90 protein-coding genes, 1 rRNA gene, 1 pseudogene and 1 riboswitch are annotated in these 101,119 nt (G+C 73.3%); of the genes and pseudogenes, 34 read left to right on the top strand and 58 right to left on the bottom strand.

The window, feature by feature from the left end; all coding sequences use genetic code 11:
• The 3 genes and pseudogenes from CG736_RS34130 to CG736_RS34120 all read left to right on the top strand — a co-directional run.
• Nucleotides 1-909: pseudogene (locus tag CG736_RS34130) on the top strand (hypothetical protein); the annotation flags it as partial.
• 64 nt (nucleotides 910-973) lie between these two features.
• Nucleotides 974-1,531 carry a hypothetical protein gene (locus CG736_RS34125; protein WP_100590001.1) on the top strand — a complete coding sequence of 186 codons (558 nt, stop codon included), beginning with the start codon at nucleotides 974-976 and terminating at the stop codon, nucleotides 1,529-1,531.
• Nucleotides 1,532-1,601: 70 nt separating this feature from the next.
• Nucleotides 1,602-1,970, top strand: coding sequence for a hypothetical protein (locus CG736_RS34120; RefSeq protein WP_100590000.1), 369 nt, complete (start codon nucleotides 1,602-1,604; stop codon nucleotides 1,968-1,970).
• Nucleotides 1,971-1,992: 22 nt separating this feature from the next.
• Here the strand turns inward: CG736_RS34120 and CG736_RS34115 are convergent, their stop codons facing one another.
• The 21 genes from CG736_RS34115 to CG736_RS34010 all read right to left on the bottom strand — a co-directional run bounded on the left by CG736_RS34115 (nucleotide 1,993) and on the right by CG736_RS34010 (nucleotide 27,628).
• Nucleotides 1,993-2,787 (bottom strand): hypothetical protein, encoded by a 795-nt coding sequence (locus CG736_RS34115; protein WP_100589999.1) that lies wholly within the window; start codon nucleotides 2,785-2,787, stop codon nucleotides 1,993-1,995.
• A gap of 56 nt (nucleotides 2,788-2,843) precedes the next feature.
• On the bottom strand, nucleotides 2,844-3,647 hold the full coding sequence (locus CG736_RS34110) for an RNA methyltransferase (protein ID WP_100589998.1): 804 nt from the start codon (nucleotides 3,645-3,647) through the stop codon (nucleotides 2,844-2,846).
• Nucleotides 3,648-3,797: 150 nt separating this feature from the next.
• On the bottom strand, nucleotides 3,798-5,027 hold the full coding sequence (cobA, locus tag CG736_RS34105; protein WP_100589997.1) for a uroporphyrinogen-III C-methyltransferase: 1,230 nt from the start codon (nucleotides 5,025-5,027) through the stop codon (nucleotides 3,798-3,800).
• Nucleotides 5,028-5,154: 127 nt separating this feature from the next.
• Nucleotides 5,155-8,961: a nicotinate-nucleotide--dimethylbenzimidazole phosphoribosyltransferase gene (gene cobT / locus CG736_RS34100; RefSeq protein WP_100589996.1), complete on the bottom strand. Its 3,807-nt coding sequence runs from the start codon at nucleotides 8,959-8,961 to the stop codon at nucleotides 5,155-5,157.
• Nucleotides 8,962-9,438: 477 nt separating this feature from the next.
• The gene (gene cbiE, locus CG736_RS34095) at nucleotides 9,439-10,677 is read right to left on the bottom strand and encodes a precorrin-6y C5,15-methyltransferase (decarboxylating) subunit CbiE (protein ID WP_100589995.1); all 1,239 of its coding nucleotides are present in this window, start codon (nucleotides 10,675-10,677) and stop codon (nucleotides 9,439-9,441) included.
• Between the two features lie 128 nt (nucleotides 10,678-10,805).
• Nucleotides 10,806-11,432, bottom strand: a complete 627-nt coding sequence (locus CG736_RS34090; RefSeq protein ID WP_100589994.1) for a GNAT family N-acetyltransferase — start codon at nucleotides 11,430-11,432, stop codon at nucleotides 10,806-10,808.
• A gap of 156 nt (nucleotides 11,433-11,588) precedes the next feature.
• Nucleotides 11,589-12,425 carry a MetQ/NlpA family ABC transporter substrate-binding protein gene (locus CG736_RS34085; protein WP_100589993.1) on the bottom strand — a complete coding sequence of 279 codons (837 nt, stop codon included), beginning with the start codon at nucleotides 12,423-12,425 and terminating at the stop codon, nucleotides 11,589-11,591.
• Between the two features lie 69 nt (nucleotides 12,426-12,494).
• A complete protein-coding gene (locus CG736_RS34080) occupies nucleotides 12,495-13,262 on the bottom strand; it encodes a methionine ABC transporter permease (protein ID WP_100589992.1) in 768 nt (255 codons plus the stop codon).
• Nucleotides 13,259-14,284, bottom strand: coding sequence for a methionine ABC transporter ATP-binding protein (locus CG736_RS34075; RefSeq protein WP_043908641.1), 1,026 nt, complete (start codon nucleotides 14,282-14,284; stop codon nucleotides 13,259-13,261). The genes CG736_RS34080 and CG736_RS34075 overlap by 4 nt, the downstream gene beginning before the upstream one ends.
• 413 nt (nucleotides 14,285-14,697) lie before the next feature.
• Nucleotides 14,698-15,189, bottom strand: a complete 492-nt coding sequence (locus CG736_RS34070) for a GNAT family N-acetyltransferase (RefSeq protein ID WP_100589990.1) — start codon at nucleotides 15,187-15,189, stop codon at nucleotides 14,698-14,700.
• 287 nt (nucleotides 15,190-15,476) lie between these two features.
• Entirely contained in the window at nucleotides 15,477-16,841 is a 1,365-nt protein-coding gene (locus CG736_RS34065; RefSeq protein ID WP_100589989.1) for an FAD-binding oxidoreductase, read from the bottom strand.
• Between the two features lie 164 nt (nucleotides 16,842-17,005).
• The gene (locus CG736_RS34060) at nucleotides 17,006-17,245 is read right to left on the bottom strand and encodes a hypothetical protein (RefSeq protein ID WP_100589988.1); all 240 of its coding nucleotides are present in this window, start codon (nucleotides 17,243-17,245) and stop codon (nucleotides 17,006-17,008) included.
• Between the two features lie 37 nt (nucleotides 17,246-17,282).
• Complete coding sequence (gene argH / locus CG736_RS34055) at nucleotides 17,283-18,704, bottom strand: argininosuccinate lyase (protein ID WP_100589987.1); 1,422 nt, start codon at nucleotides 18,702-18,704, stop codon at nucleotides 17,283-17,285.
• A 73-nt stretch (nucleotides 18,705-18,777) separates the two neighbouring features.
• Nucleotides 18,778-19,971 (bottom strand): argininosuccinate synthase, encoded by a 1,194-nt coding sequence (locus CG736_RS34050; protein WP_100589986.1) that lies wholly within the window; start codon nucleotides 19,969-19,971, stop codon nucleotides 18,778-18,780.
• Between the two features lie 109 nt (nucleotides 19,972-20,080).
• The gene (locus CG736_RS34045) at nucleotides 20,081-20,629 is read right to left on the bottom strand and encodes an arginine repressor (protein WP_043908648.1); all 549 of its coding nucleotides are present in this window, start codon (nucleotides 20,627-20,629) and stop codon (nucleotides 20,081-20,083) included.
• Between the two features lie 25 nt (nucleotides 20,630-20,654).
• Nucleotides 20,655-21,869, bottom strand: a complete 1,215-nt coding sequence (locus tag CG736_RS34040) for an acetylornithine transaminase (protein WP_100589985.1) — start codon at nucleotides 21,867-21,869, stop codon at nucleotides 20,655-20,657.
• Complete coding sequence (gene argB, locus CG736_RS34035; protein WP_100589984.1) at nucleotides 21,866-22,798, bottom strand: acetylglutamate kinase; 933 nt, start codon at nucleotides 22,796-22,798, stop codon at nucleotides 21,866-21,868. The genes CG736_RS34040 and argB overlap by 4 nt, the downstream gene beginning before the upstream one ends.
• A 22-nt stretch (nucleotides 22,799-22,820) precedes the next feature.
• Nucleotides 22,821-23,993, bottom strand: coding sequence for a bifunctional glutamate N-acetyltransferase/amino-acid acetyltransferase ArgJ (argJ, locus tag CG736_RS34030; protein WP_100589983.1), 1,173 nt, complete (start codon nucleotides 23,991-23,993; stop codon nucleotides 22,821-22,823).
• The gene (argC, locus tag CG736_RS34025) at nucleotides 23,990-25,018 is read right to left on the bottom strand and encodes an N-acetyl-gamma-glutamyl-phosphate reductase (protein ID WP_100589982.1); all 1,029 of its coding nucleotides are present in this window, start codon (nucleotides 25,016-25,018) and stop codon (nucleotides 23,990-23,992) included. Before argC ends, argJ begins: the two co-directional genes overlap by 4 nt.
• Nucleotides 25,019-25,412: 394 nt before the next feature.
• Nucleotides 25,413-26,666 carry a tetratricopeptide repeat protein gene (locus tag CG736_RS34015; RefSeq protein ID WP_100589980.1) on the bottom strand — a complete coding sequence of 418 codons (1,254 nt, stop codon included), beginning with the start codon at nucleotides 26,664-26,666 and terminating at the stop codon, nucleotides 25,413-25,415.
• 35 nt (nucleotides 26,667-26,701) lie between these two features.
• Complete coding sequence (locus CG736_RS34010; protein WP_100589979.1) at nucleotides 26,702-27,628, bottom strand: hypothetical protein; 927 nt, start codon at nucleotides 27,626-27,628, stop codon at nucleotides 26,702-26,704.
• A gap of 454 nt (nucleotides 27,629-28,082) precedes the next feature.
• On the opposite strand from CG736_RS34010, the gene CG736_RS34005 reads away from it, so the two are divergent.
• From CG736_RS34005 to CG736_RS33990, 5 genes are all read left to right on the top strand, one after another.
• On the top strand, nucleotides 28,083-29,438 hold the full coding sequence (locus tag CG736_RS34005; protein WP_100589978.1) for a transcriptional regulator: 1,356 nt from the start codon (nucleotides 28,083-28,085) through the stop codon (nucleotides 29,436-29,438).
• A 250-nt stretch (nucleotides 29,439-29,688) separates the two neighbouring features.
• Nucleotides 29,689-29,853 carry a hypothetical protein gene (locus CG736_RS36710; protein ID WP_157815839.1) on the top strand — a complete coding sequence of 55 codons (165 nt, stop codon included), beginning with the start codon at nucleotides 29,689-29,691 and terminating at the stop codon, nucleotides 29,851-29,853.
• A gap of 184 nt (nucleotides 29,854-30,037) precedes the next feature.
• Nucleotides 30,038-30,778: a VOC family protein gene (locus tag CG736_RS34000; RefSeq protein WP_100589977.1), complete on the top strand. Its 741-nt coding sequence runs from the start codon at nucleotides 30,038-30,040 to the stop codon at nucleotides 30,776-30,778.
• A 76-nt stretch (nucleotides 30,779-30,854) separates the two neighbouring features.
• Nucleotides 30,855-31,934 (top strand): hypothetical protein, encoded by a 1,080-nt coding sequence (locus CG736_RS33995; RefSeq protein ID WP_100589976.1) that lies wholly within the window; start codon nucleotides 30,855-30,857, stop codon nucleotides 31,932-31,934.
• Nucleotides 31,935-32,016: 82 nt separating this feature from the next.
• On the top strand, nucleotides 32,017-32,688 hold the full coding sequence (locus tag CG736_RS33990; RefSeq protein ID WP_100589975.1) for a TMEM175 family protein: 672 nt from the start codon (nucleotides 32,017-32,019) through the stop codon (nucleotides 32,686-32,688).
• On the opposite strand, the gene CG736_RS33985 is transcribed toward CG736_RS33990, so the two are convergent.
• The 3 genes from CG736_RS33985 to CG736_RS33975 form a co-directional block, all read right to left on the bottom strand.
• Nucleotides 32,673-33,119 carry a hypothetical protein gene (locus CG736_RS33985; RefSeq protein ID WP_100589974.1) on the bottom strand — a complete coding sequence of 149 codons (447 nt, stop codon included), beginning with the start codon at nucleotides 33,117-33,119 and terminating at the stop codon, nucleotides 32,673-32,675. The genes CG736_RS33990 and CG736_RS33985 overlap by 16 nt on opposite strands.
• 94 nt (nucleotides 33,120-33,213) lie before the next feature.
• Entirely contained in the window at nucleotides 33,214-33,348 is a 135-nt protein-coding gene (locus tag CG736_RS38480) for a hypothetical protein (protein WP_255419065.1), read from the bottom strand.
• Nucleotides 33,349-33,508: 160 nt separating this feature from the next.
• Nucleotides 33,509-34,357: a universal stress protein gene (locus tag CG736_RS33975; RefSeq protein WP_100589972.1), complete on the bottom strand. Its 849-nt coding sequence runs from the start codon at nucleotides 34,355-34,357 to the stop codon at nucleotides 33,509-33,511.
• Between the two features lie 320 nt (nucleotides 34,358-34,677).
• Between CG736_RS33975 and CG736_RS33970 the strand changes: the two genes are divergently transcribed.
• The 3 genes from CG736_RS33970 to mgtA all read left to right on the top strand — a co-directional run bounded on the left by CG736_RS33970 (nucleotide 34,678) and on the right by mgtA (nucleotide 38,966).
• Nucleotides 34,678-35,550, top strand: a complete 873-nt coding sequence (locus CG736_RS33970; RefSeq protein ID WP_198520703.1) for a universal stress protein — start codon at nucleotides 34,678-34,680, stop codon at nucleotides 35,548-35,550.
• A gap of 204 nt (nucleotides 35,551-35,754) precedes the next feature.
• A complete protein-coding gene (locus tag CG736_RS33965; RefSeq protein ID WP_100590007.1) occupies nucleotides 35,755-36,276 on the top strand; it encodes a universal stress protein in 522 nt (173 codons plus the stop codon).
• A 32-nt stretch (nucleotides 36,277-36,308) separates the two neighbouring features.
• Nucleotides 36,309-38,966, top strand: coding sequence for a magnesium-translocating P-type ATPase (mgtA, locus tag CG736_RS33960; RefSeq protein WP_100589970.1), 2,658 nt, complete (start codon nucleotides 36,309-36,311; stop codon nucleotides 38,964-38,966).
• A gap of 157 nt (nucleotides 38,967-39,123) precedes the next feature.
• Here mgtA and CG736_RS33955 read toward each other — a convergent pair whose 3' ends face one another.
• Entirely contained in the window at nucleotides 39,124-40,116 is a 993-nt protein-coding gene (locus CG736_RS33955) for a LacI family DNA-binding transcriptional regulator (protein WP_100589969.1), read from the bottom strand.
• Nucleotides 40,117-40,352: 236 nt separating this feature from the next.
• Between CG736_RS33955 and CG736_RS33950 the strand changes: the two genes are divergently transcribed.
• From CG736_RS33950 to CG736_RS33930, 5 genes are all read left to right on the top strand, one after another.
• On the top strand, nucleotides 40,353-41,264 hold the full coding sequence (locus tag CG736_RS33950; RefSeq protein ID WP_100589968.1) for a ribokinase: 912 nt from the start codon (nucleotides 40,353-40,355) through the stop codon (nucleotides 41,262-41,264).
• 126 nt (nucleotides 41,265-41,390) lie between these two features.
• Nucleotides 41,391-42,737, top strand: a complete 1,347-nt coding sequence (locus CG736_RS33945; RefSeq protein WP_043908672.1) for an NtaA/DmoA family FMN-dependent monooxygenase — start codon at nucleotides 41,391-41,393, stop codon at nucleotides 42,735-42,737.
• Between the two features lie 45 nt (nucleotides 42,738-42,782).
• Complete coding sequence (locus tag CG736_RS33940; protein ID WP_100589967.1) at nucleotides 42,783-43,298, top strand: flavin reductase family protein; 516 nt, start codon at nucleotides 42,783-42,785, stop codon at nucleotides 43,296-43,298.
• Complete coding sequence (locus CG736_RS33935) at nucleotides 43,291-43,719, top strand: riboflavin kinase (RefSeq protein WP_100589966.1); 429 nt, start codon at nucleotides 43,291-43,293, stop codon at nucleotides 43,717-43,719. The genes CG736_RS33940 and CG736_RS33935 overlap by 8 nt, the downstream gene beginning before the upstream one ends.
• Nucleotides 43,720-44,077: 358 nt before the next feature.
• Complete coding sequence (locus CG736_RS33930; RefSeq protein WP_100589965.1) at nucleotides 44,078-44,773, top strand: nicotinamide mononucleotide transporter family protein; 696 nt, start codon at nucleotides 44,078-44,080, stop codon at nucleotides 44,771-44,773.
• Between the two features lie 77 nt (nucleotides 44,774-44,850).
• On the opposite strand, the gene CG736_RS33925 is transcribed toward CG736_RS33930, so the two are convergent.
• Nucleotides 44,851-46,059 carry a serine hydrolase domain-containing protein gene (locus CG736_RS33925; protein WP_100589964.1) on the bottom strand — a complete coding sequence of 403 codons (1,209 nt, stop codon included), beginning with the start codon at nucleotides 46,057-46,059 and terminating at the stop codon, nucleotides 44,851-44,853.
• Between the two features lie 105 nt (nucleotides 46,060-46,164).
• On the opposite strand from CG736_RS33925, the gene CG736_RS33920 reads away from it, so the two are divergent.
• From CG736_RS33920 to CG736_RS33905, 4 genes are all read left to right on the top strand, one after another.
• Complete coding sequence (locus CG736_RS33920) at nucleotides 46,165-47,628, top strand: hypothetical protein (protein WP_100589963.1); 1,464 nt, start codon at nucleotides 46,165-46,167, stop codon at nucleotides 47,626-47,628.
• Nucleotides 47,629-47,661: 33 nt separating this feature from the next.
• Complete coding sequence (locus CG736_RS33915) at nucleotides 47,662-48,162, top strand: GNAT family N-acetyltransferase (protein WP_232734363.1); 501 nt, start codon at nucleotides 47,662-47,664, stop codon at nucleotides 48,160-48,162.
• A gap of 132 nt (nucleotides 48,163-48,294) precedes the next feature.
• The gene (locus CG736_RS33910) at nucleotides 48,295-49,431 is read left to right on the top strand and encodes a DUF4190 domain-containing protein (protein ID WP_100589962.1); all 1,137 of its coding nucleotides are present in this window, start codon (nucleotides 48,295-48,297) and stop codon (nucleotides 49,429-49,431) included.
• A gap of 28 nt (nucleotides 49,432-49,459) precedes the next feature.
• A complete protein-coding gene (locus tag CG736_RS33905) occupies nucleotides 49,460-50,050 on the top strand; it encodes a hypothetical protein (protein WP_100589961.1) in 591 nt (196 codons plus the stop codon).
• A 38-nt stretch (nucleotides 50,051-50,088) separates the two neighbouring features.
• Here CG736_RS33905 and CG736_RS33900 read toward each other — a convergent pair whose 3' ends face one another.
• The 4 genes from CG736_RS33900 to CG736_RS33885 all read right to left on the bottom strand — a co-directional run bounded on the left by CG736_RS33900 (nucleotide 50,089) and on the right by CG736_RS33885 (nucleotide 54,382).
• Entirely contained in the window at nucleotides 50,089-50,619 is a 531-nt protein-coding gene (locus CG736_RS33900; protein ID WP_100589960.1) for an SMI1/KNR4 family protein, read from the bottom strand.
• A complete protein-coding gene (locus CG736_RS33895; protein WP_157815838.1) occupies nucleotides 50,603-51,334 on the bottom strand; it encodes a hypothetical protein in 732 nt (243 codons plus the stop codon). The genes CG736_RS33900 and CG736_RS33895 overlap by 17 nt, the downstream gene beginning before the upstream one ends.
• 191 nt (nucleotides 51,335-51,525) lie before the next feature.
• On the bottom strand, nucleotides 51,526-53,019 hold the full coding sequence (locus CG736_RS36705) for a hypothetical protein (RefSeq protein WP_157815837.1): 1,494 nt from the start codon (nucleotides 53,017-53,019) through the stop codon (nucleotides 51,526-51,528).
• Between the two features lie 127 nt (nucleotides 53,020-53,146).
• Nucleotides 53,147-54,382, bottom strand: a complete 1,236-nt coding sequence (locus CG736_RS33885) for an erythromycin esterase family protein (protein ID WP_100589958.1) — start codon at nucleotides 54,380-54,382, stop codon at nucleotides 53,147-53,149.
• Nucleotides 54,383-54,460: 78 nt separating this feature from the next.
• Here CG736_RS33885 and CG736_RS33880 point away from each other — a divergent pair, with 78 nt between their 5' ends.
• Nucleotides 54,461-55,168 carry a MerR family transcriptional regulator gene (locus CG736_RS33880; protein ID WP_100589957.1) on the top strand — a complete coding sequence of 236 codons (708 nt, stop codon included), beginning with the start codon at nucleotides 54,461-54,463 and terminating at the stop codon, nucleotides 55,166-55,168.
• Here the strand turns inward: CG736_RS33880 and CG736_RS33875 are convergent.
• Together CG736_RS33875 and CG736_RS33870 are read right to left on the bottom strand one after the other, a co-directional pair.
• Entirely contained in the window at nucleotides 55,159-56,754 is a 1,596-nt protein-coding gene (locus tag CG736_RS33875; protein ID WP_100589956.1) for an amidohydrolase, read from the bottom strand. The genes CG736_RS33880 and CG736_RS33875 overlap by 10 nt on opposite strands.
• 41 nt (nucleotides 56,755-56,795) lie before the next feature.
• A complete protein-coding gene (locus CG736_RS33870) occupies nucleotides 56,796-58,304 on the bottom strand; it encodes an APC family permease (protein WP_100589955.1) in 1,509 nt (502 codons plus the stop codon).
• A gap of 206 nt (nucleotides 58,305-58,510) precedes the next feature.
• On the opposite strand from CG736_RS33870, the gene CG736_RS33865 reads away from it, so the two are divergent.
• Together CG736_RS33865 and CG736_RS33860 are read left to right on the top strand one after the other, a co-directional pair.
• Entirely contained in the window at nucleotides 58,511-59,107 is a 597-nt protein-coding gene (locus tag CG736_RS33865; RefSeq protein ID WP_100589954.1) for a TetR/AcrR family transcriptional regulator, read from the top strand.
• A gap of 195 nt (nucleotides 59,108-59,302) precedes the next feature.
• The gene (locus tag CG736_RS33860; protein ID WP_100589953.1) at nucleotides 59,303-60,544 is read left to right on the top strand and encodes a beta-ketoacyl synthase; all 1,242 of its coding nucleotides are present in this window, start codon (nucleotides 59,303-59,305) and stop codon (nucleotides 60,542-60,544) included.
• An 85-nt stretch (nucleotides 60,545-60,629) separates the two neighbouring features.
• On the opposite strand, the gene CG736_RS33855 is transcribed toward CG736_RS33860, so the two are convergent.
• The gene (locus tag CG736_RS33855; protein WP_100589952.1) at nucleotides 60,630-61,607 is read right to left on the bottom strand and encodes an ADP-ribosylglycohydrolase family protein; all 978 of its coding nucleotides are present in this window, start codon (nucleotides 61,605-61,607) and stop codon (nucleotides 60,630-60,632) included.
• Between the two features lie 63 nt (nucleotides 61,608-61,670).
• Between CG736_RS33855 and CG736_RS33850 the strand changes: the two genes are divergently transcribed.
• Nucleotides 61,671-62,840, top strand: coding sequence for a methyltransferase (locus CG736_RS33850; protein WP_100589951.1), 1,170 nt, complete (start codon nucleotides 61,671-61,673; stop codon nucleotides 62,838-62,840).
• 322 nt (nucleotides 62,841-63,162) lie between these two features.
• Complete coding sequence (locus CG736_RS33845; RefSeq protein WP_100589950.1) at nucleotides 63,163-64,110, top strand: rhomboid family intramembrane serine protease; 948 nt, start codon at nucleotides 63,163-63,165, stop codon at nucleotides 64,108-64,110.
• Nucleotides 64,111-64,117: 7 nt separating this feature from the next.
• Here the strand turns inward: CG736_RS33845 and CG736_RS33840 are convergent, their stop codons facing one another.
• Nucleotides 64,118-65,488: a PLP-dependent aminotransferase family protein gene (locus CG736_RS33840; protein WP_100589949.1), complete on the bottom strand. Its 1,371-nt coding sequence runs from the start codon at nucleotides 65,486-65,488 to the stop codon at nucleotides 64,118-64,120.
• Between the two features lie 160 nt (nucleotides 65,489-65,648).
• Here CG736_RS33840 and CG736_RS33835 point away from each other — a divergent pair, with 160 nt between their 5' ends.
• From CG736_RS33835 to CG736_RS33825, 3 genes are all read left to right on the top strand, one after another.
• Entirely contained in the window at nucleotides 65,649-66,536 is an 888-nt protein-coding gene (locus CG736_RS33835) for a DMT family transporter (RefSeq protein ID WP_157815836.1), read from the top strand.
• A gap of 72 nt (nucleotides 66,537-66,608) precedes the next feature.
• Entirely contained in the window at nucleotides 66,609-67,493 is an 885-nt protein-coding gene (locus tag CG736_RS33830) for a polysaccharide deacetylase family protein (protein ID WP_232734362.1), read from the top strand.
• 192 nt (nucleotides 67,494-67,685) lie between these two features.
• Complete coding sequence (locus tag CG736_RS33825) at nucleotides 67,686-68,699, top strand: ketopantoate reductase family protein (protein WP_100590004.1); 1,014 nt, start codon at nucleotides 67,686-67,688, stop codon at nucleotides 68,697-68,699.
• 3 nt (nucleotides 68,700-68,702) lie between these two features.
• Here the strand turns inward: CG736_RS33825 and CG736_RS33820 are convergent, their stop codons facing one another.
• A complete protein-coding gene (locus CG736_RS33820; RefSeq protein WP_100589947.1) occupies nucleotides 68,703-69,521 on the bottom strand; it encodes an SDR family NAD(P)-dependent oxidoreductase in 819 nt (272 codons plus the stop codon).
• Between the two features lie 237 nt (nucleotides 69,522-69,758).
• Between CG736_RS33820 and CG736_RS33815 the strand changes: the two genes are divergently transcribed.
• A complete protein-coding gene (locus CG736_RS33815) occupies nucleotides 69,759-70,622 on the top strand; it encodes a 3-hydroxybutyryl-CoA dehydrogenase (protein WP_100589946.1) in 864 nt (287 codons plus the stop codon).
• A gap of 59 nt (nucleotides 70,623-70,681) precedes the next feature.
• Here the strand turns inward: CG736_RS33815 and CG736_RS33810 are convergent, their stop codons facing one another.
• Both CG736_RS33810 and CG736_RS33805 read right to left on the bottom strand, forming a co-directional pair.
• Nucleotides 70,682-71,068, bottom strand: coding sequence for a hypothetical protein (locus CG736_RS33810; protein WP_100589945.1), 387 nt, complete (start codon nucleotides 71,066-71,068; stop codon nucleotides 70,682-70,684).
• Between the two features lie 181 nt (nucleotides 71,069-71,249).
• Nucleotides 71,250-72,065 carry a chitosanase gene (locus CG736_RS33805; protein ID WP_100589944.1) on the bottom strand — a complete coding sequence of 272 codons (816 nt, stop codon included), beginning with the start codon at nucleotides 72,063-72,065 and terminating at the stop codon, nucleotides 71,250-71,252.
• Nucleotides 72,066-72,255: 190 nt separating this feature from the next.
• On the opposite strand from CG736_RS33805, the gene CG736_RS33800 reads away from it, so the two are divergent.
• On the top strand, nucleotides 72,256-72,744 hold the full coding sequence (locus tag CG736_RS33800) for a GNAT family N-acetyltransferase (protein ID WP_100589943.1): 489 nt from the start codon (nucleotides 72,256-72,258) through the stop codon (nucleotides 72,742-72,744).
• Here CG736_RS33800 and CG736_RS33795 read toward each other — a convergent pair.
• Nucleotides 72,725-73,957, bottom strand: a complete 1,233-nt coding sequence (locus tag CG736_RS33795; protein ID WP_100589942.1) for a hypothetical protein — start codon at nucleotides 73,955-73,957, stop codon at nucleotides 72,725-72,727. The genes CG736_RS33800 and CG736_RS33795 overlap by 20 nt on opposite strands.
• Before the next feature lie 150 nt (nucleotides 73,958-74,107).
• On the opposite strand from CG736_RS33795, the gene CG736_RS33790 reads away from it, so the two are divergent.
• Nucleotides 74,108-74,500 carry a hypothetical protein gene (locus tag CG736_RS33790; protein WP_100589941.1) on the top strand — a complete coding sequence of 131 codons (393 nt, stop codon included), beginning with the start codon at nucleotides 74,108-74,110 and terminating at the stop codon, nucleotides 74,498-74,500.
• 74 nt (nucleotides 74,501-74,574) lie between these two features.
• Here CG736_RS33790 and pheT read toward each other — a convergent pair whose 3' ends face one another.
• The 7 genes from pheT to infC form a co-directional block, all read right to left on the bottom strand.
• Nucleotides 74,575-77,085, bottom strand: coding sequence for a phenylalanine--tRNA ligase subunit beta (gene pheT / locus CG736_RS33785; protein ID WP_100589940.1), 2,511 nt, complete (start codon nucleotides 77,083-77,085; stop codon nucleotides 74,575-74,577).
• A complete protein-coding gene (gene pheS, locus CG736_RS33780; protein ID WP_100589939.1) occupies nucleotides 77,085-78,206 on the bottom strand; it encodes a phenylalanine--tRNA ligase subunit alpha in 1,122 nt (373 codons plus the stop codon). Before pheS ends, pheT begins: the two co-directional genes overlap by 1 nt.
• A 146-nt stretch (nucleotides 78,207-78,352) precedes the next feature.
• On the bottom strand, nucleotides 78,353-79,447 hold the full coding sequence (locus CG736_RS33775) for an ATP-binding protein (RefSeq protein ID WP_100589938.1): 1,095 nt from the start codon (nucleotides 79,445-79,447) through the stop codon (nucleotides 78,353-78,355).
• 50 nt (nucleotides 79,448-79,497) lie between these two features.
• Nucleotides 79,498-80,352 (bottom strand): RNA methyltransferase, encoded by an 855-nt coding sequence (locus CG736_RS33770; protein ID WP_043909513.1) that lies wholly within the window; start codon nucleotides 80,350-80,352, stop codon nucleotides 79,498-79,500.
• A 124-nt stretch (nucleotides 80,353-80,476) separates the two neighbouring features.
• The gene (gene rplT / locus CG736_RS33765; RefSeq protein WP_043908885.1) at nucleotides 80,477-80,863 is read right to left on the bottom strand and encodes a 50S ribosomal protein L20; all 387 of its coding nucleotides are present in this window, start codon (nucleotides 80,861-80,863) and stop codon (nucleotides 80,477-80,479) included.
• Between the two features lie 104 nt (nucleotides 80,864-80,967).
• On the bottom strand, nucleotides 80,968-81,162 hold the full coding sequence (gene rpmI, locus CG736_RS33760; protein ID WP_030268653.1) for a 50S ribosomal protein L35: 195 nt from the start codon (nucleotides 81,160-81,162) through the stop codon (nucleotides 80,968-80,970).
• 133 nt (nucleotides 81,163-81,295) lie between these two features.
• Nucleotides 81,296-82,012, bottom strand: a complete 717-nt coding sequence (gene infC / locus CG736_RS33755; protein ID WP_100589937.1) for a translation initiation factor IF-3 — start codon at nucleotides 82,010-82,012, stop codon at nucleotides 81,296-81,298.
• 462 nt (nucleotides 82,013-82,474) lie between these two features.
• On the opposite strand from infC, the gene CG736_RS33750 reads away from it, so the two are divergent.
• Nucleotides 82,475-82,849, top strand: coding sequence for a DUF1844 domain-containing protein (locus CG736_RS33750; RefSeq protein ID WP_100589936.1), 375 nt, complete (start codon nucleotides 82,475-82,477; stop codon nucleotides 82,847-82,849).
• A 455-nt stretch (nucleotides 82,850-83,304) separates the two neighbouring features.
• Here CG736_RS33750 and gcvP read toward each other — a convergent pair whose 3' ends face one another.
• Complete coding sequence (gene gcvP, locus CG736_RS33745; RefSeq protein WP_100589935.1) at nucleotides 83,305-86,175, bottom strand: aminomethyl-transferring glycine dehydrogenase; 2,871 nt, start codon at nucleotides 86,173-86,175, stop codon at nucleotides 83,305-83,307.
• A 218-nt stretch (nucleotides 86,176-86,393) separates the two neighbouring features.
• Nucleotides 86,394-86,499, bottom strand: a riboswitch (glycine riboswitch).
• 187 nt (nucleotides 86,500-86,686) lie between these two features.
• Between gcvP and CG736_RS38475 the strand changes: the two genes are divergently transcribed.
• Nucleotides 86,687-87,748, top strand: a complete 1,062-nt coding sequence (locus CG736_RS38475; protein WP_100589934.1) for a DUF2382 domain-containing protein — start codon at nucleotides 86,687-86,689, stop codon at nucleotides 87,746-87,748.
• A 156-nt stretch (nucleotides 87,749-87,904) separates the two neighbouring features.
• The gene (locus tag CG736_RS33735; RefSeq protein ID WP_100589933.1) at nucleotides 87,905-89,374 is read left to right on the top strand and encodes an MFS transporter; all 1,470 of its coding nucleotides are present in this window, start codon (nucleotides 87,905-87,907) and stop codon (nucleotides 89,372-89,374) included.
• A gap of 115 nt (nucleotides 89,375-89,489) precedes the next feature.
• On the opposite strand, the gene CG736_RS33730 is transcribed toward CG736_RS33735, so the two are convergent.
• From CG736_RS33730 to rrf, 12 genes are all read right to left on the bottom strand, one after another.
• Nucleotides 89,490-90,884, bottom strand: a complete 1,395-nt coding sequence (locus CG736_RS33730) for a DNA polymerase IV (protein ID WP_100589932.1) — start codon at nucleotides 90,882-90,884, stop codon at nucleotides 89,490-89,492.
• 37 nt (nucleotides 90,885-90,921) lie between these two features.
• Nucleotides 90,922-91,635, bottom strand: a complete 714-nt coding sequence (locus CG736_RS33725) for a vancomycin high temperature exclusion protein (RefSeq protein WP_100590003.1) — start codon at nucleotides 91,633-91,635, stop codon at nucleotides 90,922-90,924.
• A 64-nt stretch (nucleotides 91,636-91,699) separates the two neighbouring features.
• Complete coding sequence (locus CG736_RS33720; RefSeq protein WP_100589931.1) at nucleotides 91,700-92,377, bottom strand: MerR family transcriptional regulator; 678 nt, start codon at nucleotides 92,375-92,377, stop codon at nucleotides 91,700-91,702.
• A gap of 339 nt (nucleotides 92,378-92,716) precedes the next feature.
• Nucleotides 92,717-93,190, bottom strand: a complete 474-nt coding sequence (locus CG736_RS33715) for a bifunctional nuclease family protein (protein ID WP_043908895.1) — start codon at nucleotides 93,188-93,190, stop codon at nucleotides 92,717-92,719.
• 90 nt (nucleotides 93,191-93,280) lie between these two features.
• Nucleotides 93,281-94,021: a MerR family transcriptional regulator gene (locus tag CG736_RS33710; protein WP_100589930.1), complete on the bottom strand. Its 741-nt coding sequence runs from the start codon at nucleotides 94,019-94,021 to the stop codon at nucleotides 93,281-93,283.
• A gap of 65 nt (nucleotides 94,022-94,086) precedes the next feature.
• Entirely contained in the window at nucleotides 94,087-94,950 is an 864-nt protein-coding gene (locus CG736_RS33705; RefSeq protein WP_083462090.1) for an FHA domain-containing protein, read from the bottom strand.
• 181 nt (nucleotides 94,951-95,131) lie between these two features.
• The gene (locus CG736_RS33700) at nucleotides 95,132-96,067 is read right to left on the bottom strand and encodes a DUF881 domain-containing protein (RefSeq protein ID WP_232734361.1); all 936 of its coding nucleotides are present in this window, start codon (nucleotides 96,065-96,067) and stop codon (nucleotides 95,132-95,134) included.
• 10 nt (nucleotides 96,068-96,077) lie between these two features.
• Complete coding sequence (locus CG736_RS33695) at nucleotides 96,078-96,410, bottom strand: small basic family protein (RefSeq protein ID WP_043908904.1); 333 nt, start codon at nucleotides 96,408-96,410, stop codon at nucleotides 96,078-96,080.
• Nucleotides 96,407-97,441, bottom strand: a complete 1,035-nt coding sequence (locus tag CG736_RS33690; protein WP_100589928.1) for a DUF881 domain-containing protein — start codon at nucleotides 97,439-97,441, stop codon at nucleotides 96,407-96,409. Before CG736_RS33690 ends, CG736_RS33695 begins: the two co-directional genes overlap by 4 nt.
• A gap of 125 nt (nucleotides 97,442-97,566) precedes the next feature.
• A complete protein-coding gene (locus CG736_RS33685; protein ID WP_100589927.1) occupies nucleotides 97,567-100,062 on the bottom strand; it encodes a mannose-1-phosphate guanyltransferase in 2,496 nt (831 codons plus the stop codon).
• Nucleotides 100,063-100,187: 125 nt separating this feature from the next.
• On the bottom strand, nucleotides 100,188-100,799 hold the full coding sequence (locus tag CG736_RS33680) for a CDP-alcohol phosphatidyltransferase family protein (RefSeq protein ID WP_100589926.1): 612 nt from the start codon (nucleotides 100,797-100,799) through the stop codon (nucleotides 100,188-100,190).
• Nucleotides 100,800-100,900: 101 nt separating this feature from the next.
• Nucleotides 100,901-101,017: ribosomal RNA gene (gene rrf, locus CG736_RS33675) — 5S ribosomal RNA — on the bottom strand.
• Nucleotides 101,018-101,119 lie beyond the last annotated feature (102 nt).

The following is a 101,119-nucleotide window of genomic DNA, read 5'->3' as shown; positions in this document are numbered from 1 at the left end:
GTCCGCCCGGCGCCCGTGCCGGCGCCGACTGCCGACGGCACGGCGGCGGCCCCGGGCGGACGGCCGGTGGCGGCCGCGTCCGCGATGCCCCGGCAGGAGGTGCACCCGGAGGCCCGGACCGAGCGGGTGCGGCGTCCGGTCCGGGACGGCGACACGGTGCGCGAGCGTCGGCCCGCCGCCCCCGCCGGGCGGGAGCGCACCCCGCTGCCCGGCCGCGACCGCACTCCCCCGCCCGGGCGTCCCGCGGGCCCCGCCCGGCCGACGGCCCGTCAGCGGCTGATGCGCCAGCGGTTGGTGGTGTTCGTCACCGTCACGCTCGGTGTGGCGCTGGCCATCGCGATCGCGCAGGGCTGCGAGAACCGCTCCACCCACGGCCTTCCGCAGCCGACCGTGACCGCCCCGGTGAAGCCGACCACGGGCGCGACGCTGTCGGTGGACAGCCTGAACACGGTCGGCCACAGCGGCTCCGGCCTCGGCCCGGCACTCGGCAGCCCGCCCGCCGCGGACTGGCCCAACCGCAGCTACCCGGACCCGGCCGGCGGCCCGGCGATCCAGCTCCACGACGGCCGCTCGACCGACGCGGGCGCGCCCGTCACGCTGTCCGCGGTGCTGCCCGCCCGCTTCCGGGACGCCCCGGCGGCACTGGTGGTGCTGCGCCGGGTGGAGGGCGCCGTCCCCGTCGACCTGGTGCAGCTGTACGGCTTCACCGGCGACGCCCCGGTGCTGATCGCCGGCCGGGCGTCGACCGCGAACCCGGAGGCGGGAGCGGTGTGGCGGGTGGAGAACGGCGCGCTGATCCGCGAGGAGCGGGTGGACCGCACCGGCGCGGTCTCCTCGACCCGCTACACCGTCCGCCCGGACGGCGGCCTGGAGGAGTCCTGGCCGGGCTCGGGCGTGTCCGGGAACTGAGGGATCCGGCCCTGGCTCAACTGCCGGTGACGGTCTGTCAGTGCCCGGCGGGAGCATGTGCCGCATGATGTGGACGACCGACGCGATGCATGTCGCGTACTGCCAGTATTTCCTGTACGGCCCGGAGCTGCCGGACGGCTGGGACGCGCACGCGCTGGCCCGGCTCTTCCACGGCAACGGGGTGGCGGCCGGGTGCCCGGACCACCTGACGGTGCTGTGCGGAACCCACACCGGCCTGATCCGGCTCGGCGTGGAGCGCGCGGCCGAGCGGCCCGCGGAGCCCGGGCCGGAGTGGGAGAGCGCGGTGGAACTCTCCCTGTACAGCAGCGGCGAGCTGCACCTGCGCGCCTGGGACGGGGTGGACATCGCCGACGCCGGCAACCTGGCGCACGCGGGCCGCGGCTGGTACCGGGTCCGGGTGCAGACCCGGGGCCGCGACCGCGGCCGGGAGACCGACACCGCCGCCCGCGCCGTCGAGGAGCACCGCCTGACGATCTGGCCCGCTCCCCCGTCCCCCGATCTGGTGCTGCGCGTCGGCGACCTGACGGGCCGTCGCCACCACGACCCGCGCCGGCCGGCCCCCCGGCCGATATCGCCCCCGGCGGCGCGTCGGGCGGCCTGACCTGCGGGCCTGCGGCCGGTGGCCGCGGATAATGGTCCGCAGTGCACGGCGAGCCGGGAGGTACGGAGCAATGACGCTGGTGACAGGGCAGCGCGTCACGCTGGCAACGGATCTGACGCTGGGTGAGGCCTTCGGAGACGGGGAGGCGGCGGTCGGATTCCTGCTGCTGGGAGCGGGCGCGGAGGGCACCGTCGAGCAGGTGGTCGAGGTGCCGCCGTCCGAGGAGGTCCGCGAGTACCAGCGGCTGCGGGCGCTGTTCGACGACTACGGGCACACCATGCCCGAGGAGAGCCGCAAGGCGCTGGAGGGGCAGATCGCGTCCCTGGAGCCGCACTGGGAGGCGTACGGCGAACGCGGGCCGCAGTCCTCCGTCCGGGTCCGGTTCGACAACGGGTACGTGCTGGACGCGGCGGACGAGACGGTGCTGACGGCGCTCTGAGGGTGTTCCGGGGCCGCCCCGCTCAGAAGCGGTCGGGGCCGGACCACTCGTACCAGTCGTTGCCCAGCGGGGTGTAGTGGCTGTGCGCGGGCGCGCCGGACGGGAAGTACGCGTAGCCGTGGTGGGCGAACATGCCGCTGCCGGCGATGGCGAACTTGACGCCGTTGTCGGCGAGTTCGGCCTCGGTGAGGCGGTAGCCGGCGACCCACTCCGGGGCGGCCTGACCGGTGGTCAGGGCGTGTTCGGCCCAGTCGGTGAGTGTCGGGCGGGCGAGCGCGAAGCGGGCCTCGGCCGGGTCGTACTGCGTGACCGTCAGCACGGTGGCGGCGACCAGCAGCGGAGCCACGGCCCAGCGCCACCGGCCGGCCGGGCCACCGGCGGGACCGGCCGCTCGCTGCTGCCAGAGCAACCAGGCGAACGGCAGGCCGATCAGGGTCAGCACGCCGACGCCGAGCAGCCCGTAGTCCTGGCCCGGGACACTCAGCCCCAGCACGACGGCCGCGCAGCCCAGCGCGATGCCCAGCAGTGCGCTGGTGCCGGGGCGGCGCGGCCGGGTGAGCGGCCAGGACACCGTCGCGCCGACCACCACCACGGCGATCAGCAGCAGCGGGAACCCCAAGGTGAGCAGGAGCAGGGAGGTCGCCTCCACGGGCATCGCCACGAGCATCTCGCCCAGGCCGCCGGCCAGGGTCAGCCAGCTGTGCAGTGCGCCGTCCGGCAGGGCCACGACGGCCGTCAGCAGGGCCGCCACCACCAGCGGGCCTCGGTGGCCGGGGGACTTCAGGCGGCGGAGCGCGACGGCGCCGTTGGTGATCATGGCGCCATGTCTACCGCAGAACGGTCCGGTGCGGAACCGGTTTGCGACGGCCGGACTCAGCCGTGGTTCACCGCGTAGAACGCGATCGCGGCGGCGGCCCCGACGTTGAGCGAGTCGATGCCGTGCGCCATCGGGATGCGCACCCGCTGGTCGGCGGCGGCGAGCGCCTTCGGGGTGAGGCCGTCGCCCTCGGCGCCCAGCATCAGGGCCGCCCGGGGCAGCAGGTGGGACTTGGCGACGGTGAAGTCCTCGGCGCCCGACGGGGTGAGGGCGAGGAGTTCGAACCCGGCCGCGCGGACGGCGGCCAGCGAGTCCGGCCACGGGTCGAGGCGGGCGTACGGGACGGAGAACACCGCGCCCATGGACGTCTTGACGGCCCGCCGGTACAGCGGGTCGGCGCAGTCCGGGGAGAGCAGCACGGCGTCCATGCCGAGAGCGGCCGCGGAGCGGAAGATCGCCCCGAGATTGGTGTGGTCGACCAGGCCCTCCAGCACGGCCACCCGGCGTGCGCCGTCGAGGACTTCGGCGGCCGTCGGGAGGGGCTTGCGCTCCATCGACGCGAGGGCGCCGCGGTGCACGTGGTAGCCGGTGACCTGCTCCGCGAGCGCCGGCTCCACCAGGTGCACGGGCGCTTCGGTCTCGGCGATCACGTCGCCCATCACGCCCAGCCACTTCGCGGTGAGCAGCATCGACCGCATCCGGAAGCCCGCCGCGAGGGCGCGGCGGATCACCTTCTCGCCCTCCGCGATGAAGAGGCCTTCGGCCGGTTCGCGCCGACGCCGCAGTTCGACGTCGGTGAGGTCGGTGTAGTCGCTCAGCCGGGGATCGGCGGCGTCGGTGACGGTGATGGGCTCGGACATTGGACGATTTTCGCACGTGGGGGGAGTCGCGAGGTCGGGCCCTACGGCGGGGCCCGGAACTCCGGCACGCACTGAGCCCCCGTGACCGACCGCAGCCCCGGCCTCGCCGTTCCCCGAGCCCCTGTCGGGGCTCCCTTGATCCCTCGGCCGCTAGCCCAGGATGTTCACCACGTCGCCGATGACGATCACCGCCGGCGGCTTGATGCCCTCCGTGAGGATGGTCTCGCCGATGGTGGCGAGCGTCGCGTCGATGCGGCGCTGGGCGCTGGTGGTGCCCTCCTGGACGACGGCGACGGGGGTGTCGCCGGGGCGGCCGTGGGCGATGAGCTCCGCGGCGATGGTGGCGATCTTGTCGACGGCCATCAGCAGGACCAGGGTGCCGGTCATGCCGGCGACCGCCTGCCAGTTGGTGAGGGAGCGGTCGCCGGGGCCGACGTGGCCGGAGATGACGGTGAACTCGTGGGTGAGGCCGCGGTGGGTGACGGGGATGCCGGCGGCGGCCGGGACGCTGATCGAGGAGGAGATGCCGGGGACGACGGTGACCGGCACGCCCGCGTCCAGGCAGGCGAGCAGTTCCTCGCCGCCGCGGCCGAAGACGTACGGGTCGCCGCCCTTGAGGCGGACCACGAACTTGCCGGCCTTGGCGTGGTCGATCAGGGTCTGGTTGATCGCCTCCTGGGCCATGTACCGGCCGTAGGGGATCTTCGAGGCGTCGATCACCTCGACGTGCGGCGGGAGTTCGGCGAGCAGTTCGCGCGGGGCGAGCCGGTCGGCGACCACCACGTCGGCGTCGGCGAGCAGCCGGCGGCCGCGCACCGTGATCAGGTCGGGGTCGCCGGGGCCGCCGCCGACCAGGGCGACGCCCGCGCCACGGGCCCGGTACTGGCGGGCGGCGAGGGAGCCGTCGCGCAGGCCGGCGACGATGGAGTCGCGGAGGGCGGCCGAGTGCCGGGGGTCGCCGGTGAGCACGGCGACGGTCGCACCGGCGTCGTGGCCGGAGGCGGGCGTCCAGGCGGTGGCGGCGGCGGCGTCGTCGCTGCGGGAGCAGAACACCCGCAGGCGTTCGGCCTCGGCGGAGACCGCGGTGTTGACGTCCGGGTCGTCGGTGGCGACCAGCACGTACCAGGTGTCGGCCAGGTCGCCGTCCGCGTACGGACGCTGGTGCCAGGTCAGTTCACCCGCGTCGGCCATCGCGGAGACGGCGGGCGTGGTGGCCGGAGATATCAGGTGCAGGTCGGCGCCGGCGGCGATCAGCGCGGGCAGTCGGCGCTGGGCGACCTGGCCGCCGCCGATCACCACGACGCGGCGGCCGGCCAGCAGCAGCCCGACGGGGTACGGGGTGAGGCCCTGGGTGGACGGGTGCGGGTGCGGCGCGGTCATCGGGAGCAGCTCCTGGGTGGGCGGCGGTGCGGGGAGCGCCGTAGCCGGCCCGCCCTCGGGCCGGCTACGGGACGTCGGGCGGGCCGCCCCCGCCTTCGGCAGCGGGGACGGGCCGGACGCCGGTGGATCAGGCCTTCTCGGTGACTCCGGCGGAGTCGAAGGTGGCTACATCGTGCATCGCCCGGGCGGCGCTCTGCACCAGCGGCAGGGCGAGCAGGGCACCGGTGCCCTCGCCGAGCCGCAGGTCCAGGTCGATCAGCGGGCGCAGGCCGAGCCTGGCGAGCGCGGCCTGGTGGCCCGGCTCGGCGGAACGGTGACCGGCGATGCAGGCGGCCAGCACCTCCGGCGCGATGGCCTTGGCGACCAGCGCGGCCGAGCCGGCGATCACGCCGTCCAGGATCACCGGGATGCGCAGCGAGGCCGCGCCGAGCAGGAAGCCGGCGATCGCGGCGTGCTCCAGCCCGCCGACGGCGGCGAGCACGCCGATCGGGTCGGCCGGGTCCGGCTTGTGCAGCTCCAGGGCCTGCCGGATCACCTCGACCTTGCGGGCGTGGGTGGTGTCGTCGATGCCGGTGCCGCGACCGGTCACCTCGGCCGGGTCGGTGTCGGTGAACACCGAGATCAGCGCGGCGGAGGCGGTGGTGTTGGCGATGCCCATGTCGCCGGTGATCAGCACCTTGTTGCCGGCCGCGACCAGGTCGCGGGCGGTCTCGATGCCGACCTCGATGGCGCGGATCGCCTCGTCCCGGCTCATCGCCGGGCCTTGCGTCATGTCGTCGGTGCCGGGCTTGACCTTGCGCGGCAGCAGGCCGGTGGTGCGGCCCTGCTGGATGGCGTCCGGCAGTTCGGCGGCCACGCCGACGTCCACCACGCACACCTCGGTGCCGATCTGCGCGGCGAACGCGTTGACCACCGCTCCCCCGGCCAGGAAGTTCCCGACCATCTGCGCGGTGACCTCCTGCGGCCACGGCGTCACGCCCTGGGCGTGCACCCCGTGGTCGCCGGCGAAGACCGCCACGCAGCCCGGCTCCGGGATCGGCGGCGGGCACTTGCGGGCCAGACCGGACAGCTGCGCCGCGATGATCTCCAGCACGCCGAGCGAGCCGGCGGGCTTGGTCATCCGCTTCTGCCGGTCCCACGCCTCGCCGAGCGCCTTGGCGTCCAGCGGGCGGATGCCGCGCAGCGTGTCGGACAGCAGGTCGTGCGGCTCCTCGCCGGGCAGCGCGCGGTTGCCGTACTGCTCCTCGTGCACCACCCAGGACAGCGGGCGCTTCTTCGCCCAGCCCTGCTGCTCCAGCTCCGGCTCGTCCGGGAACGCGTCCACGAAGCCGACGCACAGGTAGGCGACGACCTCCAGGTGCTCGGGCAGGCCGAGCTCGCGGACCAGCTCCTCGTCGTCGAAGAAGCTCACCCAGCCGACGCCCAGCCCCTCGGCGCGGGCGGCCAGCCACAGGTTCTCCACCGCGAGGGCCGCCGAGTACGGGGCCATCTGCGGCTGGGTGTGCCGGCCCAGCGTGTGCCGGCCGCCGCGGGTGCGGTCGGCCGTCACCACGATGTTGACCGGAGTCTCGAGGATCGCCTCGATCTTGATTTCCTTGAACTGCTTCGCCCGGCCCTTGGGCAGCGAGTCCGCGAACGCCTCGCGCTGACGCTCCGCCAGCTCGTGCATCTTCCGGCGGGTCTTCGCGGACCGGATCACCACGAAGTCCCACGGCTGCGAGTAGCCGACGCTCGGCGCGGTGTGCGCCGCCTCCAGCACCCGGATCAGCACCTCGTGCGGAATCGGGTCCGGCCGGAAGCCGTTGCGGATGTCCCGCCGCTCCCGGATCACCTGGTGCACGGCGTCCCGCCCGGCCTCGTCGTACCCGGGCGCGGCGGGGCCGCGGTCCTCCTCGGGGGCGTCGGGGGCGTCGAGGGTGTCGGGCGTCTCGGTGGCGACGGCTTCGGTGTCGGCGTCCGCTTCGGCCGTGGGCTCGGCTGCGTCGACCTCGGCCTCCGCCTCGGCCACGGCCTCGGTCGGCTCGGCGGGTTCACCGGCGGCCTCGGGCTCGGCAGGCTCTGCGGCCTCGACGGGCTGCGGCGTGGCCTCCGGCTCGACGGGGGCTTCGGCGACGGCCTCGGCGGCGGGCTCCGTGGTCGCGGCGGCTTCGGCGGTCGGCTCGGCGGCGGCAGGCTCCGGCGTCTCGACGGCGGTCGCGGCCGGGGTCTCGGCCTCCGCTGCCTGGCCGGGCTCGGCGGCCTTCGCTTCCTCGACGACCTCGGCGGCCTCGGTGACGTCAGCAGGCTCGACGACGTCGGCAGGCTCGGCGGCCTCGGCAGCGGGCTGCGGCTCGGCGACGGTCTGCGGCTCCAGGATCGGCAGCCCGGCGGGCGCGGCGAGGAACGCCGAGATGCGGCGGTGCGCACCCCGACCGGCCGACTTCGTGGCCTGCGCGGGGATCGGCTGTGCCGCGGCCGCGCCCTCGGGCGTCTCCGCCTCGGCCGCCTGCGGCGCGGACTGCTCGGCAGGCTGCTCGGCGGGCTGCTCGACGGTCGGGGCCGCCGGCTGCTCGGCCGACGGAACGTCAACGGCGGCAGCGTTCTCGGCCTGCGGCACCGACGGCGCGTCGGCCGCCTCGGCGACAACCGGCTCGACCGCCACCGGCTCGACCGCGACGGGTTCCTCGGCCTTGGCTTCGGGCTCGGGCTCGGCGACGGCGGGCGTCTCCGCCGCAGCTGCGGCGGGCTCGACCGGCGCTTCGGTGACGGGCGCCTCGGCAGCCGGCGGGTCCGCCGGAGCCGGCTCGGCGACGGGTGCGTCGGCGGCGGGTGTCTCGGCCACCGGCTCGGCCGCGGCGGGCTCGGCCACCACGGGCTGCTCCGCTGCCGGAGCCTCGGCGACCGGGGCCTCAGCGGCGGGCGCGGGCGCGGCGGGCGCGACCGGCTCCACGAAGACGGGCGTCAGGCCGGCGGCGGGCGCGGCGACCACGACGGCCTCCGGCTCCACGGGGGCCTCGCCGGCGGCGGGCGCCGACTCGGCCGCCACGGGAGCGACCGCGATCGGCTCGGCGGCCACCGGTTCGACGGCGATCGGCTGCGCGGCGGCGGCCTCCGGCTCCGCAGCAGGCGCGGCGGGCGCGTCTTCGACAGTCGCTGCGGGCGCGGCCGCCTCGGCGACGGCCGCGGCTGCGGCGGCCTCCACCACCTGCGGCTGCACCGGCGCGGGCACCGGCACGGCCTGCACAGCGGTCGGCGCCGCCTGGACCTGCGGGGCCGGCGCGGCCTGCGGCTGCACCGGCTGCGACTGCTGCACCGTTTCGGCGGTGACGATCGGCACCCCGAACGCGGGCGTGCCGCCGGGGGTGGACGGGCCGCGGTCGGCCAGCGAGCGGACCGGGACGTGACCGGTCATCAGCGACGGGTCCGGGATCGGCGGCCCGGCGTGCAGCGGTCGGCGCTGCTGGGGGGGCGTCAGGAGCGGCGCGGCGGCGGGCTGCGCCTGCGGGCCGCCGACGGCCGGGGCGCTCTCCGCCGCCGGCGCGGCGACCGGAGTCGCGGCGGGCGCCTCGACGGCCTGCTCGGCCGCCGGCTCCGTGGTCAGCACGGGCGGGGCGAGCGGCGGCCAGGACGGCGCGACGGGGGTGCCGGGCGGCTGCTCGGCGGCCTGCTCGGCGTCACCGGCGGCAGCAGCGTCGGCGTCGGCCGGCTCCGCGGCCTCGACGGTGCCGTGCACGGCGTCGCCCCAGGCGGTCTGCGGGGCGGGCATCAGCAGCACGTCGTCGTCCTCGTCGCCGTCGGGCTGGTCGAGGAAGGTGTACGCGGGCCGCTGTTCGCCGTGCCATCCGGCTGCGGCAGGCGGAAGGGGCGCGCCGAGGTGGTGCTCCGGGACGGGTCCGCCGGGCCCGGTTCCGGGCGCGAGGGGACCGGCGTGGGGGGCGTGGCCGCCGTCGGTCATGTCAATGCTCCTTCCAGGCCGCTTGCGCGTCCTCGGCGGGTGTCCCGGAGGGTCCCGCCCACTTCGCCGGGGCGGAGCCGCACCGACCCGTCCCGTACTCCATCGGTCGTCACCCTCAGGGGTGGCGTGCCATCAGAAACAACGACAGCCCCGGGCAACCGGCACGACGGCGCGGCCGCTTTCGGACCCTCACGGCATTCTTTCGGGCGGGTGCGCACCACGTCGAATGCCCGCGAAGCGGACTGTTCGGGTTGCAGCGCGTCAAATCGGTGGTATTCATGCCGAATCGGACACGGTGCTGCCGTGACGGATTGCGCCCCGGGGAAACCCTACCGGCCGCGGCCGGACCGTTCTCGAAACCGTGTCCGGATGCGACGGGGATCACCGTACCGTCGAGGTCTGACGGTCAGTCGTGTGCGGTCCGCGGGCAGCGGGGTGCGGCCGCCCGTGGTCGCGGGGGTGAAGTCCGTCCCGCGGTCAGTCCTGCGGTTCGCCCCAGATCAGCAGCGTGTAGTCGCCGCGCCCGAAGGAGGGTCCGGCGCCGCCGGCCGGCTCGGCGCGCAGGGGGGCGGACTGGAGCAGCAGGCCGTCGGTGCGGTAGCCGGCGGTGTCGAGGATCTGCCGGGTCTCGCCGGCTTCGGCGAGGCTGCGGGCGACGGCGACGACGCGTTCGGGTTTGCGGGCGACGACGGCGCGGACCATGGCGGGGCCGCCGTGTTCGACGGCGACGGCGTCGGGCTCGGGGAGGGCGCCGAGGACGTCGGGTCCGGTGCCGGTGGCGGTCTCGATCTCGACGCCGGCCTTGCGGGCGTTGGCGGTGATCCGGACGCAGTCGGCGGGTTCGGCCTCGACGGCGACGACGGCGGCGCCGAACCGGGCGGCCTCGACGGCGAGGGCGCCGTCACCGGCCCCGACGGTCCACAGCAGGTCGCCGGGGGTGGGCGCGAGGCGGGCGAGCGCCAGCGCGCGGACGTGCGGGGGCAGTGCGCGGGGGCGCCTGGTGTCGGCGTCCGCGCCGGCGTACGCCCGGTTGGGGAGTGCCCAGCCGCGCTGCGGTCCGGGATGGTCGAGGGGTTTGCCGGCCAGCCAGCCGGCGGCGGCCTCGGCGGGCGGGACGTTGCCGATCACCAGGACGACGGAGGGGTCGCGCCAGTCGTGGTCGGGGACGCGTTCGGAGGTGAGGACGGTGACGTCCTCCTCGGGGGTGCCGAGGGCTTCGCAGACCACGAAGGTGCGGGGCACCCCGCGGAGCATCAGGGCGAGTTCGCTGGGTCCGGCGTCGGCGGTGGTGAGGACGGCGACCTTGGGATGGGCGCGGCAGACGTTGGCGGCGCGGCGCAGTCGCCCGCCGTGCGCGGAGACCACCTGGGCGTCCTCCCAGGGCATGCCGGCCCGGGCGAAGGCGGCGGCCACCGAGGAGACGGCGGGCAGCACTTCGAGTTCGAGGCCGTACTCGGGGCTGCGCAGGGTGCGGACGACGCCGAAGAAGCCGGGGTCGCCCTCGGCGACGACGACGGCGGTGCCGCGGTGGTCGGCGAGGCGGCGGGCGGCGGCCCGCAGGTCGGCGAGGCCGATGCGTTCGGCGCGTTCCGGGACGGGGAGGGCGGCGAGCTGGTAGCCCGCTCCGGCGACCAGGGTGGCTGCGGCGAGTGCGCCGGCGGCTGCCTGGGTCAGTGGTGTGCCGTCCCACCCGATGACCGTGATCCGGTCAGCCATCTGCGGCTGTTCTCCCTATGCCGTGTTCCACCCCTGGTGGAAGCCGATCGTGTTCGTCGGCGTTCCCTCGGCAGAGGCTACCGCCTGGCGGGGGTGGTGCGGAGCAGTGGCGCGCGCCCGGGGCGCGTTCAGTGGCGCAGCGCGTGGGGCTGGTCGGCGGGATGCGCGGGTTCGGGCGGGTCGAGGTCCTCGGGGAGCAGGCTCCACACGATCAGGTCGGTGTGTTCCTCCGGCCCGGGTCCCCATTCACCGCCGCGGACTATCGCGGCGTTGCGCAGCACGCCTTCGCTGATCGCGCCGGTCTTCTGGGCGACCTGCTGGGCGGCGGTGTTGCCGGCGGCGGTGCGCAGTTCGAGTCGCTGGAAGCCGCGGTCCTCGAACAGCCACTGGGCGGTGCCGAGGACGGCTTCGGGGGCGTAGCCCTCGCCGCGGGCCCAGGGGGCGGTCACGAAGCGGATCTCGGTGGCGCGCAGGCGCCAGTCGGTGCGGTCGAGTTCGAGGAGTCCGACCAGGCGCTGGGTGAGGTGTTCGGTGACCGCGAAAACGATTCCGCGCCCGAGGGCGCGGCGCTCCGGCGCCTGACGGCCGATCAGGTCCTCGGCGTCGGCCCGGGTGAAGGGCCGGGGGTGTCCGGTCCAGGTCTGGACGAGTTCGTCGGAGAGCATCGCGGTCAGGCCGGGGGCGTCCTGCTCCTCAAGGGCGCGCAGCAGCAGCCGGTCGGTGCTGATGGCTGTCTCGGGGAAGTTCGCAACCATTGCCGTCTCTCCTCGCCGGGTCGTGGACACACCGTACGCCCGCCCTTGATCGGGCGTGTCAGCGTACCTGTTCCGTCTCTCACGGCTCGTCAGCGCGGTGCCCCCGGCGGGGAGGCCGGGGGCACCGTGGGGGCTGAGCGTGATTCGGGGTGCGGCTCAGAACGCGGGGATGACGGCACCCTGGAAGTTGTCGTCGATGTACTTCTTGACGGCGTCGGAGTGCAGCAGCTCGGCGAGCTTCTTGACCCGCGGGTCGCTCTCGTGGCCCTTCTTGACGGCCAGGATGTTGGCGTACGGGTTGCCCTGGGCCTTCTCGATCGCCAGCGCGTCGCTCGCGGGCTTGAGGCCGGCACCGAGCGCGTAGTTGCCGTTGATCACGGAGGCGTCGACGTCGTCCAGCGAGCGCGGCAGCTGGGCGGCCTCCAGCTCCTTGATCTTCAGGTGCTTGGGGTTGGAGGCGATGTCGTCGGCGGTGGCGGCGGTGCCGGCGCCGTCCTTGAGGGTGATGAGGTTGTTGTCGGCCAGCAGCTTGAGGGCGCGGGCCTCGTTGGTGGCGTCGCTGGGGACGGAGACCTGGGCGCCGTCCTTGAGGTCGGCGAGGTTCTTGACCTTCTTGGAGTAGACGCCGAGCGGCTCCAGGTGGACGGTCTCGACGGAGACCAGGTCGGTGCCGTTCTTCTTGTTGAAGTCGTCGAGGTACGGCTGGTGCTGGAAGAAGTTCGCGTCCGCGGATCCGTCCTGGACCGAGGTGTTGGGGGTCACGTAGTCGCTGACCTCCTTGACGTCCAGCTTGAGGCCGGCCTGGGACGCCAGGTTGTCCTGCACGAACTTGAGGATCTGCGCGTGCGGGGTGGCGCTGGCGGCGACCACGAGGGGCTTGTTCGGGTCGGCCGCGGCGCCGGAGTCGGAGCTGCCGCTGGAGCAGGCGGTGACGCCGACGACGAGCCCGGCGGCGGTGGCGGTCAGGACGGTGGTCTTCAGAAACTTACGCACGAAAAGTGCCTTTCTGCGGGTGCGAACGGCCCTGGTGGGCCGGGGACCGCTCCTGGTGGGGAGCGGTGGTCAGTGGGAGGAGACGAGGTCCTCGTCGACCGCCTCGGCGGTCTGCTCGGCGCGCGGCGCGGCCTTCGCCGTCTTCCTCGGGCGGAAGAGGCTCAGCGGGCTGCGGTAGTCGCCGCGGCGGGAGAGCCGGCGGGCGGTCAGGTCGCCGAGCAGTTGCAGCACGGTGACGATGATCACGAGTTCGGCGACGATGACCCACATGAAGGCGGTCTCGAAGCGCTGGTAGCCGTAGCGGACGGCGAGGTCGCCGAGTCCGCCGCCGCCGACCACGCCGGCCATGGTGGAGTAGCCGATCAGCGCGATCAGCGTGGTGGTGACGGCGGAGACCAGCGAGGGCAGGCTCTCCGGCAGCAGGGTCTTGCGGACGATGGTGCCGGTGCCGGCGCCCATCGCCTTGAGCGCCTCGATCAGGCCGCCGTCGACCTCGCGCAGCGCGGTCTCCACCAGCCGGGCGAAGAACGGGATGGCGCCGATGGCGAGCGGGACGGTGGCGGCCTGCCAGCCGAGCGAGGTGCCGGTGAACAGCTTGGTGAACGGGATCACCGCGACGATCAGGATGATGAACGGGATGGAGCGTCCGACGTTGACGATCACCCCGAGCACCCGGTTGACGGCGGCGTTCTGCAGCAGGCCGCCCTTGTCGGTGAGCACCAGCAGCAGCCCGAGCGGCAGGCCGATCACCAGGGTGGCGAGGCCGGCGACGCCGACCATGCCGAGGGTCTCCCAGGTGGCGGGCCACATCAGTTCCTGCATCCGTTCCCAGGTCATGCGGCCACTCCGTTCGACAGGTCGAGGACGTCCACCTGGAGTCCCTGTTGGCGCAGGTAGCCGATCGGCACCACGTTGTCGGTGTGGCTGCCGGGCAGTTCGACCCGCATCCGGCCGACCAGGCGGCCGGCGATGGTCTCCACGGCGGCGCCGAGGATGTTGATGTCGATCTGGTAGGTGCGGGCCAGCTGGGAGACGAACGGCTGGGCGGGCGCGTCCCCCTGGAAGGTGATCTCCAGGACAGTGCGGTCGGCCTGCCCGGAGCCGAAGTCGCCGAGCGGGAACAGGTCGCGGGCGATCCGCGAGTGGCCGTCCGCGAGCAGGTCGGTGAGCCGGCCGCTCTCCACGACCCGGCCGCCGCGCATCAGCGCCGCGGAGTCGCAGACCGACTTGATGACGTCCATCTCGTGGGTGATCAGCAGCACGGTGAGGCCGAGTTGCTGGTTGAGGTCGCGCAGCAGCTGCAGGATCGAGCGGGTGGTCTCCGGGTCGAGGGCGCTGGTGGCCTCGTCGGAGAGCAGCACCTTGGGGTCGCCGGCCAGGGCGCGGGCGATGCCGACGCGCTGCTTCTGGCCGCCGGACAGCTGGCCGGGGTAGCTGCCGGCCTTGTCGGCGAGGCCGACCAGGTCGAGCAGTTCGGCGGCCTTGCGGCGGCGGTCGTGCCGGTCCAGGCCGATGATCTCCAGCGGCAGTTCGACGTTCTGCTGCACGGTGCGCGAGGAGAGCAGGTTGAAGTGCTGGAAGACCATGCCGATCCGCCGCCGGGCCTCGCGCAGTTCGCGGCCGGCCCGCTGCTCGCTGCCGGACAGCGCGGTCAGTTCGACGCCGTCGACGGTGACGGTGCCGGAGGTGGGGCGCTCCAGCAGGTTGACGCACCGGATCAGGGTGGACTTGCCGGCGCCGCTGGTGCCGACGACCCCGAACACTTCGCCCTCCTGCACGTGCAGGTCGACGCTGTCCAGCGCCAGGACGTCGCGGCCCCGGGAACGGTAGACCTTGGTCAGGTCCTTGGTGGTGATCACAGCTGCTTCCGTTTGTTCGTCGGCGGACGACCGTGCGGGCATCCGCGCCAATGCGGGGAACGGCACCTGGTGCCGGGAGGAAGATCGAGGGGCTGGCGTCGTGTCGGTCACGGCCGCCGGCCGACCGGGTCGCGCGGGGCGCGGCCTCGACGGGTCATCGGGCGGACGGGACGTCAGCGGGGGCTGGGCAGAGCTCTCAGCGACAACACATTCGACGGCGCATGCTTCGCTCACCTGCCGGCGTCGCGCCGGTGGGGATGCATGTCGTCGTCGTGGTCATGGAACCCAGTAAATCAGACATTTGGTGAACGTCCCAATGCCCAGGACGCACTGTCCGTTATGTGGACACGACCCTTGCGGGACAAGCACTGCGGCACCCGACCCGTGTCCGGGCCGGGTGCCGCAGGGGTGGTTCAGGCCGCCAGCGAGGCCTCGCCGGGCTTGGCCAGGGTGACGATCGACAGCCGGCGGGAGACCTCGCGCACGTCGGTCTCGTGGTAGCCGAGGCTGCGGTACAGCCGCAGGTTGCCGAGGCTGCGGTGGCCGGTGAACAGCTCGAAACGGGTGGCGCCGTCCTCGGCGAGCTTCGCCTCCAGCGCGGTCAGCAGGCGGCGGCCCAGGCCGTGCCGCTGCATCCGCGGGTGCACCACCAGGCGGCCGATCTGGCCGACGCCGGCCTCGTCCACCCAGCCGCGCACCGCGCCGACCACCTCGTCGCCCAGGCGGGCCACCAGGGAGCGGTGCTCGGCGAGTTCGGCCTGGAGGCTCTCCAGGCTCTGGGTCAGCGGTTCGAGCGTCCAGTCGCTGTACAGCTCCGCCTCGCTCTGGTAGCCGAGGTACTGGAGCTTGAGGATCTGCTCCGCTTCATCCGGTCGTGCCGCTGCGATGATCACACTCATGCCCATGGATGGGGCCTCCATCGTCAATCGCCCGGCGCACGCGAGTGAGGGTCTGGCACCGGCCTTGTCCGAGGTGTGCCCGGACGGGGATCGGCCCGGCCCGGGAAAAGCGCGACGCGTCCCACCGGACGGTGGTCCGAGAGGCCGGAACCGACGCGCTCACGGTCAGTATCCGGGCGGTCGGGCGACCGTCAAGAGAGACGTTCGCCACCGCTCTACCCAGGCGACCACTCTTCTCAACCTCCCGGACGCCGACGTGGCGAGCGTCACGCCCGCACCGCCCGGACCACCCGTCAACCGCTCGGACGGATGTTCTGGTTCACCCGGAACAGGTTCCCCGGGTCGTAGCGGTCCTTCAGCGCCACCAGCCGCTCGTACTTCGCCAGCCCGTACGCCTCCACCACCCGGCCCTGCCCCTCCAGGCCCATCAGGTTCACGTACGCCCCGCCCGAGGAGAACGGCCGCATCGCCTCCAGGCACTGCCGCACCCACGCCACCTGCGGCTCCGCCGGGCCGGTCGTCCAGCGGCCCACCGCGCTCAGCAGGTACGGGGCCTGCCGGTAGGTGTATGCGCTGTCCTCCGCGCCCACCCGGGCCACCGCGCCGCCCAGGAACGCCAGTTGCGCGTGGGCGTCCGGCGAGGGCAGCGCGGCCACCTGCTCCGCCAGCCGGTCGATCGCCGCGCCGTCCAGCACCGACAGGAACTCCGACCGGCCGAACACCCCCGCCCCCGGCCCCCGGCCGGTGTCCAGCATCTGCTGCCACAGCGTGTACGGGCGGGTCTGCACGGTGTCCGCGACCACGCCCGGCAGCGCGCGCAGCGGCGCCACCACCTCCCGGCCGCGGTCCGCCCGGCCGGCCCAGCACAGGCCGATCCGCACCGCCGGCCCGGCCGGCAGCTCCGGCACCCCGCGCGGACGGCCGAACTCGCACGCCACCGTCAGCCCGTCCGGGGCCTGCGCCATGAAGTCCCGCACCGCCGCCACCGTCGCCGCCAGCGCCTCCCTGGGCAGGTACAGCGCCCCGCACAGCACGTGCGGGCCCACCCGGTGCAGCCGGTACGTGAACGAGGTGACCACCCCGAAGTTCCCGCCGCCGCCGCGCAGCCCCGCGAACAGCTCCGGGTGCGAGGCCGCGCTCGCCGTCAGCAGCCGGCCCTCGGCGGTCACCACGTCCGCCTCCACCAGGTTGTCGCAGGTCAGGCCGTACGTCCGGGTCAGCCAGCCGATGCCGCCGCCGAGCGTGGTCCCGGCGATGCCCGCCGCCGAGTACGGCGCGCCGGGCGTGGCCAGCCCGAACGCCTGCGTCTCGTGGTCGAACCCGCCCCAGGTCGCCCCCGGCTGCGCCCGGGCGGTCCGGCGCTCCGGGTCCACCCGCACCCCGGTGAGGCCGGACAGGTCGATCAGCATCGCGCCCTCGCCCGTCCCCAGCCCCGCCACGCTGTGCCCCGCGCCGCGGACCGCCACCGGCAGGCCGTGCTCCCGGGCCACCGCGACGGCCTGCAGCACGTCCGCGACGCCGGTGCACCGTGCGATCACGTCGGGCCGGCGGTCCACCGCCGCGTTCCACACCCCCCGCGCCCGGTCGTACTCCTCGTCCCCGGGCACCACGATCTGCCCCCGGAACCCCTCGGCAAGCGCCACGGCTGCGTCGGCCATGGACTCAGCCTAGGGCCGCCCCGCCCGGCCCGCTCCGGCGTGGACCGGCCACCGGGTGACGCACGCCGCCCGCGGTCCCGCCGCGGGACCCGCGCGGAACCGGTGATCCGTACACGGTCTTCGCCGGGAATCCCGGCCTGCCGCGGGGTGGGGGCGGCACCGCGTCAGCGCGTCCGGCGCCGCTCCCGGCCGGTGGCCTTCGACACCGGGCCCCACATCCACGCGGCCCCGGCGAGGGTGACCAGTAGGCCCAGCACGGCCAGGCCGATGGTCCAGCCCAGCCGGTCCAGGGCCGCGGCGACCAGCCCCGCCAGCCCCTCGCCGCCGGGGTTCTCCCCCGGAGCCGGCGCCTCACCGGCCATCAGCAGGCCGGACACCGCGCCGCGCGCCGACCAGGTCGTCATGGTCCCCCCTCCACGTCCCGAGGAGCCCGCGAGGTGCTCAGCCGATCCAGGCCTGCTGGACGGCCAGGTCCTGCTTGATCTCGCCGAGCTGCACGGCGACCGCCGAGGGCGCGGTGCCGCCGCGGCCGTTGCGGGAGGCGATCGCGCCGTGGACGGAGAGGACGCTGCGGACGGCCGGGGTCAGGTGGGAGGAGATGGCGGCGAACTGCTCGTCCGTCAGGTCGGACAGCTCGATGCCCTCGGCCTCGCAGACCTTGACGCAGGCGCCGGCCACCTCGTGGGCGACGCGGAACGGCACGCCCTGCTTGACCAGCCACTCGGCGATGTCGGTGGCCAGCGAGAAGCCGGCCGGGGCGAGCTCCTCGAGGCGCTCGCGGTGCACGGTGAGGGTGGCGATCATGCCGGTGAAGGCGGGGAGCAGGACCTCGAGGGTGTCGCAGGAGTCGAAGACCGGCTCCTTGTCCTCCTGGAGGTCGCGGTTGTACGCGAGCGGGAGCGCCTTCAGGGTGGCGAGCAGGCCGGTCAGGTTGCCGATCAGGCGGCCGGACTTGCCGCGGGCGAGCTCCGCGATGTCGGGGTTCTTCTTCTGCGGCATGATCGACGACCCGGTGGAGAAGGCGTCGTGCAGCGTGATGAAGCCGAACTCCTTGGTGTTCCAGATGATGATCTCCTCCGCGATCCGCGAGAGGTTGATGCCGATCATCGCGGTGACGAAGGCGAACTCGGCGACGAAGTCGCGCGAGGCGGTGCCGTCGATGGAGTTGCCCACCGAGCCGCGCTCGAAGCCGAGTTCGGCGGCGACGGCCTGCGGGTCGAGGCCCAGCGAGGAGCCGGCCAGCGCGCCCGAACCGTACGGGGAGACGGCGGTGCGGGTGTCCCACTGGCGCAGCCGCTCGGCGTCCCGGCCCAGCGACTGGACGTGGGCGAGCACGTGGTGGGCGAACAGCACGGGCTGGGCGTGCTGGAGGTGGGTGCGGCCGGGCATCGCGGTGGTCGGGTGCGCCTCGGCGAGGCCGACCAGGGCGTGCTGGAGGTCGAGGATCAGCGCGCCGATGGTCCTGGCGTGGTCGCGCAGGTACATCCGGAACAGCGTGGCGATCTGGTCGTTGCGCGAGCGGCCGGCCCGCAGCTTGCCGCCGAGGTCGGCGCCGAGGCGCTCCAGCAGGCCGCGCTCCAGGGCGGTGTGCACGTCCTCGTCGGCGACGGTGCCGACGAACGCGCCGGACTCGACGTCGGTGAGCAGCTGGTCCAGCCCGGCCAGCATGCCGGTGAGCTCGTCCTCGCTGAGCAGGCCCGCCTTGTGCAGGACCCGGGCGTGGGCCTTGGAGCCGGCGATGTCGTAGGGGGCGAGCCGCCAGTCGAAGTGGACGGAGGCGGAGAGCTTGGCGAGGGCCTCGGAGGGGCCGTCGGCGAAGCGCGCGCCCCAGAGGCGGACGTCTGCGGGCTGGTCGGCGGTCATCGCGTGGGCTCCTTCAAGTGCTGTGGCGGTGCCCCGGCCGCGCGGTGCGGCCGGGGCGGGTACTGCCGGGGGATCAGGCCAGGTCGCGGCGGGCGGCGATCTTCGAGGACATGCCGAAGATCTCGATGAAGCCCTTGGACATGGACTGGTCGAAGGTGTCGCCGGTGTCGTAGGTGGCGAGGTTGAAGTCGTACAGCGACTGGTCCGACTTGCGGCCGTTGACGACGGCGCGGCCGCCGTGCAGGACCATCCGGATCTCGCCGGAGACGGTCTGGTTGGCCTCGTTGACGAAGCCGTCCAGGGCGCGCTTGAGCGGGGAGAACCACAGGCCGTCGTAGACCAGCTCGGCCCAGCGCTGCTCGACCTGCCGCTTGTAGCGGGCGAGCTCGCGCTCGACGGTGACGTTCTCCAGGGCCTGGTGGGCGGTGATCAGGGCGATCGCGCCGGGGGCCTCGTAGATCTCGCGGGACTTGATGCCGACCAGGCGGTCCTCGACCATGTCGAGGCGGCCGATGCCCTGGGCGCCGGCCCGCTTGTTCAGCTCCTCGATGGCCTGCAGGACGGAGACCTTGCGGCCGTCGACGGCGACCGGGACGCCGGCGTCGAAGGTGATGACGACCTCGTCGGCCTCGCGCGGGGCGGCCGGGTTCTGGGTGTACTCGTAGACGTCCTCGATCGGGGCGTTCCAGATGTCTTCCAGGAAGCCGGTCTCGACGGCGCGGCCGAAGACGTTCTGGTCGATCGAGTACGGGTTCTTCTTGGTGGTGACGATCGGGAGGTTCTTGGCCTCGGCGAAGGCGATCGCCTTGTCGCGGGTCATCGCGTAGTCGCGGACCGGGGCGATGCACTTCAGGTTCGGGGCCAGCGACTGGATGCCGACCTCGAAGCGGACCTGGTCGTTGCCCTTGCCGGTGCAGCCGTGCGCGACGGTGGTGGCGCCGTGCTTCTGCGCGGCGGCGACCAGGTGCTTGACGATCACCGGGCGGGACAGCGCGGAGACCAGCGGGTACTGGCCCTGGTAGAGGGCGTTGGCCTTGAGGGCCGGCAGGCAGTACTCGTTGGCGAACTCGTCGCGGGCGTCGGCGACCTCGGCCTCGACGGCGCCGCAGTCGAGGGCGCGCTGGCGGATGACCTCCAGGTCCTCGCCGCCCTGGCCGACGTCGACCGCGACGGCGATGACCTCGGCGCCGGTCTCCTCGGCGATCCAGCCGATGCAGACGGACGTGTCCAGACCGCCCGAGTAGGCGAGTACGACGCGCTCAGTCACGGCTTTCTCCTTCAGTACAGGTTTCATGCGGCGTTAGGCATAAGTATGCACGAGTGCGTATGCATTGCCAAACCGGTGGCACTCAGTGGGACGGGAAGGGGGTGGAGGGCTACTGCGACTTGGCCTGGGCGAGCTGCATCAGGTGGTCCGCGAGCGCCTGCCCGCCGGCCGCGTCACGGCTGATCAGCAGCACGGTGTCGTCGCCGGCGATGGTGCCGATGATCTCGAACACCTCGGCGGTGTCGATCGCGGAGGCCAGGAACTGGGCGGCGCCGGGCGGGGTGCGCAGCACGACCAGGTTGCCGGAGGCGGTCGCGGAGACCATCAGCTCGCCCGCCAGCCGGGCCATCTTGGCCTCGCTGGCGGACTCGCCCATGGGGGCGCGCGGGGTGCGGTCGCCGCCCTCGGCCGGGACGGCGTAGATGAGCGCGCCGTCCCGGTTGCGGATCTTCACCGCACCGAGTTCGTCCAGGTCCCGGGAGAGGGTGGCCTGGGTGACCACGAGTCCGTCGTCGGCGAGCAGCTTGGCCAGCTGGCTCTGGGAACGGACGGGTTGACGGGTCAGCAGGTCCACGATCCGGCGGTGGCGTGCGGCGCGGGTCTGCGGGACCTGCGGCGTGGGGCCTGCCGTGGGCGACTCGGGGCGGGGTTCGGTCATAACTGAAGATTCTCCTGAAAGACGCTCAGCTGTTCGCGCCGGGGGCGGTTTCGCGGACCGTTCGGAGGATCGAGGGCAGCGCGGCGAGGAAGCGGTCGGCCTGTTCCTCGGTGAGGATCAGCGGCGGAACCAGCCGGACGGCGTCCGGAACGGCCGCGTTGACCAGGAAGCCGGCGTCCTGCGCGGCGGCCTGGACCTGGCCGGCGACGGGCTGCGTCAGCACGATGCCCAGCAGCAGGCCCTTGCCGCGCACCTGCGCGACCAGCGGGTCGCCGATCGCCTCGATGCCGTGGCGCAGGCGCTCGCCGAGCTTGGCGGCGTGCTCCAGCAGGCCCTGCTCCTCGATGGTGCGCAGCACGGCGAGGCCGGCGGCGGCGACCACGGGGTTGCCGCCGAAGGTGGTGCCGTGCTGGCCGGGGGCGAGCAGTTCGGCGGTGTCGCCGAAGGCGAGCACGGCGCCGATCGGCAGGCCGCCGCCGAGTCCCTTGGCGAGGGTGACGACGTCCGGGTCGGCGCCGTCCTCGGCCTGGTGGGCGTACCAGTGGCCGGTGCGGCCGATGCCGGTCTGGATCTCGTCCAGGACCAGCAGCGTGCCGGTGGCGCGGGTGATCTCCCGGGCGGCCCGCAGGTAGCCCTCGGGCAGCGGGACGGCGCCGTTCTCGCCCTGGACGGGCTCCAGGAAGACGGCGGCGGTGTCGGTGGTGACGGCCTGCCGCAGGGCCTCGACGTCGCCGAGCGGGACGTGCGTGACGTCGCCGGGGAGCGGCTTGAACGGGTCCTGCTTGGCGGGCTGGGCGGTCAGCGCGAGGGCGCCCATGGTGCGGCCGTGGAAGGCGCCCTGGACGGAGACCAGGTGGGTGCGGCCGGTCAGCCGGGAGATCTTGAAGGCGGCCTCGTTGGCCTCGGCGCCGGAGTTGCAGAAGAACACCCGGGCCGGACGGCCGGCCAACTCGACGAGCTTCTCGGCGAGTTGGATGGTCGGCTCGGCCATGAACAGGTTGGAGACGTGGCCGAGGGTGGCGATCTGCCCGGTGACGGCCTCGACGATCGCGGGGTGCGCGGTGCCGAGCGCGTTGACGGCGATGCCGGCGACCAGGTCGAGGTACTCGTTGCCGTCGGCGTCCCACAGCAGGGCGCCCTCGCCGCGCACCAGCGGGATCCGCGGGGTGCCGTAGTTGTGCATCAGGGTGTGCTGGTACCGCGCGGTGATGGCCGCGTTGCCGGTCGGTTCGTCGCTCATGCCAGGCCCCCCAGGACGGTGGTCTCGTCGTCGGGCACGACCATGGTGCCGATGCCCTCGTCGGTGAAGATCTCCAGCAGCAGGCTGTGCTGGACCCGGCCGTCGAGCACCCGGGCGGTGCCGACGCCGGAGCGGACGGCGCGCAGGCAGCCCTCCATCTTGGGGAGCATGCCGCTGGCCAGGGTCGGCAGCATCTCCTCCAGTTCGGAGGCGCCGAGCTGGCTGATCACGTCGTCGGAGTTCGGCCAGTCCTTGTAGAGGCCCTCGACGTCGGTGAGCACGACCAGCATCTCGGCGCCGAGCGCGACCGCCATCGCGGCGGCGGCGGTGTCGGCGTTGATGTTGTAGATGTGGCCGTCGGCGCCGCGGGCGATCGAGGAGATCACCGGGATCCGGCCGTCGGCGATCAGCGCCTTGACCGCGCCGGCCTCGATGTTGACGATGTCGCCGACCAGGCCGATGTCGACCTGCTCGCCGTCGACCACGGCGTAGCGCTTGACGGCGGTCATGGTGTGGGCGTCCTCGCCGGTCATGCCGACGGCGAACGGGCCGTGCGCGTTGAGCAGGCCGACGAGTTCGCGCTGGACCTGCCCGGCGAGCACCATCCGGACCACGTCCATGGTCTCGGGGGTGGTGACGCGCAGGCCGGCGGTGAACGAGGACTCCAGGCCGAGCCTGTCGAGCTGGGCGCTGATCTGCGGGCCGCCGCCGTGCACCACGACGGGGTGCAGTCCGGCGTAGCGGAGGAAGACCACGTCCTGGGCGAAGGCGGCCTTCAGGTCCTCGTCGACCATGGCGTTGCCGCCGAACTTGATGACGACGGTCTTGCCGTGGAAGCGCTCCAGCCAGGGCAGCGCCTCGATCAGGGTGCGGGCCTTGGGCAGGGCGGCGTTGCTGCGGGCCTGTTCGCCCTTGGGTGCGATCTGCATGGCGTGTGTCGATTCCCCCGGGTCAGCTGGAGTAGGCGCTGTTCTCGTGGACGTAGTCGGCGGTCAGGTCGTTGGTCCAGATGCTGGCGTCGGCCCGGCCGGCCTTCAGGTCCGCGGTGATGACGACCTCGCGGCCCTTCATCGAGACCAGCTCGCGGTCCTCGCCGACGCCGCCGTTCCGGCACACCCAGACGCCGTTGATGGCGACGTCCAGCTGGTCCGGGTCGAAGGCGGCGGAGGTGGTGCCGATCGCGGACAGCACCCGGCCCCAGTTGGGGTCCTCGCCGTGGATGGCGCACTTGAGCAGGTTGCTGCGGGAGATGGTGCGGGCGACGTCGACGGCCTCGTCCTCGGTGGCGGCGTTCACGACGTCGATCCGGATGTCCTTGGACGCGCCCTCGGCGTCGCCGATCAGCCGGCGGGCCAGGTCGGCGCAGACGGCGCGCACGGCCTCGGCGAACTCGGCCTGCTCCGGGGCGACCTCGGAGGCTCCGGAGGCGAGCAGCAGCACCGTGTCGTTGGTGGACATGCAGCCGTCGGAGTCGACCCGGTCGAAGGTGGTGCGGGTGGCGTCGCGCAGCGCGGCGTCCAGCTGCGGGGCCTCGACCACGGCGTCGGTGGTGACCACGACCAGCATGGTGGCCAGGCCCGGGGCGAGCATGCCCGCGCCCTTGGCCATGCCGCCGACCGTCCAGCCGGCCGGGCTGGTGACCTGCGCGGTCTTGTGCACGGTGTCGGTGGTCTTGATGGCGATCGCGGCGGCCTCGCCGCCGGTGCTGCTGAGCGCCTCGGCGGCCTGCTCGATGCCGGGCAGCAGCTTGTCCATCGGCAGCCGGACGCCGATCAGGCCGGTGGAGCAGACCGCGACCTCGACCGCGCCGACGCCGAGCTCGGCGGCGACCTTCTCGGCGGTGGCGTGGGTGTCCTGGAAGCCCTCCGGGCCGGTGCAGGCGTTCGCGCCACCGGAGTTGAGGACGACGGCGGCCAGCTCGCCGTCCTTCAGCACCTGCCGGGACCACTTGACCGGCGCGGCGTGCACCCGGTTGGAGGTGAACACGCCGGCCGCGGCGTGCAGCGGGCCGTCGTTGACGACCAGCGCCAGGTCCGAGGTGCCGGACGCCTTGAGGCCGGCGGTGACGCCCGCCGCGCGGAAGCCCTTCGCCGCGGTGACGCCGAGGTTCTGAGTGTCCGTCATGGTGCGACTCCGTTCAGCGGGAGGCCGAGCTCCTCGGGGAGGCCGAGGGCGATGTTCATGCTCTGCACCGCGCCGCCGGCGGTGCCCTTCACCAGGTTGTCGATCGCGCTGATCGCGATGATCCGCCCGGCGTGCTCGTCCAGCACCACCTGCAGCACGGCCGCGTTCGACCCGTAGACGGACGAGGTGTGCGGCCACTGGCCCTCGGGGAGCAGGTGGACGAACGGCTCGTCGCCGTACGCCTCCTGGTACGCGGCTCGGAGCTTCTCGGCCGTGGCGCCGGGCTTCGCCTTGGCGGAGCAGGTGGCGAGGATGCCGCGCGGCATCGGCGCGAGCGTCGGGGTGAAGGAGACGGTGACCGGTTCGCCCGCGAGCGGGGTCAGGTTCTGCGCCATCTCCGGAGTGTGCCGGTGGCCGCCGCCGACGCCGTACGGGCTCATCGAGCCCATCACCTCGCTGCCCAGCAGGTGCGACTTGGCGGCCTTGCCCGCGCCGGAGGTGCCGGACGCGGCGGTGATCACGGCCTCCGGCTCGGCCAGGCCCGCGGCGAACATCGGGAACATCGCGAGCGTCACGGCCGTCGGGTAGCAGCCCGGCACCGCGATCCGCTTGCTGCCCTTCAACGCGTCACGGTGGCCCGGCAGTTCGGGCAGGCCGTAGGGCCAGGTGCCGGCGTGCGGGGAGCCGTAGAACTGCTCCCAGTCGGCCGCCGACCTCAGCCGGTGGTCGGCGCCGAGGTCCACCACCAGGACGTCCTCGCCGAGTTGGGCGGCGAGCTCGGCGGACTGGCCGTGCGGCAGGCCGAGGAACACGATGTCGTGCCCCGCCAGCGTCTGCGGGTTCGTCGGCTCCAGCACCCGGTCGGCCAGCCCGATCAGGTGCGGCTGCAGCGCACCGAAACGCTGCCCCGCGTTGGAGCCGCCGGTCAGCGCCCCGATCTCCACCTCCGGATGCCCTTGCAGCAGGCGCAGCACCTCGCCGCCCGCATACCCGCTCGCTCCGGCGACGGCAACTCGCAATACCATGGCATTCCTTCCTGAAGGCCCAGCATGAATATACGCACCGCAGCAAAATCATGCAAGATTGCTCCTGGCTGCCCACCGTCATTTCCGGGCCCGAGGGCGTGTCTGACAATTCCCGTCGGATCAGCGCGCGTCTCCCCCGGCCCCAGGCCGTCCGCGTCCCCGACTGCGCGGCGGGGCGGCTGCGGGAGCTCGCGGTGCTCGACGTCGAGCCGGGGGCCGGACGCGTGGTCGCGTCCTCGTCCACTGTGTACGCAGCGTCACAGCCGCGAGGCGGCCGCTCACCGGCCCGGAGGTTGGGCGAGCGAGCACTTCAAGCCTGTACGAGGCCCTGACCTGCGGTGACACCCAGGGCATTCAGGGAGATCGAGCCGGCGTCAACGCAAAGCGCAGGCGCTCACCGTACTCGGCGCGGGGCCGCCGGGAGGTGAGCAGCCGAACGCTTGGCCGCATCACGCGCACGGAACCCGAAGCTGATGAGGACCACGCGCTCTCCGGCGCCGAGGGGAGTCCTTCCGTGCGGGGTGATCGCCCCATCGAAGACAACGCACTCGCCCGCTGCGAGGTCGCACGCGCGGTAGCCGTCAGCGCCGATGAAGACGGTGGTGCTCACAGCGGGAGCTGCGGCGGGACGCTCGTGCTTGAGACACAGGATCAGATTGGCCTCACCGAACCCGAACTCGTCCACGTGGAAGTCGAGGAACTGCCCCTCCTCCAGATAGGCGATGTAGACGCCGTTGTGCGGCTGCTCCACCTCCAGGCCGGTGGACTCCGCGACGACTGCGGCGAGATCCACTCGCCCTGCGAAGCGGTTCGCGGCGTCGCCCACGGCCGCGTTCCACTTGCCGTTGTGGAGGCGTCCGTCGGCGGTCAGGGCCTCCTCGGCCTCCTGCGCCATAGCGGTGATCGACTCGACCGGGAACGGCTGGTCGCGCAGGTGGCGCGGGTGTACCCGCTGATGCACGGTCAGCCCGCGCACGGCGCTCCGGATGGCCGGGAAGTCTTCTGCCCACCGGTCCGGGGCCCGGGCCGTGGTGTTGGACTGGAGCCATGAAGTCCACCGGCCGCTCCACTGGCGGGGCACGGCGTTGTCCGCCCCCGGCGCGGCGGCTTGCTCGATCAACTGTTCCACCTGCGAGAGTGCTGCCCGTGTGGACCCGATCAGCTCGGTGTCCCCCTTGGCGATCCGCAGACGCAGCGCTTCCCGGAGGTGGGCCTCGGCGCCGACGAGGTCACCGCGCTCCATCAGATACTTGCCGGTGTGCTGGAGCGCGAAGTCCACCAAATCCGGGTGTTGGCTCCGCGCGGTGCCCAGGGCGCTGCGGTAGAGCGCATCCGCGGTCCGCATGTCACCGGCGTAGCGGTGGGCGTCGCCGAGGTTGAGCCCGGTGGCGACGACCGCTCGGGTGTTGCCGCTCGCTGCGGCCAAGTCGAGCGACTGCCGCAGGAACGTGAGGGCCTCCTCGTGGTGACCCAGGCACATCTGACCGACGCCGATCCATCTGGTCAGGACCCGGACACGGGCCGGGTCGGCCCCTTCGGGCAAGGCCCTTAGATCTTCGCGGAGTTGGCCAACCGCAGTCGTCAACTTGCCCCGGTCGGTCGGGATCATCCGCAGGCCGGCGTCTTGTGTGATGAGGTGCTGGAGCACCGGACCCTCCTCGTTCGATTCTGCTCGGGGTGGCACTACAGCTGGTCGGTCTGCCGACGCAGGTCGGCCAGCAGCTCCAGTCCGTGCGGGGTGAAGTTCTCACTCAGGAGTTCGAGTTCGCGCATGAGGTAGCGGACGGCGGGAAGGCCCTCATCGCAGGCGGCCTGGAAGCACGTGCGCTCGTTGGCGGTCAGGTCGTCGCGGTCCAGCTCGGTGCGGCGGAACCTCAGCAACTGGTTGTAGACACCGGTCGCGTGGAAGGCCCGGTCCACCTCCCAGAACTGGTTGCGCGCGACGCCCTGACCCGCTCGCCACTTGATCTCGATCTTCGGGGACTCCTTGGACGAGTACCCGTCGGCGAAGACCTGGTGCTGAAGGACGTGGAAGCTGATCGACTGGTGCGTTCCCTCGTGGAGCAGGTTCTCGGCCAAGAAGCGGGGAGACGGCTCCGGGCTGACCGTGTTCGGCGGGATGTGGTGTCGGGCCTTGTCGGAGAACACGACGATGTACGGGAGCGCCGGGTCACTGGAACTGGTCAGCGAAGAAGCGCGGACTCCGGGCTTGAGCCCGACCCACAGCAGCCCACGAACGAACTCGCGCACGCGGGCGAATCCCTCGGGGTGGACCAGCGACAGGCGGTCCAGCGCCTCGGACAGCGCTGCGCGGCGGGCGTCGGTGTGCTCGACGATCTCGTAGTCCGTCAGGTTGATCTCGTTGGCGATCTCGCCGGGAAGCCGGGCCTCGAACCAGTCGAAGGCCGCGCCGGCCACGGTCACGTTCTCGCTGCGCAGGGAACGGGCGTGCTGCGCGTAGGGGGTACCGGACTTGATGAGGTGTTCCATCAAGGCGAAGGGCAGAGCGCTCTCCGCGCCCTCCTCGCGCAGGCGGAGCAGTTCCGGGTCCTTCCGGCCGAGGTCGAAGAAGGAGCCGGCCGGGACGCTGGTGGCGATGGTGGTGTTCACTGCGGACTCTCCTTGCTTGGGACTGTGTGACGATGCCGCGCGGCGGGCCGACCCGGGCGGTCATCCGAGCCGACCCGCCATGCCGTCAACTACTCGGCATCAGTGTGGAGTTGCTGTCAGACCTCGGTGGCCACCGGCGCGAAGTCGCCGTCCGGCACCGAGTGGTCCAGGCGCCGCGTCAGGTTGCTGACCTGGGTGCTGTCGGACATGGTTGTGCTCCCTCCATTGGTACTGCTGCGAGTTGGTGCACCTCCCCGAGGTTCGGGGAGGAATCTGCGAAACCGCTGGCGGGCTCACCGCTTGGCTTTCGGCAGGTGCCGCCATTGCCGTGCCAGTCGGGCGGGAACCCCTGGCCTGTCGGTGCAATCAGTGAACAGCCAGTCACGCTCCGGAGGTACGGTGTGGGCACACCGATCCCGTTCAACCCGTTCAAGATCGCAATTAGGGGCGACAGTTGACGGACAACAAGGCACCGAACGAGGCACTGGCCCGGGCCATCGCGGAGTCCGGATGCACGTACCAGGCACTGGCGACGACAGTGCGCGCAGTCGCTTCCGAGGCGGGGGAGCACTTGGCCACAGCTCCATCAGCCATCGCCCACTGGGTGGCCGGCGGCACTCCCACGGGGCGCACCCCGCGGTACCTCGCCGAGGCCCTTACCCGGAAGACGCGCCGCAAGGTGACCGTGGCGGAGATCGGGCCAGGGTCGGAAGCGATCGGGGAGGCTATGGGCGCCGACCCACTGGCCACCGCCGCCGACCTCGGGCGAGCCGTGACGCAGTCCCGCCGAGACTTCCTCGCCAGTGCGTTCGCCACTGCCGCTGTGGCACTGCCGCTGACCTACGATCACCAGGCGGTCGCCGCCACCCTGCGAGCAGGGAGGGCCGGTGGCCGGGTGGGCGTCGGCGAGGTGGCCACCGTCCGGCACATCACCGGCGTGTTCACTGCCGCTGACGAGCGTCTTGGCGGTGGGCACGGGCTGAGTGCCGTGACCACTTACCTGACCGACACGGTGGTGCCGATGCTCCAGGCCGTGTATCCCTCCGAGGCGATTCGCCGGGACGCCTATGGCGTGGCGGCCGAACTGTCGTACCTCGCCGCGTGGAAGTACCACGATCTGGGCCGGGAGGGCGCCGCGCAGCGGTACTACCTTCTCGGCTACCAACTCGCCTGCGAGAGCGATCCGACCGGACACGGAGCCTGGATGATGCGCGCCCTCGCCCATCAGGCTCTCAACCTCAAGCAACCGGAGTTCTGCGCCGAACTGGCGGAGGAGTCCCTGCGGCGAGCGCGTGGAAAGGTGGACCCGCAGACCGAGGCCCTGTTGCTGATCACGAGCGCCAGGGCGTACGGAGCTGTGGGGAACGGACAGAAGGCCGCAGCGGCGCTACTGGCGGCCGAGGACGCCATGCTTGACACCACGGCTCCGCCGGCGTCTTTCACGGCCGCCACCGGGCCGGTAGCGGCGACCGTCGCTTCTCACACCGCCAAAACCCTGGCCGAGCTGAAAGACCACCGGGCGGCCGAACGCCACCACCGCGCCGCTCTCGCCGGTCGTGACCCCGAGGCGTTCCGGCGCATTCACGCCCTGACGCTCGGGAACCTGGCGCGGTCCGTCGCTGCCCAACGCCGCCACGACGAGGCTGTGGGGATTTGGGGTCGGTCCCTGGATTTCATGGACGGAGTCGTCTCGGACCGGCACAAGAAGGATCTTCACAAAGTCCGTACCACAATGACCGGTTGGGCCCGACGCGGGATCCCGGGCGCCGCGGACCTGGGGCAGCGCGCTGCCGAACTCGTCCGAGTCTGACCCCCCGCCTGTCCAGCCCCGTTGGCAGATCCTCGTCGGGGCCTGCTACGCGGTCCGCCACGCCCCCGTACGCCGATCGACTGCCGACCGTGGACCGACGGGCTCACCCGGTTCTGGTCGCGTGACCGCTGGGCCGTCCCGCACCACCGCACCGCGAAGTAGAACCCCCCTCGCCCCGTCCGGGACCGGCCCGGGCGGGGCACTCTCGGCCCTGCCGTAGAACCGCTGGTTCCCTGCGGGAACGGAGGAGGTGCCGCAGGAGGACGACCTGGAGGGGCGCCTCGCCCCCACCGACGGCACTCGCTCCTGGGCAGACGCCGACCTCGCCACGGTGACCGGAACCTCCTCCGGCGATCCGACCTGGCTGCAGCTCCAGGCCGCCCTCAACCGGGCCCGGGGCGTTCGGACGACCTGACGCCGCGCCGGTCGATTCGCATCCCCGTCGAGGACCTGGACGCGCGGCGCCGACCGGCTCGGTGTCGGGGCGGTGGCCGCGCCGCGAGGTGTGATGGCAGGGCGGTGGCGGCCGCAGGCCGTACGGGTGCGGCCCGATGGTTGGTCGGCCCGGGTGGCGGGTCGCAGTGCATAGGATCGCCGACATGGCGCTGCGACCCGCTCATGTGATCATCAAGGCTCTCGACCCGGTGGCGGTCGGCCGGTTCTGGGCGCAGGCGCTCGGCTGGACCGCCCACCATCCGGGCGTGACCACGTACGTCGCCCCGCCCGGCGAGCTGGTCTGGCCGGACCCGGTCGCCATCGGCCTCGACCTGGTGCCCGTCCCGGAGGGCAAGGGCCCGGCCAAGAACCGCATGCACCTCGACCTCGCCAGCACCTCCCCCGCCCATCAGGCTGAACTGGCCGCCCACCTGCTGGCGCTCGGCGCGACGCCCGTCGACCTCGGTCAGGGCGAGGTGCCGTGGACGGTGCTCGCCGACCCCGAGGGCAACGAGTTCTGCGTGCTGGAGCCCCGTGAGATCTATCGGGACACCGGCCCGGTCGCCGCGATCGTGGTGGACTGCGCCGACCCGCGGGGGATGGCCCGCTTCTGGGGTGAGGCGATCGGCTGGACGGTCCACGAGGTCGCCGACGGCCAGGCGACCCTGCGCTCCCCCGCCGGTACCGGCCCCTACCTGGAGTTCCTCCGCTCCACCGACGCCCGCACCGCTCCCGACCGCCTCCACCTCGACCTGCTGCCCCACCCCGGCGACGACCAGTCCACGGAGGTCGCCCGCCTCCGGGCCCTTGGCGCGACCGACCTCGACGTCGGCCAGGGCGACGTGCCGTGGACGGTGCTCGCCGACCCCGAGGGCAACGAGTTCTGCGTGCTCGCCCCGCACTGACGCCGGTCCGTCAGGACGGCGCGTCCGTCCTGCGCCCTCACCTGACGTCGTCACACCCCGCCGCTACCGTGCCGCCATGACCGAACTCGCCGTGCTGGCCCGCCTGTCGGCCGACTCGCAGCGCCCCGTCGAACAGCTCGTCCGCCACCCCCGGCTCCCGCTGGTGGCGGGTACCGCGGCGAAGAGCCGGCTGGTCCGGGTCTGGGACTGCGGCGGCGGGCGGCTGCGCGAGCTCGCGCCCGTCGACCTGGGGCCGGCCCGGGAGCCGGACCCCGCCGAGTGGTGGCGGTCCGAGACGGCTCCGCCGGTGGCGTGGCACCCGGAGCGGCCGCTGCTGGTCGTCGCCGACGGCAGCACCCTGACCCGGTGGACGCCGGACGGCCCGTCGGCGCCCGAGCAGGTCTCGGCCGCCTACCTCCACCTGGCGTTCAGCCCGGACGGCCGCACCCTGTGGGCGAAGCCGTCCGGCGATTCCTCGGACGCGCTCGACCTCGCCACCGGCAGCGCCGTCCCGGCCCCCTACTGGGACACCGGTGTCGCCGTCCACCCGTCCGGCGAGCTGGTCGCCACCCTGGTCAGCGACCAGTCCGCCACCTTCTGCCTGTTCGCCCGACCCGGAGCCGAACCCCCGGCGGCGATGCGGCAGTTGCGGCACGCGCTGGTCCTGGCCGCCGACGGCTACGGCGCTCCGCTGTTCAGCGCCGACGGCCGGCACCTCGCCGTCCGCGGCAACGCCTACGTCGACTCGTTGGACGTCTTCGCGTTCCCTTCGCTGCGGAGGGTCCTGACGAGGACGCTCGCCGAGGACGACGCGCAGCGGTGGCCGGACGAGAACCTCGCCTGGGGCGTCCGACCCGGTGTCCTGTGGATCGGCGCCCCGACCGGCTCACTGCTCGAACTCGACGTCGAGACGCAGGAGACCGTCGAGCACCCGTCCCCGGCCGGTGCCCCGATCTCCGCGCTGACCGCCACCGCGAGCGGCGACCTGCTGGTCGCCCACGCGGACGGCGCACTCGCCCTGCTGGCGGTGCGGCCGACCGCGTCCGCCCCGGAGGTGGCCGATGGCGTCGCGGTCTTCCTCGCGGGGACCGAGGAGTTGCCGCCGAACGCCGAGTACGAGGAGGACCTGGTGGTCACCGACGGCACGGACACCTGAGGTCCGGGCGCCGACGGCCGACCCGGGCCGTGTCGCTCACGCTGCTGCGAAGCCGGCCGACACCACCCCCTGGAGTGCTCCCATGAGAGCGGAGGGTGAGGTCGGCAGCTCCGTTCCCGGGGCGTCCGCCGCCGAGGAGGCGCGCGGCTCCCCCAGCCGGCTGACCGCGCTGTCCGACGGCGTCTACGCGATCGCGCTGACGCTGCTGGTCCTGAACATCTCCGTGCCGGCCGGACTGGAGCATTCACAATTCGTGCACGCGCTCCGGGACGTGTGGCCCCGCCTGGGCACGTACGGCCTGAGTTTCGCCGTCATCGCCTCGCTGTGGCGGGACCACCGGCGGATCTTCCAGTTCGTCGCACGGGTCGACGACGCGTCCGTCCTGCTGACACTCGCGGGTCTCGGCGCGGTGGCGCTGCTCCCGTTCCCGACGACGCTGCTGTCCGACTACGGGGGCCGCGAGCCGCAGGCGGTGACGTTCTACGCCGCCACGATCGCCGCGGCCAACCTGCTGTACCTGCTGCTGTTCGTCAGGATCCTGCGGCACGCCCGGCTGTGCTCCCGCCCGGTCCACCGACGGGTGGCTCAAGGCGTGGCGATGGACCACGCCGGGACGATCCTGATCGCCGCGGCGACCGCAGCGGTCGCCTGGACCGTCTCGCCCACTGCCGGGCTCTACCTGTGGCTCGCCGCCCTTCCGTGCGGCATCGCGGCCCGCAGAATGCGACGGAGGGGCGGTCAGGAATCCGGCTGAGTGATCGTCAGGCCCCAGTGCACATCGGGGGCCGAGGTCTCCACGCCGACGCTGAGCGAGGAGATCCGGTCGACCGGTACCACGGCCGAGCCGCGGCCGATGGTGTCGGCCGGGCAGGCCACGGTGAACTCGACCGGGGTGGTGCCGCCGCCGAAGCTGACGTGCACCTCGCCCGCGCCGCTGCTGCCGCCCTGGCAGCCGACCGTGACGGTGACGGGCGGGCCGGACATGTTGAGGCCGGCGCCGACCGCGCCGCCGTTGCCGATCCAGTCCGGAATCCAGATGAACCCGTCCGGTCCGGGGTGCGGCAGGATCTCCCCCGTCCCGGGCGTTCCGTGCTCGGGTTCCCCGCCCTGCCCGGCCATCGCCGGCCCCGCCGCCACCACGACGGCCGCCGCCGCGGCCACCCAGGCGAAAGTCGCGCGCCTCATCTGTTTCTCCCCTCCGTCACCACCGGGCCCGGAAGTCCCGACGTGCCCGAAGAGTCTCATCCGGCACTGACAGCACTCACTTGAGTACGGGTACTCAGGTCACCGGTTCGGGGCCCCGCCGGTTCCGGGTGCCCGCGCGGATGCCGGCGGGCGCGGTAGTGACGGCCGACAGCGCCCTGCGGGCGGGGATCCGGTCACCGAGCAGCTCGGCGAAGTCCTCGGACGTCATGCCGAACTGCCGGGCGTCCTGCCAACCTGCCGGACCGCCCCCGTGCCGGTTCACCGGTGCTCGCGCTGTTCGCCCGGCCGCCGGTCGGTTTGACGTGCCGTCAGGCCGACCCGGCTCCGGATCCAAGGCACGGTGGTGACCGGCGGCCAGGTGCGTCGGGTCAGTCGTGCGGGACGATGGCGACCGGCGACTTGGCGTGGTGGCTGACGGCGTGGGCGACCCGGCCCAGGCGGTGGCGACGGCGGCCGACCACCACCAGGGCGGCGCCGGCGGAGGCGTCCACCACCGCCCCGGCACCGCTGCCGATCCGGCTGTCCTCGACCACCGTGACCTGCGGGTACTTGGCCCGCCACCCGCCGAGCCCCTGGGTGAGCAGCTCCGCCTCAAGGATGCGGAACTGCTCGGCCTCGGTCTCCGGCGCCACCCAGCCCGCGTAGCCCCAGACCGGGGGCGGAGTCCAGCCGTGAACCACGCGCAGCACCGCGCCGCGGGCCTCGGCCGCGCGGAAGGCGAAATCGACGACGGCGTCCGCCGGGGCGCGGGTGTCGATCCCGACGACCACCTCGCCGGGGGCCTCGCCCGGCTGCGGCTGCGCGGCCCGCACCAGCACAACCGGCACCTCGCAGCGCGCCGCGACGTCGAGGCCGATCGACCCCACCAGCAGGCCCTCGAAGCGGCCCAGGCCCAGCGAGCCGACGGCGAGCAGCTCCGCGTCGGCCGCGGCGGCGGCCAGGTCGGCGGCGGGCTCGCCGCCGGTCAGCAGGCCGGTGTGCAGCTCCAGCCCCGGATGGGCCTCGCGCACCTGCTGCGCGGTGTCGGCCAGCATGCGCTCCGCCAGGGTGCGCACGGACGCCGACCGGCTGGGATCGGCGTGCAGGTCGTCCTCCCAGGTCCAGGCGTGGACGAGGCGCAGGGCGAGGCCGCGGCGCAGCGCCTCGTCGGCGGCCCAGTGCGCTGCGGCGGTGCTCTCGGCCGAACCGTCGGTGCCGGCCAGAACGAACGTGCCCATGGCGGTGTCCCTGCTCTCCGTTGCTCGGGGCGGCCCCGGGTGCGGTCGCCGGGGGCCTGCAGCCATCCTGGCCGGGGCGCGCTCTCCGGGTCGAGGGCCTGCCCGGCCCATGGTCCGGGCCCATGGTCCCGGCCGGTCGGGACAACCGGTGCGGGCCGTCCGGCGGGGCCGTCCCGGACGGGCGACGGCCTGCGGGACCTTCGGAACCGGCCGGAGACTTCCGACCTCTGTCCGGACGGCCGGGGCCGCGGCGACGCTGTTGGGAGCACGAGGCCGGGCGAACCGCCGCCCGGACCATCCGCACCCCTGGAGGTCCACCCATGTGCGATTCCGTCGTGGCCGGCGTCGACGGCTCGGCCGAGAGCGCCGCAGCGGCCCGCTGGGCGGCGGCCGACGCGCTCCGGCGCGGCGTCGCCCTCCGGCTGGTGACCGTGGTGTCACCGTCGGGCAGCGCCTTCGGGCACCGTGAACCGGCCGGGCACCGGCTGCCGGAGTTCGCGACGACGCTCCGGGCCGAGCTCGTGCACGCCCTGCCGGGGCTGGACGTCTCGTGCGAGGCGATTCCCGGTGAGCCGTGGTCCGTGCTGGCCGCCGCCGGTGAGAAGCAGTGGCTGCTGGTGCTCGGTTCCCGGGGATCGGGCCGGCTCGCCGGGCGGCTCCTCGGTTCCGTCGCGCTGCGCACGGCCGCGGAGGCGCGGTGCCCGGTCGTCCTGGTGCCGGAAGGCGCCGCGGACCCGGACGGCTCCGGCGAGGTCGTGGTCGGAGCGAGCGGCGAGCGGCCGTCCGGCGCCGTCCTCGGGTTCGCCTTCGAGGAGGCCGCCCGGCGCGGGGCCGTACTGCGGGCCCTGGAGGGCGGGGCCGAACCGCACGGGCCGCTGCGGACCGACGCCCCGATCGGTCCGGCGGAGGTCCGGCGGTCGCTGGTGGAGGCGAGGACGGTCCGCTTGCAGGACGCGCTGGCCCCCTGGCAGGAGAAGTTCCCCGAGGTGCGCACGGTGGCGGAGGTGACCGGCTGGGGCGCGTCCCGGGCACTGCTGGAGGCGTCGCGCGGCGCGGCCCTGGTGGTCCTGGGCCGGCGCGCCCCCGCGCATCCGCTGGCCGCGCCGCACCTGGGACACCTGGCACACGCGGTCGTCCACCACGCCCACGGCCCGGTGGCGGTCGTCCCGCACGACGCGGCGCAGGGCCGGTGACCAGCGGCCCGGAGCTGCCGGGGGCCTTCAGCCCGCCGCGAATGCCCCGCTCGACCCCGGTCGACGGCGGGCCCGGGCGGTGTGAGGGGCATGTGCCGCACCGACATCCACGCCGCCCGCGGCGACCGGCCGGTGCAGCCGGCGACCTGCGCGCCTGAACCGCACCGCGCAACCCGACAACCCATCGATCGGAAGGACAACGGCATGAACGGGACCGGCAGCACGGCGGAGCGGCGCATCGTGGTGGGCGTGGACGGCTCGGAGTCGTCCCGGTCCGCGCTGCGCTGGGCCGTACGCCAGGCGGCTCTGACGGGTGCCACCGTGGAAGCGGTGATCACCTGGGAGTATCCGGCCGTCCACGGCTGGGAAATGCCGCTGAGCGACGCGGACTTCAGCACGGCGGCCGAGCAGACGCTCGCCCAGGTCGTCGAGGAGGAGGGCGGCCCGGCCCACCCGGTCGAGATCGGCCGCCGGGTGGAACGCGGCAACGCGGCCCGCGTCCTGCTGGACGCCGCCGAGGGCGCCGAACTCCTGGTCATCGGCAGCCGCGGCCACGGGGGCTTCACCGGAGCGTTGCTCGGCTCGGTCGGCCAGCACTGCGTCCACCACGCCACCTGCCCGGTCGTCGTCGTCCGGGACACCGCGCACCAGGACACCGCCCACGACGCCGCGCACCAGGACACCGCCCACGCCGAGCACGCCGATGTGCCGGCCGCCGGTCGGTGACCCGCACCCCTGGCCGACAGGAGTTCCAGCCGATGCACCGGACCCTCACCCGGCCGGACCCGGTGCGTCCGGCTGCCGAGCAGCAGGACGCCGCCGCCGGGATGCCCGCCCGCCAGGCCGCCACGCAGGACGCCGCCCAGGTGCTCGCCCGCCTGGACAGCACCCGCGCCGGGCTGTCCGGCGCGGAGGCCGGGCGGCGGCTCGCCGCCGTCGGCCCCAACGCGGTCCGCACCCACCGGGTGCGGGCCCTGGCGGTGCTCGGCCGCCAGCTGCGCAGCGCCCTGCTGCTCCTGCTGCTGGCCGCCGCGGTGGTGTCGTTCTTCTTCGGCGAGCGCACCGACGCGGTGATCATCGGCGTGATCCTGCTGCTGAGCGTCGCCCTCGGTTTCGCCAACGAGTACCGGGCCGAGCGGGCCGCACAGGCCCTGCACTCGCAGGTGCGGCGCACCGCCGTGGTGCTGCGCGACGGCCACGAGCAGGAGGTGGACGTCACCGGCCTGGTCCCCGGCGACGTGGTGCGGCTGGCCCTCGGCCGGATCGTGCCCGCCGACGTGCGGGTGCTGGAGCGCACCGGCCTCCAGTGCGACGAGAGCATCCTCACCGGCGAATCCGCCCCGGTGGACAAGGACCTGGCAGCGGTGGACGGCGAACCGGAGCTGGCGGAACTGTCGTGCTGCGCGCTGATGGGCACGGTGGTGCACGCGGGCAGCGGCACCGGGGTGGTCGTCGCCACCGGCGGGCGCGCCGAGTTCGGCCGGATCGCGCTCGGTCTCGGGGACCGGCAGCCGGAGACCGCGTTCCAGGTCGGCCTGCGCCGATTCTCGGTGCTGCTGCTCCAGGTCGCCGCCGTCCTCACCACCGGCATCTTCGTGATCAACACGGTGCTGCACCGGCCGCTGCTGGACGCGCTGTTGTTCTCGCTGGCCATCGCCGTCGGGATCACCCCGCAGCTGCTGCCCGCCGTGGTCAGCACCAGCCTGGCAGCGGGCTCCCGCCGCCTCGCCCGCCGCAAGGTCCTGGTCAAGCGCCTGGTGTGCATCGAGGACCTCGGCGACATGGACATCCTGGTGACCGACAAGACCGGCACCCTCACCGAGGGCCGGATCACCTTCGAGAGCGCCCTCGACCCCGCCGGCGCCGCCGGGGAGGACGTGCTGCTGCTCGGGCTGCTCGCCACCGAAGGGGACCTGGACGGCGACCACCTGGGCGACAACCCCCTGGACACCGCTCTCTGGCAGGCCCCCGGTGCCGCCGGGTTGACGGCCGGACACCTGCGGCTGGCCGGCCTTCCGTTCGACCACGAGCGTCAGCTCTCCTCCGCCCTCCTCCAGCGGCCCGACGGTACCCGGGTGCTCGTCACCAAGGGCGCGCCGGAGGCCGTGCTGGCCCGCTGTGCCGCCGTCCCCGCCGACGCCGCCCCCGTACTGGCCGGCCTCTTCGCCGCCGGCCACCGGGTCGTCGCGGTGGCGGCCAAGGACGCCGGCGGCCTCGACGCGATCGCGGTGCCGGACGAGAGCGGGCTGGAGCTGGCCGGGTTCCTGGTCTTCCGCGACCCGCCCAAACAGGGCGCCGCCGAGTCCCTGCGCCGGCTCGCCGACCTCGGGATCACCGTCAAGATCTGCACCGGCGACAATCCGGTGGTGGCCGAGAAGGTGTGCGCCGACCTCGGGCTGCCCGCCGGGACCACCCTCACCGGCCGGGAGGTGTCCGCGATGAGCGACGGGCAACTGGCCGACGCCGCCGCCGGGGCCACCGTCTTCGCCCGGGTCTCCCCGGACGACAAGGCCCGCGTCGTGCGCGCCCTGCGCGGCAGCGGCCGGGCCGTGGGCTTCCTCGGCGACGGCGTCAACGACGCGCTGGCCCTGCACGCCGCCGACATCGGCGTCTCCGTGGACAGCGCCACCGACGTGGCCAAGGACGCCGCCGACGCCGTCCTGCTGGAGAAGGACCTCGGCGTGCTCGCCGAGGGCGTCGCCGAGGGCCGACGGATCTTCGCCAACACGATCAAGTACGTGCTGATGGGCACCTCCAGCAACTTCGGCAACATGTTCAGCGCTGCCGGCGCCTCCCTGGTGCTGCCGTTCCTGCCGATGCTGCCCTCGCAGATCCTGCTCAACAACCTCCTCTACGACACCGGCCAGCTCACCATCCCCACCGACCGGGTCGACGACGAACAGCTGCACGCACCCTCGCACTGGGACATCGCCTTCATCCGCCGCTTCATGCTGTGCTTCGGCCCGGTCAGCTCGCTCTTCGACTTCCTCACCTTCTGGGTGATGCTCGGCGTCTTCCACGCCGGGCCCGAACTGTTCCGCTCCGGCTGGTTCGTGGAGTCCCTCGCCACCCAGGCCCTGGTGATCTTCGCCATCCGCACCCACCGGATCCCGTTCCTGCGCAGCCGCCCGAGCATCCCGCTGCTGGCCGCGTCGCTCGGCGTGGTGGCCCTGGGCGTCGCGCTCCCGTTCTCGCCCGTGGCCGCGACACTGGGATTCACGGCTCTCCCGCCCGCCTTCTTCCTCGCCCTGGTGACGATGGTCGTCGTCTACCTCGTGCTGATCGAGGGGGTCAAGCGGTGGTTCTTCTCCCGCCCCGCCACCGCGGAGGTCCCGCGCGCACCCCGCCTCCGGCAGCAGGCCCACCGCATCCACCGCAGGGCCGGCCACTTCGGCCACCCCGGTCCGCTGACCTGATCCGGGACGTCCGCCCGGGCCGGGACGCGCCGAGGACGGCGGCCGGCGCGCAGGCGGGCGAGCACGACGGCGGCGGCCGCATCGAGGTCCACCGGTGTTCGGCCCCGCCGGGGAGGTGACCACCGTTCGACCGGGCGGGCGCCCGCCCGACGCGCCGTCAGGCGTCGGCGTCCGTCGAGGCCCGGACGACCAGTTGCGGGGCGAAGCGCTCCACGCTCTCCGCCCGCTCCCTGGAAGGGGCCTGAAGCAGCGTCAGGGTGCGTTCGGCCATCGCAGTGAGCGGGTGGCGGATGGAGGTGATCGGCGGGTCGAGGAGTTCGAGTATCTCGGTGTCGTCGAAGCCGGTGACGGCGATCTCCCCGGGCACCGACACGGCCGAGCGCTGCAGGGTGGAGACCAGGCCGACGGCGAGGACGTCCGCCCCGCAGACGACGGCGTCGATCTCGTTGCGCTGCGCGGCGATCCGTCGTGCGGCGGTGCGGCCGGCGTCGGTGGTGAAGCTGGGGAGCAGGACGGTGGCGGCGCCGGTGCCGCGGGCCCCGGTGAAGGCGGCGAGGCGTTCCGCGCCGGAGGAGGACGCCTGGTCGGCGGCGACCAGCGCGATCCGGTGGCGGCCGAGGGTGTCGAGGTGGTCGAGGAGCAGGCGCATCGCGGCGGCGTTGTCGAGGGTGACGGCGACCGTCCCGGAGCCGCTCGCCCAGCGGTCGAACAGGACCAGGGGCGCCCGTTTGGCGGCGGCCCGGACGGCGGGGCCGGAGGCGGCGGCGGAGACCGGGACCACGACCAGCCCGTCGACCCGTCCGCCGAGCAGGGTCTCGATCTGTTCGGCCTCGATCTCCACCGAGTTCGCGGCGTCGGAGACGACCAACTGTCCGCCGGCGGCGCGGACCTGCTGGGCGATGGCGTCGGCGAGTTGGACGAAGTAGGGGTTGGCGAGGGAGGGGACGACCACGCCGATGGTGCCGGTGGTGCCGGTGCGCAGCGCCCTCGCGGAGTGGTTGGTGCGGTAGCCCAGTTCGCGGGCGGCGTCCTCGACGCGGCGGGCGAGTTCGGGGTCGACGTTGCGCGGGGTGCCGGCCAGGACGCGTGAGGCGGTCGCGCGGGAGACGCCGGCGGCGGCGGCGACGTCGAGGAGTCGGGGCGCTGTCACGTGGGGGGTCCTCCCCGGTCGGGAACGGTGCCAGAAGGCGTTGTCGTAAGCGGTGTCGGTTGCGGCGCCGAGGCGGGTCCGGTGTCGAAACGGTGTCGGCGCGGTCTCGGATCGGACGGCCGCAGGCCGGGATGTCCGAGCTGGCGGAATGCGCAGCACGAGGGTACTTGACGGTCGGCGAGGGCTGGGCCAGAGTGTGGGAAATCGATCTCCCAAGGAGCTCCCAAGGAGCGCAGATGTCGTCCATCACCGTCGTCGGTTCGGTCAACCGAGATCTTGTGCTGACCGTTCAGGACCTGCCGCGACCTGGCGAGACCGTGCTTGCGGAGCGCTTCGTGGAAGGCGTCGGCGGCAAGGGCGCCAACCAGGCCGTGGCAGCCGCCCGGCTCGGTTCCCGGGTCCGGCTGGTGGCCCGGGTCGGGGCGGACGCGGAGACGATCCTGCGGGCGCTGGCCGCCGAGGGCGTGGACGTCACCGCGGTGCTCCCGGCCGCGGACGCCAGCACCGGGATCGCCTCGGTGGTCGTCGACCGGGCGGGCGAGAACACCATCGTGGTCAACCCGGGCGCGAACGCGGCGCTCACCGTCGCCGACCTGCCCGAGCAGTTGTCGGGTGCGGGCGAGGTGTTGCTGGTGCAGCACGAGATCGCCCCCGACGTGGTCGCCGCCGCCGTGCTGCGGGCCCGGGAGCAGGGCGGCACGGTCGTCCTCAACCCGGCGCCGGCCCGGCCGGTCGCGTCCGACGTGCTGGCGGCGGTCGACGTCCTGGTCCCCAATCTCGGCGAACTCGCCACCCTGCTCGACGTCGCACGCCCGACCGGCCCGGACGGCGCGCGCGACCTGCTGGAGAAGGCCGAACTGCCGTGCGGGGCCGTCGTGGTGACGCTCGGCGCGGACGGAGCGCTGGTCAAGCAGCCGGGCCGCCCGGCCGTCCACCTGCCCGCACCGGTGGTGGACGCCGTCGACACCGTCGGCGCCGGCGACACCTTCTGCGGTGCGCTCGCCGACTCCCTCGCCCGCGGCGGCGACCTGCTCTCCGCCGCCGAACGCGCCGTCCGGGCAGCCTCGTTGGCCGTCACCGGGCTCGGCGCCCAGTCCTCCATGCCGACCGCGGCGCAGCTCGACTCCCCTGCCGTCGAAGGCTCCTGACCACCCGCAGCACCAACTCCCGCACCGTTTTAAGTTCTTGGCGGAACGGGACTCAACTCGCCTTTCGTCAGCGGTTCCTGACGACCAGTCGGCTCCCCCGCACCCCCAGTTCAACGGAGAACACCCATGCGCAGCCTCAAACTCGGACTGTTCGAGAACGCCCAGACCAACGCGAGCGGCACCGCCACCTGGCGCCACCCCGAAAGCCGCCGCCACCTGTTCGACACCCTCGGCTACTGGCGCGAGGTCGCGCAGCTCTGCGAGGACGCCAAGCTGGACTTCCTGTTCCTGGCGGACGCCTGGGGCTGGTCGGAGATCAACGGGGTGCGCCCGCCGATCGCCACCGAGGAGACCCTCGACCTGCCGCGCCTGGACCCGTTCGTGATCGCCTCGGCGCTGCTCGCCTCGACCACCGACCTGGGCCTGGTGGTGACCGGTTCGGTGCTGGTGGAGCCGCCGTACGCGTTCGCCCGCCGCCTGGCCACCCTGGACCAGCTGTCCGGCGGCCGACTGGGCTGGAACATCGTCACCACCGGCACCGCCGACACCGCCGTGAAGGCGTTCGGGATGGACATGGTGGCGCACGACGACCGGTACGCGATGGCCGAGGACTTCCTCGACCTGGTCTACAAGTACTGGGAGGGGTCCTGGGAGCCGGACGCCCTGGAGAAGGACAAGGCCGGCCGGTTCGCCGACCCGGCGAAGGTGCACCTGGTCGAGCACGAGGGCCCGTACTTCCGCTCGCACGGCTACGGCAACACGGCCCGGTCCCCGCAGGGCACTCCGGTGCTGTTCCAGGCCGGCGCGTCCCCGGCGGGCCGCCGGGTCGGCGGCCGGCACGGCGAGTGCATGTTCGTCGGCAGCGGCAGCGTCGCGCAGCTGGCGGGCCACACCAAGGCGATCCGCGAGGAGGCGGTGAAGGCCGGCCGCGCCGCCGACCAGGTCAAGATCATGTCGGCGTTCTCCTGCGTGGTCGGCGCGACCACCCAGGACGCCGAGCGCCGCTGGCAGCGGATCCTGGACGCGCAGCGCCCGGAGGTCACCGTGGCCTCGTACGCGATGTTCACCGGCCTGGACCTGTCCTCGTACGCGCCGGACACCCCGATGAGCGCGCTGTCCACCGAGATGTCGCAGACCCAGGTCGCCCGGTTCGCGGACAAGACCGTCGGCGACGTGCTCGCCGACTGGCACACCCACGGCGTCGGCGCCCGCCCGGTGGTCGGCACCGCCGAGGAGATCGCCGACGAGATCTGCGCGCTCGCCGAGGGCGCGGACCTGGACGGCTTCCTGCTCTCGCCGCCCGTGCAGCCGCACTCCACCGTCGAGTTCGTCGAGTCGGTGCTGCCGATCCTGCGCGAGCGCGGCGTGTTCCGCGGCGAGTACGAGGACGGCGAGTCGCTGCGCGAGCGCCTGACCGGCGCCGACGACCGGGCGCTGCCGGCCAGCCACCCGGCCGCCCGGTACCGCCACTGATCCCACCCCACCCACGCCATTCGCGACGAGAGGACGGCGACGGCCATGGCCATTCCCGCCCACCACCCCACGACCGCCGAGGACTTGAGCGCGGACGCGCTGCGCCGGGCCTTCGGGGCGTACCCCACCGGCGTGGTCGCGATCGGCGCGCTGCGCGAGGGCGCACCGGACGGGTTCGCCGCGAGCTCGTTCGTGTCGATCTCGCTGGAGCCGCCGATGATCGCGGTCAGCGTGGCCCGCACCTCGACCACCTGGCCGCGCCTCGCCGACCGGCCGGTGCTGGGGCTGAGCGTGCTCAGCCACGGCCAGGGCTCGCTCTGCCGGCGGCTGGCCTCACGGGCGGGCGACCGCTTCGAGGGCGCCGACTGGCAGGCGACGGCGGACGGCGCGGTGCTGATCGAGGGCGCCGCGCTGTGGCTGACCGCCCGGGTCGGCGCGGTGTACGACGGCGGCGACCACGAGATCGTCCTGATGGAGCTGCTCACCACCGAGCTGTTCCCCGGCGTGGAGCCGCTGGTGTTCCACACCAGCCAGTTCCGCGAGCTGTCCCCCCATGCCTGACACCTCGCCGACCTGCCTGTCCGGCACCGTCGTCCACGGTGCCGGACGGGGCCGGGGGCTGGGCTTCCCCACCGCCAACATCTCCCCCGACCCCGGTTCGGACGTTCCGCGACCGGCCGTCTACAGCGGCTGGTTGACCCGCCCGGCCACCGGCGCCGTGCACCGCGCGACGATCAGCATCGGCACCAACCCCACCTTCGAGGACGGCCCGCGGATCCACACCGAGGTGTACTGCCACGACACCTCCGACGACCTGTACGGCGAACGCGTCTCGCTCTGGTTCGTCGCCCGGATCCGGGACACCGTCAGGTTCGCCTCGGTGGACGAGCTGCTGCTCGCCGCCCGGGCGGACGTCCGCCACTCGGAGGCGCTGCTGGACTCCGCGCACGGCCGCGACGTCCTGGCCGCCGCCTCGCACTGACGCACCGCCATCCCCCGCCCTCCACAAGCCCGGTCGGCCCCGCTCTCCCGCTTCCCCCTGCGGGGCCGACCGACCCTCCCCCCACGGCACGCACCCCCACCCCACACCCACGTCCGCGCCCAACGCCCGCGTGCCCGGCCGGCCCCGCCCCCGCTTCCCCCGACGCGGGGCCGGCCGCTCCCTCCCCGCCTCGCTCCCCGTCCCCTCCCCCTCCCTTCCTGTACGGCACGCACCCCCACCCCACACCCACGTCCGCGCCCAACGCCCGCGTGCCCGGCCGGCCCTGCCCCCCCCAGTTCTCCCCACGGGGCCGGCCGCTCCCTCCCCGCCTCGCTCCGAACGAACAAAGGTGTGAGTAATGAGCGCATTCCACTGGCTGAACGAGCAGTTCAGCTTCCTCGGGCTCCCCGTCTACTGGTCCGACTTCCTGGGCAACATCCTGGCGCTCGCCACCGTCTGGCTGGCCCTGCGCCGCTCGCTGGTGGCCTGGCCGGTGCAGATCCTCGGCTCGGTCTTCCTGCTGATCGCCAGCCTGAACGTGCACCTCGGCGGCAACGCCGCCCGGCAGGTCGTGATCATCGTTTCGGCCACCTGGGGCTGGGCCACCTGGAAGCGCAGCCGCGAGCAGGAAGGCGCCATCAACGTCCGCTGGGCGACCGGGAGCGAACGCGCCCTGCTGGTCGGCGCGATGGTGTTCGGCACCGCCGCGTTCGGCGGTCTGCTCAAGTGGACCGACGCCTCGTTCTACCCGGGCGCGCCGTGGTGGATGGTCCTCGCCGACGCCTGGATCTTCATCGGTTCGATCCTCGCCATGTACAGCCAGGCCCGCCGCTACATCGAGTTCTGGTTCGTCTGGCTGGCCGTCGACCTGGTCGGCGTGCCGCTGGCCATCCACTCCGAGCTGTACTTCTCGGGCATCGTCTACGGCATCTTCTTCGTCATGGTGCTGATGGGCATCCGCGACTGGGCCTCCCGCAGCAAGCCCCAGGACATCGCCTCCCCGCTGGAGCCCGCCGTCCAGGTCGAGAGCCGCGACGAGGCCGGCCGCCACTGACCGCACGCCCCCGCCCGTTGCAGGCCGGCTCCCACCCCCACGGGAGCCGGCCTGCAACGCGTGGCTCCGACGCGGCGTCAGGACGCCCGGAGCGCCGCGTAGACGGCCGCGATCAGGCGGTGGTTCTCCGGGCCCGCGCCGTAGCGGGACGGGAGGCCGAAGCGGCGGCGGGTGTAGGCGTAGGCCAGGCCGCTGCCGGGGTCGGCGAAGCCCAGGGAGCCGGTGGCCCCGCTGTGGCCGAACGCGTCCGGGCCCAACGGGGGGAACAGGGCGGTGAGTTCCTCGAAGCCGAGGCCGAAGACGTCCTCGTTCCCGGTGATCACGTCGGTGCCGTGGAACTGCGGGCGGGCGAACTCGACGATGGTCTCCGGCTTCAGCAGCGCGGCCCGGCCGGCCACCTCCCCGATCGCCGCCGCGTACATGGCCGCCACGCCGCGGGCGGTGCCGACGCCGCCGGCCGAGGTCGGCCCGAGGGCCCGCACGGTGCGGTTGTTGGCGAACTCCACCAGGTCGGTCGGGGTGGGCCCGTTCCGGTTGCCGGCGACGGCGAGGATGCTGGTGGGGTCGACCGTCCTGGCCGCGAGCCGCTCGGCCTGCTCCGGCGTCGGCCGCAGCGGCAGCGTCTCGGCCCGACGGGCCTCCAACTCCTCGGGCAGGCCGAGGTAGAAGTCCAGCCCGTACGGGGCGCGGACCCGCTCCTCGAAGATCTCCTGGATCGAACGCCCCGTCACCCGCCGCACAACCTCGCCGGTGAGCGCGCCGATCACGAACGCGTGATAGCCGTACGCCGATCCCGGCTCCCAGAAGGGCCGTTGACCCGCCAACCGGGCAGCGATCACCCGGTCGTCGGCCAGCTCCTCGTCAGTGAAGCCGCCGTCCGCCCCCGGCACGCCCGAGCGGTGCGCGAGCAGCTCGCGCAGCGTCAGCCGCTCCTTGCCGTGCACGCCGAACTCCGGCCAGTACGAAGACACTTCGCGGTCCAGGTCGAGCACGCCGTCCTGCACCAGCAGCGCCGCGACCAGGTGCGTCGCGCCCTTCGTGATCGAGAACACGCTCATCAGGGTGTCCGCGTCCGTCCCGCCGCCGGCCCACAGGTCGACCACCCGCTGCCCGCCGACGTGCACCACCAGCTGCGCCTCCGGCGACTCGTGCATCTCGCCCAGCACAGCGGCGAATTCGTCCCGCACGCCCTCGAACCCTGCCGCCACGGTGCCCCGCACCTCATCGACCTGCGCCGCCCCGCCCTGCGCCGCCCCGCCCTGTGTCGCCCCGCCCTGATGGGCCATCGCCGTTCCCCCGACTGTCCGATCCGGCCGTCCGTCGACCGAAGATCCCAACTTTCGTTCCCCCACGAAGATTCCCGGCCCGGACGATCTGCCAGGATCACCACTGTGACCAGCGCCTTCCGCATCGACCGCGTCCTCGCCGACCGCCCCTTCGCCGAGGCCTGCGACCCCGTGCTCGCGGTGCCGGACGAGCGCCGCGGGCTGCTCGCGGTGGCGGGCCGGGCGGTCGGCCCGTGGCCGCAGCCGGTCGCGGTGTACCGCACCGCCGACCTGGCCTGCGTGGCCCTGGCGCGCTGCCGCTTCCCCGTGCACGCGCTGGCCTTCCACCCCGACCTGCCGCTGCTCGCGATCGGCACCGGCAGCTACGACGGCGGCTACTTCTTCGAGGGCGAGCTGCTGCTGCTCGACCTCGAATCCGGCGCCGCCGTCTCGCTGTTCGAGCACTGGTCGGGCCGTCAGGTGCTCGGCCTGGAGTGGCTGGACGGGCGGTCGCTGCGGCTGCTGCTCGCCCCGCCGGACGACTGGCGGGACCGCGCCGCGTGGCAGGAGGGCCACCTGGCCGAGCTGCACCGGGACGACTGGCGCGCCGTCGCCCCGGCGTCCGTCCCGCCCGCGGAGCTGGCGGGGCCGCGCCTCGCCGTCCCGCGACCCGACGGCGCAGCGGCGGCCCGCCTCCTGCTGGACGGCCTGCACAGCGGTCGGGAGCCGCGCGGCCCGATCGGCGCCGTCGAGGAACTCGCCGACGGGCGACTGCTGTTGGCGACGCCCGAGGCGGCGGTGGAGTGCCGCACGCCGTCCGACACCGTCGCCTGGTCGCTCCGGCGGGAGGGCTACGGCGGCGAGTTCGCGGTCGCCGCCGACCGACGGTCGGTCTTCGTCCGGGCCGCCGAGCCGCCGTCGGTCGCCGAACACTCCCTCACCGACGGCTCCCTTCTCGCGCGACGTGAACTCCCGGGCCGTTTCACGCTGGTGGCCTGTGCGGACGGCCCTCCGGCCCTCGTCCCGTTCCGGTACGGCGACCTGCGGATCCGGCGCGGCCGACTGGTGTACACCGCCCCGCACCGCCGTCCCTCGCAGTCCGAGCAGTGGCTGGTGGCGGCCGACCCTTCGCAACTGCCCGCCGAGGACCGGCCGTACCGGCCGTCCGACCGGTACCGCGGCTGCTTTCCGCTGTCCTGGGACCCGGCGCAGACCCACCTGCCCGGCCCGGGCGTCGAACTCCCCGACGGGAGCCTGGTGTACGCGGGCACCGTCCACGACGGCCACGGCCTGCAGCCCGGCGGCTCCTTCGTGGTCCGCCGCGGCCCGGCCGACGGCACGCCGCGCTGGGTGTTCCGCACCGACCGACCGGCCACCGCGCTGGACCTCGACGTCGACCGGGACGCCGTCCATCTGGCGTACGACGATGCCGAGTTGGTGACCCTGTCGGCCACCGACGGCACCGTCCGGCGACGGGGCCCGCTGACCGTCGGCCGGGTCGCGGTGGTCGCGACCGCCCTCACCGTCCCCGGCCCCGGCCGCCTGCTGCTCGGCACCACCGACGGCCGCGTCCTCTCCTGCACCACCTGAGGCGGGCGGGCCGCCCCGTGCCATGATCGGGCCATGGCCGAACCGGTGATCCGCCCGCGACACGACGACGATCTGCCCGCCTGTGTCCGGATGCTGGCCGCCGTCCACCGGGTCGACGGGTATCCGGCGGTGTGGTCGGCCGAGACCGAACACTGGTTGACGCCACGGGAGTTGCTCGGCGTATGGGTCGCCGTCGACGGACCGGCCGTGCTCGGCCACGTGGCCCTCACCCGCACCGGCCCCGACCTGGCGGCGGCAGTCGGCCGACCGGCCTCGCAACTCGCCGCCGTGGCACGGCTGTTCGTCGACGTCTCGGCCCGACGGACCGGACTGGCCGGCGCGCTGCTGGCCCGGGCGGTGCAGGCGGCGGCCGCGGACGGGCGCCGGCCGGTGCTGGAGGTCGACTCCGACGCCGCGGGCGCCATCGCGCTGTACGAGCGCACCGGCTGGCGGCGCGTCGGCACCGCCCCGGGAGACTGGCTGACGGCCGCCGGGCAGCCCGCCGTGGTCCACACCTACCTCGGGCCGGTCTGACCCTCCCTCAGCACGCGCCACCGCCCGTGGGACGATACGGAAATCGGTTCGCCTCCCGACGGTCCTTCAGGAGAGACTTCCTGGTCGCGATCGATGCGCCGATCACCGCCGTCCCGAAGCCCAAGGTGCCGCATGACCGTCCCCGCCCCGCCCGACCGTCCCGAGCCCGAAACCGCGGCCGCGGCCCCGGTCGAGTCCGAGCCCGCGGCTCGGCCCGCGTCCGAGCCCGAAGCCACGGCCCGGCCCGAGGCCGCACCCGAGGCCAAGGCCCAGCCCGCGCCCGCGCCGTCGTCAGCGCCCGTGTTCGAGGATGCGCCGGCGCCCGTCAGGAACCCGTGGGCCGCACCGGACCCGAACGCGGTGCCGCCGGCGGCTCCCCCGCCGATGCCGGGGCCGGTTCCCGGCCCGTTCCCGGCCCCCGGGCCGCACCCGAACGGCATGTATTGGGCGCAGTACCCAGTGCCGACCCCGGAGCCGCGCAACGGCGTGGGCATCACGGCCCTGGTGCTCGGGATCGTGGGCGTGGTGCTCTGCCTGCCGCTGTTCCTGTTCTGGCTCTCCTGGCTGCCCGCCCTGCTCGCGGTGTGCTTCGGCGGCGTCGGCCTGAGCCTGGTCCGCAAGCGCCTGGCCACCAACCGGGCGATGGCGCTCACCGGCACCGCTCTCGGCGTCGTGGGCCTGCTGGCCTCCGTCAGCACCGGCGTCCTCCTGATCGCCGACCTGAGCTCCGACATGCGGGAGCACAGCCGCACCGTGCGGCAGCAGGAGCGGGACGACTCCGAGCGGCGGCGCCTGGCGGACGAGCGGTCGAAGAAGGCCGCCGCCGAGCAGGCCGCGCGGGAGGCGGACGAGAAGGCCCGGCGCCTGTCCTTCGGCGGCAGCTACACGTACCCCGACGGCCTGAAGGTCACCATGGCCGCACCGACCCCCGCCTCGCCGCCGAGCCGGAGCAGCGGCGCCACGTTCCCGCCGGACACGACGTACATCCTGGTCCAGGTGACCGTGGTCAACACCGGCTCCGCCGAACTGTCGCTGTACGGCTCGGGCTCGCTCATCGTCAAGGACTCCCGGGGCAGCCTCGCCCGTCCGGTGTTCAGCGGCGACCGGTTCAAGATGCTCCCGCAGACCCTCGGCCCGGGCCAGGAGGCCACCGCGCTGGAGGAGTTCGCCCTGCCGAACGCCTCGGCCGACCCCTTCACGCTCCAGTTCACCCACGGCACCCGGATGGAGCGCAAGGACGTCATCTGGGCCGGCTCGGCACCCCGCTGACCCACCGCACCAACGGAGTTCACCCCGCATGACCGCCGTCTCCGAGCTCGCCGCCCTCGGCGAACCCGTCCTCGCCGTCGCCGACCCCGCCCGCCGGCTGCTCGCCGTGGCGTGCGCCGACCCGTACGGCGAGGCCACGACGCTAGGCCTGTTCGCGACCGGTGACCGCCCCCGACTCCTGCGGCGGATCGACTGCCCGCACCACGTCAACGCGCTGGCGTTCCACCCGAGCAGCCCGCTGCTCGCGGTGGGCGTCGGCGACTACGACGGCGGCTACCACTTCGAGGGCCAACTGCTGCTGGTGAACCTCGACAACGCCGCCGAGCGGGCGATGTTCGCCGAGACCTGGGGCCGCCAGGTACTCGCCGCCCAGTGGCTGGACCGGACCCGACTGCGCCTGCACCTGGCCCCGCACGACGACGACGAGGACGAGGCCGCCCACCACGACGCCCACGTGGTCGTCCTGGAGCACCCCAACTGGACGGCCGCCCTCGGCCGTTCCGTCCCGGACGAACGCCTCCAGGGCCCACGCATCCGCTACCCCCGCCAGGACCACCGCGCCGCCGCCCGCCGGCTGACGGCCCGCCTGCTCGTCCCGCCGGCCCACCGCCACGACTGACCCCGGACCACTGACCGCCGACCGCCCGGGGCGCACCGTCAGCGGCAGAACCCCATGACGGTGTCCTCGAATCCGGGGAACTCTGCGGCCGCGTCCTCGATCACCTCGGCCGCCGGCTGCCGCCGCTCCGGGGCGAACTCCTCGGCGACAGCCGACAGTTCGCCCCGCGGCCGACCCGTCCACCCACCGCGCCGCCCGACCGTGGCGGCCTCGGCCGGGCCGAACCCACCGGCCAGCAGCCACAGGAAGGCCCCCAGGTCACGGGCCACCACCGCGGTCTCACCCTCCGAGCCGAGAAACACCACCGGCTGATCGACGACCGACCGCCCCGGCCGCACCAGCCAGAACGCCGCCCACCCGCCCGAGCCGTCCTGTCCGAACACCCGGAACTCCTCGCCGTCCACCTCCTCGTTGCCCGTCCAGGCCTGCCACCAGAAGGCGGTGTCCTCGGCGGACCGGAACGCCGGGAAGGGCTCGAAGTCGATCCCGTCCCCGCCGTCGTAGTCGAACGGCACGGCCAACGCGGCGGCAAGGGCAGCGGGGAACTGTCGATCATCGGTGTGGTTCACGGGCCGTGAGCCTGGTTCGCGCTTCGGCCGGGGCATCCTCCGCCCGGTCCCCCAAGCCGAGTCCGAAGCGCGCAGCCAACTGCTCGACCCGGTCCGCCACCGGGACGGAGCCGTCCACCGTGACGACGTCCAGCCCGTGCTCCTCCGCCTGGCGGCGGACCTCCGCGTCCCAGAGCGCATCACGACCGAGCCGCAGCGCCAGCATGCCCGCCGGGTCGCCGCCGCCCCAAGTGGCCTGCGCACGGCCTCGATCCGCGTAGCGTGCACGGAGGGCGGCCTCCCGGAACTCCGGAGTGGGCAGCAGGAACACCGCGTGCTCGGGCCGGGCGAGCAACGGTACGAGGTCGCGGGGCAGGATCCCGAAATAGTCCACCAGCACGACCCGATCGCCCGGCCCGGTCCGCAGATCCTCGGCGAGAAAGCCCGCGGTCTCCCCGTACAGGCTCGCCATCGACCGGAACACCTGCTCCGAGGTCCGCCCCTCCCACGTCCCACCCGCCGCCGTCCCCCGCAGCGCGGCCAGGCGCGGATGCCGCTGCGGCGTGCACCGCGCGAGCCAACTGTGCTCCGCACGATCGCCGTTGTAGACCTCGGCCCCGCACCGCTCGGCCAACGCACGCGCCACCGTGCTCTTCCCGGCCCCACAGCCACCGACGATCCAGCGCACGTGGGCGAGCCGGTCGGCGACGTCGTCGTTCTGGCGTTGAGGAATCATGGAGGTCATCGTCCTTGCCGCAGAACGGAATTGACAGTCTCAGGCGCTGCCGGACGTCGACTCGGGGGTCTCCGGACCCGGACGGCAGCACGTTCGGAGCGTCCGACCGGGCCCCGTCGGCGCTTGCCGGATGCGCTTCGTCCGCCCGGCCGAACACTCCGAGCCCCTCTGCGTCAGCGGCCCCTGCCCGACTACCCCGGTGGCATCAGGCGCAGCAGGTCCGCCACCGGCAGTGCCGGGTTCGCGGCAGCCCTCTGGACGGTGACCGGGTCCGAATCCTCAAGCAGGGAACGGAGTTGGTCGAGCGGAAGTGCCGGATGGGAGGCGACGCTGCGGCGGGCTCGGGTGTCGCGGAGGCAGGCGGTGAGGGTGGGGCCGTCGGCGGCGGGGTGGGTGGCGAGGGCGCGCAGGGTCGCGACGTTGTGGTCGGCGCGGACGAGTTCGGCGAGCACGGCGGGGGTGACGCCCGGATTGGCGGCGATTCCGGCGGCGACGGCGCGTCCGTGGCGCCGGTGCATGGCGCGCAACTGCCCCTCGTCCAGGCCGGGGTGGGGTGCGACGGCGGCGGCGACCTTGGCGACCGCGTCGTCGGCGAGCAGGTCGCGGACGGGGGCGGGCAGGTCGCGGTGGAGCGCGGTGACGCGGCGCAGCTCGGGGTCGGCGGCGGTGGCGAGCGCGTCCAGTTCGGCGCGGGTGGCGGCGGCGATCCGTGGCGGCAACTGCCGGACGACGCCGCACACCTGGTCGAGGACGTCCAGCGGGACCTGCGGATTCCGGGTGACACTCCGCCGCACCTCGTCGGACCGGTCGGCGGCCAGTTGCCGGATCAGTTCCTCCCCGATCGCGGCATTGCCCGCCAACTCCTCCCGCGCCCAGCTCTCCGGTCCGCCGGCGAGTGCGGCGTACGCGGACGCGGGAAGGTCGGTGCGCCGGGCGAGTTGGGCCCGCAGGAGCGGTGACGGGGTGTCGAGGTGGCGGAGCACGTCGACGACGGGTGCGGCCGGGTGACCGAGGGCGGCCTGCAGGATCCCGTGCCGGGCGTACTGGTGGCTTCCGTCGCAGGCCGCCCCGCCGGGCAGGGTGCAGTCCCGGTCCGGGCAGTCCGGCGGGTGGACCCACGGGACGGCGTGGCGCGCGCAGACCTCGCAACCAGCCAGCGGCGGACGGTCGTTGATGAGGTCGGCCAGCACGGCGGACGGCGTGCCCTCGTTGAACCCGAGCTCCGCACGGACGTGCTCCGACGGGTGGGCGGCCAGCAGCGCGGCGATCTCCGGATCGGTCGTCGCCCCGGCGAGCGCGATCGGAACGGCGAGATCGGCGTCACCCGCCAGCCGCCGCGACACCTCGGCCGGGAGCACCGGGCAGGCCGCCAACTCCGCGCGCAGTTCCGGCCGTTCGAGCACCGCGTAGGCCCACTCCACGGGCGCGAGTCCGGCCCACAACAAGCCGAGCGCCGCGACGGGCTGCCGCGACGGATCGACCCGCTCGACGGTCAGCAGCCCGCTCGCCACCAGGCCCCTGGCCTCCACGACACCGCGCCCGGCCAACACCTCGACCTGCTGCTCCGTCAGCCCGACCCGCCCGGCCAACTCCATCGACAGCTCCGGCATCGTCACCAACCGGTCCACCGCCTCCACCGGCAGCGCAGGATTCTCGGCCAACCCGGCCCACACATGACGACGCATCCCCGCATCCTTCCCGAACACGTCCCGCCCCACCGCGAATTACGCTCCGCGCCAGGCCAGAGCGGTTCGCCCCACCCGCCACCACCCGGCCGGCGCACCCCCTCGCCCGGTGCCGCCGGGCATCTCCTCACCCGCCGCCGAACGCCCCCGCCTGCCGCGGGATCTCCCGCACGAACACCACCCCGTCCATCAGTCCCAACGCCCCCGGATCGATCCCGAAGTACGTGTGGTCCGCCGGAACCCGCGGCTTCGCCCGGCCCGCCGGCGTCTGCGCCAGCACACGCGGGTCGAGAACGGTGCAGGCCTCGGGGAGCGCGGCGAGGCGCCCCTCGAAGGTCTCGGGGTCGGGGTGATCGTCAGGGGCCCGGTGGCCGAAGGTGGTGGCGACGAAGGCGTAGCTCTCGCCGAGGCGGGTGGCGAGCAGGGAGCCGGTGGTCCACCAGCGCAGCTGGTGGGTGCCGAGCGGGAGCCGGCCGGCCTCGCGTTGGAGGTGGCGGTTGTGGGCGTGGACCAGCGTCGGACCTCGCCGCGCCTCGCGCCGCGTGATCGCTTCCAGGTTGTCGGCCATCATCAGACCCCGGTGCCGCATCAGCGAGTTGAACCGGTCCGGCCCGATGCCCGCCATCGCCGCGTGGTACCGCAGCAGCCCGGTCGCGGTCCGCGCGTCCAGGTGCGCCCGCCAGTACGCCTCGGGGTCCGCCTCGGCCGCGAACTGCGGTTCGTGCGCAGCCAGCAGCACCACCAACTCATCCGCGATCAACCGCAGTTGGACGGCATCGGCCGATCGCCCCACCGACCGCCCGGGATCGAACGCCGCCGCCGGCTCGGTCCATCGGTCCTCCGGCCCGCACAACCGCAGCAACTCGCCCTCCGACGGCAGGAGTTCGACCGGAAGGTGATCTCCCAGGAAGTCCCGCAGCCGGATCAGCGCGGGCCCGGGCGCCGCCGCACCCGCCATCTCCAGCGGTCCGTCCGCACCGTAGAACCGCAGCCGCTCCTCCCCCTCCCCCAATCCGTTGTTGAACTCCCGCATCCATCGCACCAGTTCGCGGTTCCCGGCGAACTCGCCGAAGCCGTGGCCGAACCCCTCCCGCACCACGTCGTCGAGCTCACCGTCCGTCGCGCCGCCCACGTAGGCGTCGACGGCGAGCGCCGCCAGGCAGTCGCTCTCGACCGCGACCGAGCGGTAGCCGTGTTCGGCGACCAGGTGCCGGAACAGCTCGTTGCGGAGGTCGAGGAAGGCCTCGACGCCGTGGGTGGGTTCGCCCAGGGCCAGCACCCGGGTCCGGGGCGGGAGCAGGTCGGTGACGGCGGACGGCGAGAAGGGACGAGCGGCATCCCGGAGTGAGCGCGAGACAGTCATGACTTCCACCGTATCGCTGAAGTGACGGTGTAAGCTTTTCTGCTCTCCACCCGAGAATCGAGCAGAAAAGTCTCAATCATGGCGCTGCGGCCGATCGATCTGGCCCGGGAGCACGGCCTGTCCACCCAGGCGGTGCGCAACTACGAGGAGGCGGGGATCCTGCCGCCCGCCGACCGCTCCCCGCACGGGTACCGGCAGTACGGGGAGCGGCACGCGGCCGCGCTCCGCGCGTTCCTCGCCCTGCTGCCGGGCCACGGCCACCGCGCGGCCGCCGCGATCCTGAGCGCCGTGAACGGCGGGGAGCCGGACGTCGCACTGCGGCTGATCGACGAGAGTCACGCCCTGCTCGCCGAGGACCGCCGCACCCTGGACGCGGTGCGCACCGCCCTGGAGCACCTTCCCTCGCCCCGACCGGCCGTCGCCGGTGCCGAGTTCACCAGCATCGGCCCGGTCGCCCACCGTCTCGGACTGCGCCCGGCCACGCTGCGCGCCTGGGAGCGCGCGGGGCTGGTCACCCCGTCCCGGGACATCCGCACCGGCTACCGGACGTACACCTCGGACCAGGTGCGCGAGCTGCTGATCGCCGAGCAACTGCGGCGCGGTGGCCACGGGTTGGCCCGCACCGCCGAGATCCTGCACCGCCTGCGCACGGCCGGCCACCCGGATGCCGTCCGCCCCACCCTGACCGCCTGGCAGGAGCGCCTCACCGCCCGCGGCCGCGCCCTGCTCTCGGGCGCGGCCGCCCTCCACTCCTACCTCGACCGTCCCGAGGACGCTCAGACCTGACGGTTGGTCACCACGCCGCCGGACATGGTCAGCGGCACCGCCGTGGTGGCGAACTCGTCGGCCGGCGCGGTCAGCGGGTCGAGCGCGAAGGCGGTGAGGTCGGCCCGCAGGCCGGGCGCGATGCGGCCGGTGCGGTCGAACTCGCCCGCGGCGCGGGCCGCGTGGGTGGTGTAGCCCTCCAGCGCCATCAGCGGGGTGAGCGCCTGCTCGGGTCCGACGGGCGGGGTGTCGCTGCCGGCGTGGCGGCGCAGCTGCGCGTAGGCGAGGACGCCGCGCGGGTCGTGGTGGGCGATCGGCCAGTCGGAGCCGAGGGCGAGGGTCGCACCGCTGTCGCGCAGGGTGCGGCAGATCCAGGCGCGTTCGGCGCGCTCGACGCCGAGGCGGGTGGACCAGGCGTCGGTGTGGTCGGCCCGGGTGTACGCGGAGTGGGTGGGCTGCATGGACGCGTGGACGCCCAACTCGGCGAAGCGCAAGGCCTGTTCGTCGCCGAGCGTCTCGATGTGCTCGATCCGGTGCCGGCCCCGGGCGGTGTAGGGCAGGTCGGCGATGGTGTCGAGGACGTGGCGGACGCCCGCGTCGCCGATCGCGTGGGTCGCGGTGCGCACCCCGTACGCGTCCAACTGCCGGACCACGTCGGTGTATTCGGCGGGGTCGAGCCAGAGCGCGGCGGTTCCCTCGCCGTGGCAGTCGGGGCGTTCCAGCCAGGCGGAGCCGCCCTCGACGGTGCCGTCCATGAACAGCTTGACTCCGCCGACCAGCCAGTTGCGGCCGGACTCGCCCTGCAGGTCGGCGAGTCGGCGCAGGTCGGCGGCGCTCGCGCCGGGCATGCACCAGGGGGCGATGCGCAGCCGCAGCGGCAGCGGGCGGTCGGCCTCGATGGCGCGGACCAGGTCGAGGATGTCACCGTCGGCGTCCATCACGTGCGCGCCCGCCAGGCCCCCGGCGGCCATGTCGAGCAGCAACGCGTGCAGCGCGTCCCGGCGTTCGGCGAGCGGGCGGCTGGGCATGACCGAGGCGACCGGGTCCATCGCGGCGAACTCGATCAGGTGGCCGGTGGGGGTCCCGTCGGGGTCGCAGACCACGGTGGCGCGCTGCGCGAAGCGGCGCGCCCCGGTGATGCCGGCGGCGCGCAGGGCGGCGCCGGTGGCGAGCGCGGAGTGGCCGTCGTAGAGGCGGATGAACGCGGGCACGTCGGGGCCGAGCACGTCCTCGATCAGGGCGCGGTGCACGGGCCGGTCGCCGAACACGTTGTGGTCGAGGTTCCAGGCGAGCAGCCAGCCGTCGAGGCGTTCGGCGCGGGCGAGGGCGGCGCGCAGCCCGTCGAGGTCCTGGACGTCGGACAGGTCGACGCCTTCGGAGAGTTCGAGTCCGAACGCGGGGTGGCTGTGCCCGTCGACCAGGCCGGGGACGAGGACGGCGTCGCCGAGGTCGATGGTCTCGGTGCCGGGCCCGGCCCAGTCGCGGGCGTCGGCGGCGTCACCGACGGCGGTGATCAGCCCGTCCTCGACGGCGACGGCGGTGACGGCGGGGTGCGCGGCGTCCAGGGTGTGGACGGTGCGAGCGAGGACGATGGTGTCGGGCGACACGGTGGGCTCCTGGTGGTACGGGGATGTGGTCCGAGTCTGGGTCAGACGGCGCTGTGCACCGGGGAGTCGAGGGTCGGCGGCGCGTCCGCGGTCTGCTCCGGGGCGTGGCCGGCGGGCTCCTCCGACGGCTCGGCGGCGAAGGCCGCGTAGACCTCCGGACGCCGGGCGCGGGTGCGCAGCGCGTACAGCACGCCGACCGCGAAGACGGCGGGGACGATCGCGATCAGCACCCGGTTGACGGCGGGGGACGCGCCGGTGAGCAGCTCGATGTGGTCGACCACCAGCCAGAGCGCGCCGGCCAGCAGCAGCGCGGCGGCGAGGGGGGCGACCACGGTGCGCAGCACGCCCTCGCCGTGGCTGCGGCGACGGAACCAGCAGGGCACGGCGATCGCGGCCAGCAGTTGGAGCGCGACCAGCGAGAGCATGCCGGGCGTGTTCACCCAGAGCAGCAGCTGGGTGTACGGGTCGGCCCCGGCGGCGGCGAACGCGACGACGACGAGCAGTCCGAGGCCGGTCTGGGCGAGGCCGGCGACGTACGGGGAGCGGTGGCGGGGGTGGATCCGGCCGAGCGCCCGGGGCAGCAGGCCCTCCTCGGCGAGGGCGAGTCCGTAGCGGCTGGTGGCGTTGTGGAAGGCGAGCAGCGAGGCCAGGATGCTGGTGACGATCAGCACGTGCATCAGGTCCGCGGCCCAGCCGCCGACGTACTGGTCGATGGCGGTGAAGAACAGCCCGCCCGGATCGGCGGCGGCGGCCGCGACCACCTCGGCGTCGCCGTAGGCCTGGATGACGGTCCACACCACGAAGGCGTAGAACAGGCCGAGGAAGGCGACGGCCAGGTAGGTCGCGCGCGGGACGGTGCGGTCCGGGTTCCGGGCCTCGCGGCGGTAGATGACGGTGGACTCGAAGCCGGTGAACGCGGCGAACGCCAGCGCCAGGACGCCGGGCGTGCCGTTGGTCAGCACGTTCCCGGGGGCGAACGCCTGCAGGCTCAGGCCGTGCGCGCCGCCCTTGAGCAGCACGGCGGCGGCCAGCAGCGCCAGGATGCCGGTCTCGGCGAGCAGCAGGACGCCGAGCACCTTCGCGCCGAAGTCGATCGAGCGGAAGCCGCCGTACCAGATGACGACCAGCCCGAGCAGCGCGGGCAGCAGCCACGGAACGTCGTACCCGGTAAGCGCTTTCACGGTGTCGTGGGTGGCGGTGCCGAGCAGGCCGTACACGCCGATGTTCATGCCGAGGTAGCCGAGCAGGGCGAGCAGGGCGGCGCCGAATCCGGCCGGCCGGCCGAGGCCCCGGGTGATGTAGGCGTAGAAGCCGCCGGCGTTGCGGACGTGTCGGCTCATCGCGGTGAATCCGACCGCGAAGACGGCGAGCGTGACGCCCGCGGCCAGGTAGCCGGCCGGGGCGCCGATGCCGCCGATCAGCAGGGCGAGCGGGGCGACGCCGGCCATCACGGTGAGCGGGGCGGCGGCGGAGACCACGAAGAAGGCGATGTCGGCGGTGCCGAGACTGCCGCTGCGCAGCGTGGGCGCGGCAGTGGGGGATTCGGTCATGGGGGGAGCCCTTCGCGCGGCCGGATGGTGGGGGTCCGGCTCCGGGGACCATAAACCTAAAGGTTGATGGTTTCCGTTGGTTTCGGCACCATAGCCCGGCCGACTACCCTCTGGGAAGACCCGATTTCGCACCCGTCCGCAGCGATTTCCGAGGTCAGGACGGCAGTTGCGCCGGCCGTGACGCACCCGACAAGGAGGGCCCACCGGTGGGACGCCCCAGCAAGGCCCTGCTCGACCGCGAGCGGATCGGCGCGACCGCGCTCGCCCTGGTCGACGAGCAGGGCGACTTCAGCGTCCCGCAGATCGCCCGCCGGCTCGGCGTGCAGACCGCCTCCGTCTACCACCACGTGGACGGCCGCACCGGCATCGTCGAACTCCTGCGCATCCAGGTCTCCTCGGCCATGGACCTCACCGCCCTGGACCTGCGCCCGTGGGACGTCGCCCTGGACGCCTGGGCGCGCTCCTACCGGGCCGCTTTCGCCGCCCACCCGCGCGCCATCCCGCTGCTGACGATCAGTCAGGTCGCCGCGCCCGAGGTGCTGGTCCACTACGAGCGCACGGTCGCCCTGCTGCGCGAGGCCGGCTTCCCGCTGCCCGCGGTGATGCCCCTGCTGACCGCCGTGGAGAACCTGGTGCTGGGCTCGGCGCTCGACCTGGCCGCACCCGCCGCGGTCTGGGACACCGACGCCGACACCCCGCTGCTCGCCGAGGCCATGGCCGCCGCCGGGCCGTCCCGCGCCGACACCGCCTTCGAGCTGGCCCTCGCCGCCCTGCTCACGCAGGCCCGCACGCTGCTCCCCTGACCGCCCGGACGCCCGGCACTTCCCGACGGACCGTCAGATCAATCTGTCCGATCCCTCCAAAACGCGCGGACGTGAATCAGTCCCGTCCGGTACCTGAACTCCCGATCACTGCTTGGCAGAGTGGCCATCACCGACCGACCCGGCCGACCGCCGGGGCGGCATTCGTTGTGCCCTCATCACAAAGGGAGTCCCACCGTGCGCACGGAATCCGACAGCGTCACCGGCGGCGTCACCGACCGCGTCCTGGTCACCGGGCTGGGAGCCACCACCCCGCTCGGCGGCACCGCCCCCGCCACCTGGCAGGCGATGCTGGAGGGTCGGAACGGCATCCGCGCGATCGAACGGGACTGGATGGTCGAACTGCCGATCCGGATCGCCGGGCAGCTCGCCGTCGAACCGTCCGAGGCACTGGACCGCGTGGAGGCCCGACGCCTCGACCGCAGCGAGCAGTTGGCGCTGATCGCGGCCCGCGAGGCGTGGGCGGACGCGGGCCGGCCGGAGGTGGACGGCGAACGGCTGGCGGTGGTGATCGGCACCGGCACCGGCGGCGCGGTGACCATGCTGGACCAGGACGACGTGCTGGAGCGTTCCGGCGTCCGCAAGGTCTCGCCGCACACCGTGCCGATGCTGATGGCGAACGGCCCCGCCGCCTGGGTGTCGATCGACCTCGGCGCCAAGGCCGGCGCCCACACCCCGGTCAGCGCCTGCGCGTCCGGCGCGGAGGCCGTCGCGCTCGGCCTGGACCTGATCCGCCTCGGCCGGGCCGACGTGGTGATCGCGGGCGGCACCGAGGCCTGCCTGCACCCGCTGCCGCTCGCCGGATTCGCCCAGGCCCGCGCGCACTCGCTGCGCAACCACGACCCGGAGCACGCCTCCCGCCCGTTCGACCTGGACCGCGACGGCTTCGTCATCGGCGAGGGCGCGGCCGTCCTGGTCCTGGAACGCGCCTCGCTGCGCCCGGGCCGCCACTCCTACGCGACGCTCGCCGGGGCCGCCGTCACCTCCGACGCCCACCACATCACCGCCGGCCACCCGGACGGCCAGACCCGCGCCGTCCGCCGCGCCCTCGCCGAGGCCGGCGTCACCCCGGAGCGGATCGGCATGGTGCACGCCCACGCCACCTCCACCCCCAAGGGCGACCTCACCGAGGCCGAGACCCTCGCCCGGGTCTTCGGCCCGCACCGCCCCGCCGTCACCGCCACCAAGTCCATGACCGGCCACCTGTTCGGCGCGGCGGGCGCCCTCGCCGCCCTCGCCACCGCCTACTCCCTGCACGACCAGCTCGTCCCCCCGATCCGCAACCTGACCACCCCCGACCCGGCCGCCGACCTCGACCTGGTCACCGCCGCCGCCCGCACCGTCCAAGCCGAAGCCGCCCTCACCAACGCCTTCGGCTTCGGCGGCCACAACGCGAGCCTGGTCTTCACCGAGAGCTGACCGACCGCGGGCAACCGCGGGCCCGGCCTGCGGGAGCCGGCGGCCGCGCATCGCAGGCCACGGCCGTCACCCCGGCACCGCTCCGTCACCGCTCCGGCGCCTCGTCCGCCGCCGAACGCCCCGCCGCCTCCAGCGCCTCCGCCAGCACCGTCAACTCCCCTGCCCGCAGCACCCGTCCGGTCGGCGGGAGCGGGACGTGCAGCGGCGTCAGCCACTCCTCGGGGATCGCGTCCACGCCGTACACGGCACCCGCGAGGGCCCCGGTGACGGCGGCGGTGGTGTCGGTGTCGCCGCCGAGGTCGACGACGGCGCGCAGCGCGTCCGGGAAGCCCCCGGTGGTGCGCACCGCCCAGACTGCGGAGCCCAGGCAGGGCCAGACCGCGCCGTTGCTCTCGGTGGCGAGGGCAGGGTGCCAGTCCTCGGCGAGGACGCGCGCCCAGCGTTCGCGGTGCTCGGCCCGGACGGCGGCCAGCGTCGACGGCAGCGCGGCGAGCGGGTCCTCGCCGTCGAGCGCGCGGCGCAGCAGTTCGTGCAGGATCGCGGTGCCTTCCCAGGCCGCGCCGTCGCCATGGGTGAGGGCCGTGATCCGGCGGGCGGCGTCCATGGTGGCCGCCCGGCCCAGCGGGGCGAACCGGACGGCGGCCGTGACGGCGCGCATCAGGGCGCCGTTTCCGGCGGCCCGGCCCTCGGTCTGGAAGTGGATCTGCGCGGCGAGGTCCCAGGGCAGACCGCTGCCGAGGACGCACTCGGTGAGGATGCCGATGTCCTTGGGGTCGGCGGCGGCCCACGCCCGGAACCGCTCGAAGATCCCCGGCAGGTCGAGGCCGCCCGCGTCGAGCAGTGATTCGCCCAGGTGGACGGCCAGCTGCGTGTCGTCGGTGGCCTCGCCCGGCTCCCAGCCGCCGCCTCCGCACATCGATGCAGCGTACGGAAAGCGCATTCCAGGGGTGTTCGGGAAGCGCTTTCCGAACACTCCCGCGGGACCGAACTCGAACGGTGCGCCCAGTGCGTCGCCGACCGCCGACCCGAGGACCGCCCCGACCACCCTGTCCCGTCGCCGCACGGCGCTCCTCCCGTTCCGCCGCCGTCCGGCGACCCCCGCCCCCTCGGATAGCCTGGGGGCACGATGAACGACTCTTTCACCACCGCCTGGGGCACCTTCGAGCTGGCCCGGTTCCCGGAGAACCCGCGTGAGCAGCTGCGCGCCTGGGACGCCGCCGACGAGTACCTGCTGCGGCACCTGAAGGAGGGGCCGGAGAGCAGCGGCCCCGTCGCGCTGGACGGTGCGGTGGTGGTGCTGGGCGACCGGTGGGGCGCCGTCTCGACGGCGCTCGCGGGGGCGGCCGGCCCGCTGACGGCGATCACCGACTCGCACCTGGCCTCCCGGGCGATCGCCGCGAACCTGGCCCGCAACGGGCTGGACCCGGAGGCGGTGGAGGTCCGCACCACGCAGCAGGAGCCGCCGTCGCGGATCGACGTGCTGCTGGTGCGGGTGCCCAAGAGCCTGGCGCTGCTGGAGGACCAGCTGCACCGCCTGGCGCCCGCACTGCACGAGGGCACGGTGGTGGTCGGCACCGGAATGGTGACCGAGATCCACACCTCCACGCTCCAGCTGTTCGAGCGGATCCTCGGCCCGACCCGCACCTCGCTGGCGGTCCGCAAGGCCCGCCTGATCCACACCACCCCGCAGCCGGCGCTCGACCGCCCGACCAACCCGTGGCCGCTGCGCTACCGGCTCCCCGACGGCATCGGCGTCCTGTCGGGCCGTCAGGTCGCCAACCAGGCGGGCGTGTTCTGCGCGGACCGCCTCGACATCGGCACCCGGTTCTTCCTCCAGCACCTGCCCGACCTGGGCGACGCCCGCCGGGTGGTCGACCTCGGCTGCGGCAACGGCATCGTCGGCACCGCCGCCGCCCTGACCGCCCCGCACGCCGAACTCCTCTTCGTGGACGAGTCGTTCCAGGCGGCGGCCTCCGCCGAGGAGACCTTCCGCACCGCCCTCGGCCCGGACGCCCGCGCCGAGTTCCTGGTCGGCGACGCCCTCGCGGACGTCCCGGACGCCTCGGTGGACGTGGTCCTGCTGAACCCGCCGTTCCACTCCCACCAGGCCACCACGGACGCCATCGCCTGGCGCATGTTCACCGGCGCCCGCCGCGTCCTGCGCCCCGGCGGCGAACTGCGCGTGGTCGGCAACCGCCACCTGGCCTACCACGTCAAGCTCCGCCGCCTCTTCGGCAACTGCCGCACGGTGGCGGGCAGTCCGAAGTTCGCCGTCCTCAGCGCGACCCGCCGCTGACCCGGCCGCGCCGCGAACCAGCCCAGGAGCCGACGACACCACGGGTGAACTGCCCTACGAGAACGGGCAGTCCACCCCCCGCCCGGCTTCGCCGCACCGGCAGTCGCGTGCCCGCGCCGGGGACCGGCCCGAGGTACGGACCGCCGGCAACAGCTGCCGCCCGCACCGACCCGGCGCACCCCGGCGGAGCGGACGCCGGGAGGCCGGGCAGGCCTGACGTGCGGCCCGTCCGAGCAGTGCTCTAGGGTGAGCGCCGTTTCGCCGTGGATCATCGCCGTGGACGCCGCCGCGGCCGAGCACCACCGCTCAGGGAGGGCCCGTCTTGGACGCCGCAGAACCCGCCGCGGGAGCCCCCGCTCCCGCGGCACCGTCGCCGACCTGCTACCGGCACGCCGACCGCGAGTCGTACATCCGCTGCAGCCGCTGCGACCGCAGCGTCTGCCCGGACTGCCGCCGCGACGCGGCCGTCGGCTACCAGTGCGTGGAGTGCGTCAAGTCCGGCCACCAGAGCGTCCGGCAGGCTCGCACCGCGTTCGGCGGACGGATCACCTCCCGGCCGTACGCCACCCTCGTGCTGATCGCGCTGAACATCGCCGCGTACGTGGTCGAGGTGGTCCGACCGGAGACCGTCCAGCAGTTCGGCATGCTCGGCGCGGCGATGCTGCCGGACAACCCGAACAGCGACCCGTACGACATGCCGATGCTGTTCCACCAGGCCGGCGTGGCGCACGGCGAGTGGTACCGGCTGCTCACCGGAACGTTCCTGCACCTGTCGCCGAACTCCGACACCTTCCTCGGCCCGATGGCGGTCGTCCACATCGTGTTCAACATGTACTGGCTGTGGTCGCTCGGCCGGGTCGTCGAGGACCGCCTCGGCGTGCTGCGCTTCCTCGGCCTGTACCTGCTGTCCGCGCTCGGCGGCTCGACGCTGGTCTACCTGATCGCCCCGCAGACCCTGACGGTCGGCGCGTCCGGCGCGATCTTCGGCCTGGCCGGCGGCTACTGGATCCTCAGCCGCCGCCAGGGCTACGACCCGCTCGGCGGCAACCAGATGATGGTCACCCTGCTGGTGTGGATGGTCGTCTCGGGAACCTTCGCCTCCTGGCAGGGCCACCTCGGCGGCATGCTCACCGGCATCGCCGCCGGCGCGGCCATCGCCCACGCCCCACGCGAGCAGCGCGGCCTGGTCCAGGCGGTCCTCCTGTCCGCCGTCCTGCTCCTGCTCGCCACCCTGATATACGCCGCCACCGGCCACCTGGCCGGAAGTTGACGGAGCGTCAGCCGAGCTCCCGCACCGCCTCGCCGAGCAGCGCCGCCGCGTCCTGCAGCCGCTGCTCGGCAACTCCCGCGTATCCCAGCGCGATCGACGGCCGACCGGGGACGAGCCGACCCGGCCCGACCGTCGCCACCCGCACCCCGCGACACAGCGCCGCCTCCGCCACCGCCTGCTCGTCCACGCCGTCCGGCAGGTCCGCACACAGGTGCAACCCGGCCGCGACGCCCCGCAGTTCGGCCCCCGGCAGGTGCCGGCGCAGCGCGGCCACCAGGGCGTCGCGGCGGGCCCGGTAACGGGGGCGGACGGTGCGCAGGTGGCGGTCGTAGCCGCCGCTCTCCAGCAGGGCGGCGAAGGCGAGTTGGTCGATCGCGCCGGTCCCCAGATCGGCGTACAGCTTGGCCTGGGCGAACTCCTCCACCAGGTGGTCCGGCAGGACGGCCCAGCCCAGCCGCAGCCCGGGCGCCAACGTCTTGCTGAGCGAGCCCAGGTACACCGTCCGCTCCGGCGCCAACCCTTGGACGGCGCCCAGCGGTTCACGGTCGTAACGGAACTCGGCGTCGTAGTCGTCCTCGATCACCAGCCCCCCGGCCCGCGCCCAGGCCGCGAGTTCGGTCCGCCGCCGCGCCGACAGCACCACGCCCGTCGGGTACTGGTGCGCCGGGGTGACCAGCACCGCGTCCGCTCCACTGGCCGCCAACTCCCCCACCACCAAACCCTCTTCGTCCACCCGGACGCCGATCGGCCGCACCCCGTGCGCCCGCAGCAGCTCCAGCGCGCCCGGCGAACCCGGGTCCTCCACCGCGATGCGCTGCCGCCCGCCCGCCGCCAGCACCTGCACCAGCAGCGCCAGCCCCTGCCCCACCCCGCTGACCACCGCCACCCGCTCCGGCCGCGCCACCACCGCCCGCACCCGGCCCAGGTACGCCGCCAACTCCCCACGCAGCTGCGGAAGTCCGGCCGGATCCGGATACCCCAGATCGCTGTTCGCCGCCCCCAGCAACGCGCGCCGTACGGCCGCCGCCCACGCCGCCCGCGGAAACGCCCCGAGATCGGGCGTCCCCGGCTTCAGGTCGTACCTCACCTCCACCGGCGCCACCCGCGACACCGGCCCCGGGCCCACCGCCGCCGCCCCGGCCGCGACCCGCGTCCCCGACCCGCGACGCCCCACCAGGTAGCCCTCCGCGGCGAGTTGCTCGTACGCCTCCACCACCACCCCCCGCGAAACCCCCAACTCCGCCGCCAGCACCCGACTCGCCGGCAACCGCTCCCCCACCCCCAACCGCCCGTCCCGCACCGCCGCCCGCAACCCCCACGTCAACCGCCCCGCAAGGCCTCCCGGCCCGTCCCCAAGCTCGATCAGCAACTCCCGCATGGCCTCATCATGGCGAAGCAAAGGCAGGCGAGCGCAACATCAGGGGCCCGTGGGGGCACCTCCCAGCCCCCCTGAACTCGCACCCCCCAGCTTTTGGTCCTCTCCAGCAGCCCGTCAGTGGCCCTGGGATCCGAACCACTTCCCTCCTAGCGTCGCCCTCATGTCCACCACGACCGCCGCACCCGCTCCCGCTCGCGCCGCAGGCACCTTGCAGGCCGCCGCCGCCATGACCCTTCTCGGCTGCTCCACCGGCGTCACTGCCACCTTCTCCTCGTACCCGGTCGCCGCCGGCCAGGCCCTCCGCTACGCGATCGCCGCCGCGGTGCTCCTTCCCCTGGCCCGCCGTCAGAAGAAGCTCTTCACCCGCCTGACAGTCCGCGACGCAGCGCTCCTGCTCGCTCTCGCCGCAACCGGCCTCTTCGCGTTCAACCTGCTGATGATCACCGCGTTGCGGCACACCGACCCGGCCGTGGTCGGCAGCATCGTCGGCTGCACGCCGCTCCTGCTGGGGGTTCTCGGGCCGCTGCTGGCCCGTCGGCGGCCGGCCGTCCGGCTGCTGGTGGCGGCGGGGCTGGTCGTGGTCGGGGCGGCGCTCACTCAGGGTTTCGGCTCGGGGGACGCGGTCGGCCTGGTGTGCGCGGCCGGGACGCTGCTCTGCGAGGCCGCGTTCTCGCTGCTCGCGGTGCCGTTGCTGCCCCGCCTGGGGCCGGTCCGGGTCTCGGCGTACACCACGGCGCTCGCGGTGCCGATGTTCGCCGTGACGGCCGCGGTCGGCCCCACTCCCCTGCGCCTGCCGACCCTCGCCGAGTTGCTGGCCCTGCTGTTCCTGTCGCTGCTGATGACGTGTGTCGCCTTCCTGCTCTGGTACTCGGCGCTGAGCCGTCTCGCCCCGGAGCACGCCGGCCTGTTCGGTGGTCTGATCCCGCTCACGGCCACCCTGTCGGGCGCGGTTCTCACCTCCACCGCCCCCACTCCGCTCCAGTTGGTCGGCGCCACGCTGGTCACCGCCGCCCTCGTCCTCGGTCCGGGCCGCACCGATCCGGCCTGAGGCGGCGGGGCCCCACTCGTCCGGCCGTTGGCCGGTGTCGCGTCGCCGAAGGGTCCGCATAGGGTGGCCGCGATGACACTCGACCGCCGCAGTGTTCTGCGTTCCTCCGCCCGCCTGGCCGCGTTCACCGCCACCGTGGGCCTCACCGCCACGTGCAGCGCCGCCACCGGCGGCGACCGGCGCGGGGACGCCTCCGTCGCGGCCCGCTCGCAGCCCTCCCACCTCGCCGAGCGCCCGGACCCGAACCCGGACCCGGGCACGAATCCGGGCCCGGACCCGGGCTCGGGTCCGTCCCCCGAGGGGTCCGAACCGTCCGCCGGAGAGTCCGCGCCGTCGCAGCCGCCGCTCGCCCCGGACACCCCGCTGGAGGTGGTGACGGGCCCGCACAGCCGCCCGCAGCTCGCCCTGACGTTCCACGGGCAGGGCGACCCGGCGGTCGCGACGGCGCTGCTGACGGCGGCCGAGCAGCGCGGGGCGCGGCTGACCGTGCTGGTGGTGGGCAGTTGGCTGGACGAGCAGCCGCAGATGGCGCGGCGGATCCTCGACGGCGGTCACGAGCTGGGCAATCACACCCAGAACCACCTGGACATATCCGCGATGCGTCCGGACCAGGCGCGCGAGGAGATAGCCCAGTGCGCCCAGCGACTGGAGCGCCTGACCGGGTCGATGGGCCGCTGGTTCCGGCCCTCGGCCGCGCAGTACGCGACGCAGATGGTGAAGGACCAGGCCCAGCAGGTCGGCTACCAGCACATACTCTCGTTCGACATAGATCCGCTGGACTACACCGACCCGGGCGCGGACACCGTCACCAGGCGGGTGCTGAAGTCCGCGGCGGCCGGTTCCGTGGTCGCCCTCCACATGGGCCACCAGGGCACGGTGGCGGCCCTGCCCGCCATCCTCGACGGCCTGGACGCCAAGGGCCTGCACGCGGTGACGGCCTCCGAACTCTGCTCGTAGCAGCCCCCTTCCCGGCCCACCAGCCCCACCCGCCGCCGCTGGCCCCGCCCGCCGCGGCTCTGCCCCAGCGGCCCGCCCGCCGCCGCTCTGCCCCCAGCGGCCCGCCCCCGCCGCTCTGCCCGCAGCAGACCCGCGCCCCCGTTTCCGATCCGCCCTCAACTCCCGGCCCTCGCCCGTGCGATGCTCGACCCCATGCGCTACCTCTTCCTCGGCGCCGGCGCGGTCGGCGGCACCATCGGCGGACGTCTCCACCAGAGCGGCCACGACGTGGTCCTGGTCGCCCGCGGCCCGCACCTCGCGGCGCTGCGCAAGGACGGCCTGCACCTGACCACCCCGGACGGCGCACGGCTGCTGCCCGTCCCGGCGATCGGCGGGCCGGAGGAGATCGACCTCCGGCCGGACGACGTGCTGGTGCTGACGGTGAAGACCCAGCATTCGACCGCGCTGCTCGACCAGTGGGCGCCCCGCCCGGTCGCGGGCGGCGGCACGGCCGGTGAGCGGCTGCCGCTGGTGTGCGCGCAGAACGGCGTGGAGAACGAGCGGCTCGCGCTGCGCCGCTTCGCCCGGGTGTACGGGATGCGCGTCTGGCTGCCGTGCACGCACCTGGAGCCGGGCCGGGTCTCGGCGGCGGGCGCGCCGCGCTCGGGCGTGCTGCACGTGGGCCGCTACCCGCAGGGGACGGACAGCCTGGTGGAGCAGCTCTCGGCCGACCTCACCGCCTCGTTCTTCGACGCGCCGGTGACCGACCGGGTGATGGAGTGGAAGTACGCGAAGCTGCTGAGCAACCTCGGCAACGCGCTGGAGGCGGTCGGCGGCCCGATCGACGGCGAGCTGCGGACGGCGCTGTGGGAGCGCGTCCAGGAGGAGGGCCGGGCGGTGCTGGCGGCCGCGGGGATCGAGTACCCGTCGGCGGAGGAGCAGCGGGCCCGGCGCGGCGACCGGGTGACGCTGATGCCGCTGGCGGGCGTCGAGCGCGGCGGCGGCTCGTCCTGGCAGAGCCTGACCCGCGGCACCGGCGACATCGAGACGGACTGGCTGAACGGCGAGATCGTGCTGCTCGGCCGCCTGCACGACGTGCCGACGCCGCTCAACTCCGCCCTGCAGCAGCTGTCGGGGGCGTTCGCCCGCGAGGGCCGCGCGGCGGGCTCGCTCCCCGAGGCCGACCTCGCCGCCCTGCTCGACCTCCACCACCGCATAACCGACTGACCGTCAGATCATCGGATCGTCCGGCCCGTACGGCCGCAGGCGCAGCGTGCGCGCGTCGGCGGCGCGGATGGCCTCGGCGGAGCCGACCAGGGTCTCCAGGTTGTCGCGTTCGGCGTGCAGGAAGCGGCCGTGCAGGGCGTCGAAGCGGCCGCGGGCGGCCTCCACGGTGACGGCGACCATGTAGGCGAGGGAGGCCCAGTCCTTCTTGCCGCGGAACATCGGCAGGTCGGCGGTCATGTCGGTCTCGACGGCGCCGGGGCTGATGTCGAGCACCACGATGCCGTGCGGCGCGACCGAGTCGGCGATGTTGTCGGACAGCCGCAGCAGCGCGCCCTTGGAGGTGGCGTACGCGGTGTAGCGGCCGTCGGGGCGGAGCGCGAAGCCGCTGTTGAGGTTGACGACGCGGCCGCGGCCGCGTTCCACCATGCCGGGCAGGACGTGGCGCAGCAGGTTGTAGGGGCCGCGCAGGTTGGTCTCGACGACCTGCCACCACTGGACGGGGTCGGTCTCCCAGATCGGGGCTTCGGCGCGGTCGATCTGCCCGGCGTTGTTGACCAGCAGGTCGACGGGGCCGAGGTCGCGTTCGACGGCGCGGACGGCTTCGCGGACGGCACCGGGGTTGTTGACGTCGGCGGTGACGGCGACGCCGCGCGCACCGTGGTGGACGCACTCCTTGAGGGTGTCGATCAGCGTCTGCCGGGTGCGGCCGATCAGGGCGACGGCCATGCCTTCGGCGGCGAGGCCGATGGCGATCTCCCGTCCGATGCCCCGCCCGGCGCCGGTGACCAGTCCGACCTGACCGTCGAGTGATCCGGATCCCATCTGCCTGCTCCCTCCTGCGGCTGGACGTTCGCATTCTGGTCCCGGCCGCGGGGCGGGGGCGGGCGCACCCGCCGAGACTCACCCGTTCGGGTGATAGCTGCCGGGACCGGTCCGAGGTGAACGAGCGTTAAGGCAGGTAGTACCGTCGTCCGGGCGGACCGTCCGGCCCCGACCGGGGCGTGGCGGCCGTGACACCACCGGCTGGGTGACCCCCAGCTCCACGTGAAGGGCATCTGAGTGAGTGACATCGCGCGCGTCGGAGTAGTCGGCTGCGGCCTCATGGGGTCGGGCATCGCCGAGGTCTTCGCCCGTTCCGGCCTGGACGTGCTGGTCTCGGAGGCCAGTGGCGAGGCGCTGGAGCTCGGCCGGACCAGGCTGACCAACTCGCTGGAGACCGCTGTTCGGCGCGGCAAGCTGACCGAGGAGCAGCGCGACGAGGCGCTGTCGCGGCTGGCGTTCACCACCGACCTGGCGGACTTCCACGACCGGGACCTGGTGGTCGAGGCGGTCGCGGAGCGCGAGGACATCAAGGTCAAGATCTTCCAGACGCTGGACCAGGTGGTGGCCCGCCGGGACGCGATCCTGGCGTCGAACACCTCCTCGATCCCGATCGTGAAGCTGGCGGCGGCGACCAGCCGCCCGGAGCAGGTCATCGGCCTGCACTTCTTCAACCCGGCGCCGGTGCAGAAGCTGGTCGAGGTCATCCCGACGCTGACCACCTCGGCGGAGACCACCGCCCGGGCCGAGCAGTTCGCCGTCGAGGCGCTCGGCAAGGAGCCGATCCGGGCCCGCGACCGGGCCGGTTTCGTGGTCAACGCGCTGCTGGTGCCGTACCTGCTGTCGGCGGTGCGGATGTTCGAGACGGGCGTGGCGACGGCCGCGGACATCGACAAGGGCATGGAGGCCGGCTGCGCCCACCCGATGGGCCCGCTGCGGCTGTGCGACCTGATCGGCCTGGACACCATCGTGTCGATCGCCGAGTCGATGTACGAGGAGTACAAGGAGCCGCTGTACGCGGCGCCGCCGCTGCTGTCGCGGATGGTGGACGCGGGCCTGCTGGGCCGCAAGTCCGGCCGCGGCTTCTACGACTACACGGCCTGACCCTCCGTCACCGCCCGTCGGCCGTCCCCTGCTTCGCGCGGGGGGCGGCCGGAGGCGTTTCAGGGGGTGGCGTAGCGGGCGATGTCGACGACCCGGCAGCTGACCGGGCCGCCCGGGTCGGCGGTGCCCTGGGCCTGTTCGAGGGCGTCCTGCGCGGGGGCGAGGGTGCTGGCGGCGGCGACGCCCTCGGTGACCTGGCGGCCGGCGCGGTCGAGGAAGGCGACCTGCACCACGTAGTTGCTGGTGGTGGCGGAGTGGTTGGTGATCCTGACGGTGGCGGCGGGCCAGTGCAGTTGGTCGTCGACGCCGCAGGCGGTCAGTTCGACGTCGCCGCTGCCCCGGTCGGAGTCGAACGCCAGGCCGTACCTGTCGGCGGCCGGTGCGCAGCCGCCCGCCGCGAGGACGGCGGCCAGGCAGGCGGCGGTGACGGTCGCTCGGATGCGCATGGCTCCCCCTCGGAAACGGGCGCGGGTCGAGGCCGAGGCTATCGACCGACCGGGGCGCGGCGACCCGATTGTGTCCGAGTTGTAATAACGGTGCGCAGCACGTGTGTTGACGAACGATCGACAACGCCGTGGCGCCCGGCCCCGCACGGAGCGGGAGCCGGGCGCCGCCGCGGGCGGCCGGTCAGCTGTTGATCTGGTACGGGTCGCCGTAGACCTTCCACTTCAGCGGCGGGTTGAGGTCGAAGTTCTTGGCGTTCAGGAACACCCGCTGCTCGGTGTCGACCCGGCTGGTGTCGGCGTGCGCCTCCTCCTGCTTCATGATCACCTTGCGGGCGTCCAGGAAGGCGTTCAGGTAGGTCGCCTCGTCGCCGCCCTGGGCGGGCGTCTTGGCCTTCTTCATGGCGGCCGCGCGGATGCCGCCGAAGGAGTCGGAGCTGTTGCCGGGGCCGTGCATGACGATGGCGTCGTAGTAGACGAACTGGCCGAGCGCCCGCAGCCCGTCCGACTTGGCCTGCTTGACCGACGGGTTGAAGTACACCCGGTCGCGCTCGTCGTTCTGCGCGGTCTGGAAGACGGTGTCCTTGGCGGCGGTCTTCCAGTCGTTGACGAAGGCGGTGCCGAGGCCGGAGTGCGAGTCGCTGCCGTTGACCTTCTTCAGCGCGGGCAGGTACTTCGCCAGCACGTTGCCGGGCTTCAGGTCGGCGTAGTGCTGCACCAGGTCCAGCATGTCGCCGGTGCCGGAGCAGAAGCCGATGATCCCGGCGGTGTAGCCGCGGCCGTCGCCGATGTCCTCGATGTACTTGTACTGGGCCTTCCAGTCGAGCGAGGAGTTCTCCGCCGAGGAGACCAGCTCCATGGCGATCTCCTTCTTGTGGGCGTCGTCCAGGCCGACGGACGCCGCGGCGGCGGTGCCCGTCCCGGCGGCGGCCAGGGTGAGCGGGAGGGCGGCGAACAGGATCGCGAGGGCGGCGCGGGTGGTGCGGTGCTTGGTCTGCATCTGACGCTCCGTCGGCCGGCTGCGGGCATGAGGGTACCCGCAGGAGAGGGTTAGGAAAGTTTCCTAACAGGGATTGAAGCGTCCGCCGCGCAGCCCCGCAAGACGTCCGACCGCATCCGACGGGTACTCGCCAAAAGATGCGGCGAAAAACCGCTGGCCCACCGCTGCCCGGCCCGCCAGGCTGGACCGGATGATGATTCGCGACGCCACCCCCGAGGACTGGCCGGCCATTTGGCCGTTCTTCCACCGCATCGTCCGCGCCGGCGAGACGTTCACCTACCCGGTCGACCTCGCCGCCGACACCGCCCGCGACTGGTGGCTGCTCGCCGCCCCCAACCGCACCGTCGTCGCCGTCGACGAGGACGGCACGGTCCTGGGCACCGCCAAGATGAACAACAACCAGTGGGGCAACGGCGCGCACATCGCCAGTGCCAGTTTCATGGTCGACCCCGACCGCACCGGCCGCGGCACCGGCCGCGCCCTGTGCGAGCACGCCCTCCGATGGGCCCGCCAACAGGGCTTCCACGCCATGCAGTTCAACGCCGTGGTCGCCACCAACGCACCCGCCGTGCACCTGTACGAGTCCCTCGGCTTCCGCGTCCTCGGCACCGTCCCCGAGGGCTTCCGCCACCCCGTGCACGGCCCGGTCGGACTGCACATCATGCACCGCCCGCTGTGACGGCCCCGGCCTCCCGCCGCACCGCCCGGCGGGAGGCCGCCGTCACCGCCAGCGAGAGCGCCGCCAGCACCGCGATCGCCCAACCCGGCTCCAGGAGTTGGGCGAGCGCACCGCCGAGTGCCGCGCCGACGCCCTGCCAGGTGATCCGCCCCGCCGACTCCACGCCCTGCACCTGGCCGCGCTCCGCGTCCGGCGTCAACGCCAGCAGCCGTTCCTGGAGCGGCAGCGTCGCCGCGAACCCCGCCCCGGCCGCACCCGCCGCGCACACCGCCACCACCACCGGCGGATGCAGCGCGAACAGCAGGAACGGCCCCGCCAGCAGCAGCCGCAGCGGATACGCCCAGCGCGCCCGCCCGGCCTCGTCCAGCAGCCGGCCCACCACCAGGTCGCCCAGCAGCAGCCCCGCCGAACCCGCCGCCAGCAGCACGCCCGCCCAGCCCGGCGCGTACGGCAGGAACAGCGCCTCGCAGCCCACCACCAGCCCGTTCGGCACCCACAGGTTCAGCAGCAGCGCCCGCCGCCCGGGCCGGCCCAGCAGCGCCGCGTTGCCCCGCCAGGTCTCCCGCACCCCCGGCCGGCGCGCCGCCCGCACCGAACGCTCCCGCACCGTCGCCGCCACCACGATCGTCGCCGCGGCCGCCAACACCCCGGCGAGGCCGAACACCTGATACGGGCTCAGCACCGCCAGCAGCGCCCCGCCGAGCCCGAACCCGAGCACCGAGGCGCCGCCCGCCGTGATGTTCATCAGCGACCTGGCCGGCGCGTACCCGGAGGCCGGAACGATCTCCGCCAGCAGCCCCATCCGCGCCCCCGTGCCCAGCGACTGGAAGAACCCCACCACCAGCAGCAGCCCGAACCGCGCCGCCAACGGCAGCCCCGGCACGGCCTGCGCCGCCACCGCCGCCAGCGACAGGCCGTGCAGCGCCACCAGCGTCCGCCGCGGCCGGCCGCCGTCCGCGACCGACATCAGCGTCACCGCGCCCGCCACCGCCGCGAACGACGACCCGAACATGCTCAGCGCCGTCAGCAGCGGCGACCCGGTCCGCGCCTGCACCAGCGAACCCAGCGCGAAACCCGACAGCGTCCCTGCCGCCGCCGTCAGCGAGAAACTCGCGTACAACCCGGCGAACTCCCGCTGCCGCAGCAACGCCGAGTAGCCCACCGGACGGGCGGAACCTTCGTCCCCCGCACCCCACACCGTGTCAGAAGTCATGAAAAAAGCCTCCGACGCTGCCGCGGGCGCGTTCGAAGGCTGACCGGTGGACCATAGCAGCACGGCCGCCCGAAGCGTCAACCGTGGCGTCCCGCACACCTTTTCGGGACCGGACCCGCCGTCCGCCGGCGGTCTGGCACAGTGTCCCCCATGCGATCCGTCATCACGCGAACCGCCCTCGGCTGCCTGGCCCTCGGTGTCGCCCTCACCCTCAGCTCGTGCGACTTCCCGGGCGGCTCCAAGAGCGACGCCAAGAAGCCCGCCGCCACCGCGGCCCCCTCCGAGGACGACAACTGGGACCAGGCCGTCGATGCCGAGATCACCATGCTCGGCGCGCTGAAGGACATCGACCCCCACCTGATCGACGACCAGCAGAAGGCCATCGACGCCGCCGCCGAGCTCTGCAAGGAGATCCAGAAGCCCAGCAGCGACAGCGCGGGCCTCGGACAGGCCGCCGTCACGAAGTTCGCCGAACTCAAGAGCGGCCTCACCCCCCAGCAGGGCGACCGGATCGTCACCGCGGTGAAGGCCAACTGCAAGTGACGCCCTGACACGACGGAGCCCCGCCGCCACCCGGACCCGAAGGTCCGGGGCGCGACGGGGCTCCGGTCGTACCGTCAGGCTCCGCGCAGCACCGCGCCGGTGCGCTCCGCGGCCACCGCGACCGCCGACTCGCGGGCCGCCGACGCCTCGTCCGCGGTCAGCGTCCGGTCCGCGGCACGGAAGCGCAGCGTGTACGCCAGCGACTTCCTGCCCGCACCGGCCTGCTCGCCCGTGAACACGTCGAACAGCCGCAGCGACTCCAGCAGTTCGCCCGCGCCCTCGCGCAGCGCCGACTCCACGTCCGCCGCGTGCACGCCCGCGTCCACGATCAGCGCCACGTCCTGCGTCGCCACCGGGTACGACGAGACCGGCGGGCCGGACACCCGGCGGCCGTCCTCGAACACCAGGTCCAGGTCGAGCTCCATCGCGCTGGTGCGCTCCGGCAGGTGCAGCGCCTTGACGACCCGCGGGTGCAGCTCACCGGCGTGACCGACGACGACCTCGCCGACCAGCAGCTCCGCGCAGCGGCCCGGGTGCCACGGCGCGTACTGCGCCTGGCGGACCGTCAGCTCCACGCCCGCGGCCGCGGCGACCGTGCGGGCCGCCTCGATCGCGTCCGCCCAGCCGGACGGCGCGCCCTTGCCCCACCAGCCCGACGGCAGCCGCTCGCCGGTCAGCGCGACGGCGACCCGACGCGGCTGGTCCGGCAGCGCCGCGTTCAGCTCGGCGAGCTGCTCCTCGGTCGGACGGCGGTCCACCGGCAGCCGCGGCGCGACCTTCGGCTCCGCCTTCGGCAGGAACACCGTGCCCGTCTCGAACAGCGCCAGGTCGGTGTTGCCGCGGCCCACGTTGCGGCGCAGCGCGCCCAGCAGACCCGGCAGCAGCGTGGTGCGCAGCGCCGGCTCGGCGTCGTTCAGCGGGTTGACCAGCTTCACGGTGCGCCGGCGCGCGTCGTCCGCGTCCAGGCCGAGACCGTCGAACGCGGCCTCGCCGACGAACGGGTACGCGTTGATCTCCACGTAGCCGGCGCCGGCCAGCGCCACGCCCACCCGGCGGTGGAAGCGCTGCGCCTCGCTCAGGCCGCGGCCCGGCGGGACGACCGGCATCCGGGCGGGGACGTTGTCGTAGCCCTCCAGCCGGACGACCTCCTCGACCAGGTCGTACGGGTCCGTCAGGTCGGGCCGCCAGGACGGCGGCGTGACCTCCAGGACGTCCGCGCCGACGACCGAACAGCCGACCTCCTGCAGGCGGCGGGTGACCGTCTCGCGGCCGTACTCGGCGCCCGCCACCCGGTCCGGCAGGCCGGCGTCGATGGCGATGGTGCGCACCGGGCGCGGGGCGGCGATGTCGGTGACCCCGGCCTCGGCGGTGCCGCCGGCGATCAGCACCAGCAGGTCCACGGCGCGCTGCGCGGCGGCCCGGGCGGCCTCCGGGTCGACGCCGCGCTCGAAGCGCTTGGACGCCTCGGAGGGCAGCTTGTGGCGCTTGGCGGAACGCGCGATCGCGACCGGCTCGAAGTGCGCGGCCTCGACGATGATCTCGGTGGTGCCGGTGACGACGCCGGTCTCCGGGTCGGTGACCGGCTCCAGGATCTCGGTGGTCGCCCCGCCCATCACACCGGCCAGGCCGATCGGACCGGAGTTGTCGCAGATCAGCAGGTCCTCGGCGGACAGCTTGCGCTTGACGCCGTCCAGCGTGGTCAGCGTCTCGCCCTCGGCGGCACGGCGGACCTGGATCGGCCCGTCCACCCGCTCGCGGTCGTACGCGTGCAGCGGCTGGCCGACCTCCAGCATCACGTAGTTGGTGATGTCCACGGCCAGCGAGATCGGGCGGATCCCGGACTTCTGCAGGCGGCGCTGCAGCCAGATCGGCGACTGCGCGCCCGGGTTCACGCCGGTGACGGTGCGCGCCACGAAGCGGTCGCAACCGACCGGGTCGGCGACCTTCACCAGGTAGCCGTAGGAGTTCGCCGGCGGCACGTCCAGCAGCGCCGGGTCGGCCAGCGGCAGGCCGTACGCGGCGGCGGCCTCCCGGGCCACGCCGCGCATCGACAGGCAGTAGCCGCGGTCCGGGGTGACGGCGATGTCGAGCACCTCGTCGACCAGCTGCAGCAGCTCGATCGCGTCGGTGCCGGCCTCGTACTCCGGCGGGAGCACGATGATGCCGTTGTGGTCGTCGCCCATGCCCAGCTCGCGGGCGGAGCAGATCATGCCGGCCGAGGTGTGGCCGTAGGTCTGCCGGGCGGAGATCGGGAACGGGCCGGGCAGCACGCCGCCGGGCAGGATCACCACGACCTTGTCGCCGACCCGGAAGTTGGTCGCGCCGCAGACGATCTCCTGCGGCTCGCCGGTGCCGTTGGCGGCGCCCACGTTGACGAAGCAGTGCCGGATCGGCTTCTTGAAGCCGGGCAGCTCCTCGATGGAGAGGACCTCGCCGACCACCAGCGGGCCCTTGATGTCGGTGCCGAGCTGCTCGACCGTCTCGACCTCGAGACCCGCGCGGACCAGCCGGGCCGCGACGTCGCGTCCGGTCTCGCCCGCCGGCAGGTCGACGTACTCGCGCAGCCAGGAAAGCGGGACGCGCATCAGATCTCCATCCCGAACGGGAGGGTGAAGCGGACGTCACCCTCGACCATGTCGCGCATGTCGGCGACGTTGTGACGGTTCATCAGGATCCGCTCCAGGCCCAGGCCGAACGCGAATCCGCTGTAGCGGTTCGGGTCGATGCCCGCGGCGACCAGCACGCGGGGGTTGACCACGCCGCAGCCGCCCAGCTCGATCCAGCCTTCCGAGGAGCAGGTCCGGCACGGACGGTCCGGGTTGCCCACCGAGGCGCCGCGGCACACGAAGCACTGCAGGTCGATCTCGGCGCTCGGCTCGGTGAACGGGAAGTACGAGGGCCGCCAGCGCAGCTCCAGGCCGCCGCCGATCAGCTTCTCCACCAGCACCTCGATGGTGCCCTTCAGGTGGCCGAAGGTCAGGCCCTCGTCCACCGCGATCGCCTCGACCTGGCGGAACACCGGGGTGTGCGTGGCGTCCAGCTCGTCGGTCCGGTACACCCGGCCCGGGCTGACCGCGTACAGCGGCGGCTCGCCGGCCAGCATCGCCCGGATCTGCACCGGCGAGGTCTGGGTGCGCAGCACCATGCCGGAGTCGGCGGTGCCGTCGGGCGCCTCGACGAAGAAGGTGTCCTGCATCGAGCGGGCCGGGTGGTCGGCGTGCAGGTTCAGGGCGTCGAAGTTCAGCCACTCCGCCTCGACCTCGGGGCCGGACGCCACCTGGTAGCCCATCGCGACGAAGGTGTCCTCGATGCGCTCGGCGAGCGTGGTCAGCGGGTGCCGGGCGCCGCGCGGGACACGGCCGTAGGGCAGCGTGACGTCCACCGCCTCCTCGACCAGCACCCGGGCGTCGCGCTCCGCCTCCAGCTCGGTCTGCCGCTTGGCGAGGGCCTGGTTCACCGCTCCGCGGGCCTGCCCGATCAGCTTGCCCGCCGCGGCCTTGGCCTGCGGGGGCAGCGCGCCGATCTCACGGTTGGCGAGCGAGAGCGGGGAACGGTCGCCGGTGTGCGCGACCTTCGCCTGCTTGAGCTCGTCGAGGTCGGCGGCGGCGGCGAAGGCGGCGATCGCCTCGTCCCGCGCCTGTTCCACCACCTCGGGCTTGAGGGCCTCGACCTCGACCGGGTCGTACGACTTGTTGGGTGCCGACATCTCTATGCTTCCCGTGCTCCTGCTCGTGATCAGGTCTGCTGCCTCGCCGGGCGTCCGCGAGAACGCCAAGGGTCGAGTGTAGTCGCAGGCCGCGACCGGCCACGCTGGACGACCGCGCAGCGGGCCCCCGGCACGGGAGGTCGGGGTCACAGCATGAAGTCGGGAATCCCCGCGGGCAGCACGAACCGGAACCTGGCGCCGCCGCCCTCCGCCCGGCTGATCCGGATCACCCCGCCGTGCGCCTCCACGATGCCCTTCACGATGTACAGGCCGAGGCCCGTCCCGCCGCGCTTGGAACCCCGCCAGAACCGGGTGAACACCCTCGGCATCGCCTCCTCCGCGATGCCCGTGCCCTGGTCGCTGACGGTGACGGCGGTGCCCTCGATCGGCCGCGGCGGCGAACCGGCGGCCTCCACCACGTCCTGCGCCGGCCCCAGCTCGATCGTCACGGTGCCCTCGCCGTGCCGCACCGCGTTCTCCAGCAGGTTCGCCAGCACCTGGTCGATCTTGTCCGGGTCGCCCCACTGCTCGCCCAGCGGCCCCGCCACCCGGATGTCGAACCGCTCCTGCGGGATGCCCGCCGCGACCTTCCCCTCCACGTGCCGGCGCACCGCCGCCGCCAGGTCCAGGCGCTGCCGGCGGATCTCCAGCCGGCCCGCGTCGATCCGCGAGATGTCCAGCAGCTCCGCGATCAGCCGGGTCACCCGGTCCGCGTCCGCGTCGACGGTCTCCAGCATCACCCGCTTCTGACCGTCGTTGAAGCGCTCCCACTTCGCCAGCAGCGTCGCCGTGAACCCCTTCACGCTGGTCAGCGGCGACCGCAGCTCGTGCGCGACGGTCGCGATCAGCTCGGCGTGGCTGCGCTCGGTGCGCCGGCGCGCCTCGGTGCCGCGCAGCGTCACCACCACCCGCCGCACCGTCCCGCCCGGCCGCTCCCGCACGTACCGGACGCACACCAGCACCTCGCGGCCGCCGGGCAGCAGCAGGTTCCGCTCCGGCTGCCCGCTGCGCACCGCCAGGCCCCCGTACGGGTCGGTCAGCTGCCACCAGCGCCGCCCGTCCAGGTCCTCCAGCGGCAGCGCCTGCTCCAGCGCCACGCCGATCGCCCAGTGCGCGGACCGGCCGGTGAGCCGTTCGGCGGCCCGGTTGAAGACCACCACCCTGCCCTGCCCGTCCGCGACCACCAGCCCGTCCGGCAGGTCGTCCGGATCCAGGGTCGCCAAGCCGTCGTCGCCGCCCATGGGTGTCCTCCCCCGCCCCGTACCGGCTTTGAGGACCGACCCTAGCGCGCTCAGGCCGTGCCGCGACACCCGCCGGGGGAGCGTTGGGCGCGCGCGGAGGCGTACAGGCACACGGCGGCGGCCGTGGCGAGATTCAAGCTCTCCGCGTGCCCGTGAATGGGGACGCGCACCACCTCGTCCGCCAGCTCCCGGGTCTCCTCCGGCAGGCCCCACGCCTCGTTGCCGAACACCCACGCGCACGGCCCCTCAAGGGTGCCCTCGTCCAGTTCCTGGTCCAGGTCGCGCTGCCCGGCGCCGTCCGCGGCCAGCACCCGCACCCCGGCCTCCCGCAGCCGCGCCACCGCCTCCTCGACCGGCACCCCGGTGGCGAACGGCAGGTGGAACAGGCTGCCCACCGACGCCCGCACCGCCTTCGGGTTGTACGGGTCCACCGACGCGTCGGTCAGCACCACCGCGTCCGCGCCCGCCGCGTCCGCGGTGCGCAGCACGGTGCCCGCGTTCCCGGGGTCGCGCACGTGCGCCAGCACCGCGACCAGCTTCGGCCGGGCCGCCAGCACCTGCTCGAACGGGGTGTCGATGAACCGGCACAGCGCGACGATGCCCTGCGGGGTGACGGTGTCGCAGATCTCCGCGATCACTTCCTCGGTGGCCGTCAGCACCGGCAGCCCCTCGGCCCGCGCGGTGGTCACGATCTCGGCGTGCCGCTCGGCGGCCTCCTGGGTCAGGTACACCTCCACCACGGCGTGCTCCCCGCCGGCCAGCCGCCCGAACGCCACCGCCTCCCGCACGGCCTGCGGGCCCTCGGCCAGGAAACGCCGCTCCTTGCTCCGCTGGTTGCGCTTGGCCAGACGGCGGGCGGCGACGACGCGCGGGGAACGCAGGGAGGTCAGCAGGGGGGTCTCGATGCTCATGCTCACGTTCTTCGTCACGGAGGGGCGGGAGGACAAGGGCGTGCCGGGGGCACAACGCACGGACCCGCAGGCCGGGCGGCCTGCGGGTCCGGGAAAAGCAGTCAGGGCACGGCCTGGATCAGGCGGCGACCTTGGGGGCGTTGACGTCCTCCGGCAGCGCCTTCTGGGCAACCTCGACCAGGGCGGCGAACGCGACGGTGTCGTTGACCGCGAGCTCGGCGAGCATCTTGCGGTCGATCTCGACGCCGGCGGCCTTCAGGCCCTGCACGAAGCGGTTGTAGGTCATGCCGTTGTTGCGGGCAGCGGCGTTGATGCGCTGGATCCACAGCTGACGGAAGTCGCCCTTGCGCTTCTTACGGTCGTTGAAGTTGTAAACGAGCGAGTGGGTGACCTGCTCCTTGGCCTTGCGGTACAGGCGCGAGCGCTGGCCACGGTAGCCGGAGGCGCGCTCCAGGATGACCCGGCGCTTCTTGTGGGCGTTCACTGCCCGCTTGACGCGTGCCACTTCATTACTCCTTGGTTCCGGACCCCGGGTTCGTGCCGCCGGTCCGTTATTCGATTCGGTCGGTAAGGATCAGCTGTGCCCGCGGCGTGGCCGCGGGCGGGCGATCACTTGCCGAGAAGCTTCTTGATCTTCTTGGCGTCGCCGGGGGCCATCTCGGCGTTGCCGGCCAGCTTGCGGGTCAGCGTCGAGGGCTTGTGCTCAAGCAGGTGGCGACGGCCGGCACGCTCGCGCAGCACCTTCCCGGAGCCAGTGATCTTGAAGCGCTTGCTGGCGCCGCTGTGCGTCTTCTGCTTCGGCATGTCGCCGTATCTCCTCGTCGGTCCGTTCGCGGCCCGCACCTCGGGGGTGCGGGCCGGAACTGGATGGATCTCGTCTCCGGGACGGTTGCCCCGGGTCCGGTGCCGATCCCGTCCGGAATCCGAGCCCGAAGGCTCAGGCGTCCTGGGCGGTCTCGGCGGGCTGCTCGACCTCGGCGGTCTCGGCGGCGGTCTCGGTCTCCTCGACCTGCTCCACCTCGGCGGCCTCGGTCTCGTCGACCTCGACCTCGTCGTCCGCCTGCTCCGCGGCCGGGCCGCGGCCGAGCCGCTCCGCCTTGCGGGCGTCAGCGGCGGCGCGGGCCTCGGCCATCGCCTCGGTCTTCTTCTTGTGCGGGCCGAGAACCATGATCATGTTTCGGCCGTCCTGCTTGGCCGCGGACTCCACGAAGCCGAGCTCCTGGACGTCCTCCGCGAGCCGCTGCAGCAGTCGGAAGCCCAGCTCGGGGCGGGACTGCTCACGACCGCGGAACATGATCGTGATCTTGACCTTGTCGCCCTGCTTGAGGAACCGGACGACGTGACCCTTCTTGGTGTCATAGTCGTGCGGGTCGATCTTCGGCCGGAGCTTCATCTCCTTGATGACCGTGTGCGCCTGGTTCTTGCGCGCCTCACGGGCCTTCATGGCCGACTCGTACTTGAACTTGCCGTAGTCCATGAGCTTGCACACCGGCGGGCGCGCCGTGGCGGCGACCTCGACCAGGTCCAGGTCGTACTCCTGGGCAAGCTCCAGCGCCTTCGCGAGCGGGACGATGCCGACCTGCTCGCCGCTGGGACCGACGAGTCGCACCTCGGGGACGCGAATCCGGTCGTTGATGCGGGGCTCGGTGCTGATGGGGCCTCCTCGGTTGCACCTTCTTCGATGCGGCCGTCGGACGGCGGTCGCACGTAGTGGTTTCGACCACTGGGCGGGGCTTCATTCATGCTTCGCTGCCCCTCCGCCGTCTGGCAGAAGCACCGAACGCACGAAAAAAGCCCCGCACGGTACAGGCGGGGCTCCACACGTTCCGGGGTGCCCTGTCGGACACCACTGGCAGCAAGCATTCCTTGCGGCGCTCGCCACGGACCGGACCCGTCGACCCTTCGGCCGCTCGGGTGGGAGACTGTCGCAGTTGCCCTCTCGGGCCTCCTGGAGTGGAGCCTCCACTTGCTGGCCGGGCACCCGAATCGGGTTCCTGGCCGGTCAGTCTCGAAGCATACCAGCGTTCCGGGGCCGACCGGTATTCCGGCCCGCCTCCGCCCGCCTTGTACGCTCCCTTTGTACTGCGCTTTCGCACCAGCACCCCGGAGTGACACCTTGACCAGCCAGCCCGACCACTCGTCCGAGTCCGACCAGGCCCTCGGTTTCGACGACCTGACCCGCGACATCGCCGAGGTCCCCGCCGTCGAGGTCATCACCACCGTCGCCGTCCACCTGATGAGCGCCGCCGCCGTCAAGTGCGGCCTGGCCGAGGGCGGCGAGGCCGACAAGGACCTCGACGAGGCCCGCAAGCTGATCACCGCCCTGGCCGGCCTGGTCACCGCCGGAGCCCCCGAGATCTCCAACTTCCACGCCGCCCCCCTCCGCGACGGCCTCCGCTCCCTCCAGCTCGCCTTCCGCGAGGCCTCCCTGATCCCGGACGCCCCGGGCTCCGGCCCCGGCGAGAAGTTCACGGGCCCCGTCTACTCCTGACCCACCCGCACCCGCAGGCCCCGCGACAGGCGCCTCGCCCTTCGCCCGCCTCCTTCCCCGCCCCGCCAGGGGCGCGGGGGACTGCGCGAGACGGAAGACGCCAAAGCCGAAGGCCGCCCGCCAGGAGAACCCTCCCCCGGGTGGCCTTCCGCGCAGCTCCACCGAAGCCCGCCGCACGCGCCCCCTCCCGCCCTCCCTGCCCCACCAGGGGCGCGGGGAACTGCGCGCAGCGGAAGACCTCCACGCCGAAGCCGCCCGCCGAGAGAACTCCCCCGACGAGCGGCTCTCCACTCCCCACCCCGCAGGGCCCGCCACAGGCGCCTCTCCCCCGAGCGGCCCTCCGCGCAGCTCCACCGAAGCCCGCCACAGGCGGCCTCTCCCCGCCGGGCCCCAACAACCAAAGCCGCCCGCCGAGAGAACTCCCCCGACGAACGGCTTCGCCGTGCTACTGCAAACTACGCGTCGTACTCACTGAGCGGCGGGCACGAGCACACCAGGTTCCGGTCGCCGTACGCGCCGTCGATGCGCCGCACCGCCGGCCAGTACTTGTCCGCCGGGTTGACGCCCGCCGGGAAGACGGCCTCTTCGCGGGTGTAGGCGTGCGCCCACTCGCCGGTCAGCATCGCCGCGGTGTGCGGGGCGTTGCGCAGCGGGTTGTCGTCCGCGTCCCACTCGCCCGCGCCGACCTTCGCGATCTCGCCGCGGATGGCGATCATCGCCTCGCAGAACCGGTCGATCTCGTGCAGGTCCTCGGACTCGGTCGGCTCGATCATCAGCGTGCCGGCCACCGGGAACGACATGGTCGGCGCGTGGAAGCCGTAGTCGATCAGGCGCTTGGCGATGTCGTCGACGCTGACGCCCGTCTCCTTGCTGAGCGGGCGCAGGTCGATGATGCACTCGTGCGCGACCAGCCCGCCGGGGCCGGTGTACAGCACCGGGAAGTGCGGGGCGAGCCGCTTGGCGATGTAGTTGGCGTTCAGCACGGCCACCTGGGTGGCGCGCTTGAGGCCCTCGCCGCCCATCAGGCGCACGTACGACCAGGAGATCGGCAGGATCGCCGCCGAGCCCCACGGCGCGGCCGAGATCGGGCCGACACCGGTCGCGGGGCCGGCCTCGGCCTGCAGCGGGTGGTTGGGCAGGTACGGCGCGAGGTGCTCGCGCACCGCGACCGGGCCGACGCCGGGGCCGCCGCCGCCGTGCGGGATGCAGAAGGTCTTGTGCAGGTTCAGGTGCGAGACGTCCGCGCCGAACTTGCCGGGCTTGGCGAGGCCGACCAGCGCGTTCAGGTTGGCGCCGTCGACGTACACCTGGCCGCCGGCCTCGTGGACGAGCGCGCAGATGTCGGTGATCTGGGTCTCGAACACGCCGTGGGTGGACGGGTAGGTGACCATCAGCACGGCCAGCTGCTCGCGGTGCTGCTCGATCTTGGCCTTGAGGTCCTCGACGTCCACGTCGCCGTCGGTCAGCGTCTTGACGACGACGACCCGCATGCCGGCCATCGCCGCCGAGGCCGCGTTGGTGCCGTGCGCGGACGACGGGATCAGGCAGACGTCGCGCTGGGTGTCGCCGTTCGCGCGGTGGTAGGCGCGGACGGCCAGCAGGCCGGCCAGCTCGCCCTGCGAACCGGCGTTCGGCTGGATGGACACGGCGTCGTAGCCGGTGACCTCGACCAGCTGCTGCTCCAGCCCGCGGATCAGGGTCAGGAAGCCCTCGGCCTGGTCGACCGGCGCGAACGGGTGCAGCTGCCCGAACTCGGGCCAGGTGATCGGCTCCATCTCGGTGGTCGCGTTGAGCTTCATGGTGCAGGAGCCCAGCGGGATCATGCCGCGGTCGAGCGCGTAGTCCCGGTCCGACAGGCGGCGCAGGTAGCGCAGCATGGCGGTCTCGGAGCGGTGGCTGTGGAACACCGGGTGGGTGAGGTACTCGTCCTCGCGCAGCAGCGCGGCGGGCAGCGCGGCGGCGTCCTCGGCGATCTCCGCGGAGATCCCGAACGCGGCGAACACGGCCGCCAGGTGCTCACGGGTCGTGGTCTCGTCGCACGAGACCGACACCTGGTCGGCGTCCACCCGGTACACGTTCACGCCACCGGCCAGGGCGGCGGCCACGACCTCGTCGGCGCGGCCCGGCACCACGGCGGTGACGGTGTCGAAGAACGCGTCGTGGGCGAGCTCGACGCCGCCCGCGCGCAGGCCGGCGGCGAGCGCGGCGGCGTAGCGGTGGGTGCGGCGGGCGATGTCGGCGAGGCCGTCGGGGCCGTGGTAGACGGCGTACATGGAGGCCATCACGGCGAGCAGCACCTGCGCGGTGCAGATGTTGGAGGTCGCCTTCTCGCGGCGGATGTGCTGCTCGCGGGTCTGCAGGGCGAGCCGGTAGGCGCGGTTGCCGTCGGCGTCGACGGAGACGCCGACCAGGCGGCCGGGCAGGTTGCGGGCGTACTCGGCGCGGACGGCGAGGTAGCCGGCGTGCGGGCCGCCGAAGCCCATCGGGACGCCGAAGCGCTGCGAGGTGCCGCAGGCGATGTCGGCGCCGAGCTCGCCGGGCGAGCGCAGCAGGGTGAGGGCGAGCAGGTCGGCGGCGACCGCGACGACCGCGCCGAGCTCGTGCGCCTGGTCGATGACCGGCTTGATCTCGCGCACGGCGCCGGACGCGCCGGGGTACTGGAGCAGCACGCCGAAGACGCCGCGCTCGGCGATCTCGGCGGGGATGCCGTTCGACAGGTCCGCGGTGACGACCTCGACGCCGGTCGGCTCGGCGCGGGTCTGGATCACGGCGAGGGTCTGCGGCAGGGTGTCGGCGTCGACCAGGAAGACGCCGCCCTTGACCTTGGTGACGCGCCGGGCCAGGGCCATCGCCTCGGCGGCGGCGGTGCCCTCGTCGAGCAGCGAGGAGCCGGAGGTGGCCAGGCCGGTCAGGTCGGCGACCACGGTCTGGAAGTTGAGCAGGGCCTCCAGGCGGCCCTGCGAGATCTCCGGCTGGTACGGGGTGTACGCGGTGTACCAGGCGGGGTTCTCGAGGACGTTGCGCAGGATGACCGGCGGGGTGAAGGTGCCGTAGTAGCCGAGGCCGATCATCGAGGTGAGGACCTGGTTGCGGCCGGCGAGCTCGCGCAGCTCGGCGAGCACCTGGGCCTCGCTGCGGCCGGCGGGCAGGCCGAGCGCGGTGAGGCTGCGGATGGCGTCGGGCACGGCCGCGTCGGACAGTTCGTCCAGCGAGGTGTAGCCGACCTGGGCCAGCATCTTCTGCTGGGCGTCGCTGTCGGGGCCGATGTGGCGGTGCTCGAAGGGGCTGGCCTGCTCAAGGTCGCTGAGCGTCGGCTGGGCGTTCATGGGGGTCGGGCCTCCTGGTCGCGGACCGGCGGTGGTACGCACGCCGGCCGGCCGCTGTGGGAGCGTCGGGGCGCACGAACCCGTCAGCCTCCCCCTCTGTCATCGGTACCTGAGAGCTTCGCGCGCCCGGGTGGTGCCCCGGTCGGCTTGCACCGTCGGCGAGGGCAGCGTCCGATGGCTTCGGTGCCGGCGGTCCTGCCCTGCTTTCCAGAGTGACCTGGTCCCACTCGGTACGGATGCCTGAGAGATTCCGGGGAGGGGTTGCTCCTTCGGCGTCCCGCAACCCCCTTGATCAGGGGGCCGGGACTCTCCCGAGCGGGCTCGGCGGTCGCCGCCCAGGGTACCAGCGCCGACCTGGTCGATCACCGTGACGGCCCTGCGATCGACCCCGGACGGCGGCGCCCGGGGCGACACCGTCCGTTACGTGGCTTTTGGTGTGGAATAGCGGCCCGGCACGCTCCTCCGGCCGCTCCCCCGACGGGTCCCCCAGGAGCAGCGGCGGGAGGACAGCGTGCAGACCGATATCGATCCGCGCGACCTGATCGGACACAAGGCGGTCGACCGGAACGGTGACAAGATCGGCACGGTCGACGAGGTCTACCTGGACGACGCCACCGGCGAACCGGAGTGGGCGGCCGTCCGGACCGGGATCTTCGGCCGGGACGCCTTCGTCCCGCTGGCCACCAGTGAGTTCTCCGGCGACGAGCTGCACGTCCCGTACGACAAGTCACTGATCAAGGAGTCCCCGGACTTCGGCGTGGGCCAGCACCTCTCCCCGGAGCAGGAGCTGGAGCTGTACCGCTACTACGGGCTGAACACCTCGGGCGACGAGGAGCCGTCCGTCCGGTTCACCGCCGGGCCCGCCCCGGAGCCGGCCCCGAAGGAGCACTCGGAGCAGGTGGCCGACCGCGACTTCGGCGAGGTCGCCTCCTCCCCCGGCCCGGTCCAGGGCCCGGCCCCCGCACCCTTGGGCTTCGCTCGGCCCGACCCGGCCCCCGAACGGCCCGCGGCCCGGCCCACCGAACAGCCCGCGGCCCGGCTCGCCGAACAGCCCGTCGAACGGCCCGCCGAGCCGCCCGCCGCCCGGGCGGACCGGCAGAAGGCGCTGGAGATCACCTGCCGCGAGGAGCGCCTGGACATCACCACCCAGTGGCACAACACCGGCACCACCCGGCTGCGCAAGTACGTGACCACCGAGGTGGTGGAGCGCCGGGTGCCGGTGGTGCGGGAACGGGTGCGGGTGGAGCGGTTCCCGGTGTCGGACGCGGAGCGGGAGGCGCTGAGCGACCAGGAGCTCGCCGAGGCGATGGAGGAGGTCACGCTGCGCGAGGAGCGTCCGGTGGTCCGCAAGTACCTGGTCCCGGTGGAGCGGGTGCGGCTGGTGGTGGAGCGGTACACCGAGGAGCAGGTGATCCGCGAGGAGCTGCGCCGTGAGCAGGTGCAGGTGCACGGCGCGACCGACGGCGCGGACGTCACCACGGACGGCGCGGCCGCGCAGCAGCAACAGCAGCAGCAACAGCAGCAGCCGCCGTGGAACGCCCAGCCGTCGTCCCCGGCGACGTCGCCGGTCTGACGAATCGCCAACTCCCGGCCCCGGTCCGCCTCGGCGGGCCGGGGCTTCGACTTTGCCAAAGCTTCACCATTAGATATTTGACAGATTGAAGCATCTCCCTGGATCGTTACTTCAGTTCCTGCACTATCGCCGTATGAAGCAACCGGAGGATTTCCCGTGAGTGAGGCACCACAGCCCACCGCCGCGGCCGCCAAGCCCACCAGCGCCAGGGTCCTGCCCGCGCTGATCCTCGCCATGCTGGCCTACAGCGTGGTCCAGACCGCGGTCGTCCCGATCCTTCCGAGCCTGGCCGCCGAGCTGAAGGTGTCGGGCTCCGACATCACCTGGCTGATGACGGCCAACCTGCTCTCCGCGGCGGTCCTCACCCCGCTGCTGGGCCGCTTCGGCGACCTGCGCGGCCGCAAGCCCGTGCTGCTGATCTCGCTGGCCGGCCTGGTGCTCGGCTCCGGCCTCGCGGTCTGCACCCACTCCTTCGGCCTGCTGGTCGTCGCCCGGGTGCTCCAGGGCGCGGGCGGCGGCGTGCTGCCGCTGGCGATCGCCATCGTCCGTGACGAACTGCCGAAGCAGAAGGTCACCGCCGGCGTCGCCGCCATCTCCGCCTCGATGGGCGTCGGCTCCGGCCTCGGTCTGGTCGCCACCGGCCTGCTGCTGGAGCACTGGGACTACAAGTCGATCTTCTGGATGGGCCTGATCTTCGGTCTGGCCGCCGTCGCGCTGGTGGTCCTGCGGGTGCCCAGCGACCCGGTCGTCGACAAGAACGGCGGCGCCGACCCGCTCGGTGCGCTCACCCTGGCCGGCTGGCTGTCCGCCCTGCTGATCGCCGTCAGCCGCGGCAACGAGTGGGGCTGGGGCTCCACCCGCACCCTCGGCCTGTTCGCCGTCGCCGCCGTCGTCGCCCTCATCTGGCTGCTGGTCGAGTCCAAGGTCGCCCACCCGCTGGTCGACCTGAAGATGATGGCCCGCCCCGCCGTCGCCTTCACCAACATCTCCGGCCTGCTCATCGGCTTCGGCATGTACGGCTCGTTCATGGTGATCAGCAACTTCGCGCAGACCCCGGAGAAGTTCACCCACTACGGCTTCACCGCCACCGTCCTGCACGCCGGCATCATGCTGCTGCCCTCCGCGATCGGCTCCATGGTCGCCGCCCCCGTCGGCGCCCTGCTGATCGCCCGCCGCGGCCCCCGCCTCCCGCTGGTCCTCGGCGGCCTGCTCGGCGCCGTCTCCATGGCCTACCTGGCCCTGCGCCACAGCGCCGAGTTCGACATCTACTTCTCCTCCGCCGTCTTCGGCCTCGGCGTCGGCCTGGCCTACGCCGCCATGCCGGCCTACATCAACGGCGCCGTCCCCGCCGAGCAGTCCGGCATCGCCAACGGCATGAACGCCGTCCTGCGCACCGTCGGCGGCGCCATCGGCACCGCCGTGATGGCCGCGATCCTCACCGGCGACACCCTCAAGCTCCCCATCCCGGTGCACCTCCCCACCCTGAACGCCTACCAGAACGCGTTCTGGGTCGCCGGAGCCATGTGCCTGGTCGCCGCGGTCGTCCCCTTCGCCATCCGCCGCACCGCCCCCGCCGCCACCCCCACCGAGCAGCCCACCCCGGCCCTCGCCAAGACCGACGCCTGACGGCGTCCCCTCGCGTACTGGACACACGCGAGTCACCACGGACACCCCCCGCCACGGGCATCGGCGGGGGGTGTCCGTCATTTTCAGGCGCGGCCCCGGGAAACCAGCAGGCGGCTCACCCCTCACCAGCCGGAGGCCTGAGCGGGAGCGCCCCCGAAGCCGCCAGCTCCTCGTCGTCCACCGCGAACGTCCGCACCCGCCCCGGCCGTTCCGCGTACGGCGTCTCGAACCGCACCGTCACCCGGCCGACCCCGCTCCCCTGCACCCACCCCGGCCCGAACTCACGATGCGTCACGTCCTGCCCCGGCCACCACCGCCGGACAGCAGGCTCCCCGGGAACCCCCTCCGCCTCCTCGGCCCCGTCCTCCCCCTCCCCTTCTCCTTCGCCGTCCGCCTCCCCCTTCTCCTCCCGCTCCAGCTGCGCGAACAGATCCTCCTGCGTGTAGTCCGCGAGCTGCGTGACCCCCACCCCCAGCAGCCGCACCCCGCCGGTGGTGTCCACCTGCATCGCCAGCCGCCGCGCCGTCGCGGCGATCACCTCGGGCTCGTCCGTCGGCCCGCCCAGCGTCTCCGACCGGGTCAGCGTCGAGAAGTCGAACCGCCGGACCTTCAGCACCACCGTCCGCCCGGAGCGCCCGGCCGCGCGCAGCCGCCGTACGCACCGCGCCGCCAGGTGGTCGATCTCACGCAGGATGCGGTCCCGGTCGGCGAGGTCGACCTCGAAGGTGTCCTCCACCGAGACCGACTTGGCGTCCCGGTCCGGCACCACCGGCCGCTCGTCCCACCCGAGCGCCATCTGGAAGACGCCCGCGCCGTGCGCCTTCCCCAGCAGTCCGACCAGTTCCTCGAACCCGGCCTCCGCCAGGTCCGCGACGCTCGTCAGCCCGGCCCGGCGCAGCGCCTGCTCGGTGGCCGGCCCGATGCCGGGCAGCGCACGCACCGGCATCGGGGCGAGCACGGACTTCTCGGAGCCGGGTTCGATCAGCACCAGCCCGTCGGGTTTGGCCTGCTCGGAGGCGATCTTCGCCATCAGCTTGGACGCGGCGGCGCCGACCGAGGCGGTCAGCCCGGTGCGCTCCACGATGTCCGCCCGCAGGTCCTCGGCGAGCGCCAGCACCAGCTGCGCGCCCTCGGCGGGCGTCGCGGCGGCCAGCGCCGGCCCGTACGGCCCGGCTTCCAGGTCGACGAACGCCTCGTCCAGGCTGAGCGGTTCGACCAGCGGGGACCGCTCCCGCAGCAGGCTCATGACGATCTCGCTGTTGGCCCGGTACGCCTCGAACCGGCCGGTCAGGAACGCCGCGTTCGGGCAGAGCCGCCGGGCCTGCGCCATCGGCATCGCCGAGTGCACGCCGAACTTCCGGGCCTCGTAGGAGGCGGTGGAGACCACGCCGCGCCCGCCGAGGCCGCCGACGATGACGGGCTTTCCGCGCAGGCTCGGTTTGGACGCCTGCTCCACCGCCGCGAAGAAGGCGTCCATGTCGAGATGGATGATGCTCGGCACGGATCGCACTGCTCGATCATCCCGCGCACCACCGACAATCCCGGCCCTAGCCCCGCGCCGCGTCCGCGAGCGCCTTCGCCACCCCGTCCTCGTGCCGTCCGAGGAACGTCGGGTCGGGTCGCACCACCACGTTCAGGAGGGCTTTCGCCGCGCTGCCGATCTCCCGCACCTCGCCGTAGTGCCAGGTGGTGTCGTGCCACTCCTCCACGCCGACGCCGGACGCGTCGATCCCGGCCGCCCGGCACAGCGCCAACGCCCGGCGCACGTGGAAGGTCTGACTGATCAGCACGGCCCTGTCGACGCCGAATACGCGGTGCGCGCGGGTGCAGGAGTCCCAGGTGTCGAAGCCCGCGTAGTCGCCGACCACCCGCACCCCGGGCACCCCGCGTTCGATCAGGTACGCCCGCATCGCGTCGGTCTCGTCGTACTCACGGGTGCCGTTGTCGCCGGTCACCAGGATCGCCTGCACCTTGTGCGCCCGGTACAGCTCCAGCGCGGCGTCCAGCCGGTGCGCCAGGTACGGGGAGGGTCTGCCGTCCATCAGGCCGGCGCCGAACACCACCGCGACCGGCGCGGCCGGCACGCTCTGCACGGTGCCGATCTTGTGGGCCTGGGTCACGAACAGCCAGGCGTCGGGGGTCACTCCCAGGGCCGCGCACACCGCCAGCGCCTGGAACCAGCGGCGCTGCCCGCGCCTGCTGCCCCAGCCGGGCGGTCGCCGCGTCAGCAGCCATCGCCAGCGCCGCCCGAGCCCCTGCATGATCGTCCACACAGGGGAGTTGACGATCCGCCCGCCCGACCGGTTCCCGCCGGCCGGCGGGCGGTCAGACCGCGCGGTTGCGGCGTTGCGCCAGCTCGTCCCCCGGGTCGTGGCCGACCAGCGTCTCGCCGGTGTCGGTGCGCTCGCCGTGCAGCCGGCCGAGCGTGGCCTCCAACTCCTGCCAGACCGCGCCGACCGCGATGCCGAACACGCCCTGGCCGCCGTTGAGCAGGTCGACGACCTGCTGCGGGGAGGTGCACTCGTAGACGGTCGCGCCGTCGCACATCAGGGTCAGCCCCGTCAGGCCGGCCTGGTCGGCGGACTGCAGGTGGGTGACGGCCACCCGGATGTTCTGCAGCGACACGCCGGCGTCCAGCAGCCGCCTGACGATCTTCAGCAGGAGGATGTCCCGGAAGCTGTACAGCCGCTGCGCACCGGCCGGGTACCCGGAGCGCACCGAGGGCTCCAGCAGGCCGGTGCGGGCCCAGTAGTCGAGCTGCCGGTAGGTGATGCCGGCGGCCGCGCAGGCCGTCGGGCCGCGGTAGCCGACCAGTGCGGAGGTGGGGGTGAGCCGTTCGATCGCGGGCTGCCCGGGCTGGACGGCCGGGAACCGGCCGACTCGGGGCAGCTCGTCACCGTCCGGTTCGGGCCGCCAGGGCCGCCCGATCGGACCGCGGCCGGCGCGCGGCACGTGCACCGCGCACAGGGCTCCGGAACGCGTCTCGTCGCCGGTGCCGCTCATCGCCAACCTCCGTCCATTCCGCCTCAAGGCCCCCATGGCCCCGCACGGACCCGACGGGCCCAGGCTGCGGGCGGCCCGTCCGGCGGGCCATCACCTGACGGTAGGCAGTCGCCCGAGCACCGTCAACGATCGCCACGCCGGGGCCTCGCACAAACTTCACCCCATCGAGTGGTTATTCGTGCCCCAAGTGCGGGTAGCGGAATGGATTTCTACCACAGCCGAGTTGCGGCCCACGGCCTGCCCCGCTAGCAGAGCGTCCGCCACCGGTCACCGGTGGTCGCCCGGGACGGGGACAGGAGACGGGTACGGGCAGGGACAGGCAGGGACGGCAACGGCCGACTACTGCGGGCCGCCGCCGAAGTCCTCCGGCGAGACCTGGTCCAGGAACTCCCGGAACTTCTCGACCTCGTCCTCCTGCTCGTCCGGGATCGAGATGCCGGCCTCCGCCAGCACCTCCTCGCTCCCGAAGATCGGCGTGCCGGTGCGCAGCGCCAGCGCTATCGCGTCCGAAGGGCGCGCACTGACCTCGGCGCCGCCCGAGAACACCAGGTCGGCGTAGAACACACCGTCCCGCAGGTCGTTGATGCGCACCTCGGTCAGCTGCTGGCCGAGCGCCTCCAGCACGTCCTTGAACAGGTCGTGCGTCAGCGGCCGCACCGGAGTCATGCCCTGCTGGGCGAAAGCGATCGCGGTGGCTTCCCCCGGCCCGATCCAGATCGGCAGGTAGCGGTCACCGCCGACCTCCCGCAGCAGCACGATCGGCTGGTTGGAGGGCATCTCCACCCGGACACCCACGACGTCGAGCTCATTCACACCAGCAACCCTATGGCGCGCGCCCCCGATAGGAAAGCGCAGCAGGCAGCGGCCGCCGCGATCCGGACGCGCCGATCGCGGGCCGCCCGCTCAGGACAGCGCCCGCAGCCCCGCCTGGACCATCGCCGCGTGCAACCGCACCGACAGCGTCGCCAGCTCCCGGGCCGTCGCCTCCGCGTGCGCCCGGGTCTGCGGATTGCGGTGCCGGCGCAGCGGCGCCACCACCTGCTCCACCAGCGACACCTCGCGGTCCGCGGCCGCCTTCACCGCCCGCAGGTGCCGCGGCTCCAGACCGAACCGGCCCAGCTCCGCCACCAGCCGCGCGATCTGCAAGGCCTCGCCGTCGTACCCGCCGTCCGGCCCGGGCTGCACCAGCCCGTACGCCTCCCACTCGACGAGTTCGCGTTCCTGCGCCTCCGCCGCCGCGATCAGCTCGGCCCGGCCGAGGCGCACCCCGCCCGTCGCCGACGACCCCGCCAGCTCCCGGTCCGCCTCCTCCAGCGGCCCCGGGCGCGCCTCCGCACTCGGCAGCGCCGGCGGCTGCTCGCCGCGCTCGATCGCGTCCAGGTGCTCGCGGATCACCCGCAACGGCAGGTAGTGGTCGCGCTGCATCCGCAGCACGTACGCCAGCCGCTCCACGTCCGCCGCCGAGAACTTCCGGTAGCCGGACGGGGTGCGCTGCGGCTCGACCAGGCCCTCCGCCTCCAGGAAGCGGATCTTCGAGATCGTCACCTCCGGGAAGTCGTCCCGCAGGAAGGCCAGCACCGCGCCGATGGACAGCAGTTCGTCACCCCGCCGGCGCGCCTCGCCCGCGCGGCGCGAAGCCGGCACGGGCGAGGACCCGAGGGACGGGGTCGGAGTCTGTGGGGTCACTCGGGCTCCAAACGGAGAAGTGGTCAGTACCCCCGGTGGTGACTGGCGAAGAACACCAGCCGGTACTTACCGATCTGCACCTCGTCGCCGTTGCTCAGCAGCACCTCGTCGATCCGCTCCCGGTTCACGTAGGTGCCGTTCAGGCTGCCCACGTCCGCGACCGAGAAGCCGCCGTCGGGCTGCCGACGGAACTCCACGTGCCGACGCGACACCGTCACGTCGTCCAGGAAGATGTCACCCTGCGGGTGCCGACCCGCCGTGGTGACGTCCGAGTCCAGCAGGAACCGGCTGCCCGAGTTCGGGCCGCGCTGCACGATCAGCAGCGCCGAGCCCGGCGGCAGCGCGTCGATCGCCGCCATCACCTCGGCCGACAGCGTCGGCGTGGCGCCCGTCGACGTCGCGGTCGGGTCGTACGACTCGATGCCGGAGATCGAAATGGTCGACGTGGTCTCCGCCGCGCCCTCCGGGAAACCGCCGCCACGCAGCTGAGTACCGCAGTTCGAGCAGAACCGGGCCTGCGCCGGGTTCTGGTTCCCGCACCGCGGGCACGGGCTGGTGCCAGCCATGTTCACAGCCTCCTGGCGCGGCACACCCGACTGGGGGTGCCCGGCGTAGGTGTCCGGGGCAAACCCTCCACCGGAGGTTGAGGGTCCTGACGGGAAACCTATGCGCGGGTTGCCCGCGGAATCAACCGACGCGCCGTAACCCGCGTCGAACTGCCCGGTCGGCACGCCGGCCCCCTGGGTCACGTCCTCCCGGTACAGCGGACGCTGCCCGTCCGCCGACGAACGCATCGGCGGCACCCCGGCGTCGTCCTGCCGGTACTGGGCGGTCGGCGCCTCCGCCGCCTTCTTGTTACGGCCGAAAAGCTTCGAGAAAAAACTCACGGGCGAATCCCCTTGCGTGTGACAGAACCGCCCGCGGGGCAGGGTTCAGGGCTCGGTGTGGCGGTAAGCCCGGCATCCGGCCGGAAACTGACGATCGACAAGACCCAGTGTCGCCGACGCCCTGCGGGCACCCACCACCGGGGGCGACCCGCAGCTGACGAACCGTACGGAGCGCGCCCCGTCACTTCGCCGCCGGCTTGCCGTACTGCAACGGCCGCGGGGTGGCCAACGCGTCCACCACCACCTTCTGCTGCTGGACGATGGTCGCCCGCGCCTGCTGCTTCTCCAAGCTGCGCACCACACCACCGGGAATGTTCAGCGCCGGAGTCAGATCCTGCGGGTTGCCCACCACGGTGAAACGGAACGGCTGCGACACGCTCTTCCCGTCGATCCGCACACCGCCGCCCGACGCGTTGTCGGTGAAGTACGTCCCGGCCACCACGCGCACGTCGTTGATCTGAATCGCCTCCGCCCCCGCCGCTCGGAGTTCCTGCAGGGTGTCCAGCAGCATATCCGCCTTCACCTGCCCTTGGGGATCATCGATCGTCAGCACGATCCCCGGACCGGCCGCCTTCTCCGTCCCCGCCAGCACGCCCAGCTCGGCCGCCTTCTTCCTGGTCTGCTCCTGCGCCTCCTTGGCCTGGTTGGACGAGTTCTCCAACTGCGCCAGGTTCTGCTCCAGCTGCGTCTTCTCGAACTGGAGACGCTGCTGACGACCGTCCAGTTCGTCCAGGATCCGCACCAGGTCCTCCTGTCGCGCGCCGCGCAGCTGGCTGTGGTCGTTCGTCGACCGCACCTGGATCGCCAGCGCCAGCCCCAGCGCGAACAGCAGCAGCGCCACCACCAGTTGACCGCGGGACACCCGCGGCGGCCACAGCGCCGCCTTCAGCCGCTCCCGCCCGTCCGACGGCAACTCCACCGGTATCGGGGCACTCTGACGGGCCGTCACCGGCTCCTCGACCACCGGCGCGGGCTCCACCGCCGGCTCGACGGGCTCAGGCTCCGGCTCCGGCACGACCTCGGGCTCGACGGCCTCCGGCCGCTCCGGCGCCTTCGGCTTCCCGGCCTCCGCCCCGCCCGGCTGCGCCGGCTCCTGCGGCTTCTTCTCCTCGCTCACAACCGATCCCCTAAGCCCTGAACACGTGCCGACGGATCGCCGCCGCATTCGAGAAGATCCGGATGCCCAGCACCACCACCACGCCGGTGGACAGCTGCGAACCCACGCCCAACTGGTCACCCAGGAACACGATCAGCGCCGCCACCACCACGTTCGACAGGAACGACACCACGAAGACCTTGTCGTCGAAGATCCCGTCCAGCATCGCCCGCACGCCGCCGAACACCGCGTCCAGCGCCGCCACCACCGCGATCGGCAGATACGGCACCACCGCGTTCGGCACCTCCGGCTGCACGAACACGCCGACGACCACGCCGATCACGAGACCCAGTACGGCAATCACGGTGTAGCTGCTCCTGTTCCGGAGGGAGTGGACTTCACGGTCGAACGCGGGGACTTCGACGCCCCCGCCGACGGGGACGGCGACTTCGCGGCCTGCGACGACGACGGCGCGGGCGACTGCGACGGCCCGGGCGAAGGCTCCGGCGACGGCGTCCCGGCCACCCGCAGCGTCACGCCCAGCGCGGCCGGCAGCGTCAACGACTTCTGCGCGGACACCGTCGACCGGATCCCGTAGCTGTCCTGGATGACCTTCAGGTAGTGGCCGCCCTCGTTGTCCTGGAACGCCTGCGCCAGCCGCGGCCCGTCCCCGATCGCCAGCAGCGTGTACGGCGGCACCAGCGGCCGGTTGTCCACCAGGATCGCGTCACCGGCGGCCCGGATCGCCGACAGCGCCGTCAGCCGCTGCCCGTTCACGGACACCGCCTCCGCGCCCGCCAGCCACAGGCCGTTCACCGCGTACTGCAGGTCGTGGTCCTGGACCCGGCCCTTGTTGGCGAAGCCCTCCGCGTTCCGTGGGTCGCTCACATTGCCGCCGGAGCCGACACCGGACGCCTCCTCGATCACCAGCTTGACCCCCGGCCCGGTGATCGCCCCGGTCCCGGCCTCCGCCGCCAGCTGCGCCACCCCGCCGTCGTCCCCCGACTGCAGGGCCTGCGCCTGCGCGTCCGCGACCCTGTCGCGGTCCTTCTCGACCTGCCGCTGCAACGCGTCCGCCGCCTTGTTGGCGTCGTTCACCCGGCTCACCAGGGCGTCCCGCTCCTGCGCCAGGACCGGCGCCGCCTCCTGGGTGTTCACCGCCCCGACCGTCACCACCGTCGCCGCCAGCGCCAGCCCCAGGGCCAGCACCAGCCGCCCCTTCGCCGTCGCCGGCAGCCGCGACCGGCCCTCCGCCCCGCGCGCCCGGGCCGCCTCCGCGTACCCGTCGTCCAGCGAGTGGTCCATCACCGTGGTCAGCAGGGACATCGAGGCGTCCGGACGGCGGAACCGCCCGTTCGGGTCACTCGGCGTCGGCGTTGCTGGCATGCGCCACATCGTTTCACGACCGTACAGCGGCCCACGACCAGCCCCCGGGCCCGCAGGACCCTTTCGGCACACGATCGTGACAAACGACCGGAGGGGACGGACCCGCAGGCCCGCCCCCACCTAACGTCTCCGCATTACCTCCCGGCGCCGTCCACAACCGCGGCCCACTCGTCCAGCAGCCGCTCCGTCGCCTCGTCGTCCGGGCCCTCCGCCCACAGGTGCGTCACGGCCTCCGCCGGGTCCGGCAGGACCAGCGTCCACCGGCCGTCCGCCTCGACCACCCGCACCCCGTCCGTGGTGTCCAGCTTGCGGTTGCCCGCCGCCTCCACCACCGAACGCATCACCATGCCCTTCGCGGCCCACGGCGTCGCGATGTCCCGCTTCTGGATGTGCGCCTGCGGGATCCGCGCGTCGATCTGACTCAACGTCAGCTGCGTCCGCGCCACCAGGCCCACCAGCCGCACGAACGCCGCCGCGCCGTCCAGCACCCCGGAGAACTCCGGGACCACGAAACCGCCGCGCCCGTCGCCGCCGAAGATCGTGCCGTCCGCCGCCGCGGCCTTCGCCAGGTCGTCCGGCGAGGTCGTCGTCCAGATCACCTGGGTGCCGTGGTACGCCGCCACCTGCTCGGCGATCCGCGTCGTCGTCACCGGCAGCGCCACCTGCCCGGCCCGCCGCTCCGCCGCCACCAGGTCCAGCAGCACCAGCAGCGCCCGGTCGTCCTCGATCACCCGGCCCTGCTCGTCCACGAAGGACACCCGCTCGCCGACCGGGTCGAACCGCACCCCGAACGCGGCCCGCGAGGACGCCACCAGCTCGCCCAGCCTGGCCAGCGCCGCCCGCCGCTCGTCCGCGCCCTCCGTCGGCCGCGCCTCGTCCAGGCCGCCGGCCACCGTCAGGGTCTCCACCCCGAGCCGGCCCAGGATGCTCGGCAGCACCAGCCCCGCACTGCCGTGCGCGGCGTCCACCACCACCTTCAGCCCGGCCTCCCGCACCCCGGTGGTGTCCACCTCCCGCAGCAGGTTCGTCGCGTACGAGTCGAACACGCTCGCCGGGTGCAGCAGGTCGCCGATCTCGCCCGGGAACGCCCGCCGGAACTCCTGCCGCGCGTACACCCGGTCGAGCTTCCGCTGCCCGGCCTGCGACAGGTCCGCGCCGCGCTCGTCGAAGAACAGGATGTCCAGCGAGTCCGGCACCCCCGGCGTGGTCCGCAGGAAGATCCCGCCCGCGCTCCCCCGCGCCGTCGCCTGCCGGGCCACCGGCATCGGCACGTTCTCCAAGTCCCGGACGTCGATCGCACTGGTCTGCAGCGCCGAGATCATCGCCCGCTTCAACGCCCGCGCACCCCGCGAGTGGTCTCGCGCGATGGTGACGGTGGCCCCCTTCTTCAGCGTCGTCGCGTACGCCCCCGCCAGCCGCACCGCCAGCTCCGGCGTGATCTCCACGTTCAGGATGCCCGACACGCCGCGCACCCCGAACAGGTGCTCCTGGCCGCGGGACTCCCAGATCACCGAGGTGTTGACGAACGCCCCGGCCTCGATCGTCTTGAACGGGTAGACCCGGACGTTGCCCGCGATGATCGACTCCTCGCCGATCAGGCACTCGTCACCGATCACCGCCCCCTCGTCGATCCGCGCCGCTTGCATCACGTCGGTGTTCTTCCCGACCACGCACCCGCGCAGATTCGACTGCGGCCCCACGTACACGTTGTCGTGCACCACCGCCTTGTGCAGGAACGCCCCGCGCTTCACCACCACGTTCGAGCCCAGCACGGTGTGCTCACGCAGCTCCACACCGGCCTCGACCTTGGCGTAGTCACCGATGTACAGCGGCCCGCGCAGCACCGCCTCCGGGTCCACCTCGGCGCCCTCGGCCACCCACACGCCCGGCGAGATCTCGAACCCGTCGAGCTCGACCTGGACCTTCCCCTCCAGCACGTCCGCCTGGGCCTTCAGGTAGCTCTCGTGGGTGCCCACGTCCTCCCAGTAGCCCTCGGCGACATAGCCGAACACCGGCTTGCCCTCCTTGAGCAACTGCGGGAACACGTCGCTCGACCAGTCGACCGACTCCCCCGCGGCCACGTAGTCGAAGACCTCCGGCTCCATCACGTAGATACCGGTGTTCACGGTGTCCGAGAACACCTGCCCCCAGGTCGGCTTCTCCAGGAAGCGCTCGACCTTGCCCTCGTCGTCCGTGATGGTGATACCGAATTCCAACGGATTCGGCACCCGGGTCAGGCACACCGTCACCAGCGCGCCCTTCTCCCGGTGAAAGTCAATCAACTGGGAAAGATCGAAGTCGGTCAGTGCGTCACCGGAGATCACCAGAAACGAATCGTCCCGCAGCGCGTCCTCGGCGTTCTTGACGCTGCCGGCCGTTCCCAGCGGTGTTTCCTCGTTGGCATAGGTGAGGTGCATCCCCAGTTCCTCACCGTCGCCGAAGTAGTTCTTCACCAGCGACGCCAGGAACTGCACAGTCACCACGGTGTCAGTGAGGCCGTGCCGCTTCAGCAACCGCAGCACGTGCTCCATGATCGGCCGATTGGCGACCGGCAACAGCGGCTTGGGCATGCTGGAAGTCATCGGGCGGAGTCGAGTGCCCTCCCCGCCCGCCATCACAACGGCTTTCATTACGGGTGCGTCCTCCTTCGCGGTGGTGAACCCCTGCGGGTCCATCAAACCGGTCCGACGCATGTCTACCCGGAAGAAATGATCCGACTCACCGTGGAGGCCGTGTGAAACGTCTCAGGCTGATCTCAAACGGCAGCCGAACGCTCCGCCTGCAGCATCTGCCGAGCCTGCACGGCATACAAGGCGCCGGCCCACCAGTACAGCGTCGTCCCCCACCAGATGAACGCCCAACTCACGACCTTCGCAACCTGGTGCACCCACCCGTCGCCGACCCCCAGCAGCAGAAGCGGAAACGCGTACATCAGATTGAACGTGGCCGCCTTCCCCAGAAAGCTCACGTTCAACGGCCCGTAACCCGCCCGGTTCAGCCGCAGCAGCACCACCCCGACGAACGCCTCCCGGGCCACCAGCAACGCCGTCAGCCACCACGGCAGAATCTCCCGCCACGTCAGCCCCACCAGCGTCGACACGATGTACAGCCGGTCCGCCGCCGGATCCAGCAACTGCCCCAGCCGGCTGACCTGCCCCCACCGCCGAGCCAGCTTCCCGTCCAGATAGTCGCTGACCCCGCTCAGCATCAGGACGACAATCGCCCACCCGTCATTCTTCGGCCCCCCGAAGACCGGCCACAACACCAACCAGAGAAAGATCGGTACGCCCACCAGCCGAGCCATGCTCAGCAGATTGGGGATCGTAAGGACCCGGTCGGTCTGGACGCGCGTCTCCTGGACCTCCACTGTGCGGAGCCTCCTGTGGTGCCAACGACAAAGTGTGCGGAATTGACCTTACAACAGAAAAGCCCCCTGACATCCCGTCAGGGGGCTTCTCCAGAAAATTTGTTCGGCGACGTCCTACTCTCCCACAGGGTCCCCCCTGCAGTACCATCGGCGCTGTGAGGCTTAGCTTCCGGGTTCGGAATGTAACCGGGCGTTTCCCTCACGCTATGACCACCGAAACACTATGAAACTGTCGAACCGGAACCCGTTGGTGAACGGGGTTCTGTTCGTGGTTTCAGAACCAACACAGTGGACGCGAGCAACTGAGGACAAGCCCTCGG

This window comes from Kitasatospora sp. CB02891, assembly GCF_002803145.1.
GTDB lineage: Bacteria > Actinomycetota > Actinomycetes > Streptomycetales > Streptomycetaceae > Kitasatospora > Kitasatospora griseola.
The sequence above is the reverse complement of the archived record's forward strand: the minus strand, read 5'-3'. Positions and strand labels throughout refer to the sequence as shown.

What these genes read in the sequence shown, in the direction of transcription:
- CG736_RS33905 (WP_100589961.1), top strand. Translation starts at nt 49,460, where the DNA reads ATGACCGCCGTCTCCGAGCTCGCCGCCCTCGGCGAACCCGTCCTCGCC.
- CG736_RS33925 (WP_100589964.1), bottom strand. Translation starts at nt 46,059, where the DNA reads ATGGCCCATCAGGGCGGGGCGACACAGGGCGGGGCGGCGCAGGGCGGG.
- cbiE (WP_100589995.1), bottom strand. Translation starts at nt 10,677, where the DNA reads ATGGCTGACCGGATCACGGTCATCGGGTGGGACGGCACACCACTGACC.
- CG736_RS33685 (WP_100589927.1), bottom strand. Translation starts at nt 100,062, where the DNA reads ATGAAAGCCGTTGTGATGGCGGGCGGGGAGGGCACTCGACTCCGCCCG.
- CG736_RS33985 (WP_100589974.1), bottom strand. Translation starts at nt 33,119, where the DNA reads ATGAGGCGCGCGACTTTCGCCTGGGTGGCCGCGGCGGCGGCCGTCGTG.
- CG736_RS33950 (WP_100589968.1), top strand. Translation starts at nt 40,353, where the DNA reads ATGTCGTCCATCACCGTCGTCGGTTCGGTCAACCGAGATCTTGTGCTG.
- CG736_RS33835 (WP_157815836.1), top strand. Translation starts at nt 65,649, where the DNA reads ATGTCCACCACGACCGCCGCACCCGCTCCCGCTCGCGCCGCAGGCACC.
- CG736_RS36705 (WP_157815837.1), bottom strand. Translation starts at nt 53,019, where the DNA reads ATGCGTCGTCATGTGTGGGCCGGGTTGGCCGAGAATCCTGCGCTGCCG.
- CG736_RS33850 (WP_100589951.1), top strand. Translation starts at nt 61,671, where the DNA reads ATGAACGACTCTTTCACCACCGCCTGGGGCACCTTCGAGCTGGCCCGG.
- CG736_RS33690 (WP_100589928.1), bottom strand. Translation starts at nt 97,441, where the DNA reads ATGTGGCGCATGCCAGCAACGCCGACGCCGAGTGACCCGAACGGGCGG.
- CG736_RS33915 (WP_232734363.1), top strand. Translation starts at nt 47,662, where the DNA reads ATGGCCGAACCGGTGATCCGCCCGCGACACGACGACGATCTGCCCGCC.
- CG736_RS33910 (WP_100589962.1), top strand. Translation starts at nt 48,295, where the DNA reads ATGACCGTCCCCGCCCCGCCCGACCGTCCCGAGCCCGAAACCGCGGCC.
- argC (WP_100589982.1), bottom strand. Translation starts at nt 25,018, where the DNA reads ATGGTATTGCGAGTTGCCGTCGCCGGAGCGAGCGGGTATGCGGGCGGC.
- CG736_RS34120 (WP_100590000.1), top strand. Translation starts at nt 1,602, where the DNA reads ATGACGCTGGTGACAGGGCAGCGCGTCACGCTGGCAACGGATCTGACG.
- CG736_RS33975 (WP_100589972.1), bottom strand. Translation starts at nt 34,357, where the DNA reads ATGGGCACGTTCGTTCTGGCCGGCACCGACGGTTCGGCCGAGAGCACC.
- CG736_RS33720 (WP_100589931.1), bottom strand. Translation starts at nt 92,377, where the DNA reads ATGAGCGGCACCGGCGACGAGACGCGTTCCGGAGCCCTGTGCGCGGTG.
- CG736_RS33965 (WP_100590007.1), top strand. Translation starts at nt 35,755, where the DNA reads ATGAACGGGACCGGCAGCACGGCGGAGCGGCGCATCGTGGTGGGCGTG.
- CG736_RS34090 (WP_100589994.1), bottom strand. Translation starts at nt 11,432, where the DNA reads ATGGTTGCGAACTTCCCCGAGACAGCCATCAGCACCGACCGGCTGCTG.
- CG736_RS34000 (WP_100589977.1), top strand. Translation starts at nt 30,038, where the DNA reads ATGGCGCTGCGACCCGCTCATGTGATCATCAAGGCTCTCGACCCGGTG.
- CG736_RS33935 (WP_100589966.1), top strand. Translation starts at nt 43,291, where the DNA reads ATGCCTGACACCTCGCCGACCTGCCTGTCCGGCACCGTCGTCCACGGT.
- CG736_RS33840 (WP_100589949.1), bottom strand. Translation starts at nt 65,488, where the DNA reads ATGCGGGAGTTGCTGATCGAGCTTGGGGACGGGCCGGGAGGCCTTGCG.
- CG736_RS33995 (WP_100589976.1), top strand. Translation starts at nt 30,855, where the DNA reads ATGACCGAACTCGCCGTGCTGGCCCGCCTGTCGGCCGACTCGCAGCGC.
- CG736_RS33775 (WP_100589938.1), bottom strand. Translation starts at nt 79,447, where the DNA reads ATGGGCGGCGACGACGGCTTGGCGACCCTGGATCCGGACGACCTGCCG.
- cobT (WP_100589996.1), bottom strand. Translation starts at nt 8,961, where the DNA reads ATGACCGACGGCGGCCACGCCCCCCACGCCGGTCCCCTCGCGCCCGGA.
- CG736_RS33800 (WP_100589943.1), top strand. Translation starts at nt 72,256, where the DNA reads ATGATGATTCGCGACGCCACCCCCGAGGACTGGCCGGCCATTTGGCCG.
- rpmI (WP_030268653.1), bottom strand. Translation starts at nt 81,162, where the DNA reads ATGCCGAAGCAGAAGACGCACAGCGGCGCCAGCAAGCGCTTCAAGATC.
- pheS (WP_100589939.1), bottom strand. Translation starts at nt 78,206, where the DNA reads ATGTCGGCACCCAACAAGTCGTACGACCCGGTCGAGGTCGAGGCCCTC.
- CG736_RS33825 (WP_100590004.1), top strand. Translation starts at nt 67,686, where the DNA reads ATGCGCTACCTCTTCCTCGGCGCCGGCGCGGTCGGCGGCACCATCGGC.
- CG736_RS33830 (WP_232734362.1), top strand. Translation starts at nt 66,609, where the DNA reads ATGACACTCGACCGCCGCAGTGTTCTGCGTTCCTCCGCCCGCCTGGCC.
- pheT (WP_100589940.1), bottom strand. Translation starts at nt 77,085, where the DNA reads ATGCGCGTCCCGCTTTCCTGGCTGCGCGAGTACGTCGACCTGCCGGCG.
- argH (WP_100589987.1), bottom strand. Translation starts at nt 18,704, where the DNA reads ATGACCGCCGACCAGCCCGCAGACGTCCGCCTCTGGGGCGCGCGCTTC.
- CG736_RS34060 (WP_100589988.1), bottom strand. Translation starts at nt 17,245, where the DNA reads ATGACGACCTGGTCGGCGCGCGGCGCGGTGTCCGGCCTGCTGATGGCC.
- argB (WP_100589984.1), bottom strand. Translation starts at nt 22,798, where the DNA reads ATGCAGATCGCACCCAAGGGCGAACAGGCCCGCAGCAACGCCGCCCTG.
- CG736_RS34070 (WP_100589990.1), bottom strand. Translation starts at nt 15,189, where the DNA reads ATGGGCATGAGTGTGATCATCGCAGCGGCACGACCGGATGAAGCGGAG.
- CG736_RS33810 (WP_100589945.1), bottom strand. Translation starts at nt 71,068, where the DNA reads ATGCGCATCCGAGCGACCGTCACCGCCGCCTGCCTGGCCGCCGTCCTC.
- CG736_RS33940 (WP_100589967.1), top strand. Translation starts at nt 42,783, where the DNA reads ATGGCCATTCCCGCCCACCACCCCACGACCGCCGAGGACTTGAGCGCG.
- CG736_RS34110 (WP_100589998.1), bottom strand. Translation starts at nt 3,647, where the DNA reads ATGTCCGAGCCCATCACCGTCACCGACGCCGCCGATCCCCGGCTGAGC.
- mgtA (WP_100589970.1), top strand. Translation starts at nt 36,309, where the DNA reads ATGCACCGGACCCTCACCCGGCCGGACCCGGTGCGTCCGGCTGCCGAG.
- CG736_RS33895 (WP_157815838.1), bottom strand. Translation starts at nt 51,334, where the DNA reads ATGATTCCTCAACGCCAGAACGACGACGTCGCCGACCGGCTCGCCCAC.
- CG736_RS33870 (WP_100589955.1), bottom strand. Translation starts at nt 58,304, where the DNA reads ATGACCGAATCCCCCACTGCCGCGCCCACGCTGCGCAGCGGCAGTCTC.
- gcvP (WP_100589935.1), bottom strand. Translation starts at nt 86,175, where the DNA reads ATGAACGCCCAGCCGACGCTCAGCGACCTTGAGCAGGCCAGCCCCTTC.
- CG736_RS38480 (WP_255419065.1), bottom strand. Translation starts at nt 33,348, where the DNA reads ATGACGTCCGAGGACTTCGCCGAGCTGCTCGGTGACCGGATCCCCGCC.
- CG736_RS33725 (WP_100590003.1), bottom strand. Translation starts at nt 91,635, where the DNA reads ATGCAGGGGCTCGGGCGGCGCTGGCGATGGCTGCTGACGCGGCGACCG.
- CG736_RS33790 (WP_100589941.1), top strand. Translation starts at nt 74,108, where the DNA reads ATGCGATCCGTCATCACGCGAACCGCCCTCGGCTGCCTGGCCCTCGGT.
- CG736_RS33805 (WP_100589944.1), bottom strand. Translation starts at nt 72,065, where the DNA reads ATGCAGACCAAGCACCGCACCACCCGCGCCGCCCTCGCGATCCTGTTC.
- CG736_RS34115 (WP_100589999.1), bottom strand. Translation starts at nt 2,787, where the DNA reads ATGATCACCAACGGCGCCGTCGCGCTCCGCCGCCTGAAGTCCCCCGGC.
- CG736_RS34125 (WP_100590001.1), top strand. Translation starts at nt 974, where the DNA reads ATGATGTGGACGACCGACGCGATGCATGTCGCGTACTGCCAGTATTTC.
- CG736_RS33945 (WP_043908672.1), top strand. Translation starts at nt 41,391, where the DNA reads ATGCGCAGCCTCAAACTCGGACTGTTCGAGAACGCCCAGACCAACGCG.
- CG736_RS33795 (WP_100589942.1), bottom strand. Translation starts at nt 73,957, where the DNA reads ATGACTTCTGACACGGTGTGGGGTGCGGGGGACGAAGGTTCCGCCCGT.
- CG736_RS33885 (WP_100589958.1), bottom strand. Translation starts at nt 54,382, where the DNA reads ATGACTGTCTCGCGCTCACTCCGGGATGCCGCTCGTCCCTTCTCGCCG.
- CG736_RS33990 (WP_100589975.1), top strand. Translation starts at nt 32,017, where the DNA reads ATGAGAGCGGAGGGTGAGGTCGGCAGCTCCGTTCCCGGGGCGTCCGCC.
- CG736_RS33970 (WP_198520703.1), top strand. Translation starts at nt 34,678, where the DNA reads ATGTGCGATTCCGTCGTGGCCGGCGTCGACGGCTCGGCCGAGAGCGCC.
- CG736_RS33930 (WP_100589965.1), top strand. Translation starts at nt 44,078, where the DNA reads ATGAGCGCATTCCACTGGCTGAACGAGCAGTTCAGCTTCCTCGGGCTC.
- CG736_RS34065 (WP_100589989.1), bottom strand. Translation starts at nt 16,841, where the DNA reads ATGGCCGACGCAGCCGTGGCGCTTGCCGAGGGGTTCCGGGGGCAGATC.
- CG736_RS33820 (WP_100589947.1), bottom strand. Translation starts at nt 69,521, where the DNA reads ATGGGATCCGGATCACTCGACGGTCAGGTCGGACTGGTCACCGGCGCC.
- CG736_RS34040 (WP_100589985.1), bottom strand. Translation starts at nt 21,869, where the DNA reads ATGAGCGACGAACCGACCGGCAACGCGGCCATCACCGCGCGGTACCAG.
- argJ (WP_100589983.1), bottom strand. Translation starts at nt 23,993, where the DNA reads ATGACGGACACTCAGAACCTCGGCGTCACCGCGGCGAAGGGCTTCCGC.
- cobA (WP_100589997.1), bottom strand. Translation starts at nt 5,027, where the DNA reads ATGACCGCGCCGCACCCGCACCCGTCCACCCAGGGCCTCACCCCGTAC.
- CG736_RS33880 (WP_100589957.1), top strand. Translation starts at nt 54,461, where the DNA reads ATGGCGCTGCGGCCGATCGATCTGGCCCGGGAGCACGGCCTGTCCACC.
- CG736_RS34045 (WP_043908648.1), bottom strand. Translation starts at nt 20,629, where the DNA reads ATGACCGAACCCCGCCCCGAGTCGCCCACGGCAGGCCCCACGCCGCAG.
- CG736_RS34080 (WP_100589992.1), bottom strand. Translation starts at nt 13,262, where the DNA reads ATGACCTGGGAACGGATGCAGGAACTGATGTGGCCCGCCACCTGGGAG.